This is a genomic window from Peribacillus sp. FSL K6-1552 (assembly GCF_038005205.1).
Taxonomy (GTDB): Bacteria; Bacillota; Bacilli; order Bacillales; family DSM-1321; genus Peribacillus; species Peribacillus butanolivorans.
This window is the reverse complement of the sequence record NZ_JBBOST010000001.1, coordinates 980,414-1,095,756: the sequence shown is the minus strand read 5'-3', so window position 1 is coordinate 1,095,756 and position 115,343 is coordinate 980,414. Positions and strand designations below refer to the sequence as shown.

General features: G+C 37.0%; 101 protein-coding genes, 1 tRNA gene, 11 pseudogenes and 1 riboswitch (2 of these 114 running past the window's edge). Of the genes and pseudogenes, 46 read left to right on the top strand and 67 right to left on the bottom strand.

Features of this window, described 5'->3' with window-relative positions; translation table 11 throughout:
- Positions 1-1,049, bottom strand: partial view of an arsenic transporter gene (locus tag NST21_RS05270; protein WP_340888118.1) — the 5' portion only. 250 nt of this gene lie to the left of the window's left edge; only the first 1,049 of its 1,299 coding nucleotides appear in the window; it begins with the start codon at positions 1,047-1,049; its stop codon lies off the left edge, out of view.
- A gap of 17 nt (positions 1,050-1,066) precedes the next feature.
- Positions 1,067-1,414 (bottom strand): ArsR/SmtB family transcription factor, encoded by a 348-nt coding sequence (locus tag NST21_RS05265; protein WP_053344750.1) that lies wholly within the window; start codon positions 1,412-1,414, stop codon positions 1,067-1,069.
- A gap of 334 nt (positions 1,415-1,748) precedes the next feature.
- On the opposite strand from NST21_RS05265, the gene NST21_RS05260 reads away from it, so the two are divergent.
- From NST21_RS05260 to NST21_RS05240, 5 genes and pseudogenes are all read left to right on the top strand, one after another.
- On the top strand, positions 1,749-3,023 hold the full coding sequence (locus NST21_RS05260; protein WP_340888116.1) for an IS110 family transposase: 1,275 nt from the start codon (positions 1,749-1,751) through the stop codon (positions 3,021-3,023).
- A 607-nt stretch (positions 3,024-3,630) separates the two neighbouring features.
- The gene (locus tag NST21_RS05255; RefSeq protein ID WP_252431253.1) at positions 3,631-4,029 is read left to right on the top strand and encodes a hypothetical protein; all 399 of its coding nucleotides are present in this window, start codon (positions 3,631-3,633) and stop codon (positions 4,027-4,029) included.
- Positions 4,030-4,041: 12 nt separating this feature from the next.
- On the top strand, positions 4,042-4,245 hold the full coding sequence (locus NST21_RS05250; RefSeq protein WP_034306678.1) for a helix-turn-helix transcriptional regulator: 204 nt from the start codon (positions 4,042-4,044) through the stop codon (positions 4,243-4,245).
- A 48-nt stretch (positions 4,246-4,293) separates the two neighbouring features.
- Entirely contained in the window at positions 4,294-4,500 is a 207-nt protein-coding gene (locus tag NST21_RS05245; protein ID WP_252431255.1) for a hypothetical protein, read from the top strand.
- Positions 4,501-4,839: 339 nt separating this feature from the next.
- Positions 4,840-5,169, top strand: a pseudogene (locus NST21_RS05240) (PhzF family phenazine biosynthesis protein); the annotation flags it as partial.
- 622 nt (positions 5,170-5,791) lie between these two features.
- Here the strand turns inward: NST21_RS05240 and NST21_RS05235 are convergent.
- Complete coding sequence (locus tag NST21_RS05235; protein ID WP_201182286.1) at positions 5,792-5,980, bottom strand: hypothetical protein; 189 nt, start codon at positions 5,978-5,980, stop codon at positions 5,792-5,794.
- A gap of 765 nt (positions 5,981-6,745) precedes the next feature.
- Positions 6,746-7,231, bottom strand: coding sequence for a hypothetical protein (locus tag NST21_RS05230; RefSeq protein WP_340888108.1), 486 nt, complete (start codon positions 7,229-7,231; stop codon positions 6,746-6,748).
- 1,148 nt (positions 7,232-8,379) lie between these two features.
- Between NST21_RS05230 and NST21_RS05225 the strand changes: the two genes are divergently transcribed.
- A complete protein-coding gene (locus NST21_RS05225; RefSeq protein ID WP_340888107.1) occupies positions 8,380-8,706 on the top strand; it encodes an antibiotic biosynthesis monooxygenase family protein in 327 nt (108 codons plus the stop codon).
- A gap of 264 nt (positions 8,707-8,970) precedes the next feature.
- On the opposite strand, the gene NST21_RS05220 is transcribed toward NST21_RS05225, so the two are convergent.
- The 9 genes from NST21_RS05220 to NST21_RS05180 all read right to left on the bottom strand — a co-directional run bounded on the left by NST21_RS05220 (position 8,971) and on the right by NST21_RS05180 (position 18,687).
- Entirely contained in the window at positions 8,971-10,386 is a 1,416-nt protein-coding gene (locus NST21_RS05220) for a SpoVR family protein (RefSeq protein ID WP_053344734.1), read from the bottom strand.
- 212 nt (positions 10,387-10,598) lie between these two features.
- On the bottom strand, positions 10,599-11,678 hold the full coding sequence (locus NST21_RS05215; RefSeq protein WP_340888106.1) for a YkvI family membrane protein: 1,080 nt from the start codon (positions 11,676-11,678) through the stop codon (positions 10,599-10,601).
- Positions 11,679-11,848: 170 nt separating this feature from the next.
- Positions 11,849-12,958, bottom strand: a complete 1,110-nt coding sequence (gene menC / locus NST21_RS05210) for an o-succinylbenzoate synthase (protein ID WP_053344732.1) — start codon at positions 12,956-12,958, stop codon at positions 11,849-11,851.
- Between the two features lie 13 nt (positions 12,959-12,971).
- The gene (locus tag NST21_RS05205) at positions 12,972-13,766 is read right to left on the bottom strand and encodes a GNAT family N-acetyltransferase (RefSeq protein WP_340888104.1); all 795 of its coding nucleotides are present in this window, start codon (positions 13,764-13,766) and stop codon (positions 12,972-12,974) included.
- Positions 13,756-14,913 (bottom strand): M20 peptidase aminoacylase family protein, encoded by a 1,158-nt coding sequence (locus NST21_RS05200; RefSeq protein WP_340888102.1) that lies wholly within the window; start codon positions 14,911-14,913, stop codon positions 13,756-13,758. The genes NST21_RS05205 and NST21_RS05200 overlap by 11 nt, the downstream gene beginning before the upstream one ends.
- A 21-nt stretch (positions 14,914-14,934) precedes the next feature.
- Entirely contained in the window at positions 14,935-15,777 is an 843-nt protein-coding gene (locus NST21_RS05195; RefSeq protein ID WP_340888101.1) for a MurR/RpiR family transcriptional regulator, read from the bottom strand.
- Between the two features lie 205 nt (positions 15,778-15,982).
- On the bottom strand, positions 15,983-16,864 hold the full coding sequence (locus tag NST21_RS05190; RefSeq protein ID WP_053344729.1) for a radical SAM/SPASM domain-containing protein: 882 nt from the start codon (positions 16,862-16,864) through the stop codon (positions 15,983-15,985).
- 485 nt (positions 16,865-17,349) lie between these two features.
- Positions 17,350-17,670: a DUF3889 domain-containing protein gene (locus NST21_RS05185; RefSeq protein WP_340888100.1), complete on the bottom strand. Its 321-nt coding sequence runs from the start codon at positions 17,668-17,670 to the stop codon at positions 17,350-17,352.
- A gap of 48 nt (positions 17,671-17,718) precedes the next feature.
- Complete coding sequence (locus NST21_RS05180) at positions 17,719-18,687, bottom strand: M14 family zinc carboxypeptidase (RefSeq protein WP_340888099.1); 969 nt, start codon at positions 18,685-18,687, stop codon at positions 17,719-17,721.
- A 128-nt stretch (positions 18,688-18,815) separates the two neighbouring features.
- On the opposite strand from NST21_RS05180, the gene NST21_RS05175 reads away from it, so the two are divergent.
- Positions 18,816-19,058 (top strand): YhdB family protein, encoded by a 243-nt coding sequence (locus NST21_RS05175; protein ID WP_053344726.1) that lies wholly within the window; start codon positions 18,816-18,818, stop codon positions 19,056-19,058.
- Between the two features lie 126 nt (positions 19,059-19,184).
- On the opposite strand, the gene NST21_RS05170 is transcribed toward NST21_RS05175, so the two are convergent.
- From NST21_RS05170 to NST21_RS05160, 3 genes are all read right to left on the bottom strand, one after another.
- On the bottom strand, positions 19,185-19,712 hold the full coding sequence (locus tag NST21_RS05170) for an NADPH-dependent FMN reductase (RefSeq protein WP_340888097.1): 528 nt from the start codon (positions 19,710-19,712) through the stop codon (positions 19,185-19,187).
- Positions 19,713-19,913: 201 nt separating this feature from the next.
- A complete protein-coding gene (locus tag NST21_RS05165) occupies positions 19,914-21,644 on the bottom strand; it encodes a phospho-sugar mutase (protein ID WP_340888094.1) in 1,731 nt (576 codons plus the stop codon).
- A 157-nt stretch (positions 21,645-21,801) separates the two neighbouring features.
- Positions 21,802-23,349, bottom strand: coding sequence for a GNAT family N-acetyltransferase (locus NST21_RS05160; protein ID WP_340888092.1), 1,548 nt, complete (start codon positions 23,347-23,349; stop codon positions 21,802-21,804).
- A gap of 391 nt (positions 23,350-23,740) precedes the next feature.
- On the opposite strand from NST21_RS05160, the gene NST21_RS05155 reads away from it, so the two are divergent.
- Positions 23,741-24,178 carry a disulfide oxidoreductase gene (locus NST21_RS05155; protein ID WP_056530998.1) on the top strand — a complete coding sequence of 146 codons (438 nt, stop codon included), beginning with the start codon at positions 23,741-23,743 and terminating at the stop codon, positions 24,176-24,178.
- Entirely contained in the window at positions 24,178-24,648 is a 471-nt protein-coding gene (locus NST21_RS05150) for a thioredoxin family protein (protein ID WP_340888089.1), read from the top strand. Before NST21_RS05155 ends, NST21_RS05150 begins: the two co-directional genes overlap by 1 nt.
- Positions 24,649-24,718: 70 nt before the next feature.
- On the opposite strand, the gene NST21_RS05145 is transcribed toward NST21_RS05150, so the two are convergent.
- Positions 24,719-25,138 carry a DUF5365 family protein gene (locus tag NST21_RS05145; RefSeq protein WP_057219441.1) on the bottom strand — a complete coding sequence of 140 codons (420 nt, stop codon included), beginning with the start codon at positions 25,136-25,138 and terminating at the stop codon, positions 24,719-24,721.
- Positions 25,139-25,369: 231 nt separating this feature from the next.
- Between NST21_RS05145 and NST21_RS05140 the strand changes: the two genes are divergently transcribed.
- Positions 25,370-26,275: an RluA family pseudouridine synthase gene (locus tag NST21_RS05140; RefSeq protein WP_340888087.1), complete on the top strand. Its 906-nt coding sequence runs from the start codon at positions 25,370-25,372 to the stop codon at positions 26,273-26,275.
- A gap of 148 nt (positions 26,276-26,423) precedes the next feature.
- Here the strand turns inward: NST21_RS05140 and NST21_RS05135 are convergent, their stop codons facing one another.
- Together NST21_RS05135 and NST21_RS05130 are read right to left on the bottom strand one after the other, a co-directional pair.
- Positions 26,424-26,678 (bottom strand): GlsB/YeaQ/YmgE family stress response membrane protein, encoded by a 255-nt coding sequence (locus tag NST21_RS05135; RefSeq protein WP_170946860.1) that lies wholly within the window; start codon positions 26,676-26,678, stop codon positions 26,424-26,426.
- Between the two features lie 518 nt (positions 26,679-27,196).
- Positions 27,197-28,027 (bottom strand): aldo/keto reductase, encoded by an 831-nt coding sequence (locus NST21_RS05130; RefSeq protein ID WP_340888085.1) that lies wholly within the window; start codon positions 28,025-28,027, stop codon positions 27,197-27,199.
- Positions 28,028-28,427: 400 nt separating this feature from the next.
- Here NST21_RS05130 and NST21_RS05125 point away from each other — a divergent pair, with 400 nt between their 5' ends.
- The 6 genes from NST21_RS05125 (at position 28,428) to ald (ending at position 34,896) form a co-directional block, all read left to right on the top strand.
- Complete coding sequence (locus NST21_RS05125; RefSeq protein WP_340888083.1) at positions 28,428-29,426, top strand: inorganic phosphate transporter; 999 nt, start codon at positions 28,428-28,430, stop codon at positions 29,424-29,426.
- Between the two features lie 235 nt (positions 29,427-29,661).
- Positions 29,662-30,282, top strand: a complete 621-nt coding sequence (locus NST21_RS05120) for a DUF47 domain-containing protein (RefSeq protein WP_053344716.1) — start codon at positions 29,662-29,664, stop codon at positions 30,280-30,282.
- 15 nt (positions 30,283-30,297) lie between these two features.
- Complete coding sequence (locus NST21_RS05115; protein WP_340888081.1) at positions 30,298-31,296, top strand: inorganic phosphate transporter; 999 nt, start codon at positions 30,298-30,300, stop codon at positions 31,294-31,296.
- A gap of 142 nt (positions 31,297-31,438) precedes the next feature.
- Positions 31,439-32,692 (top strand): PucR family transcriptional regulator, encoded by a 1,254-nt coding sequence (locus NST21_RS05110; protein ID WP_340888079.1) that lies wholly within the window; start codon positions 31,439-31,441, stop codon positions 32,690-32,692.
- Between the two features lie 50 nt (positions 32,693-32,742).
- Positions 32,743-33,564 (top strand): EcsC family protein, encoded by an 822-nt coding sequence (locus NST21_RS05105; protein ID WP_056530982.1) that lies wholly within the window; start codon positions 32,743-32,745, stop codon positions 33,562-33,564.
- A gap of 198 nt (positions 33,565-33,762) precedes the next feature.
- Positions 33,763-34,896 (top strand): alanine dehydrogenase, encoded by a 1,134-nt coding sequence (ald, locus tag NST21_RS05100; RefSeq protein ID WP_056530979.1) that lies wholly within the window; start codon positions 33,763-33,765, stop codon positions 34,894-34,896.
- Positions 34,897-34,978: 82 nt separating this feature from the next.
- Here the strand turns inward: ald and NST21_RS05095 are convergent, their stop codons facing one another.
- The 3 genes from NST21_RS05095 to proC form a co-directional block, all read right to left on the bottom strand.
- The gene (locus NST21_RS05095; RefSeq protein ID WP_340888076.1) at positions 34,979-35,575 is read right to left on the bottom strand and encodes a dienelactone hydrolase family protein; all 597 of its coding nucleotides are present in this window, start codon (positions 35,573-35,575) and stop codon (positions 34,979-34,981) included.
- Positions 35,576-35,679: 104 nt separating this feature from the next.
- Complete coding sequence (locus NST21_RS05090) at positions 35,680-37,047, bottom strand: FAD-binding oxidoreductase (RefSeq protein WP_340888075.1); 1,368 nt, start codon at positions 37,045-37,047, stop codon at positions 35,680-35,682.
- Between the two features lie 85 nt (positions 37,048-37,132).
- Positions 37,133-37,939, bottom strand: coding sequence for a pyrroline-5-carboxylate reductase (gene proC, locus NST21_RS05085; protein ID WP_340888073.1), 807 nt, complete (start codon positions 37,937-37,939; stop codon positions 37,133-37,135).
- A 270-nt stretch (positions 37,940-38,209) separates the two neighbouring features.
- Here proC and NST21_RS05080 point away from each other — a divergent pair, with 270 nt between their 5' ends.
- Both NST21_RS05080 and NST21_RS05075 read left to right on the top strand, forming a co-directional pair.
- Entirely contained in the window at positions 38,210-39,775 is a 1,566-nt protein-coding gene (locus NST21_RS05080) for an MDR family MFS transporter (RefSeq protein ID WP_053344708.1), read from the top strand.
- Between the two features lie 119 nt (positions 39,776-39,894).
- Positions 39,895-40,494 (top strand): DNA-3-methyladenine glycosylase, encoded by a 600-nt coding sequence (locus tag NST21_RS05075; protein ID WP_340888071.1) that lies wholly within the window; start codon positions 39,895-39,897, stop codon positions 40,492-40,494.
- 174 nt (positions 40,495-40,668) lie between these two features.
- On the opposite strand, the gene NST21_RS05070 is transcribed toward NST21_RS05075, so the two are convergent.
- From NST21_RS05070 to NST21_RS05060, 3 genes are all read right to left on the bottom strand, one after another.
- Entirely contained in the window at positions 40,669-41,289 is a 621-nt protein-coding gene (locus tag NST21_RS05070; protein ID WP_340888068.1) for a nucleotidyltransferase family protein, read from the bottom strand.
- The gene (locus NST21_RS05065) at positions 41,282-42,331 is read right to left on the bottom strand and encodes an XdhC family protein (protein ID WP_340888066.1); all 1,050 of its coding nucleotides are present in this window, start codon (positions 42,329-42,331) and stop codon (positions 41,282-41,284) included. Before NST21_RS05065 ends, NST21_RS05070 begins: the two co-directional genes overlap by 8 nt.
- A 328-nt stretch (positions 42,332-42,659) precedes the next feature.
- On the bottom strand, positions 42,660-42,785 hold the full coding sequence (locus NST21_RS05060) for a hypothetical protein (RefSeq protein WP_340888064.1): 126 nt from the start codon (positions 42,783-42,785) through the stop codon (positions 42,660-42,662).
- Between the two features lie 100 nt (positions 42,786-42,885).
- Between NST21_RS05060 and NST21_RS05055 the strand changes: the two genes are divergently transcribed.
- The 3 genes and pseudogenes from NST21_RS05055 to NST21_RS05045 form a co-directional block, all read left to right on the top strand.
- On the top strand, positions 42,886-44,286 hold the full coding sequence (locus NST21_RS05055) for a sigma-54 interaction domain-containing protein (RefSeq protein WP_340888062.1): 1,401 nt from the start codon (positions 42,886-42,888) through the stop codon (positions 44,284-44,286).
- A gap of 364 nt (positions 44,287-44,650) precedes the next feature.
- Positions 44,651-44,782, top strand: coding sequence for a hypothetical protein (locus NST21_RS05050; RefSeq protein WP_321175451.1), 132 nt, complete (start codon positions 44,651-44,653; stop codon positions 44,780-44,782).
- A gap of 245 nt (positions 44,783-45,027) precedes the next feature.
- Positions 45,028-45,264, top strand: a pseudogene (locus NST21_RS05045) (zinc-binding dehydrogenase); the annotation flags it as partial.
- A gap of 132 nt (positions 45,265-45,396) precedes the next feature.
- Here NST21_RS05045 and cobT read toward each other — a convergent pair.
- Positions 45,397-46,443 (bottom strand): nicotinate-nucleotide--dimethylbenzimidazole phosphoribosyltransferase, encoded by a 1,047-nt coding sequence (cobT, locus tag NST21_RS05040; RefSeq protein WP_340888058.1) that lies wholly within the window; start codon positions 46,441-46,443, stop codon positions 45,397-45,399.
- A 164-nt stretch (positions 46,444-46,607) separates the two neighbouring features.
- The gene (gene lepB, locus NST21_RS05035) at positions 46,608-47,156 is read right to left on the bottom strand and encodes a signal peptidase I (protein ID WP_340888057.1); all 549 of its coding nucleotides are present in this window, start codon (positions 47,154-47,156) and stop codon (positions 46,608-46,610) included.
- Positions 47,157-47,353: 197 nt separating this feature from the next.
- Here lepB and NST21_RS05030 point away from each other — a divergent pair, with 197 nt between their 5' ends.
- Positions 47,354-48,334: a bile acid:sodium symporter family protein gene (locus NST21_RS05030; RefSeq protein WP_340888055.1), complete on the top strand. Its 981-nt coding sequence runs from the start codon at positions 47,354-47,356 to the stop codon at positions 48,332-48,334.
- A 20-nt stretch (positions 48,335-48,354) separates the two neighbouring features.
- On the opposite strand, the gene NST21_RS05025 is transcribed toward NST21_RS05030, so the two are convergent.
- Positions 48,355-49,539 carry an acyl-CoA dehydrogenase family protein gene (locus tag NST21_RS05025; protein ID WP_340888054.1) on the bottom strand — a complete coding sequence of 395 codons (1,185 nt, stop codon included), beginning with the start codon at positions 49,537-49,539 and terminating at the stop codon, positions 48,355-48,357.
- 409 nt (positions 49,540-49,948) lie between these two features.
- On the opposite strand from NST21_RS05025, the gene sfnG reads away from it, so the two are divergent.
- A complete protein-coding gene (gene sfnG / locus NST21_RS05020; RefSeq protein ID WP_340888052.1) occupies positions 49,949-51,028 on the top strand; it encodes a dimethylsulfone monooxygenase SfnG in 1,080 nt (359 codons plus the stop codon).
- A gap of 176 nt (positions 51,029-51,204) precedes the next feature.
- Positions 51,205-51,750 (top strand): NADPH-dependent FMN reductase, encoded by a 546-nt coding sequence (locus NST21_RS05015; protein WP_053344697.1) that lies wholly within the window; start codon positions 51,205-51,207, stop codon positions 51,748-51,750.
- Between the two features lie 232 nt (positions 51,751-51,982).
- On the opposite strand, the gene NST21_RS05010 is transcribed toward NST21_RS05015, so the two are convergent.
- The 3 genes from NST21_RS05010 to NST21_RS05000 form a co-directional block, all read right to left on the bottom strand.
- Positions 51,983-52,768, bottom strand: a complete 786-nt coding sequence (locus NST21_RS05010) for an SDR family oxidoreductase (protein WP_053344696.1) — start codon at positions 52,766-52,768, stop codon at positions 51,983-51,985.
- Between the two features lie 15 nt (positions 52,769-52,783).
- On the bottom strand, positions 52,784-53,638 hold the full coding sequence (locus NST21_RS05005) for a RhaT/GlcU family sugar-proton symporter (protein ID WP_340888050.1): 855 nt from the start codon (positions 53,636-53,638) through the stop codon (positions 52,784-52,786).
- 368 nt (positions 53,639-54,006) lie between these two features.
- Positions 54,007-55,833, bottom strand: a complete 1,827-nt coding sequence (locus NST21_RS05000) for an APC family permease (protein WP_340888049.1) — start codon at positions 55,831-55,833, stop codon at positions 54,007-54,009.
- A gap of 151 nt (positions 55,834-55,984) precedes the next feature.
- A riboswitch (cyclic di-AMP (ydaO/yuaA leader) is annotated at positions 55,985-56,127 on the bottom strand.
- Between the two features lie 157 nt (positions 56,128-56,284).
- Between NST21_RS05000 and NST21_RS04995 the strand changes: the two genes are divergently transcribed.
- The 3 genes from NST21_RS04995 (at position 56,285) to NST21_RS04985 (ending at position 58,544) form a co-directional block, all read left to right on the top strand.
- Positions 56,285-56,425: a bacitracin ABC transporter ATP-binding protein gene (locus NST21_RS04995; RefSeq protein ID WP_340888047.1), complete on the top strand. Its 141-nt coding sequence runs from the start codon at positions 56,285-56,287 to the stop codon at positions 56,423-56,425.
- Positions 56,426-56,853: 428 nt separating this feature from the next.
- Positions 56,854-58,251 carry a cytochrome P450 gene (locus NST21_RS04990; RefSeq protein WP_340888046.1) on the top strand — a complete coding sequence of 466 codons (1,398 nt, stop codon included), beginning with the start codon at positions 56,854-56,856 and terminating at the stop codon, positions 58,249-58,251.
- Positions 58,252-58,370: 119 nt separating this feature from the next.
- On the top strand, positions 58,371-58,544 hold the full coding sequence (locus NST21_RS04985) for a hypothetical protein (RefSeq protein ID WP_157444081.1): 174 nt from the start codon (positions 58,371-58,373) through the stop codon (positions 58,542-58,544).
- A gap of 134 nt (positions 58,545-58,678) precedes the next feature.
- Here the strand turns inward: NST21_RS04985 and NST21_RS28700 are convergent.
- The 4 genes and pseudogenes from NST21_RS28700 to NST21_RS04965 form a co-directional block, all read right to left on the bottom strand.
- Positions 58,679-58,792 (bottom strand): annotated as a pseudogene (locus tag NST21_RS28700) (YjcZ family sporulation protein); the annotation flags it as partial.
- A gap of 477 nt (positions 58,793-59,269) precedes the next feature.
- Complete coding sequence (locus NST21_RS04975; RefSeq protein WP_340888043.1) at positions 59,270-60,373, bottom strand: GerAB/ArcD/ProY family transporter; 1,104 nt, start codon at positions 60,371-60,373, stop codon at positions 59,270-59,272.
- 24 nt (positions 60,374-60,397) lie between these two features.
- Positions 60,398-61,591 (bottom strand): Ger(x)C family spore germination protein, encoded by a 1,194-nt coding sequence (locus tag NST21_RS04970; protein WP_340888042.1) that lies wholly within the window; start codon positions 61,589-61,591, stop codon positions 60,398-60,400.
- A 31-nt stretch (positions 61,592-61,622) separates the two neighbouring features.
- Complete coding sequence (locus NST21_RS04965) at positions 61,623-63,122, bottom strand: spore germination protein (RefSeq protein ID WP_340888041.1); 1,500 nt, start codon at positions 63,120-63,122, stop codon at positions 61,623-61,625.
- A 665-nt stretch (positions 63,123-63,787) separates the two neighbouring features.
- Here NST21_RS04965 and NST21_RS04960 point away from each other — a divergent pair.
- From NST21_RS04960 to NST21_RS04945, 4 genes and pseudogenes are all read left to right on the top strand, one after another.
- A complete protein-coding gene (locus NST21_RS04960; protein ID WP_340892458.1) occupies positions 63,788-65,131 on the top strand; it encodes an amino acid permease in 1,344 nt (447 codons plus the stop codon).
- A gap of 449 nt (positions 65,132-65,580) precedes the next feature.
- A complete protein-coding gene (locus NST21_RS04955; protein WP_340888040.1) occupies positions 65,581-66,258 on the top strand; it encodes a FadR/GntR family transcriptional regulator in 678 nt (225 codons plus the stop codon).
- A 16-nt stretch (positions 66,259-66,274) separates the two neighbouring features.
- On the top strand, positions 66,275-67,501 hold the full coding sequence (locus NST21_RS04950; protein WP_340888039.1) for a CynX/NimT family MFS transporter: 1,227 nt from the start codon (positions 66,275-66,277) through the stop codon (positions 67,499-67,501).
- Positions 67,502-67,550: 49 nt separating this feature from the next.
- Positions 67,551-67,772, top strand: a pseudogene (locus NST21_RS04945) (NAD(P)H-dependent oxidoreductase); the annotation flags it as partial.
- Between the two features lie 408 nt (positions 67,773-68,180).
- Here the strand turns inward: NST21_RS04945 and yhbH are convergent.
- Together yhbH and NST21_RS04935 are read right to left on the bottom strand one after the other, a co-directional pair.
- A complete protein-coding gene (gene yhbH / locus NST21_RS04940) occupies positions 68,181-69,350 on the bottom strand; it encodes a sporulation protein YhbH (protein WP_056530921.1) in 1,170 nt (389 codons plus the stop codon).
- A 363-nt stretch (positions 69,351-69,713) separates the two neighbouring features.
- Complete coding sequence (locus NST21_RS04935) at positions 69,714-69,893, bottom strand: hypothetical protein (protein WP_056530917.1); 180 nt, start codon at positions 69,891-69,893, stop codon at positions 69,714-69,716.
- A gap of 118 nt (positions 69,894-70,011) precedes the next feature.
- Between NST21_RS04935 and NST21_RS04930 the strand changes: the two genes are divergently transcribed.
- A complete protein-coding gene (locus NST21_RS04930) occupies positions 70,012-70,221 on the top strand; it encodes a heavy-metal-associated domain-containing protein (protein WP_053344681.1) in 210 nt (69 codons plus the stop codon).
- A 172-nt stretch (positions 70,222-70,393) separates the two neighbouring features.
- On the opposite strand, the gene NST21_RS04925 is transcribed toward NST21_RS04930, so the two are convergent.
- The 6 genes and pseudogenes from NST21_RS04925 to NST21_RS04900 all read right to left on the bottom strand — a co-directional run bounded on the left by NST21_RS04925 (position 70,394) and on the right by NST21_RS04900 (position 76,662).
- Positions 70,394-70,624, bottom strand: a complete 231-nt coding sequence (locus NST21_RS04925) for an SCP2 sterol-binding domain-containing protein (RefSeq protein WP_340888037.1) — start codon at positions 70,622-70,624, stop codon at positions 70,394-70,396.
- A 225-nt stretch (positions 70,625-70,849) separates the two neighbouring features.
- The gene (locus NST21_RS04920) at positions 70,850-72,745 is read right to left on the bottom strand and encodes a PrkA family serine protein kinase (protein WP_328115086.1); all 1,896 of its coding nucleotides are present in this window, start codon (positions 72,743-72,745) and stop codon (positions 70,850-70,852) included.
- 601 nt (positions 72,746-73,346) lie between these two features.
- A pseudogene (locus tag NST21_RS04915) lies at positions 73,347-73,489 on the bottom strand (alanine:cation symporter family protein); the annotation flags it as partial.
- A gap of 77 nt (positions 73,490-73,566) precedes the next feature.
- Positions 73,567-75,204: an APC family permease gene (locus NST21_RS04910; protein WP_340888033.1), complete on the bottom strand. Its 1,638-nt coding sequence runs from the start codon at positions 75,202-75,204 to the stop codon at positions 73,567-73,569.
- A 94-nt stretch (positions 75,205-75,298) separates the two neighbouring features.
- Positions 75,299-75,523, bottom strand: a pseudogene (locus NST21_RS04905) (alanine:cation symporter family protein); the annotation flags it as partial.
- Between the two features lie 146 nt (positions 75,524-75,669).
- Positions 75,670-76,662 carry a glutaminase gene (locus tag NST21_RS04900; RefSeq protein WP_340888032.1) on the bottom strand — a complete coding sequence of 331 codons (993 nt, stop codon included), beginning with the start codon at positions 76,660-76,662 and terminating at the stop codon, positions 75,670-75,672.
- Between the two features lie 389 nt (positions 76,663-77,051).
- On the opposite strand from NST21_RS04900, the gene NST21_RS04895 reads away from it, so the two are divergent.
- Both NST21_RS04895 and NST21_RS04890 read left to right on the top strand, forming a co-directional pair.
- Complete coding sequence (locus tag NST21_RS04895) at positions 77,052-78,371, top strand: ATP-binding protein (protein ID WP_340892457.1); 1,320 nt, start codon at positions 77,052-77,054, stop codon at positions 78,369-78,371.
- Between the two features lie 4 nt (positions 78,372-78,375).
- A complete protein-coding gene (locus tag NST21_RS04890) occupies positions 78,376-79,323 on the top strand; it encodes a response regulator (protein WP_340888031.1) in 948 nt (315 codons plus the stop codon).
- A 117-nt stretch (positions 79,324-79,440) separates the two neighbouring features.
- On the opposite strand, the gene NST21_RS04885 is transcribed toward NST21_RS04890, so the two are convergent.
- From NST21_RS04885 to queG, 8 genes are all read right to left on the bottom strand, one after another.
- Entirely contained in the window at positions 79,441-80,448 is a 1,008-nt protein-coding gene (locus NST21_RS04885; RefSeq protein WP_340888030.1) for a FecCD family ABC transporter permease, read from the bottom strand.
- Entirely contained in the window at positions 80,445-81,455 is a 1,011-nt protein-coding gene (locus NST21_RS04880) for a FecCD family ABC transporter permease (RefSeq protein ID WP_340888029.1), read from the bottom strand. The genes NST21_RS04885 and NST21_RS04880 overlap by 4 nt, the downstream gene beginning before the upstream one ends.
- A gap of 66 nt (positions 81,456-81,521) precedes the next feature.
- Complete coding sequence (locus tag NST21_RS04875) at positions 81,522-82,442, bottom strand: iron-hydroxamate ABC transporter substrate-binding protein (RefSeq protein ID WP_340888028.1); 921 nt, start codon at positions 82,440-82,442, stop codon at positions 81,522-81,524.
- Positions 82,393-83,241 (bottom strand): ABC transporter ATP-binding protein, encoded by an 849-nt coding sequence (locus NST21_RS04870; RefSeq protein WP_340888027.1) that lies wholly within the window; start codon positions 83,239-83,241, stop codon positions 82,393-82,395. Before NST21_RS04870 ends, NST21_RS04875 begins: the two co-directional genes overlap by 50 nt.
- 338 nt (positions 83,242-83,579) lie before the next feature.
- A complete protein-coding gene (gene nfsA, locus NST21_RS04865) occupies positions 83,580-84,329 on the bottom strand; it encodes an oxygen-insensitive NADPH nitroreductase (protein ID WP_340888026.1) in 750 nt (249 codons plus the stop codon).
- A gap of 91 nt (positions 84,330-84,420) precedes the next feature.
- Complete coding sequence (gene trmL, locus NST21_RS04860) at positions 84,421-84,909, bottom strand: tRNA (uridine(34)/cytosine(34)/5-carboxymethylaminomethyluridine(34)-2'-O)-methyltransferase TrmL (protein WP_053344672.1); 489 nt, start codon at positions 84,907-84,909, stop codon at positions 84,421-84,423.
- Between the two features lie 65 nt (positions 84,910-84,974).
- Positions 84,975-85,832: an amidase domain-containing protein gene (locus NST21_RS04855; protein ID WP_340888025.1), complete on the bottom strand. Its 858-nt coding sequence runs from the start codon at positions 85,830-85,832 to the stop codon at positions 84,975-84,977.
- A 454-nt stretch (positions 85,833-86,286) separates the two neighbouring features.
- Positions 86,287-87,426 carry a tRNA epoxyqueuosine(34) reductase QueG gene (queG, locus tag NST21_RS04850; protein WP_340888024.1) on the bottom strand — a complete coding sequence of 380 codons (1,140 nt, stop codon included), beginning with the start codon at positions 87,424-87,426 and terminating at the stop codon, positions 86,287-86,289.
- Positions 87,427-87,531: 105 nt separating this feature from the next.
- On the opposite strand from queG, the gene NST21_RS04845 reads away from it, so the two are divergent.
- The gene (locus NST21_RS04845) at positions 87,532-88,200 is read left to right on the top strand and encodes a B3/B4 domain-containing protein (protein ID WP_053344669.1); all 669 of its coding nucleotides are present in this window, start codon (positions 87,532-87,534) and stop codon (positions 88,198-88,200) included.
- 323 nt (positions 88,201-88,523) lie between these two features.
- On the opposite strand, the gene NST21_RS04840 is transcribed toward NST21_RS04845, so the two are convergent.
- The 4 genes from NST21_RS04840 to NST21_RS04825 all read right to left on the bottom strand — a co-directional run bounded on the left by NST21_RS04840 (position 88,524) and on the right by NST21_RS04825 (position 92,634).
- Positions 88,524-88,597: transfer RNA gene (locus NST21_RS04840), tRNA-Gly, on the bottom strand.
- Positions 88,598-88,786: 189 nt separating this feature from the next.
- Positions 88,787-89,200, bottom strand: coding sequence for a YbjN domain-containing protein (locus NST21_RS04835; RefSeq protein ID WP_098176604.1), 414 nt, complete (start codon positions 89,198-89,200; stop codon positions 88,787-88,789).
- A 153-nt stretch (positions 89,201-89,353) separates the two neighbouring features.
- Positions 89,354-91,306 (bottom strand): FUSC family protein, encoded by a 1,953-nt coding sequence (locus NST21_RS04830; protein ID WP_340888021.1) that lies wholly within the window; start codon positions 91,304-91,306, stop codon positions 89,354-89,356.
- Positions 91,307-91,605: 299 nt separating this feature from the next.
- Positions 91,606-92,634: an NADP-dependent oxidoreductase gene (locus NST21_RS04825; protein ID WP_340888019.1), complete on the bottom strand. Its 1,029-nt coding sequence runs from the start codon at positions 92,632-92,634 to the stop codon at positions 91,606-91,608.
- A gap of 493 nt (positions 92,635-93,127) precedes the next feature.
- On the opposite strand from NST21_RS04825, the pseudogene NST21_RS04820 reads away from it, so the two are divergent.
- The 3 genes and pseudogenes from NST21_RS04820 (at position 93,128) to NST21_RS04810 (ending at position 96,611) form a co-directional block, all read left to right on the top strand.
- Positions 93,128-94,879: pseudogene (locus tag NST21_RS04820) on the top strand (ABC transporter ATP-binding protein).
- A 23-nt stretch (positions 94,880-94,902) separates the two neighbouring features.
- Positions 94,903-95,577, top strand: a pseudogene (locus NST21_RS04815) (response regulator).
- The gene (locus tag NST21_RS04810) at positions 95,574-96,611 is read left to right on the top strand and encodes a HAMP domain-containing sensor histidine kinase (RefSeq protein ID WP_340888018.1); all 1,038 of its coding nucleotides are present in this window, start codon (positions 95,574-95,576) and stop codon (positions 96,609-96,611) included. The pseudogene NST21_RS04815 and the gene NST21_RS04810 overlap by 4 nt, the downstream one beginning before the upstream one ends.
- A 270-nt stretch (positions 96,612-96,881) precedes the next feature.
- Here the strand turns inward: NST21_RS04810 and NST21_RS04805 are convergent, their stop codons facing one another.
- On the bottom strand, positions 96,882-97,238 hold the full coding sequence (locus NST21_RS04805; RefSeq protein ID WP_340888016.1) for a DUF4181 domain-containing protein: 357 nt from the start codon (positions 97,236-97,238) through the stop codon (positions 96,882-96,884).
- 182 nt (positions 97,239-97,420) lie between these two features.
- Here NST21_RS04805 and NST21_RS04800 point away from each other — a divergent pair.
- The 4 genes and pseudogenes from NST21_RS04800 to NST21_RS04785 all read left to right on the top strand — a co-directional run.
- A pseudogene (locus NST21_RS04800) lies at positions 97,421-97,724 on the top strand (IS110 family transposase); the annotation flags it as partial.
- Positions 97,725-97,955: 231 nt separating this feature from the next.
- Entirely contained in the window at positions 97,956-98,495 is a 540-nt protein-coding gene (locus NST21_RS04795) for a TetR/AcrR family transcriptional regulator (protein ID WP_340888015.1), read from the top strand.
- 69 nt (positions 98,496-98,564) lie between these two features.
- Positions 98,565-98,837, top strand: a complete 273-nt coding sequence (locus tag NST21_RS04790; RefSeq protein ID WP_235569608.1) for a DMT family transporter — start codon at positions 98,565-98,567, stop codon at positions 98,835-98,837.
- A gap of 25 nt (positions 98,838-98,862) precedes the next feature.
- On the top strand, positions 98,863-99,210 hold the full coding sequence (locus NST21_RS04785; RefSeq protein WP_057217908.1) for a DMT family transporter: 348 nt from the start codon (positions 98,863-98,865) through the stop codon (positions 99,208-99,210).
- A gap of 78 nt (positions 99,211-99,288) precedes the next feature.
- Here the strand turns inward: NST21_RS04785 and NST21_RS04780 are convergent, their stop codons facing one another.
- On the bottom strand, positions 99,289-99,756 hold the full coding sequence (locus NST21_RS04780; protein ID WP_340888012.1) for a UPF0158 family protein: 468 nt from the start codon (positions 99,754-99,756) through the stop codon (positions 99,289-99,291).
- Positions 99,757-99,820: 64 nt separating this feature from the next.
- The gene (locus tag NST21_RS04775; RefSeq protein WP_340888011.1) at positions 99,821-100,261 is read right to left on the bottom strand and encodes an SRPBCC family protein; all 441 of its coding nucleotides are present in this window, start codon (positions 100,259-100,261) and stop codon (positions 99,821-99,823) included.
- A 456-nt stretch (positions 100,262-100,717) separates the two neighbouring features.
- Here NST21_RS04775 and NST21_RS04770 point away from each other — a divergent pair, with 456 nt between their 5' ends.
- Positions 100,718-102,040: an alpha/beta hydrolase family protein gene (locus NST21_RS04770; RefSeq protein WP_340888009.1), complete on the top strand. Its 1,323-nt coding sequence runs from the start codon at positions 100,718-100,720 to the stop codon at positions 102,038-102,040.
- Between the two features lie 105 nt (positions 102,041-102,145).
- Here NST21_RS04770 and NST21_RS04765 read toward each other — a convergent pair.
- From NST21_RS04765 to NST21_RS04745, 5 genes and pseudogenes are all read right to left on the bottom strand, one after another.
- Positions 102,146-102,261, bottom strand: a pseudogene (locus NST21_RS04765) (HXXEE domain-containing protein); the annotation flags it as partial.
- A 292-nt stretch (positions 102,262-102,553) separates the two neighbouring features.
- On the bottom strand, positions 102,554-103,846 hold the full coding sequence (locus NST21_RS04760; protein ID WP_340888008.1) for an MFS transporter: 1,293 nt from the start codon (positions 103,844-103,846) through the stop codon (positions 102,554-102,556).
- 568 nt (positions 103,847-104,414) lie between these two features.
- Positions 104,415-105,565 (bottom strand): IS3 family transposase gene (locus NST21_RS04755; RefSeq protein ID WP_445670477.1). Its coding sequence is split into 2 segments (ribosomal slippage): positions 104,415-105,316 and positions 105,316-105,565, totalling 1,152 coding nucleotides; the frame shifts between segments, so codons are not numbered across the junction.
- A gap of 245 nt (positions 105,566-105,810) precedes the next feature.
- Positions 105,811-106,518, bottom strand: a complete 708-nt coding sequence (locus NST21_RS04750) for a GntR family transcriptional regulator (protein WP_340888006.1) — start codon at positions 106,516-106,518, stop codon at positions 105,811-105,813.
- A gap of 88 nt (positions 106,519-106,606) precedes the next feature.
- Entirely contained in the window at positions 106,607-108,016 is a 1,410-nt protein-coding gene (locus NST21_RS04745) for a GH1 family beta-glucosidase (protein WP_340888003.1), read from the bottom strand.
- A gap of 533 nt (positions 108,017-108,549) precedes the next feature.
- Here NST21_RS04745 and NST21_RS04740 point away from each other — a divergent pair.
- The gene (locus NST21_RS04740; protein ID WP_340888002.1) at positions 108,550-109,818 is read left to right on the top strand and encodes an ATP-binding protein; all 1,269 of its coding nucleotides are present in this window, start codon (positions 108,550-108,552) and stop codon (positions 109,816-109,818) included.
- Positions 109,819-110,505: 687 nt separating this feature from the next.
- Positions 110,506-110,583, top strand: a pseudogene (locus NST21_RS28695) (YjcZ family sporulation protein); the annotation flags it as partial.
- Between the two features lie 376 nt (positions 110,584-110,959).
- Here the strand turns inward: NST21_RS28695 and tatC are convergent.
- From tatC to NST21_RS04720, 3 genes are all read right to left on the bottom strand, one after another.
- Complete coding sequence (gene tatC, locus NST21_RS04730) at positions 110,960-111,706, bottom strand: twin-arginine translocase subunit TatC (RefSeq protein ID WP_340888000.1); 747 nt, start codon at positions 111,704-111,706, stop codon at positions 110,960-110,962.
- A gap of 64 nt (positions 111,707-111,770) precedes the next feature.
- Complete coding sequence (locus NST21_RS04725; RefSeq protein WP_056525811.1) at positions 111,771-111,953, bottom strand: twin-arginine translocase TatA/TatE family subunit; 183 nt, start codon at positions 111,951-111,953, stop codon at positions 111,771-111,773.
- A gap of 12 nt (positions 111,954-111,965) precedes the next feature.
- The gene (locus NST21_RS04720) at positions 111,966-113,603 is read right to left on the bottom strand and encodes a PhoX family protein (protein ID WP_340887999.1); all 1,638 of its coding nucleotides are present in this window, start codon (positions 113,601-113,603) and stop codon (positions 111,966-111,968) included.
- Between the two features lie 352 nt (positions 113,604-113,955).
- On the opposite strand from NST21_RS04720, the gene NST21_RS04715 reads away from it, so the two are divergent.
- Positions 113,956-114,084 (top strand): hypothetical protein, encoded by a 129-nt coding sequence (locus NST21_RS04715; protein WP_340887998.1) that lies wholly within the window; start codon positions 113,956-113,958, stop codon positions 114,082-114,084.
- 331 nt (positions 114,085-114,415) lie between these two features.
- Here NST21_RS04715 and NST21_RS04710 read toward each other — a convergent pair whose 3' ends face one another.
- Positions 114,416-115,343 carry the 3' portion of a sodium:solute symporter family protein gene (locus NST21_RS04710; protein WP_053344652.1) on the bottom strand. The gene runs 596 nt beyond the window's last position, so 928 of the gene's 1,524 nt are visible here — the last part of the coding sequence; its start codon lies beyond the right edge, outside the window — the gene reads right to left on this strand; it ends in the stop codon at positions 114,416-114,418.

Here is a 115,343-nt window from a genome sequence, read left to right as displayed (position 1 = left end):
GCAAGGGCATCAATCATCACAGTTGGCATGTTATTCATAAGCGATGAGAGAATGGCGGCAATGAAGCCCATCCCAATCGTTGCTGCAAATAACCCTTGATCGGCGGTAACTTGGATTAAATCCGTTAATACATTTGTTAATCCAACATTTCGTAGGCTGTAAACCACTACATACATGCCAATTGAGAAAAACACGATTGCCCATGGTGCGCCTTTTACAACGGTCTTGGTATTAACAGCTGGACTTCGTCTTGCCATAAACAAGAAGAAAATGGCGATAACACCTGCAATGATGGATACAGGAATGTTGAAAAATTCACTGATAAAATAGCCTACCAACAGGACACCTAAAACAATCCCAGACAGGCGAAACATTTTTACATCCCGAATGGCATCGACTGGCATCTTTAATTGAGCTATATCATAATTCTTCGGAATGCTCTTTCTGAAATACAAATATAATACCAGAATGCTTGCTGCTAATGAAAACAGGTTGGGAACGATCATTCTAGAGGCGAACTCAATAAACCCGATATCAAAAAAGTCCGCAGAAACAATGTTGACCAAATTACTTACCACAAGCGGTAAGGATGTAGTGTCCGCAATAAACCCACTCGCGATGATAAATGGGAAGATCATTTTCTCTTCCAACTTCAAGTTTCGAACCATTGCCAAAACAATCGGAGTTAAGATGAGAGCGGCTCCATCATTTGCGAAGAACGCAGCGACTAGGGCTCCCAGAATGCTCACATACACAAACATCCTTACTCCATTTCCCTTAGCCGCTCTAGCCATATGTAGAGCTGCCCATTCAAAGAAACCAATTTCATCTAAAATCAAAGAAATAATAATAATAGCAATGAATGCCAACGTCGCGTTCCATACAATACCCGTAACGGCAATTACATCATTGAAGTCAACAACCCCAACTAGTAAGGCAAGTACCGCCCCCCCGCATGCTGACCATCCGATTGACAATCCTTTGGGTTGCCAGATGACGAGTGTCAACGTCAGCAAAAAGATGATACTAGCTAATAAAACAGAACCCACTGATGTTCTCCTCCTCGTTAGTCACAACAAATTCGTTTTCCTTGTGCTGTTAATTCTTCTACTTTAAATGCTTGACTTGGCAAATCCTTGATAACTGTTTGAATAAATGAGTAATAAGCGGATGTTTGATTTAACGAGTAAAATATCCATTGTCCCCTTCTCGCTTCATTCACAATTCCGCTATCTTTCAACTTTCGTAAATGTTGGCTAATAGCAGGTTGGCTCATATCAAACAGGTCTACAAATTCACAGACACAACATTCATGTTCAGACATAATTTTCACCATGGTCAAACGTGTTTTATCACCTAAAAGTTTAAGAACGTTTGCCGTAGCTTCTATATCCAACGCTTCATTCGTTTGCATTTTATCCCTCCTAGCCTAATCGAATAAATAACCATATGCTTATATAGTTATTTAATATCATTGTATAAGTATATTCTTATTTAATCAAGGCTTAAGTATTCAACAAAATAATTTTTAATTATTGTCTGCTTAAAAGATGGTTCCAAAAAAACTCCGCGCCTATAAGCCCCCTTCAAAGACTTGTTTAAGGGGGTTGTGGATTTTCTTGATGAACTAACGGGGCAGGTTAGCATTCCTGTAGAGCGTTAATTATTAACTTTGAAAAAAATAGGGCTCCTCAGTAAGATATGAGTAAGACATCACTCTAACTCAAAACCTTAGGAGGAACCCTAATATGAATTTTAAAATGCAGGACAAACAAAATCAACTCATTGAACGAATTTCTGATCGACATCTCGTTGTTGGCGTGGATATCGCCCAACAATTTCACGTTGCTCGAGCTGTAAATTATCGAGGAATCGTGGTAGGTGATCCTCTTACTTTTGAAAATAACGAAGAAGGCTTTAACAGATTTCTAGAATGGATTAATAAACTAAAAGGTAAAAACAGATTAGACACAACTATTGTCGGTATGGAACCTACAGGTCATTACTGGATTAATCTATCGAAATGGTTATCTAACGAAAAGGTTGATGTCGTAACAGTCAATCCTCACCTTGTAAAAAGAAATAAAGAAAATCGAGATAACACTCAGTCCAAAAGTGATAAAAAAGACGCTCTCGTGATTGCGGATATGGTCAAGAATGGATACTATTCTTTTGTTCATGTGGCTTCAGAGTCTTTCGAAAAACTTCGAGTTCTTATGTCCAACCGTGACGTAATCGTAAAACGTCTCGTTAGTTCTATTAATCAATTAAATCGATGGGTAGATGTTGTCTTTCCTGAGCTACGACAAGTGTTTAAAGATGTGAAAGGAAAAGGGGCAATCGCAACTCTACGTTTGTTTCCGACACCAATCGAGTTACGATCGATGCAACCTCAAGATATTGTAGCCAAATGGAAATCGGTAATGAAGCGTCAGCCTGGGTTGAAAAAAGCTTATCAACTTATAGATTTAGCTAAACGCTCTATCGGATCCCACCAAGCACATGATGCTTACAAGCTACATTTAGAACAACTACTGGAAGAGTATGATCTAGCTACAACGCAACTCGAAAGAGTGGAACAAGAAGTCACTAACGTGCTTCAACAAATTCCTTTCGCAAAGAAACTGTTGGCTATTAAAGGGATCAGTGAAATCTCTTTAGCTGGAATTTTAGGGGAAGCTGGAGATTTAAGTGGATTCGCCCATGGTAATTCTCTCCTTCGTCATGCAGGGTTACATCTTTCCGAGGCGAGCTCTGGTAAATGGAAAGGTCAGATTGTCATTTCTAAACGTGGGAGATCCAGACTGCGGCGTTTCTTATACCTAGCGACGATGTGCCTTGTCATGAATAACCCTGAGTTTAAAGTGTTGCACGCTAATAATGTTAAGGTGAAAAAAATAAAGAAAATGAAATCAATTATGAAATTGGTTGGTAAACTGGCTCGAGTATTTGTAGGCATAGCCAAACGAAATGAATCTTATTCCCCAGAAAAATTACAACCTTTTTCAGCTCTAACAGCCTAGTTTTTATTGAATAAATCATGCTTTACAGGTTCTCGAAGGGAACCTCACTTGAAAATAATTAATACTTTATTTTCAGCTTATCTTTTGTCGAATGTTTTCTTATTCGTAGGATCTCAAAGATGCACGGAGTACCAGATTTCTTGAACAAAAGGGCACCGACCCATTAGGTTAGCATAACTGGCCTCCACCCCTTGGATAGGCATGACGAAGGAATGAGAGGGCATATTTTTCGATGACCCGTTGAGACATGGGAGGGAAAGCCTCCAGGGGCGGCGTGGAGATTATGTGCATTATATGGTAGAATATGGAGTTTCCTATTACTCCTTTATTTAACTATGCCTCCATGAAACCAAAATGATCTGAGCTCATTGCTTTTAACCGTTATCAAGGGTTATGAAATCCTGCGAATAAGTGAGCATTCGAGAGATATAGCTATCATACTGAGGGAGTTCATCACAATGAAAACTAAAATGATTTTAATAATCAACATTTACTTATTGACTTTTGCTTTGAGAATGATTAACATGAAGTTAACTTCATGTGAAGAAAACTTCATGTGAAACAAACTTCACTTCAGGAGAATTTAAATTGGTTAGGAGAGGTATGTTTGAAAAATCTATTCATACAGCGCTTTTTTGTATCAATCTTGATAATTGTATTGGGAATCATTCAAATTACTCTCGATAAATCAGTAGGATTTAATTTTGGGTATTTCATATTATTCTTAGGGGGAATAATCTTGGTTTCCTCAACAATTTCTTATATTAAATCCCGAAAGAATAAATCTCTAGAAAAGGAATTAGCAAAGGAATATGATGAAAGAGACGCTTTAATTGATGGAAAAGTTGCTCGCTTTTCTTTGCAAATTCTGATATACGAAATCTTTATTCTTATGTTTTTAACTAATTTTGTGGTAATCGCAACAAATACTGTATTGTTTGTTGTCTTAGTATCATTAATAATTAGTGAATTTTGGGCTAGAAAATATTATAATCATGTCCTTTAATTAGGGGGATTTATGAAAAATAGAGTAAAAGAATTACGAATAGAACATGAAATAACACAACAAGAATTAGCTGATAAAGTAAGTGTATCTTCTAGAACAATCATCTCATTAGAAAAACAACAGTATAATCCATCTGTGCTACTTGCGTATAAAATAGCTTCAGTTTTTAATTTATCAATTGAAGAAACTTTTATTTTTGATGAGGATGACAAATAATCCATTTTAAAAAGATGCACATATTAAACAAACAACGGAGGATTTTAAATGCAGATTATATTATTTATTTTTGGGGCAGTTTTAATAGTTTGGGGTATTTATCGTATGAAAACTGACGATGGTTTATTCGGAAAAAATCAAAAAAGTAAGAATATATTTAATTTATTACTAATGGGAGAAGCATCAGGATTAGGACAATTTTTGGGTGGGATTTTGTGCATAATCATAGGGATTATTGCATTTTTTGTAAAGTAGTAATAAATAAGAATTTCATTTTTACACTGAAATATTGTGAATAAAATCACTTAAACAAACGGGTGTTAGTTCCATAGGGCAAAAGAAGACACAATAAATGGTCCGACTATCCAAAAACAATTTAATTTTGCATCTCGAAATAAAAAAAGTATCAATATAAAAAGACCAGTCTGGAATCACCAGTCTGGTCTTCTGTTTTATTCGCAACAAGAATTCTTTTAATTTCCAATCTCGCTAAAACGGGACTGCCACAGCATGAACTGCCTTTGTTTCAGTTGCTGGAGTATCAGAGTCGTAGCAACTAGAAGCTAGATTCGTACTGCAAACTCCAGTTTCAGGGAGTTCCAAGTTCAAAATGCATCCCCCGACTTTTCTATGCTAGAAAAATTGCCGGATGGTTTGGGCGTTTCAATCACGGCGAAAAGTAATAAATACGATTTTGTTTCTAGATCCTTTTTCCCGAAGCTCAAGGTGAATGAAGACCCTGTTTGTGGTTCTGCACATTGTAATTTTATTCCTTACTGGGCAAAACGCCTTGGTAAGAATGAAATGGTAGCAAGACAGCTTTCCAAACGCGGAGGAACATTATACTGCAAATCTTCTGGAGATAGAGTGAAAATCAGTGGGTCTGCAGTTTTATACGCTATTGCTGATCTACAGATACGTTGAGAAATGAGGTTAACTTCTTAATAGAAATGGAACGAAAAATCGAAGAATCCGATAGCTGGGCTATTTTAACCGTTTTACTTTGGGGGTTACTCGTTCTTGACCAGTTATTTAGTTTGCTAGGTTTCATAATGTCAATTTCTATATTTCACCTCTAACACTAAGCCGACCACTATAACAAATATTGTGGTTGGTAATCCTCTTAGTAGATTTCATTAGTTCAGTTATTCCTTTACATAGAATGGTTAGTTGATTATTATATTTTAAAGTAGTGCAAGCTGGAACGATCATTTTTCTCAAATAGCTACTGTAAAAAGCCTATATCCCTTTTATTTTATCTCTTCTGAGTGAATTACCCCTCTTTTTCCCAATGTCTCATTACAGAAGTATTTACTTCAGCAAGCTAATTTTCGCTTTTTTGGTGTAAAAAAACAGTAAATAAAATCTAAGGTTTGCGCATTGGACATTGTTGTCCAGCAACCATTTCCCACAGCTCGATCGTGCCATAAAAAACGCAGTTTCCCCCCCATCGACTTCCTGTGTCCGTAGAACTCATCATATATTCTAGTGAGGGTTCGACTAATAAGCGAACGAGGAGTGTTTTTATCGGACTAAAACCCCATAACTAGTTTCTCTTAACCAATTTCTCTATTAACCGACCAACAGGTATTGAAAAGAAGTCCAATGCTCTGTAAAAAAGACCACGAACGCATATGATTACGAAACCGATTAGCCCTGCTATCAGAGTAACGGTTATTAATTCGATTAAGTTGCCCGATGATTCTTGAAACATTTTCAACATCCATTCTTTCATCCCAAAGTCCCCCTATTTTACTTTCGATTCACAGCGAACTGTACGGAAGCATTAACAGATTGCTTTTAACAGCCTGCAAACACCGGTCACAATAATAGTCAACGTTAGTTTTATTCTTATCGAATATCGGAGTTAAACGGGTAATATCATCCCACTTGGCACGTACATATACATCTTTTGTTATCCATAAGCGTATGTATCTCCTCTAGCTTTCCATCCAGTAGTAATGAATATCGGGCGGGCTACTCTCGACATAGCATTGCGCCAAGATCCGTACATATAGCAAGGAAGCCCCCGCACTTGCATTTGCTGTTGTATAGCGATTCTCTAAACGGTTTTAATCAATCATTCATATGATTTTTGAAAACGTCTGGGAACTACTTTTACGAGCTGCTAACGTTAATCAGCCCCATAGTTTATATATTTCGTTGCTGTATTGTATAGTATGTTCTGATTATTCTTTAGATTAAAATCTTTACATCAGTGTTTCAAAATCAGGCTTACATTGTTGATGATTTCACCGTCCAGTATTGTTCCAAATGGAATATTTACATGGATTAATATGAAATTTAGTTGTGACCTCGAGCTCACTTATGAAATCATCGTCCTCGAAGGATATACTCTGTTTTGTTGCAATTAACATTGGAGAAATAAACAAAGTTACCACGCTAGTCCATCTTATCACTTCAAGCTCATTGATTTTATGGTAAATGTTGTTAATTTTCCTGAAACACTATTTTATATAAAAAGAAAAACACGGAAGATTTATTCGCCCGTGAATTCCGTAACCCCCCATGTTTGGTTGTATGAATAGCCGTTGAAGTAAATATCCAAATCGTGAAACATTCGGTGAAGTTGAATATATGCGTGTTGGTCGTCTTCTTTCATAGCAATCGTGGTGTACTTTTTGATTTCTTTGAAGTCGTCCGCAAGGTCTTGGTTTTTAGTAGAAACACCGTCAATTGTGTCCACTATCTCTTTTGCCATTTCTGCTTGTTCCGAATGCGTCGTCGTTTCTATATTGCCGTATCCGAGCGTATTGTTATAGAATGCGTGTTTCGAGCCAATGAACGTGTGTGCGTCCGTGCCGTCCGCCAATTTGACGATATCTTTTTCGACAGGTTCATTAACAACTTTCTTGGAATAATCTTCGCCGTCACTACCAATCGACGGTGACCCCGTATTACCTAGAGAATTTCTATCAAAGTTTTTAACGTTGATCATTATTGATATGAATGCGATTCCAATCATCAAGAAACAACCAACGATTCCCAATGTCATATATATTGTTTTCTTTCTACTCAATATAAGTACAACTCCATTCGTAATGTTGTTTAAGGTCCTCTGTGAAACGCCTTCTTTGTTACGATTTATTCAACAATAAAGAAGATCTGCCACCATCTTTTCGTGAGATGGGCTTCTACTCTTCTATTAAATTCTATAATTTCTGTATTATACTGCTTTACTTGTTTTAATTCAGTTTCCAGGCTTTCAGTAGTCTTTTCTAATATGTCTTGATTCAAACTGCAAACTGTTACTCCTGCTCTTTCCTTTGGGCTTCCATATCAGCCATAGCTGTAACTATAGTTGTACATCAACCATGTTGTTCAAAAATAACACTCTACTTCTGAATGGTTGAAGTTGCAACACCAACCGATGTAACAACATCTTCGACTTTTAATAAAATATTTGACTTAACCGATATACCTCCTGCGTTTAACTGATATGGCAAGTATAGCCTATTTTTCCTATCAGTTGTATGGGTTTTTTACATAAAAGGAAAAATAGAAAAAGTTTCTTGTTGAACTCCTTCAGTTTATTAAGTATTTCTTACGAATCCTTACTTATTCGCAGGATTTCACCCCACTGGGTAGAGAAAGAATGAGTGAATAAAAGGGGATTTGACCGTTTGGGCAATATGGAGGCAGATGAAAACAGAGGATTTCAACCTAAACCCCTTTATATTCCATATTCTACATAATTTCTCCACGACCTCTGAGGCTTTCCCTCTCATGACTCAACGGGTCAAATTTATATGCCCTTTCATTCCTTCGTCGTGCCTATCCAAGGGGTGGAGGGTGGTTTTGCTAACGGAACGGAGCGTTGCCCTTTTGTTAAACATGTCACTTATCATAATTTTCTAGTGGATGTAAGCTAATATTCGTAGACCTTGGGAGCCTCTACAGGCATGACTTTGGAGTTAGTATAAGTAAAACTAAAGACAAAACTAATTTATCCTTCAGGCACATTAGATCGTCTGGGGGGATAGTACATTCATTTGCTGTGGCAGCCTTTCTTATTCAAAACGGGGCAGGTTAGTTGAACAAAAACACCAGAAATTATGTTAAAATTCAGAAGATATAAATGTCTCAATATTCGATTTATTAGGAGGGCAAAAAATGAGTGGGATTGCAAAAACTCTTCAACCACCGTATTATGCAGTGATATTTTCTTCACAGCGAACGGAAGGTGACAATGGTTATGGGAAAATGTCAGACAAAATGGAAGAGTTAGCTTCTCAACAGCAGGGTTTCTTAGGCGTGGAAAGTGCTCGTGATGAGGGACTAGGAATCACTGTGTCATACTGGGAATCTCTAGATGCAATAAAGAATTGGAAGGAACATTCAGCACATAAAGTTGCACAAGACAGAGGGAAAACAGAATGGTATAAAAATTTCGCTGTTAGAGTTTGTAAAGTAGAGAGAGACAACCTTTTCGAAATGTAATGATAAATAAATATTGCACATCTTCAGTTAACGGGGACTTACCTCAATTAAGGAGGTTGCTGCGGCAACCTTTTTCTTCAACAAAAAAGGGAGAATCTCCTTACAAATAACGTCTTTTTTTGCTTTGAATCATTAAGAAAAAAATCAGCAGGATAATTAAGTAACTTGGACACAGAGAAATCAAGTCACTTCATCAGTGTGGAAAGTATTGAATTTTGAAACTAAACCAAAAAAACTGCCGATTACTCAGCAGTTTATTCTTCCTTATAAATACTTCCGATGAATACTTTTTCCATCATAGGAAAACAGGACTTCTTTTCCTTCCATGACCGATTCCATATGCACGGAACGTCCCCAGAGCTGATGGATATACGGCATGACTTTTTCAAGATATTTCAGGTCCAATTCAATACCCTCGTACCAATGTTTTAAGTAAAGTTCACCATTCCGCATGTAGTCTCCGTCATTTACTGTGATATATGGGAATCCTCCGTTCACTCTCATACTGACGAGCTGATCGCGAACTTGCTCCCACGCTTTGTCGACAATTTTATAATCCTTGCCCTGCTTCTGGAATAAATACATATCCTCCCGCATAACCAGGTCTTTCGTCAAATAATTGCGCAGAAAGGAAATATCCGATTCAATTTCCCTGACTTCGAACATCTTTTCCCTACCGGATCCAGGCTTAACGCCAAGTCTTATCATTTCTTCGGTTGGATTATCATAGCGTTCTTCAATATCTTCAAGCACCTTCAACCCAAGGTAATAAGGGTTAATGCTGGTTCGTGATGGTTGAACAACACCTGCATTCAATTTGGCAAATTCAATTGCTTCACCTGAAGATAAATCCAATTCACGGATAATACGCTGATGCCAGTAGGATGCCCAGCCTTCGTTCATGATTTTCGTTTCGAGCTGTGGCCAGAAATACAGCATCTCTTCCCTGATCATTGTCATGATATCCCGCTGCCAATCTGCTAAATCCCTACTGTACTGCTCAATGAAAAGCATAATATCTTTCTCAGGCCTCGGAGGAAATTTTTTCCGACCTTTCACGTTAGATTTCTTTGGCTTATCCTTACTATCAAGGTTCCATAAATCATCGTATTGAGTCGCTGCAGGCTTTATTTCCTCTTCTTCTTCCTCATCCTCCATCGTCCAGGCAAGCTTTGGTCTCATAAGTGACGGATCGATATGTTCTTCGATAGCCAAAAGGGCATCGAGGAATGTTTCTACTTCCTTTTTGCCATGCAGAATTTCATATTCTCGAATTCTTTCTGCCGTGGCCGACATACTTTCTACCATATCTCTCTTTGTGTTATTGAAACGAACATTATTTTTAAAGAAATCACAATGCGCCAAAACGTGGGCAACAATCAATTTATTTTGCACAAGTGAATTGGAGTCAAGAAGAAAAGCATAACAAGGATTAGAGTTAATAACCAGTTCATAAATCTTACTTAATCCAAAATCATACTGTAGCTTCATTTTATGAAACTGCTTTCCAAAACTCCAATGAGAAAAACGAGTTGGCATCCCATATGCACCAAATGTATAAATAATTTCTGAAGGACAAATTTCATAACGCATCGGGTAAAAATCCAACCCGAACCCAGTTGCTATTTCTGTAATCTCACTAATGGCATATTCCAGAGCCTTTTGCTCCGCTCCATTCATCCGATATCCCCCTTGTCTTCCGCCTTTATTCTAATGTATGAAAAAAAGGCGGAAAAATGCCGTAATCACGTTTAAAGGTTCATCGTTAATAGAAAAAAACATCTCCATAAAGCGAAGATGTTAGGAATATATTTAGAAATAAACTCTTTTTTCATTATCAATGTTATTTAATTCAGGGAACGATATTGTAATCAGTTAAATCCCCTTCACTTTTAATACTTCACGAAGTCTGCATTTACTGCTCTTTTTTTCGATTTTGAGCGAACCCAAGAAATAATAAGCGCTGCTATAATTACAAAACCTAAATATCCTGTAACTGGGTATACGGTTCCAACCAATTTAATGAATCCGACGAAACTAGCAAGGAAAGCCAGAATCCCTACAACAATTACTGAAATTTTGAAGATTTTTGTTTCGGATGGAACAAATCTAGCAGTAAAAGCATAAAGCATTCCAACTGAAGTATTATAAATCATTCCTAAAAGGATGACTGATAGAATATAACCCAACCATGGAGAAATTTGATTGGCTAATAAAAGAGTGGGCATTCCTGCACCTTCAATGCCTTTTAAATCAGACAGCATTCCCATATTGATCAAGAATAATAAGATTCCTAAACCGATTCCACCTAAAATACCGCCCATACCTGCCTCTTTCTTATTCTTAAACGTACCACCCATTACTGCTAACATAGCAATTCCAGCAGCCATATTATAGGAAACATACAGTAATGAACCCAAAATCCAATTTCCAGTTGCTGCTGTTTCTTTACTAGAGGAAGAAATGATCTCATTAAAACTAAGATCAGATGTAAAGAATGAGTAACCCGAAATAATAATCATGATGACAAATAAAAATGGTGTGACTGCACTAATGATAGACATTATTTTATTAACATTAAGTAAGAGAGTTCCAATGGTAAGTACTGTCATCACTACAGCTCCTACTACACTTGGAATGCCAAATTGTTCTTCAAAAATAGTACCAGAACCTGCAATCATAATGACAGTTACACCAAATAAGAAAAACGTGATCATAACATCAACCACTCTACCTAAATAACGACCACAAATATGATCGATTATACTTTTATGAGAGCGTGTTTGAAGGGCACAGCCCAACTGTGTAACCTGCATACCTAGAAAAGCAAATAATACAGTTGCTACTGCAATTCCTAATACACTGTAGATTCCAAAACTCGTAAAGAATTGCAATACTTCTTGTCCTGAAGCAAATCCTGCTCCGATGATAATTCCTATATATGCACCTGCAAGATTTACACTGTTTTTCATATGAATCCCCCCTTTAATTAAATGATTATTCTGACAATTCCGTGTACACGAAACATTTCTCCATTCAATTCTACCCATTTTTTTCATTAATAACTTTCCAGCTTCAGCGTTTTTACGATAAGGTTATTCACATCGCTCGCGAAGCTGGAATACTAAAACTGCTTAATTACTCATTTGGTATATCTTTTACTATAAGAAGTAAATTCATCGACAGTTGCGTAATCGACTTTAAAGCCAATACCAGCCGTCTTTGGAACAATAATGACTCCATCTTCCACTGTAACCTCGGGTTGAATGATGTCTTTATGCCAATAATTTGCCGATGCTGCCGTATCACCAGGCATTGTGAAATTATCAAGTGTTGTTAATGCGATATTATGGGCACGTCCGATACCTGATTCCAACATGCCTCCACACCAAACCGGTACATTTCGTTCTTTACATAAATCATGAATTTTCTTTGCTTCCGTTAAGCCGCCTACTCTTCCGATTTTAATATTGATGATTTTGCAACTTCCCAACTCAAGAGCTTTTCGTGCATCTTCTACGGAGTGTATGCTTTCATCCAAGCAAATCGGTGTTTTGATTTGCGCTTGTAATGTCGCATGATCCACAATATCATCAGATGACAAAGGCTGCTCGATCATCATTAAATCAAATTGATCGAGTTGTTTCAGTAACTCGATATCTTTCAAACGATAGGCTGAGTTTGCATCTGCCATAATCGGTACATCAGGATATTGCTTGCGTACTTCCCTGATTACATCTACATCCCAACCTGGTTGAATTTTGATTTTGATTCTTTTATAACCATCTTTCAAGCCGTTTTCAATTTTCTTAAGTAAATCAGCTACTGTTTCTTGTATTCCAATACTTATGCCTACATCAATTTTATCCAGTTCTCCGCCTAAAGCTGTACTTAATGGGATATTCTTTTCTTTTGCGTATAAATCCCAGATAGCTCCCTCGATTGCCGATTTTGCCATATTATTTTTACGAATATGTGAGAACATTTCCGATACCTCACTCGGATGTTCTAATTCTTTATCCAACACAAGCGGGATCAGGAAATCTTCCAGCATAGTCCAATTGGTTTTAATTGTTTCTTCGTTATACCAAGGAGCTCCAAACGCGACTGATTCTCCCCAACCTGAAAGTCCCTCTTCATTTTTCACTTCCACTAGGATAAACTCTTTATCTACAAATGTTCCAAAACTAGTTGTAAATGGAGCAGTCAAATCCATATTCAAATGACGTAAACGCACTTCTTTTATTTTCATCTCTATTCTCCTCTTATTCTGTTTTTTTTAATAAGTATTTTTGGATGTTTTCACCTTGTTTTCGTTCAATTCCTACTACAACATACCCTTTGGAAAAAAGCGTTTGGAATAGTTCACTTGTTTTTACACGCCAATCAATTGCAAGAGAAAGATTTTCTTTTTTTATTTTTTGAATTTCCGTTGGAATGGGTATAGCCACCACTTCCGCAGTTGTTTCCAAACTATAATCTTCGATGAACGGAAAGCCTTGCTTATTCATTTCCGTCGTTACGATATGCGTCGCTTTATCAGTAAGTTGCTCATCGCTCTCAGTTTCTTGCTCTAAATTCCATTCCACCATGAAACGATCAGTGGACAGTCCTTCATTAAGTGCGCCTTTAAGCTCCCCATAACAATCTTCCATATATGTACGGCAAACCGCTTTTAGTTTACCGATATTCAAGTTAGCATTCACACTCTCCAATGGATCATATGTCCAGGTAATTAAATGATAGCCTTTTTTGAGTGCTTCTTCTTTTTGGGCCAATTTAAGTAATCTACCGTATCCCTTCTTTTGATGGTCCGGATGGATAGCTAGCAAATGTGAGCAAAGAAAAACCTTTCCATCCTTAAATCCCGGGAAACTGTATTGAAAACCTACTAATTGATTATCGATGTAACCACCTAAAACAATGCCACCGTTTTTGACTGCTGTAAGCGTTTGATGGGTAGGGACACAATCCATGCCCCATACGAGAATTTCAAGTTGCTGCACTTCTTGTAAATCTTCTAGAGTAGATAAAGATTTAATGATTAATTCATTTGTCATATCGTCGTTCCCCCTCACCATATTTTTCAAAAGTAAGAATGATCGCTTTCGTTAGAATTTCAATTCCGGATAGCAAAGCTTCTTTATTGAATGTCATATTCGGATGATGTAGACCTGGTGTCAAATCACAGCCTAACCCAAGCATCGTCGCTTTGATTTCTGGTTTTTTTAATGTATAAAAATGAAAATCTTCTCCTCCAGTTGTAATAACTGGAGCTACTAAATTTTCTTTCCCTAGAGTATCTGCAATAGCTTCAGCCATTATTTCTTGGGCTTGGTTGTTCACAATTGCAGCAGCTACATTAGCTCCCGACTCCAGATTAATTTCAACTCCATTTGCGACGGCCAAAGCTTCTGCAACTTTTTCCACTCTTTTGGTAAGGTCTTTCATTACTTCATTATCCTGAGCTCTTAAATCCAATGAAAATGTAGCTTTCCCTGGAATGATATTGGAACTTTCGCCACCTGCAAAAAACTGTGTCATCTTTGCTGAAAAAGGTATGGAAGGATTGAGATGGATATTGTTTAACAATGTAACGAATGATGCTCCTATTTCAATAGCATTTTGCCCTTGGTGCGGTCTAGCTCCATGTGCATCTGTCCCTACTATTTCTCCTTTAATAAACTGTGCAGCTCCATGAACAATTGCTGGTGCCGCCTGTCCATCTTTCACTTCCTCCGCTGGTCTTAAGTGCACACCATAAAGAAAATCAACATCATCCACTACTTTTTCGTCAATCATCTTTAATGCACCCGTACCTTTTTCTTCAGCAGGTTGAAAAATGAATTTCAGTTTTCCTTTGGGTTGAAAGTTCATTTCCTTCAATAACAGGAAAACTCCAAGAGCCAAAGTCATATGCCCATCGTGTCCACAGGAATGATTGGCCTGAAACGACCCATGCACTTCTTGCCAAAGTGCATCAATATCTGATCGTAATCCGACAGTGAAACTTCCATTCCCGATTTCTCCAATTACGCCCGTACAATCTTTAAATTTTTTCACAGAGCACTGATTTTCTTTTAAAACATTCGAAATGAATGCTGTAGTATTCACTTCATTCCAACTTGTTTCAGGATGAGAGTGTAAATGGTCAAATATTTCGATAATACGAGGTCTTAATTTTTCAATTGATTGTGTTATATCCATTTCTTTCTCCCCTTTTTTCTGTTAAAAGAAAAAATCATCATCTTGATTGAACGCATCATACATAGCCTTTCTTTCTTTAAATCCCTGCGCGTCTTTAATCGATACACCTGCTACTAAACTATTTAATAATGAGAATAGAACAGGTGCAGTATCGATAGTGGAAGTTCTAGGTGCTGAAATGGGCAATAAAACGTCCGTAAACTCCGCAATTGGAGCCAATTCAGAATCGGTAACTCCGATTACAAATGCACCCGCTTGTTTTGCCATTTCCGTAATTTTCACAGTTTCTTTCACATAACGATGAAATGAGATTGCCACAAAAACAGAATTTTCAGTTATTTTGTTTAGTTGTAAAAAAATATCATCTGTATCCGGTCTATATAAATGGACTTCTTCCCTTACAAGTCTAAGCGTAAAAGTTAACCAATGCGCCGCTGAAAATGATAAACGATGTCCGGAAATTAATACTTGGTCGGCTGCCGCCAATTTATCGACTGATTTTGTAAAATCATCATTAGATAGATTTTTTATTGTTTTTTCGATACTGACGATATCTTTCTGCATTACTTGTGCCATGAAGTTTGGCTGATTCGCAACTTCTAGTTTAGAAGAATGATATTCATTCAGGCTACTCTCGAATATTAATTGATTACGAATAAGTTTTTGAAGTTCCGCAAATCCACTTAACCCTAACGAATAACAAAAGCGAATGATAGTTGTTTCACTCACCCCTATATCCTTCCCTAACTTTTGAGCTGAGCTGACTGCAAATGTATGTGCATGAACTAACAAGTAATTTGCTACCTTTTTTTGGCCAGTAGATAATCCAGGGAATACCTCTTTAACTTTTTGCTGCAAATCCATAAAACCGTCCCCTTACAGACAAAATATGAATCCAAAACTTTTTTTATTACTATATGAAGTTTTCACTTCATTTATAATAGAGAATATTTTATCATGGGCATTTTAATAAAACAACAATATTCAGAATTTTTAATAAAAAATCTGAATAAATATTAAACATTAGTCAAAAAAAACCACGAAGATTCTCCGTGGTTTTCATTACCTCTTATTTTTTATGACGCTTTGCATAGCCACATCTTTTACATAGTTCTTCTACTGCACATCTTCTCGAAAAACCATCAAACATATTTTTAGCCCGTTCACCATTTATAATTTCTTCAAGAGATGATTCAAATATATTCCCCAGTGGAATTTTCCCTTCACTATCCAAACAGCAAGGAACAACTGTACCGTCCACTAAGATACCTAACTGGTCTCTTAGAGCATAACAGAAAATATTCTCATCGATAATGTCGCGGTCCAATTCTGGCCATTCAAATTTTTCAGCCATATTTATATAAACACGGTCCTTCAGTTTAATATTATTCTTATCCTGAAGAGCTTCACTTAATCGAATATCCAACGAAAGCTTCTCCTCCAACATACTGAGAATATCATCGTTTAGACCATTACTCGCCTTAAGCTCATCCGTATCCATATTCCATAATCGAATTGCGCAGATCATTTCACTTGTTTCGTTTGCCTCATTAATAAAGTCGGCAATATTACTCACATATGAGTCTAGACTATTACTCGTATCATTCGCTTCAAAGCTATGAAGTGAAATATTCACCTGACGAAGTGCTTTTTTGGAAAGCAGCTTTTCTTTAACCTTTTGAATCAAAGTACCATTCGTTGTTATATTCACTTTCAGGTCATGTTCGGCACTAATATCCAAGAAAGTTCCTAAATCTTTATTTAAAAATGGTTCACCCATCAGGTGAAAATAAATATGATCGGTGTGTGGTTTGATTTTCTCAATAACATGAGTAAAACCATCCGGATCCATAAACTTCAATGTCCTCTGCAAGCTAGAACTAGGACAAAAATTACATTTCAAGTTACATATATTCGTAATTTCTACATAAACTTTCTTAAACTTTCTCATTATAAAATACCCCTAAAGTCATGCTATATTGTCAATCTGATTCTAACTATACGTGTTAGCGGCTCATAAATGCAATGAAAAGTTAATTGTAGCGGTACAAAGGGTGAAATTAAAATCACAATTATGTAAACTTATTATATATTTGATTTCATTTACCAATTACCCTTTCACTCAAGGTTCCAAAAATCCCCTGATTGAGTCAATCAGGGCTTAATTTCCTCATTTCACTTCCTCATCACCTATAGATCTTTTGTATTTTTTATAAATCAACGGATAGATCTGATTTCAGTTTCAGGCCATGATTCCCCTAAGGTCATATTCCAAAGTCTTATGCTCTGCACTTTTATCCGATATTCCCTAGTCTTCTATCTTTTTCCTAATGTGGGATGGCGGAAAAGTTCCGTGATTAATTGTTCATCGTTAATAGAAAAAACATCCTCAAAAACCGAAGATGTTAGGTAATACTAAAATATATTGGAGTAAATTTAATTTTCCTTCTGTTCTGTGACCTTTAAACTAAGTAATTTTTCATTGGTAAGATCGTGTTGGACTGCCACAGTGACTTTGAATTTATTGCCTTTCTCCACGACTAAGAAACTAAAATCGTCTTCCACCTGATTTTTCCCTATTGTTTTTCTTCCCTTATATTCATAATCAGTAATCTCAACTTCAGGGTAATCGGCCTGTACGACGGCGATTGCAATCTTTCCGTATTTTTCGTAATCTGGTTTTTGGGCATGTGTTGATATGGAACCAAATTGTAAAATTACAAGAAGTCCTAAAATCATCATGATGACTTTTTTCAAAACCATTTCCTCCTCATACATCCTGTTAGTTTTATTATGTTAAATTGTTCATTTGTTATGCAGCTTGTTCGCTTCTTTTACAAGCATAATCCCAACTAACCGGTTCCGTTTCCATTCCTCAGGAAATACAGAAAATGGGGGATTGGTTTCATCCACCAAATAACTAAGTTCAATTGTCATTCCCGGGCGCTTGAACTCGGTTATGAACCAATCCGTAAATCCGCTGCCTACCGCCTCCTTTTCCGGAAAGGTCAGTTCATAACCTGTTAATTCTGCTGTTTTTTTCGCAATGCCATAATCCCTCGCCATATTCTCTCTCTTATTTTGATAATGCCAGAAAATTTCCCGGCCGGATGTATGATAGGACACCGCAATTGTGGGATCAACTTTCTTCGTAAAATCGGCAAGCGCTTTTACCTCTGTAGCTTCTAGCGGTTGTTCCCCTTTATAAAATTGATAAGTAGGTTTTTTTGCATCACTCATTACTTCTTCCCACCCAATCGGATATTGCCTGTTTAAATCAATCCCTTTTGCGTTGGCCTTCCACCGCGACCAATTCGTACTATATCGATTCATTCTCCAGACCCCTGCTTTTTCAAGGAAATTCAAATTTGATAAATCTCCTTGTTGAATGCTGACTCCATCAGGATTCAGCATCGGGATAAACCAGATGCTCACTTCATCCAATAAACCTGAAGGAAACCCGCCTATTGGTTTGCCCGCTTGATAGGCTGCTGCATAGTCTTTTAGCATAGTCATCAACAGGATAGAGCTTAGCCATTCTCGCCCATGATGTGAGCCTACTAGTAAGATGGATTTTTTCCCTTTCCCTAACTTGACTGCTTTTATATATTTTCCTTTTTCCGTTTTTCCAATTTTTCGTACTTCAAATTTATACTGATCCTGAATTTCTTGTAGGTCCTTTTCCATTTGTCCAGGTGAATACACCTGTTCTGCGCGTGGTGCTTCAGGAAAAAAAAGAAGACCAATCAATACTATTAAGATTATCTTTCTCATGTTCTCACCTTTTATTTTTATTCAGGTAAAAAGCAACAACCGCGGCCCGTATACATCGCCACTTATTGTAAGTAAAAGTTCTACCCAATCTGAACAAAATACAAATAGCTCCTAAGGAGGAGAACTACATGAAAATTGCGGATTATGATCAGGCTTTGTTTCACACACACCGCTCTGATTGGGACAGCCTGTTAGTATTAATGGTTCGTACGAAAGATCACTTTCTTTCGAAAAAAATAGAACATTTTTTACACGCCTATCGGTTTGAGCATGATTATCAAATTATTCAATCTCAACTGTATGCACTGCTTCGTTATTTGGATCATGCGGCAGAAAAGACAAGTGATTATTTAAGTGAACTCCCAAGCTAAAATCAACAATAGTTTTTGCAAAATGGGAAAATATATACAAGAAGATTAATTTCATGGGGATTTAACTGTGGCGGGTGAAAACCTAAAAAACAAGGGTCAGGTATTATTATACCTGACCCTCATCCATTATTTTTTCATTGTTGCATAAGCAGTTGCATACATTTTAAGTTCTTCAATTAAGGCCTCGACAAGTAACGCAGGCTCTTCAGTTAAAGCGTCATTCTCATAATCGAAGCAATGCGGATCAAGCACTAATTGTTTTGAAATCACATTTGCATATAGGCTGCGGCCCACTGTTCTCATAGAATTTAACGCATTAATCCCACCTTTACCACCGCCTGATACAGCTAGTAAAGCAACTGGTTTGTGTGTAAATTGATCACTGCTTAGAAAATCCAATGCATTTTTCAAAGCACCACTCATCGAACCATGATATTCCGGAGATGTCAAAATCACTCCATCCGCTTCTTCAATACTTTTACGAAAATCTTGAATTACATTCAATTGATATTGCTCGCCTTCACCTGAATATAAAGGAATCTCACTGTTACTTAAATCGATTAGTTCTGCTCCATATTGCTTGGAAATGAAGCGAGAGGCAATCCCTGTACGCCCTTGTTTACGTGGTGATCCATTAATGATGACTAATTTCATGTATAATACTCCTCCATTGTTTCTATTTGAATATTTCAACCATGTTACTCTCTTTTTCAGTATATCAAAACCAGCTAAAAATTTCCTTGAATTAGAGACATTTATTCCACTAAACGTATTCCAACTTCATCTAAAAAACAACTTTTACGCAAAAAAACGAAGGACCTGAAGCCCTTCGTTTACATTTATCTGTTTATCACTTTAGACTAATGCTTCAATTTTCCCCATAAAGTCTGCTATAACAGCTGATAATTTAGCCTCTGATTCCGCCATCGTCTTGCCTTGGACACCGAAATAAAATTTAATTTTCGGTTCTGTACCTGAAGGACGAAGGCATACCCATGTCCCATCTTTAAGGAAGTATTTCAATACGTTTGATTTCGGAAGCTCAATTAGCTCTTCACTATTTGAAGTTAGTGAATGCTTTTTGCTGCTCTGATAGTCTTCCTCGACGACTACTTGGATGCCTGCGATTTGCGTTGGCGGGTTCTGACGGAATTGATCCAATATTCCTTGAATCTGTTTCGCTCCCTCAATTCCTTTTAACGTTAATGAACGCAACCCTTCCAGATAGAAGCCATATTTTTCAAAGACGTTCAATAAACCTTCATAAAGAGTCAATCCCTGCTTTTTGTAATAAGCACAGACTTCGACAGCAAGCACTGCTGCTTGAATAGCATCTTTATCACGAGCAAAATCCTTAATTAAATATCCGTAGCTTTCTTCATACCCAAACAAAAAGCTGTGTTCGCCACTTTTATTATATTGATTTATTTTCTCAGCAATGAATTTAAATCCGGTAAGTACATCCATCGTCTTTAAGCCATAGGACTCTGCAATTGTCCGCCCGATTTCTGAAGTCACAATGGTTTTTAAGACAATTCCATTTTCAGGTATATTACCTTTTTCTTTTTTCTGAGCTAGTAAATAATCTAGAAAAAGCGCACCTGTTTGATTTCCAGTCAGAACGACATATTTGCCCGATTTGTTCTTCACGGCAATACCAAGTCGGTCGGCATCTGGGTCTGTCGCAATTAATAAGTCCGCTTCGACTTTATTTCCAAGCTCGATGGCCAATTCAAATGCTGCAGGTTCCTCCGGATTTGGAGATTTGACCGTTGAAAAGTCTGGATCCGGTAATTCCTGTTCCTTAACGATATGGACGTTTTGATAACCTAAGCTCTGCAGGGCACGTCGGACTGATTTATTTGCCGTTCCATGAAGTGGGGTAAAGACTAGTGATACATCTATTTCCTCAGCAAGCTGTGGATTTTCAGGAACTGTGAGCAACTCTTTATTATAAGCTGCATCCAGTTCTTCCCCGATTATTTCAATAAGCCCTTGCTCTTTAAGATCTTTAGCTTCTTTAATTTGTATATCAAGTTCACTTTCAATGGCATTCACGTAGCTAATCACTTGGTCAGCAGCTTCCGGCGGTAACTGTGCTCCATCTGATCCATAAACCTTGTAACCATTATATTCAGGTGGATTATGACTCGCTGTGATGACAATCCCAGCAAATGCATTTAGCTTGCGAACAGCAAATGACAATTCTGGAGTTGGGCGTAATTCATCGAATAGATAAGCCTTTACGCCAAATGTAGCCAAGGTTTTAGCTGCTTCGAGTGCAAATTCCGGAGACTTATGTCTTGAATCATAAGCAATGACAGCACCTCTCCCTTTTGCCTCTTCCCCGAACGTTGAAATATATTGAGCCAATCCAGCCGTAGCCTTTCTTACAGTGTAAATATTCATTCGGTTGGTTCCTGCTCCAATTTCTCCACGCATACCGCCTGTTCCAAATTCTAAATTCTTATAAAAGGCATCTTCGAGTTTAGCTTCATCCTGTTGCATTTCCTCAAGCAGGACACGTAATTCCCCATTTAAATTCTGATACCCTGCCCAAGTGGTGTATACTGATTTCCAGTCCATCTCTGACATCCCCTCTCAACGACCTTTTTTTTAAAAACTTTTATGTATCTGTTTCTATAACAAAATTATCACATTTTTCCCAATAAATGAAGTAAAGGCTCGTAATAAAAAAAGCCACATCGAGCGTGGCTTTTTCATCACGAGCTACTTTAAATCTTTATTTTTCACCTTTTTGATAATGTAGTTTGTAAATATCATGGCGTCTATCTTTTAATTGTCTTACGGTACCCGATTGTCGCTCACGTCTTAATATCTCTAAATCAACATCGCCAATCAGAACCATCTCAAGATTCGGGCTCGTTTCCCCAACAATCCCGTCACGTGCAAATTCAAAATCCGACGGGGCGAAAATCCCTGATTGTGCATATTGGATATCCATATTTTCCGTTTGCGGCAGATTCCCGACAGTCCCAGAAATAACCGTATAAATTTGGTTTTCCACTGCACGGGCCTGAGCACAATAGCGAACACGCAGATAACCTTGTCGGTCTTCCGTACAAAATGGCGTAAAAATAATCTTAGCTCCCATATCAGTCGCAATCCGAGCAAGTTCCGGGAACTCAATATCATAACAAATTTGAATGGCGATCTTTCCACAGTCTGTATCAAAGACGCGTACACGGTCACCAGCATTGATGCCCCACCATTTTCTTTCATTCGGTGTAATATGAATTTTATATTGCTTTTCAATCGTCCCATCACGGCGGAATAAATAGGCTATATTATAGATATTATCATCGTCTTCTTTAACGAAATGAGAACCGCCAATTATATTGACGTTATACCTTACAGCTAAAGTGGTAAACAATTCAATATACTGTTCCGTGAAATCCGACAGTTTCCGTACTGCCAAGCTTGGTGATCTTTCATTTAAGAAAGACATCAGCTGGGTCGTGAACAATTCCGGGAATACGGCGAAATCCGCATTAGCATCCGAAGCAACGTCGGTGAAATACTCGACTTGGTTAGCGAAGTCTTCGAATGAATCGATTTTACGTAGCATGTATTGCACGACGCAGATACGTACCGGTTCAGATGTTTTATAATAACGTTTTGTTTTCGGCTGATAATCAACGTTATTCCACTCCATGAGTGTAGCATATTTATTGGATTGCAAATCATCAGGCAAATAATTAGGATTTATCCTCATGAGCGTGAAGCCATTTAAAAGCTGGAACGATAGAACCGGATCATATATTTTATGTAATTGCACTTCTTTCACATATTCTCTTGGTAGCAATTCCTCTGCATGTTTATGGTAATTAGGAATCCTGCCGCCAATAATGATGCTTTTTAAGTTCAAATGGGCAACAAGGTCTTTTCTTGAATCATATAGTCTTTGACCAATTTTCATCCTGCGGAATTTAGGATGGACCATGACCTCGATTCCATATAAATTATAACCGTCCGGATTATGATTCGTGATGTATCCATTATCGGTTACATCATCCCATGTGTGGCGATCATCATATTCGTCAAAATTAATAATGAGGCTAGAACATGATCCAATCACTTTTCCATCATATTCAGCTACAAATTGTCCTTCTGGAAAAATTTCCAGATGACTTTCAAGCTGATCGCGCTTCCATGGATCCATTCCAGGAAAGCAACTAGATTGTAAAGCAATTATTTCATCAATGTCCCCTAGCCTCATGTTACGTATTTCCATTATTTTTTCATATTTATGCAGGTCCAAATTAGGCATTTTCCTCAAACTCCTTTAATCTCTTCCATAAGAATTATACCCCTTATTCAAAAATTAAAACAACTGAACCTTCTCCGACCTATTCAATACTTCCTAGATAATACATGACTTTTCTTCCTTTCGGAAGCATATAGATAACATCTTTATTTTTTATTACCTTTCTTACTGCCAATTCGCCTACTGGGTAGCCTTATCGTACCATCATTACTCCTGTTAAATCAGGTTTAATTACCTATTATCTGTTAAGCTAACAGCCACTCTTTTAAAGTTTTCATTTCTTCCCGCGACCAAATCTATTCTGTACCCCCTTAAAAAGAATATATATTTTACAGACCGCATCCATACATACTATACTTTTCATAAGAGAAAAAAGAGATGGGGAAGAGGATCGATGAACAATACAAAACGCAGCGGGGAGAATATATTATTTGTAGCCTGGGCTGCTTCCATCATTGCTATGCTTGGAAGTTTATATTTTTCTGAGATTAAGCAATATGAACCATGTATGCTTTGTTGGTATCAGCGGATTATCATGTATCCTTTTACAATCATTTTAGGAATTGCAATCATTCGAAAAGATTATTGGATCAGCTTCTATACCATGATATTATCTGCAATTGGTGCATTTATTTCAACTTATCATTATTTAATACAAAAGGTTTCATTTTTTTCCGAACATACCCTAGCATGCGGAAGGGTTCCCTGTACAGGACAATATATTAACGTTTTTGGTTTTATTACCATCCCGTTCCTAGCTTTAACTGCATTTGTCATTATTTTCATATGCAGTTACATCGTATGGACAAGATCCAAGGAGGTTGCAGCTTAATGAAGAAAATGGTTATATTTTTAGTGATAATCGTCGCGCTTTTTGTCATACTAGGCGTTTTGACAAACTTAAAAAAAGAAGAAAAATCAAAAGGAAATCCGTATGGCAAAGAGCATCTTAAATCCGCCACCGTCGATCAATTGGATGACCCAAATTATCAAAATCTGATTCTTCCCGAAGAATTAGAGAATGACCTTCAAGATAAAGAAGAAATGACTGTTTATTTTTATAGCCCTACGTGCCCTCACTGTCAAAAAACTACACCTATCGTAGCTCCGTTGGCTGAAGAAATGGGTATCGATCTCGTTCAATACAATTTATTGGAGTTTGAACAAGGCTGGAGCGATTATGGCATCAAAAGCACGCCGACAATTGTTTACTTTAAAAACGGAAAAGAACAAGAACGTATAGTTGGCTATAACGAAGAACAAACCTTCAAAAAATGGTTTGAGGACCATGATATTAATTAAGGTTAGAAAAAAAATGAGCCGGCTATAACGGGAAAAGTATTTCCGTTATAGCCGGCTCATTTTTAATGTTTTATACTAAATATTGATTCGCCACCTGAATATCCATCATTTGCATATCTTTACTTGCTTCATGGTTTATACGTGTAAAATGGTCATAATAAAAAGGGAAAAATATTCCGCATTCATTCAATAGAGTAATGTTATGTTGAAACAATTCTTCAAATTTAGATTCAATTATAAAAGAATCCTCTATCTTCTTTTTGTCTAGAATGGACAAGAGGACTTGAAGGCATGCCATTACTTGAAATGCGTCTCTTAGTGTTGCAAAGTAGGTAAATGTACTTTTATTCGGCTGCAAAACGCCTATCTCCCGAAAATGAATAATTTCATTTTCTGTGAAGTATTTAGGAAATACAGATTTGTAGAAACGTGCAACGAGACTCGCAATTTCTTGCTCTTGTTCTTCGGTTGAAGAAAAGACCGTCTTCACTAAAAAAACCACCTTTTTTAGATCCATTAGACCTATCTAATAGTATGTATATTCTAGGACAAGCGATTTCTTTCCCTCTAGAATAACATAAATATTGTAAAAAAAACGTGGTAATTTTCGCCACTGAATTCTAAACAATAGGTCTAATGTTACTAATTTTACTTTTATTCGTAATCATTATATATTTTTTTCAATTAATTACAATCATATAAGTCGAAAGTAGGAATTATATTGGGGCATTTTAATATAACAAACCAAATATTATCAATTGAAGTTCTTCAAAGTTGGAATGGATTAACATTAGATAAGCTTTTTAAGGACCACTGGAAGGCGCCAAAGAAATTGGTGCATGAGTGGAGAATGAGTAAAGAAGTAAAATTGAACGGAAATACTGTTTCATGGACAACTACTCTTTCCGAAGGCGATACAATTAGCATTCCTTTAATGAATGCTGAAAATGAAAACGTTAAAGCTGTAGATTTAGGGATTTCTATCTTATATGAAGATGACCTATTATTGATTGCCAATAAACCGGCAGGAATGGATACCCACCCTTCTCAACCCGGCGATACACATACGCTCATCAATGGTGTAGCGTACCACCTTCAGAACACCGGCCAAACCTGTATGATTAAGCATATTCATAGGCTTGATAAAGATACCACTGGAGCCGTTCTTTTTGCCAAAGATCGCCTCACTGGGTCTATGTTGGATAGAATGCTGGAAGAAAGAAAAATCAAACGAACATATGTCGCTTTAGTTGAAGGAATCATCCAAAAGAATGAAGGTAAAATCAACGAAAAAATTGGTAGAGACCGCCATCATGCTACTAGACGAAGGGTTTCACCTACTGGCCAGGTGGCTATTACCCATTTCCAAGTGCTTAAGCGGGATTCGAAGAAAAACTTAACGCTTGTCAGTTGCACTTTGGAAAGCGGCCGCACCCACCAAATCAGGGTGCACTTTAGCCACTTAAATCACCCCTTGGCTGGTGATACCTTGTACGGCGGAAAAAATACTTTTCCACGGCAAGCCCTTCATGCTCGAAAAATTGAATTTATCCATCCAATTTCCGAAGAAAAAATGATAATAGAAGCACCTTTCTTAGATAAGTCCGGGATATTTGAGACTCTCTAATATACAAAAAAAGCTGACTCCAAATAAGTAGGAGTCAGTTTTTTTAAATTCTATCATTATAAAAAAGCAGCCGTTTTTAAAGCTGCATAGTAAGGATTATGAATCAAAAAAATAAGCTGGCCTCTTGGGCCAGCTTTTATTGTGATATTTAAGAAGCTTTTCTCATGCCTTTTAAGATCAAGCTTAATATGAAGACAAATACGATTGCTCCAATTAATGCAGGAATAATAGCGAAATCTGCTACTGAAGGTCCCCAGTTCCCAAGAATTAATGAACCTAACCATGCACCAACAAAACCAGCGATGATGTTACCAATGATACCAAATGGTACGTCACGTCCTACTATCATACCTGCTAACCAACCGATAATACCTCCAATAATTAATGACCATAAAAATCCCATAATATATTTCCTCCTTAAGTAGTTGTATTTTTATACCAGACAGTATATTTCCCTGTTCTACAGCAGACTCCAAGAAATCTCATCACTTCCAAATATTCATGTCCTGTTCAATTCATTAACCTTTACACTCAAATGGTATGATGCCGATTATGCACAATATCTAATGAATGTGAATGCTTTAGTTAGTGGGAAAAGTTAGCTAGCTATTGACCCTGAGGAACTGATTGGACACTCCTCAATGTTAGTGTGTTTTTCTTTTTGTTTGCCGCTGTACTCATTATTTTCCCCGTTAAAATAATCTAAAACCTCATTTTTTTAAAAAATATTTGGCAAAGAAAAAAGGATTATTAGACTTATGAAAAGGGTATGCACTATGCTGCACTTTTGTCACATTCATAGTATAGGCAGTATCTAGCTCAAATATGTTTATAAAGATATAACGAAAAAAGGATGCCCCGAAATTACTGGGACACCCTCATATCATTTTCAGTTCTCTTTAAAGTCTATATCATCAATCATTAAAACAAAAGTTCATCCGGATTGCTTCCAAATCGTTCATTTTTGTTTAAGGCATCAATTTGATTCATTTCGTTAAGACTCAATGAAAAGTCAAACACTTGTGCATTTTCCTCGATACGGGACGGCGTAATCGATTTAGGGATAACGACAATTTCATGTTGGAGATGCCATCTAATTAATACTTGAGCAGAGCTTTTTCCATGCTTTTTTGCAATATGATTGATAGTCGGTTCTTCTATTAAGCTCCCCCTACCTAGCGGGCTCCATGCTTCTACCTTGATATCATGCTTTTCGCAGTAATCACGAATTTCAACTTGAGTCAAAAGTGGATGCAATTCTATTTGGTTTACGACAGGTTTTATTTCACTGTTCGCTAATAATTTTTCTAAATGGTGGACATGGAAATTACTTACACCGATTGATTTCACTTTTCCTTCATTGTAAAGCTTCTCTAACGCCTTCCACGTTTCCAGGTATTTGTCTTTTCCTGGCCAGTGAATTAAGTATAAATCTAAATATTCCAAACCAAGGCGTTTCAAACTATCATCAAATGCCTGAAGGGTCGTTTCATAACCTTGATCAGTATTCCACACTTTAGATGTGATGAACAATTCTTCACGCGATATTCCGCTTTCTCTAATAGCCTGTCCTACACCTTCTTCATTTTCATAAACGGCAGCCGTATCAATTGAACGGTATCCTACTTCGATTGCTTTCTTGACGGACTCAACCGTTTCACTGCCATTTTTCACTTTAAATACACCGAAACCTAACTGCGGCATTTTTACTCCATTATGTAAAGTAATCGTTTCCTCTATACTTGATATCATTTGCCAATCCCCCTTACCTTTTATTTACCAATTATATCATCGTCCTACCTTTTATTTCTAACCATAAGCCTCGGAATTTAAAGGTTTATTAAATGACTCCACAAACATTTTATCCAAAATTTTCAATTTAAAGTGAAAATTTATCATTTAATCCTTCATTAAGTTAAATATTTTGTAAAAAAATGACGAAATATCTATGCTTATAGATAAGAAATTAGTTACAATTGAATAGTCCGTCCGTAAACCAAGTAAAAAGAAGAAGGTGCCATCTTTAAAGAATAATCAAACGAAAAACTTCCATTCTAATAATGTGGAGTTGCAAAGCTGTCCAACGCCCATTCATTGGTCACTATCTAAATTTTCTCATTACATACTTGAATATTAAGGGAGTCTTCCATGTATGAATACCTTATTCATCTTAACCGCGCTAATTATTATCTTTGCTTTAATCTTTGACTTTATCAATGGATTTCATGATACAGCTAATGCTATTGCAACAGCCGTATCAACTAAGGCGCTTAAACCACGTCATGCGATCATTTTGGCTGCGGTCATGAATTTATTAGGAGCGCTGACGTTCACTGGTGTAGCACATACCATTACGAAGGATATTGTTGATCCTTTCACATTAAACAATGGCTCATATGTAATCCTCGCTGCTCTACTTTCCGCAATAACATGGAATTTAATCACTTGGTACTTTGGTATTCCAAGCAGTTCTTCCCATGCTATTATTGGTTCTATAGCGGGAGCCGCCATTGTGGCTGGAGGTTTCGATACGATTAAATGGAGTGGATTCACCAAAATCGTCCAAGCATTAATTTTATCTCCGATTCTTGCCTTTACACTTGGATTTATTGTGTACAACATCTTTAAGGTAATTTTTAAAAATAATAATTTAGGAAAGACTAACAAGCGATTTAGGAGAATACAAATTCTTACAGCGGCAATTCAGTCTTATACACACGGAACAAATGATGCTCAAAAATCCATGGGTATCATCACTATGGCTTTAATGGCTAACGGATATGCCTCTAGCTCTGATGTCCCCTTTTGGGTGCAATTATCGTGCGCAATCGCAATGGCGCTTGGTACCTCAATCGGTGGTTGGAAGATCATTAAAACGGTGGGCGGTAAGATCATGAAAATACGTCCAGTAAATGGGGTCGCTGCCGATATGACCGGTGCAGCGATAATTTTCGGTGCTACATTCCTGCATATGCCGGTCAGTACGACACATGTCATCTCTTCATCCATACTTGGGGTAGGTTCTGCACACCGTATCAAAGGTGTAAAATGGGGAACAGCTAAAAGTATGTTAATCACTTGGTTCATAACCTTGCCGATTTCAGCTTCTTTAGCCGGATTGATTTATTATCTAATTGCTTTATTTTTATAAAACCTTAAGCCTTTCCATATCGGGAAGGTTTTTTTTATGATTTCGCCCTTTTAAGTGTAACTGATTCCCATTTTTTACTTATCCTTGTTTTTGATTGTAAAGTTTTATTAAGATTTTGTAAATTTTCGTCGAAAAACCTTTCCTCATACTACATGAATTCGTTACAATCAACTTGTTAATACTAAGCGTATAATAATTTTACGTAAAAATTGCATGACTAATCGGGAGGCTTAACATGGCTTTTAAATCTAAAAAAGACAAATTCGCAGTAATGCTTTTTAACATCGCTCAAAACCTTAAAGAAGGTGCTGACTATTTCGCGGATTATAAACTGAAGAATATCTCCGATCTAAAAGTATTTTCAGATACTATGAAAGACTATGAGCATAAAGGCGATTCAATGGTTCATAACGTAATTAAAGAACTTAACAATGCCTTCATCACTCCTATCGAACGTGAGGATATCCTAGAATTAACCATGAGAATGGATGATGTCATAGACGGTTTGGAACACTGCGCCGCATTATTCGAAATGTACTCCATCGTCAATGCTGATGAGTATATGCTTAAATTTGTGGATGCAATTAAAGAGTGTACGTATGAGATTGAAATAGCTGTCGATACACTTTCCACTAAAAAATTACCAATGATTCGTGAAAATGCAATTAAAATTAAAGACCTTGAATCTGTTTGTGACGGAATCCAACGTCAATCGATCAAAAACTTGTTTACGGTTGAAAAGGATCCAATCAGAATCATTCAATATAAAGAAATATACGAAAGCCTTGAAGAGATCGCTGATCACTGTCAAGCTGTGGCCAATACACTTGAAACAATCATAATGAAAAACGCCTAAGGAGTACCCCCATAAATGGATACTTTATTAATTTTAACTATATTAATCGTTTTCTTTGCTTTAGCATTTGACTTCATCAATGGTTTCCATGATACAGCAAATGCAATTGCTACAGCTGTTTCAACAAAGGCCATGAAACCTCGGCATGCCATTGTCATGGCAGCCATCATGAACTTCGTCGGAGCTATGACGTTTACAGGCGTAGCGAAGACCATAACTAAGGATATTGTGGATCCGTTCACGCTTCCAAATGGTTCATATGTAATCTTGGCAGCTTTGCTTGCCGCTATTATATGGAACCTCCTTACATGGTATTACGGGATACCAAGCAGTTCCTCCCACGCATTGATCGGTTCAATTGCAGGTGCCGCGATTGCAGCAGCCGGAATTACTGGAATTAAATGGGAAGGGTTTTTGAAAATTCTTCAAGCATTGATTTTCTCCCCTATAATTGCTTTTGTAATTGGATTTATCGTATACAGCATCTTTAAAGTTATATTTAAAAATAATAACCTGACAAAAACAAACCAGAGATTCCGTACTATACAGATTGCAACTGCAGCACTACAATCGTATACCCACGGAACAAATGACGCCCAAAAAGCCATGGGGATCATTACAATGGCCCTTATTGCAAACGGGTATGCAACAAGTACTGACATCCCCTTCTGGGTTCAATTTTCATGTGCGTTAGCAATGGGACTTGGAACTTCTGTTGGTGGATGGAAAATCATTAAAACAGTTGGCGGCAAGATTATGAAAATCCGCCCTGTCAATGGTGTTGCAGCGGATTTAACCGGAGCCTTCATCATTTTTGGCGCGACCGTGATACACATGCCAGTTAGTACAACACATGTTATTTCTTCTTCGATTCTTGGAGTTGGTTCAGCCCACCGTGTTAAGGGCGTAAAATGGGGAACGGCAAGAAGAATGATTGTTACCTGGTTCATTACCATTCCTATCTCAGCAACATTAGCAGGTTTGCTTTACCTATTGATTAATTTCCTTTTCTAAAATAAAAATCCCTTCCGGTTTCCATCGGTAGGGATTTTCTGTTTCTCCCGTAAAAAACATGGATATAATTCTATGCTAAATCATGAATAATCGTTTAAAATTTAAAGAAGAAGGAATCTTTTAAGCGAGGGGCAAAATAATAATGAAGGAATTCACAAATAGAGATATTTTTAAAGACCTTTATGGAGATATGATGGAGTTTGCGGATAGAATCAGTTCCGTCTTAGGCTGTCCCATTACAATTGAGGATGGTAACCATCGCCTGCTTGCTTATAGTACGCATGATGATACAACCGACCAAGCCCGCATCATGACCATTATCGGAAGGCGCGTTCCTGAAAAAGTCATCAACAGTTTATGGAAAGATGGGTTTATCCCGGCTTTATTGAAAGAAGACGTTCCTATTAAAATTGGGGCTATAAATGATGTCGGTCTCGGTAATCGAGCGGCAGTCTCTATTAGGAAAAATAATGAAGTCCTTGGCTTCATTTGGGCCTTGGAAGTGAATCAACCTTTCTCCGAAGAAGATATGGACTTTCTTCAATTTGCTGCAAAAGAAGCGAAAAACCAGTTGCAGCAATTACAATTAAAAAAGAAAAGGAAAGAAGCAGGTCATCAGGAGTTTCTTTGGCGTATGTTCACTGGACATTATCAAGAAGAATCAGAAATAATAGAAAATTTCACGAAGTTTTCTATCCAAGTTCCTGTTGTTTTTTCCATATTAGTATTCGAATTCCCTAAAGAGATCAATCGCGAAGTAGAACGCTACATTTCCTATATGTTAACGACTACTCAAAAGATAAACAGGTTCTTATTTGCCATTGACCATAACAAGCTCATTCTTTTTGCGGGATCGGACCAAGAAAATAGCCCTTCTTTTACCACATCCATTTATGATTTCATTCCTTTCTTCATATTAGAAATGAAACGGCGTTTTGGTGTTGAACATATCCATGGTACTTCAGGTAATATGTATAAAAACTTAATGGATGTAAAATCAAGCTATGAAGAAGCTCAATATACCTTAAAAATGAAAAATATTTTTCCTCATGATATGAAGCTTATTTTACATTATGAAGAGCTGGGCATGTTTCAAATGATTGAAACTCTTGCAAACAACAAACAACGTCACGCTCATCCTTCTATTTTGAAGCTAAGAGCTTATGACTTGAAAAACCAGACAGAATTACTGCAAACACTTACTGTCTATTTAGAGAAAGACTGCAATCCAAATGAAGCTTCAAGAAATCTTCATATCCATGTGAATACCTTAAATTACCGTTTAAAACGGATTACAGAAGTAGGAAATATTCGTTTAAAAGATCCGATTCAAAAAATGTCTCTATTTCTAGATATAAAGCTTTATGAATTTGACAAATTTCACAATAAAAATTGAAATATTCCATCAACATATGGAAAAAATAAATAAATGGAAAGGTTGGTTAAATGAATCTAGAATCGAATGAAGAACTTGAGAAAGAATTAAAAATCATTGAAAAATGGGAAAAAGACCAGAATGGGTTATGGTTTTGGGAACGAATTGGACGTCTCCCCTTCAAACTTTTAGACAAGCTAACACCGGACTTCATACAGAAAAAGCTTGGTGTCATGCTCGATGAAATCGGTAGCTATATTCAAACCGGAGGACAATATTTAACAAAGGAATCCAATATTCTAAATCAGCTGCAGGCCAAGAATCCTGAACTGAATGTTTCCTCCATAGAAGATGTTTCAAAACTTCCCCTTCATATTATGGACAGTGTTAGTCAAGAGATTAAAAATTCCGGAAGTAAATTGGCCACAGTTCAGGGTGCTACTACCGGCATAGGTGGAATCTTCACCTTAGCTATTGACATCCCCTTGCTTCTTGGTATGTCAATCAAGACACTTCAGGAAATTGCTCTCTCTTACGGCTACAATCCACGAGACCGTCAGGAGCGTATTTTCATCGTCAAATGCCTACAATTTACTACATCAGATGTTGTCGGAAAAAAGGCACTGTTAAAGGAATTGTCGAATATGCACCTTCCCGAATCTGAATCCAAAAGAGAACTTGCTTCTGAATTGCAAGGATGGCGGGAAGTTGTTTATACATATCGTGATCAGTTTGGTTGGAAAAAGCTTCTGCAAATGGTACCTGTTGCTGGAATAATCTTTGGTGCCTTTACCAATCGCTCTATGATCGCTGATATGGCCGATACGGGAATAATGCTATATAAGAAAAGAAGGATTTTGGAGCGAATGCACGAACCGGTTGCAAAAAATTAAGATTTCAGCGTAATGTTTTCTCACGTTAACTATCTAAACTAAGCTCTTAACCCTGGCAAGTCCATGATTATTGATACTGCGTTTGTGGAATTACACAAATACACCTTTTTCCTTTTTCTGATTTCCACATACTAACTGTTTCTTTTTCCCATTATACTTGTGATACAAATAGTAAAACAAATTATTGGAGGGATTAAGATGAGAATAGGAATTCCGAAAGAGATTAAAAACAACGAAAACCGTGTAGCTATCACTCCAGCTGGGGTTGTAGCATTAGTCAATGCGGGACATGAAGTATTAATCGAAATGAACGCAGGATTAGGAAGCAGTTTTACAAATGAATCATATCAAGAAGCTGGAGCTGTTATAGTCGAGGACGCTGCTAGCGTTTGGTCAAGCACAGAAATGATCATGAAAGTAAAAGAACCTATCTCATCTGAATATAAATATTTCCGTAAAGATTTAATTCTTTTCACGTATCTGCATCTTGCAGCTGAACCAGCTCTTGCACAGGCTCTAAAAGAAAGCGGTGTCTTGGCCATTGCTTATGAAACGGTTGCAGTAAACCGTACACTTCCTTTATTGACACCAATGAGTGAAGTGGCTGGACGTATGGCAGCGCAAATCGGTGCTCAGTTCCTTGAAAAAAATAACGGTGGTAAAGGAATTCTATTAAGCGGAGTTCCTGGAGTTAAACGTGGTAAAGTCGCTGTCGTCGGCGGCGGTATGGTTGGAACAAATGCAGCTAAAATCGCCATTGGATTAGGCGCAGATGTTACCATTCTTGACTTAAGTCCTGATCGCCTTCGCCAATTGGATGATATTTTCGGAAATGAACTAACTACACTCATTTCAAATCCTTATAATATAGCTGAAGCAGTCAAAGAAGCTGATTTAGTGATCGGTGCAGTTCTGATTCCAGGTGCAAAAGCTCCTAAGCTCGTTACTGAAGAAATGGTTAAATCAATGTCTCCAGGTTCAGTCATTGTCGATGTTGCTATCGACCAAGGCGGTATCTTTGAAACGGTTGACCACATAACAACACATGATAACCCTACTTATGTTAAACATGGAGTAGTTCATTACGCGGTGGCAAATATGCCAGGAGCAGTGCCTCAAACATCTACAGTTGCCTTAACGAACGTAACTGTACCTTTCGCACTGCAAATTGCCAACAAAGGCGCCATCAAAGCAATCCTTGAAAACGATGCCCTTGCAAAAGGCGTCAATGTAGCCAATGGAGAAATCACGTTCGAAGCAGTTGCATCAGACCTAGGCTACAACTATGTTAGTGTTGAAAATGCTTTAAACCCAAATAATATTAACGCATAATAATAAGGAGACTCCAAAGACGTTCATCGCGTCTGGAGTCTTTTTTATTGCACTTAATCGGGATTCTTCCCGCTACAGTTACTTATGACTTTAGTAAAAACTTAATAACTCGGCTACTGGCTTTTTCTGCTGATTCTATATTATATTTAGGAGAAAACGGGTCACTAAAACCGTGAAAACCATTAAATGTATGTATCTCGATATTCTCTTTATCTAGATGTAAAACTAACTCGTCTACATCAACCGATCGTTCTTCTTGAGGAAAGATCAGCAATGTAGGGCATTTTGGTACTTTTTCTAAATAATCCCTTATGCGAGAGCCATAATATCCTACTATTCCATCAACAAATATCTCCTCACTACATAACCAAGCAATTGTCGCCCCTATACTAAATCCAATGATGAATATTTTTGAGTATTCCTCATTAGCTTTCAATATTATCTTTTTTATTTTGTTCGATGCCTTAGTAAAACCTACATTATCCATAAAATTAAGATATGCTTCTTTTTCTTGCACATAAGCAAATGGTTCTTCCCGTTGCAAAAAGTTTGGACAAATGACATCAAAGTTCTGTTCTGATAATAACTCACAAAAATCCTTCATATGTTGATTAACCCCGTAAATTTCATGCAGTACAATGATTACTTTATTAGTATTTTTTGTTTGTATCTTGAACATCTTGTACCCCTGTTAAGATTTTTCTCTTCATCATACAGTTCCCCTGTCCCTTTTGTCGTTTCAGAAAGAGGGTGCCTAAAGCACCCTCTTTCATGTTTCATCTATCAATCTACAAAAATCTTCCCTGGATTCATTATTCCATTCGGGTCCAAGGCCTGCTTGATCGTTTTCATCACCTCATATGCCGCTCCATGCTCTCTCCGCTGATATTTGGATTTTCCAAGCCCAACCCCATGTTCACCCGTACATGTACCGCCTTTCGCTAAGGCATATTCGACTATTTCTTCATTTAACCGCTTCGCTTCTTTCACTTCCTCTGGATTACTTAGATCAATCATGAATAACACATGATAATTTCCATCACCCACATGGCCCACAATCGCTCCTTCTACTTTGGATTGTTCGACTTTTTTCCTAGTTTCTAATATGGCATTCGACAATTCATGGAGGGGCACACTTACGTCCGTGACCATCAGCTTCTTACCCGGAGCACTGTGAATAAAAGCATATGCAAGATTATGGCGAGCTTCCCATAATGCATTTCGCGCTTTTGAATCCGTTTCAAACTGGATATCCTCACAGCCAAAATCATTTACGATTTCCTTAGCAAAATTGACATCCTGTTCTAGTCCGGCAAAATTCCCGTGAAACTCCAAGAATAATGTTGGTTTAACTTCATAAAATTTGTCCATAAATTGATTTACTTTTTTAATAGACTCGGCATCGACCAATTCAATACGCGCAATTGGAATCCCAGCAAGCATGATTCCATTGACGGCAGATACTGCCTGTTCAACGGTTGGAAATGAAGCTCTCCCTGCCATTGTTACTTCAGGAATACCGTACACCTTTAGGGTCAGTTCAGTAAATACACCTAGCGTGCCTTCCGAACCGACAAATAAGCCATTTAAATGTATCCCAGATGATGATTTTGTAGCTAAGCTTCCGGTATGGATAATTTCACCGTTTGCTAGAACCACTTCCAAATCCCGAACCTGATCGCGCATTATTCCATATTTGACCGAAGTTGTGCCACTTGCATTCGTAGCTGCCATCCCTCCCAATGTCGCATCGGCTCCGGGGTCAACAGAAAAGAACAATCCGTATTTTTTCAATTCTTTATTCAACTGCGTCCGTGTCACACCTGGTTGGACCTTCACCAAAAAATCACTTTCCCTGATTTCCAACACCTGATTCATCAAGGATAAATCGAGCGAAATTCCCCCTTTAATTGGAACCACATGTCCTTCTAAACTCGAACCTAGACCAAAAGGAATGACTGGTATTTCATGTTCATTCGCATAACGCATGACTGCGCTCACTTCTACAGCACTTCTTGGATAAACGACCATATCCGGTAAGTGCGGAGTATGATACGATTCATCATGACTGTGCTGCTCTAATATAGTTTCATTCACCGTGACTTGTTCTTCCGTTAGTATCTTTCTTAAATCCTCTATATATATATTCATTCTGCTTCCCCCTCTTTTTTAACTAAACATTCTGATAATATTATGTAAAAAAGTAGATTGCCTGAGAATAGGCAATCTATAATTCTTACTGTCCGAGCCCCTTCGTTCTATCTGTGCAGGCTTTCATCGCTTGTAAAATACTAGCTCTGAACTGATTCTCCTCTAAAGAAGCAACCGCAGATATTGTTGCCCCCCCCGGAGTGCATACATCGTCCTTTAAAGCGCCAGGATGCTTTTCTGTTTCAAGCACCATTTTAGCAGCACCCATTACAGATTGTGCGGCCATTCGATATGCTTGTTTTCGTGGAATACCGTCACGAACCGCTCCATCCGCAAGCGCCTCGATAAACATGTATACATAAGCCGGTGAGGATCCACTGATTGCTGGCACTGCGTCCATCAAATCTTCATGTATAAGCTCTGTTTTTCCAAAAGAATTCAACAGTGTAGTAACATTAGTAATATCAGCTGCTGTGATTTCATGATTAATGCTGATTGCCGTCATGCCTTCACCGACAAGGGAAGGAGTGTTTGGCATCGTTCGGACAACCTTCACTGGTTTTCCCAAACCTTCCTCAATTTGTGATGTAGTTATTCCAGCTGCCATTGTAATGATCACAGCTCCTTCTTTCACATGAATCTTAACTTCGTCGAGCACTTGCTTATGCATGGCGGGCTGAATCCCTAAAAAGAGCAAATCGGCAAAACCAGCTACCTCTTTATTATCTAAACAGCCTTCAATCTTATATTTCGAGGTGATCTTCGTCAAAGTCTCAACACTTGCTGTGCTGACCATTATATTTTCAGGTGAGATGACTTCCGAGCGCAACATGCCTTCAAGCATTGCCGCTCCCATTTTACCGCATCCAATAAACCCGATTTTTTTATTCATATCTTACACTTCCAATCATAAGTTCATCTATACTCTTTCTTATTATATCGGATATGGCAAATGGAAACACGTCGCAGATATTTAGATTAGGAAGGAATTGCATATTTCAAGTCGAATTACTAAGATGAAATAGACGAATAAACGACTTATGCAACTGATTTTTTTAGCGAAAAAAAAGGATTGACTTATAAGTCATTTTCACTATATAATTTTGACCTATTAGTCATTAGTTGAAAAAAGGAATACAGTTTAAGGAAATGGAGAAATGAAATGCAAATCGAGAAAAGAGCAGTCAATACCAAGCTTGTCTTAACAGGATTGATCATTGGAATGTTTTTCAGTTCATTGGAACAGACAATCGTCGGGACAGCAATGCCAACGATTATTGGGGAATTGAATGGTTTCACTATCTTTGCATGGGTGACGACTGCCTATTTAATTGCCTCTACGACCGTTGTACCGATTGTTGGGAAGCTTTCAGATTTATATGGCAGACGTTCCCTTTATTTGATTGGTACAGTTATTTTTACGATTGGCTCTTTTTTATGCGCCACTGCCACTTCGATGGAGCAGCTGATTATCTATCGGGGGCTGCAAGGAATCGGGGGCGGGATGATCATGCCCTTATCCCAAACGATTATCGGCGATATTTTCACCGCTGAACAAAGAGCCAAATGGCAGGGTGTATTCGGAGCCCTTTTTGGCTTAAGTTCTGTAATTGGTCCTTTTCTGGGTGGACTGATTGTCGACCATATCAGCTGGCATTGGATATTCCTCATTAATGTACCGACGGGATTATTATCAGCGATTTTGATTTATGTCGGGTTGAAGAACGAAGCGATTCAAAAAACAGAGAAAGTGAATATCGATTTCCTTGGTATTTTCACCTTAATTCCAGGTATTGTCCTGCTTTTATTGGGCTTAACATTCGGGGGTGATAAATTCGAATGGATATCACTTGAATCTCTCTTGATTTTCGGCAGCACCCTTGTCTTTATTGTCCTATTTATCATTTTTGAAAGAAAAGCAGTTGAACCAATTCTTGATTTATCTCTCTTTAAAAATAGAGTTTTTGCCACCACGAATATCTTAGGATTTTTGCTAGGTCTGGGTATGTTCGGGGCTATCATGTTTGTCCCACTGTTCATGCAAGGAGTTTTAGGAGTGTCACCAACAAAAGCCGGATCGACCATGACTCCGATGATGATCGGGTTGATTCTTTCTAGTGTCGTTGGCGGGCGGCTGTTGTTAAAATTTCGTTTTCGTACCGTGCTTACCTTTGGAATGGCCATTGCGACTCTCGGCTTTTTCCTAATGAGTACGATGGATGGTGAAACTACAATACTAACCGCTTATTCCTTCATGGCTGTCTTAGGTGTGGGAATGGGTCTTGTTATGCCGACCCTGATGATTGCCGTTCAAAATGAATTTCCAAAATCACAGTTAGGATCGGTCACTGCAGCCTCGACCTTCTTTCGATCAATAGGCGGAACGATGGGTATTACAATTTTGAATGCAGTCATGAATCACAATCTACAGCAAAATATGGATGACGCGGTTGTTAGTGAAAAAAATACCCTAATACAAGAAGCATTGAAGGCACTTGCCGATAAAACAGATAATTTGTTCAATATCATGCTCTATCCTGAGAATCTGAAGATGCCGGCTGAAGTCAGCAATATCATTATAAAAACCATTGAAAATGCCTGGATTGATGCATTTTCAAGTGTATTTGTCACTGGTATCTTTTTTGTCTCTGTAGGAATATTAGTTGCTCTTTCAGTTGGTTCTGGAAAAATCAAAAGAGATCAAGAAACGGAAAAAGATTTAGGTTAATAATGATTAACATGGAGACCGGCGCCTTTCCAGCCGGTCTTTTTACTTTCCTTCATCCCTAGGTTTCTTTTTCTGCAATAAGGGAATTTTATCTATAAGAGACTATATGGAGTGATACTATGCTAAAGGATACAAATTTCCATTCAATTTTACCACCGGAGTTTTATCAGCAGCCAACGCTCGTGCTGGCAAAATCCCTTCTCGGCTGCCTTCTAGTAAAAGAAACATCAGAAGGAATCGCTTCTGGATTTATTGTTGAAACCGAAGCCTATATGGGACCGGAAGATAGGGCTGCACATAGTTTTGGAAATAGAAGGACGAAGCGGACTGAAGTGATGTTCGGAAAGTCCGGAATGATCTATACATACGTCATGCACACCCATACGCTTGTCAATGTCGTGAGCGGTGATCTAGATAAACCGGAAGCCATCTTAATCCGGGCTGTGGAACCCTATTCAGGGCTTGAGTTAATGCATGAAAGACGTGGACTTGCTGATTTTCGAAAGTTGACGAACGGACCTGGAAAGTTATCCAAAGCACTAGGCATTACTATGGCCGATTATGGTCAACCTTTCACAAAACCGCCGCTTTATCTTGCTTCTGGAAAAAAGCCTGAGCACATATCCAGCGGACCCCGCATCGGCATTGGCAACTCCGGAGAAGCGAAGGACTATCCATGGCGTTTTTGGGTAACTGACAATCCTTTTATATCTCGCTAATAATTTATTATTTTCCTATGCTTAAAAGGAGTGACCGCAAAACACGGTCACTCTTTTCTTTTGGGTTTCAGAACAAAAGTTAGAATGGGCAACCGAAAAATTACAAAAAGCACTGCTCAACCACGATTATATAGCAGCGACTCGTGCAGTAGTCCCTTTCTAGCCAAGGCTTTTCTAAGTGTAGAGTTCTAAATCAAAATATTTTTTCATTTTTAAGTAATCTTCAGGTGTATCAACATCCATTCCCCACATCTGGTTATCAAAGGAAATGATCTTTGTTAATTGTGTATATTTTTTTATAATTTCTTTGCCTCCTTGATCTCCATCTATTGAATCGAATTCATTAAATAATTCAGCATCAAACAGAATTGGATGACCTAAATCTTCTTTATATTTTGACCGGACAATACGAATCCCTTCATGCTTATGAGCTTTATAGTGGTCAATTAGTAATTGTACAATTGATTTGGAAACTAAGGGCTGATCCGCTAAGAAAACCATGACAGCATCCACATCTTTTTTTACCGCCTGAATACCGAGTTTCAGAGAAGAAGCCATACCATTTGCATAATTTTGATTATAAATAATTTCTATATCTTCTAAATCATGAGTATAATGTCGAATTTCTTCTATATAATGACCTGCGATTAAAACGATTGGCTGTAATGAAACATCAACCGTTGCTTTAAGAGCATATTTAAAAAGAGGTTGACCATTTAAAGGTAATAATAGTTTAGGTTTTCCCATACGTGTTGACATTCCAGCTGCAAGAATTACAGCTCCTACTTTAAGCATGGATTTTCGTCTTTCCATGGAGTGGAACCGGAGTTCTACCATTTTTGACTGTCATTAGTTCAGCAACAATACTTATGGCTACTTCCTCCATCGTTTCAGCTCCTAGATCCAAACCAATTGGTGAATGTATCGGCCCATCGGAAAAAGTTTGTCCAATATTTATAAGCATTTCTTTTGTTCTAGCCATAGGACCAAGAACACCGATGTACCGTGGATTACTTTTCAAAGCAAGTTGTAATGCCTTTTCATCAATCTCTTGGTAATGATTCATGATGATCCACCATGAATCCGTGACATTATTTGAATTAATCTCTTCAGGATTTTCGATTAAATGTATAACAGAGGGGAAAAGTCGAGGGTTGTTAAATTCCACACGTGAATCTAATACAGTAACTGAAAAACCAGCTTTAGCAGCCAAATCAGCCACAGGTACTGCATCCCTTCCGGCTCCCGCAACAATTAATTTTTCCCCAGGTTTAACTGCATCAATTAGAAATCTGCTTCCCTCACAGCTCATTATTTCTGCACGAGTTTGCGTGTCCATACTATTTCTTGCTTTTTCAACAACTTCGCAGGGGAGATTATCCAAATCCCCAATCATATTACCTTCTTTTTCAATCAATAACCTCCTCCCAGTAGGTATTTCCAGTACACAAGAGAAAGCTTGACCCTTCTGGATAATTTCTTCTGTTTTTTTCCAAAATACATCATTTTGATCTATAGGTAGAATGAGCATTTCAAGAATCCCTTTGCATCCTATTCCTAAACCCCAAACTTCATTTTCACTTAAATCGTATTTATGTGTTAAAGGCGTTTTCATTTCCATTGCCTTTTCTGCCCACTCAAAAAGATCGCTTTCCAAACATCCTCCGCTTATCGTACCGAACATTTGCCCATCAGCAGCCATCATCATTTTGGTACCTGGCAGTCTGTAGGCAGAACCTTTCACACTAATTTGCATGGCAATCGCCGCTTGTTCGTTACGTTCCCATGCTAATTTAATATTTTTAAATACATCTTTAAACTCTTGTAACCGTGACATATCCGTTTCTCCTCCTGCCTGCTAAGAGTTAATTATTGACCTTTATGAAGAAAGTGAAAGATAAAAAGGGAAAATCCCTTTTCTTATCCATTTTTTCACAAAAAAATTTCACTCTATACTATCTATTTAGTATTCTTTCTTACTAAAACTATGCTAAGAAACAGTGAAAGAGCAACAAAACATAAAATAGCGATAAACCGCCTTTATATGAACCGCTCACCTAGATTAAAATGCCAAAAGAATCAGTCCTAATGCTGTGATTAGATACGAAACACAGCCTAATATTCCTTACTGTACAACTCGTTGTGAAAAGAGTTAAAAGCATAAATTAAATTATCGTCGCACCAGCTCCACCAACAAAAACTGCACGCTTTATAAATTTATTAGAATAAAAGCCCACCACCATTTGAACAAAGGCTGCTAAAGCAAAGCTGACCAAAAAGATCCTGGTCACAAATGATTCACTTTCAAATCAAAATATCTGAAAATTCTTGATTTTACCCTTGTTTTTGATTTATATTTGAATCACTAGAACAATAGATAAGGAGAAAATAATGAGTGATAACAATGTGAAAAGAGTATTGGACACCATCATCAGCACATCCAATAACAATATTACCGTGACCGATGAAAAGGGTTTTATTTTATTTACGAATCCTAACCACTGGTGGATTTATGGAATTGAGCCCGACCATTATCTTGGAAAATCGGTTTACCAGCTGGAAACTGAAGGAATACTTTCTCCATCGATCACCGCTATGGTTTTGAAAGAACGAACACCTATTCAAATCATGCAACATACGAAGACGGGAAAAATCGTCATGTCGACTGCATATCCCATCTTTAATGATGATGGTGAATTGGTTCGCGTCGTTAGTTATGCTCAGGACCAAACAGAAATCAGAAACCTACAGGATCAATACGGACAATTGAAGAAAAAGGTTCAAGACTACCAAACAGAGGTCGAGGAACTTCGGGAACAGGAAGAACTTATCTATCGAAGCAAGGAAATGCGGCAAATCGCCAAAACGATACTCCGTGTTTCAAAAACGGATGCTACTGTCATGCTTCTCGGGGAATCCGGGGTTGGAAAGAGCGTCTTTGCCCGAAGGCTCCATAATCAGAGCTATCGCAGTAAAGAACCATTCATCGAAGTCAACTGCAGTACCATTCCAGAAAGTCTTTTTGAATCCGAAATGTTTGGATACGAAGCAGGATCCTTCACAGGGGCGCAAAAGCATGGGAAACAAGGATTGATTGAACTGGCACATAACGGAACCTTATTTCTAGATGAAATCGGAGAACTTCCTCTGGATATGCAGGTGAAATTATTAAATGTTCTGCAGGAGAAAAACTTTAAAAGAGTAGGTGGAAAAAAAGAGCATAAGATAGACTTTCGGCTCGTAACAGCAACAAATCAAAACCTCGAAGAAATGGTAGAAAAAGGCTCATTTAGGCTCGATTTGTATTACCGCTTAAACGTGATTCCTGTCCATATCCCACCTTTACGAGAAAGAAAAGAGGATATTGCCATCTTAATCAATCATAATCTCGAGATCATTAACAAGAAATACAAGACCGACAAAAAATTGCACCCCTCCACATACGAAATCCTCATCCAGCATAAATGGTCCGGGAACGTACGTGAATTAGAAAACTTAATTGAACGGCTCATTTTGACTTCCGAAGACTCCATTATTTACCCAGGCTTCCTCCCCTCCTATTTTCATAGTCAAGAATCTTTGGAGAAAAAGGATGATACCCTAATGATCGATCAAATGATGGTTGAGGACAGCGATCTCAAGACAGCTCTTGAACAAGTGGAAAAATGGATGATGATGAAAGCACATAAACAATGTAAATCCACATATGAAATGGCTAAATTTTTAGGCATTAGCCAGCCTTCTGTCGTTCGAAAAATGAAGAAATATCAAAGTCAACTCTCTCCTGAGTAATGTAGCTTTAAATAAAATTTAATCAAATTAATGCTATTGAGATTTGTGCATTTTAAATCTAATTATGAAATCTTCTTACAACAGCAAGCAGACGCTTAAGCAACCAATGATATCATTGCCGGTAAGGAAGAATTAACTTAATTAGCTAACTTCAAATTACAAATGCACAAGCAGCCTTTGATGTGTAATATCGGGAAGTGTTACCAACTTAAACAACTCCATAATACCTTTACAACCTCTCCTATTTGGAGGGGTTTTATTATGAAATCAACTTGTACACTTTTCCTAATCCCTTTTTTTCTTTTTATGTTTTATCTTTTAGTTTTTGGAGACCTTAAAAATAACCACAATTAGGAGGGGTAAAGTGAAAACAGAAGATGAAAAAACCTCAGATGGCTTAAATGAGATCTTTGAAATTATTAATGCTAAAGGTGACATAGAAGAATTAAAAGAAATCGTCCAAAAATCTGATGAACAATTAGATAAAGACAAATAAACTGAGAGGATTTATTATCCTCTTTTTTAACTGTTTTACATTCTTCTTAATGAATAGTTTGAGTCAATTACGACACCAAAGATCAACTATCCTGCCCCTTTATCTGCATAAGGAAAGGCGATCCTTCTTAATGAAGAATCGCACCTATTAGTGGAGCAAGGATAGTAAACTTTTGTCTATCAAAAAACTCTCTTTTCTAAACTTTAAATACTGAATATCGGTATCCATATTCTTGAAAATTCTAACAGAGATATTACGTTTCAGTAAATAACTCTCCTTTGTTCTCGTTATTCTATCTTGCAGCTGTCGCTGGGCTGCCACAGTTTGTTCAAATGCTTTGGATTATTGAGGCGGGAAAGATAAAATCTGTCATAGATAGGCACTATCCGTTGGAACAAATTGCCGAGGCCCATACCTATGTAGAAAAAGGACACAAAAAGGGTAATGTAGTAATAACTTTGGAACATAATAACAAAACCTAATAAAACGGATGCACCGGACCGCTCATGGTAAAAAAACAAGAAATCACGGTAGATGCATGATGGTTTTTTCTTAGCAGTTCTACATAAAAATAAGAGGCCTTCATATAGAAAGCCCCCTTCTTATTATAATTATTATTTGTTTGACACACCTGCCGACTCAAATGTTGCCATTTCCTTTATGACCAATGTCGCCGACTTAAGAATAGGAAAAGCAACTGCGGCTCCTGTTCCTTCTCCTATTCTCATTCCCAGTTGAAGAATTGGCTCTTTACCAAGCAATTCAATGGCCGTTCTATGTCCCGGCTCTGCGGATTGATGTCCGACAAACATATAATCAGATGCACGACCCGAAATCAGGTTTGCAATTACAGCAGCCGTCGTTGTAATAAAACCATCAACAAGAATGGGAATTCGGTTATTGGCTGCTGCAAGCATGGCTCCTGCCATCCCGGCAATTTCGAATCCGCCAATTTTCATCAGAATATCGATTGGATCATCAGGAATAGGTTTTCTTAATAAGATTGCTTCTTCAATAATTCTTTGTTTATGTAAAATACCTTCACTTTTTAGTCCTGTTCCCTGGCCTACAAGCGATTCTACGCTCTTCCCGCTAATAACGGAGATGATTGCAGAACTAGCTGTCGTATTTCCGATTCCCATTTCACCGAGGATTAGACATTTCGCTCCCTGTTCAATCATTTTCTGCGCGCGCTCATACCCGATTTCAAGCGCTTGGTTTACTTCTTCCCGTGTCATCGCATCTTCTTTATAGAAGTTTCTTGTTCCACGGCGGACTTTCCTTGAAGTTAATTCCGGTGCTTCAAAATCAGCGTCAATCCCGATATCAACTATGTCAAAAAAAGCATGAATCGCACGGCTGAATACATTGATGGCGGCTCCGTTATTCAGGAAATTGAGAGCCATTTGTTCTGTCACTTCTTTTGGATAAGCGGAAACCCCCTCATCCGTAATCCCATGATCGGCTGCAAACACAATCACGCCCGGTCTCGATACTTCAGGAAAGGCTTCACCTGTCATCTTTGCTAATTCAATTATCAATTCTTCCAGCCGTCCCAAACTTCCCTGCGGAACTGTCAGAGAATCCACATACCTTTTTACCTGCTGTCCCATTTCTTCATCCAGCATTGGGATGGAGAGAGTGGCTAATCCATTCTTCATTATGAAAAAACCTCCAAAAATCAAAATAAAAAACCTTAACCATTGGAAAAGGTTCTTAATCTATCATCTGCTATAAATACAACTTAGTCCATATTATTACGCTATAAAATTTCTCTTCAAGTAATATGGATAATTAACAAACGCGTATTCCAAGTTTATAATTTTTACTGTGGCATCCCTAGTTCATTTAATGGATAGATACGAAATTCCACTTTACCCACAAGTGATTCCTCGGATATAAAACCAAATCTTCTGCCATCCCAGCTATCCCTACGATTATCTCCCATGACAAATAAATAATCATTGGGTACTTTGGATTTCCCTAATAGATTTTGCAGGGTAAAATTCTCCGTCAGATTTTCTTCAGGTGGAATTTTCTCTTTTTTTGTTTTCAAATATGGTTCTGTATACTTTTTCCCATTGATATATAGTACGTCTTTTTTCATTTCCACACTGTCACCTGGAAGGCCGATCACCCTTTTGATATACTTCTTATCTGCATCAGGAGCATGAAATACGACCATATCGAAATGTTCGATCTTACCGATTTTTGTAACTACAATCCTGTCATTGTTTTCATAAGTTGGCTCCATTGATTTACCTTTAACAATCACTGGGGTGAATAAAAACTGGTTGCAAATAAACACGATTATTAAAGCAAATAGGATAGATTTCACCCATGAAAATACTTCACTTTTTATATCTTTCTGCATAGATACTCCCCTCTCCTCTATTTTGAACGGCTAACATTTTTAAAATAAAAATCTCTTTATATTAATATTTTACTTAAATGGATTTATTATGTATATAGTAGAAGTCGTTAAGTCAAAAGTTCATTCTTTTAAAATACGTATTTTTGAATATGATAAACTTACTTATGAAGAATTTCACGTAGGAAATGGATGGATGAATGATGCTGAAGACAATTAATAAACAAATGGATAAAGCTATGCCGCTTATTACACCAATAAGCGTTGTTATTGGCGTCTTATTAGCCGAACATTTAACTGACTACACATTTCTAGTTCCATGGATATTTGCTTTCATCACATTTGCAGGAAGTTTAGGCTCAAACTTTAAATCACTGCAACGGGTAGTCACACACCCTTTACCTGTTTTCATCGTTTTGATCATCCTGCACGTACTTATGCCAATATGGGCCTGGGCCCTTGGCCATTTAGTTTTTCGTGGGGATGCCTTCACGATTACGGGTTTAGTCTTATCAGTTATCATTCCAACAGGTATCACCAGTATGATTTGGGTATCCATTTATAAAGGAAATGCCGTACTTGCTCTAACCATTATCCTAATCGACACCCTGCTCTCTCCTTTCATCGTTCCTTATAGTGTTACCCTTTTCGGAGGCGGCTCAATCGAAATGGATATGTGGTCAATGGTGAAAGGGTTAATCGGAATGGTCGTTCTTCCGTCCATGCTGGCAATGTTCTTGAATCAGACTACGAAAGGCAAGGTAAAAACAAGTCTATCCCCCCGCTTAGCTCCTTTTTCCAAACTAAGCGTAGGAATTGTCGTAATATTGAACAGTTCAAAAATTGCACCCTATTTAACTCATTTCGACAAAAAATTAATAATCATGACCTTCTTGGTATTGTTTATAGCCGCTTCAGGCTATGCTCTTTCTTGGATAATTGGTAAATTATTAAAATGGGAAAAGGAAGACGTCATTACCTTAACTTTTACCGGCGGGATGCGGAACATCAGTGCTGGAGCTGTTCTTGCGACCACCTATTTCCCGGCTGCCGTTGCGGTTCCTGTAGTACTTGGAATGCTGTTTCAACAGATGCTCGCTTCCTTTTTCGGATATTCATTAGATAAGTATTACCATCGACGTTTTTCAAAGATTAAATCGGATGGTTTTTTTAAAACTTGAGATAATTCATGCTTACTTCGTTAGGAATAAGGTGTGATTTCAGGCACCTTAGAATTGAGGGCCCAATTGCCGATATCCCGAATTTTATATTCAATCGGATCATGCAATGTATGGGTTCTTATATTCCTCCAAAATCGATCATACTGATACCTAGCCGAGGTAGCTCTTGCACCCATTACATCAAACATACGATTCGTTACCTCTAATGCCGTTTTCGCTACGGAAACCTTCGCTGTTGCAATCGTGATTCCGCACTCTCCCCGTTCCTGCTCAGTTAGTGTCCACTCTTTTCCCCATACATACTGCAGGCCATCTGCAGCATTTTGAGCCAGTGCAGCTGAAGCTTTTAATTGAACGAATAATTCTCCATAATGGCGAATGGTATAGGGATCGCTGGTTGCATCTTCTACATTAGACGTCAACCAAGGACGGGTCACATTTTTTGTATAGTTCTTTGCTTCCTCAAAGGCTCCTTCCGCAACTCCTAGCATCACATGAACCAAAATTGTTTGGGCAATATGTGTCCTTAGTGTAGGAAACAAACCTTGGAGGTCTTGTTCATAATGATCAAGCACCTCTTCATTTTTCAGTAACACTTCATTAAAAATAACAGTCCCGCTGTCTGTTTGGCGCTGTCCAAAACTATCCCAATCATCCTGTATAATAATTCCTTTTCGATTAGTTGGAATAACAGCAATAACAGGGCGATCAAAACCTGTGCTCTTAGCAGAAATCAATAAGCGGGCAGAATCCATGGCCCCTGAACAAAAGCTTTTTTTCCCACTCAATATCCATTGTGAGTTTTCTTTCTTCAATAGCAAATTTTCATCCCTCGGATTAAAGGCATTTCCCCAGAACAAATTTTTTTCGGCCGTTTCCTTATATAACTTCTCTTTCTGAAATGGAGATCCGAATAAGTGGACAGATGTCAAACATAAGAAATGATATCCGAATAAATGTGCGATCGATCCATCCACTTTTGCCAGTTCACGTGTTAATTGTAAAACTGTTTTCCAATCTTCCCCTTTCCCTCCTAGGGATTTTGGAATCATAAGCGAAAGCAAACCACTTTCACGAAGTAAGTCACGCTCAAATTTTGCCGTTCCTCCTCGTTTATCTCGCTCAATTGCTGTTTTAGCAAATTCCTTCGCTAATGAGGAAGCTATCTCAAGATAATCAGCCTTATTTTCTTTCGCTATTTTCATTAATTGAGTCCTCCTTAATTCGTCTTTATTTCTCAAAAATAATAAAGAGACTCCCCTCTCAAGATATATTCCACCTTGAATTGGGAGCCTCTAGTGACCTAGTCGGCTATTAAATTATCAGAATCTTCGTTTTAATATTAAATCTTATTAAACACATTAGTCAAGTAATGGTTAAGAATGGTTTTTTATAAAGGGTACAAATCCGCCTCTCAATGCTCACTTGACAGGTAGGCTTAATGTATATTAAACTTTCTCACAAAGGTGTACGTACTTAAAAAAACAAAAAATGCTGACTGGTTTACCAGAGGCTCTTGTCGAATTCTTCTTTTTTGAAGGCTGACAAGAGCCTTTCTTTATGAAAAATTGCTTTTTAGATAAGGGTATTCCCGAAAAACAGGAGGTAATATTAATGAGTTTACAATTTGCATATTGGGCACCAAATGTAAGTGGAGGTCTGGTTATTTCGGATATTCCCCAAAGAACAGGTTGGACGTATGACGCGAATAAACGATATGCACAAATGGCCGAAAATCTTGGATTTGATTATGTTTTACTACAAACTAGATTCTTTGCAAGCTATGGGGCTGAGAATCAATTAGAAGCTGCTACGCTTGCTTCTGCATTGGCAAGTGTGACAAATAAAATTAATATCATTACCGCCGTTCTTCCTGGACTGTGGCACCCAGGTGTCGTAGCCAAAATTATCTCAACAATCGATCATATCAGCAATGGACGTGCTTCCATAAATATCGTTAGTGGATGGTTTAAAGGCGAGTTTACTGGTTATGGAGAACCATGGTTAGATCATGATGAACGTTATCGGCGTTCTGAAGAGTTTATACAAGTACTACGGAATTTATGGACAAAGGAAGCGACTACTTTTAAGGGTGATTTTTACCGAACAAATGAAGCACCCCTAAAACCCAAACCGATTAACCCTCCCAAAATATTTCAAGGTGGCAACTCTATTGCCGCAAGAGAAATGGCAGGACGAGTGTCTGATGTTTATTTTATAAATGGAAACACACTAGAGAAATTAAAAGAACAAATAAACCATGTACGATCACTGGCTCGCTCGAATGGAAGAGAGATTCAGATTGGTGTTAATGGTTTTGTGATTGTCCGTGATACAGAAGAAAAAGCAAAACAAGTTTTAACAGATATTGTTTTACATGCAGATCAAAAGGCTGTCGAAGGATTTAAAAGCCAAGTGAAATTTGCAGGTCAAGCTTCTTCACAAGGTGAAGGAATGTGGCAAAACTCAACATTCGAGGATCTCATTCAATACAACGACGGATTTAAAACCGGGTTAATTGGGACTGCCGAGCAAGTTGCGGACCGCATCATTGAATTAAAAAAAATCGGAGTGGATATCATCTTAACAGGATTCCTGCACTACGAAGAAGATTTACAAGTCTTCGGGGAGAAGATAATTCCTCTCGTAAGGCAAAAGGAAGCAAAGGTAAAAGAAGAAATTGCTACTATATAGCTAATAGCAAAGAATGCAACACTGATTTAAAGTGGTCACAATACTCCGAAGTAGTACAAGTATTTGAGTTTTCATAAGCATCCTTTTTCCCTTTCAATAAAATAACAATTATAATATCAAAGTGGAACAAATTAACACGAATGGAAAATACAAATAAATACTCGGAGGTAATGAAGATGAAAGTTGTTGCAATTGTAGGGAGTATTCGTAAAGAATCTTATAACCTAAAGCTTGCTAAATTTATTCAAACTCGATATCAAGAACGGTTTGAACTTGAAATCTTAAACGTTCGGGATTTGCCTTTTTATGACCAAGATATCGAAAACGACCCTCCTGTAGTGGTAAAAGAATTTAAAAGCAAAGTGGCCAATGCAGATGCAGTCTTGTGGGTAACTCCTGAATACAATGGAACGATTCCAGGCGTATTAGGCAATGTTATCGATTGGTTATCACGTGTAGATAAAGTCATGATTGGTAAACCATCATGGATCATGGGTGCGTCCATGGGACATTTAGGAACGGTTAAAGCCCAATTACATTTGCGTGAAATTCTATTTGCTCTAGGGATCTCCTCTCCTCTGCTTCCTGGAAATGAAGTGTATGTTGGAGCAGTTCATGAAAAAATCGATAAAGAAGGTACTCTTACTCATGAACCGACTGTTCAGTTTTTAGATACGGTCGTTGATAACTTCATTACCTGGTTTAATCATCATAATCGTTAATTTAGTAAAAACCCCAGTAGGAATGATCCTACTGGGATTTTTTATGCGTCAAACCTATTCATTAAACTACCTACGCCTAGTATAAGTTGTGAGACAGATTCACTCTTTTAGCTGAACTAATTGCCTACTAAATCCTCTACCCTATTAAAGAAGAGCAGACTAACGAGGAAGTAAGTCCATGATAAAACCTATTAAAACCATTATTAAGAAGTGTATGATTCAAGAGATGCCTTCATCCTCTTCCCGCTTGAAATGAAGGGTATTTCGTCATGCCCCCATCAGCAAATAGGGTGATGCCCGTAACATAACTAGACTCCGAAGATGCCAGCCATACGGCAACCGCAGCGATTTCTTCGGGCTTTCCAATGTACCCCATCGGAATCATACTTTCAAGATCCTTTTTCTTTTCAGGATCTTCAAGCTTGTCGGCATTTATTGGTGTGGCTATTGCACCAGGACCAATGCTATTTACACGAATCCCTTTTGGCGCATATTCTAACGCCAAAGTTTCCGTAAGCAACTTCACACCACCCTTGCTTGCCGCGTAGTGAACAAATAAAGGCCAAGGAATTTTCTCATGTACACTGGACATGTTTATCACATTTCCTTTAATGTTGTTTTCTACAAAATACTTGATGGCTTCACGGCAACCTAAAAAATTACCAGTTAAATTGGTATCAATCACCCGGTTCCAGTCGCTTAAGGGCATCTCATGAGAAGGAACTGGATTTTCTATTCCTGCATTATTAATGAAAATGTCTAGTTTTCCAAATTCCTTTATGGCTGATTGCACAAGATTAATGACATCTTCTTCAACGGTGACATCACCTTTTACTGCAATAGCCTCCCCATCAGTTTTTTTGATTTCTTCTAACACACTATCTGCTTCCTCTAATTTAGTACGGTAATTAACCACGACCTTTGCCTTTTCCTGAGCAAAGCGAATTGCCATTGCTTTTCCTAAACCAGTAGATGAACCAGTTATCACAACGACCTTGCCTTCTAAATCTGTATACATTCTATCATCCTCCAATTAGCTTTTTGCGAGGCCGAGCATAACCCCAGCTATAATAATCAAGATAATTCCAATAACGATTCCAATTAATTGGCGCTTTGTTTTCTTCTCACGTAAAATGATGATCCCGCCGAGAGTTGAGATGACTATGCCCATTTGAGATAGGGAAAAACTCGTAGCGACTCCCACACGAGGCTGTGATATAAATAAAAACATGTTTCCTGCTGCCCATATTAATCCAGGAATGATATTGCGAATTGCATACTTATTAAACGGCTTATGTTTAAACGTTAATAATAAGCCACCTACCACCATCCCGATTGCTTGAGGAAACAATGCTGACCAGCCATTAACATCAAAAAGACGTGCAACAACCACATAAACTAAATAACCAAATGTTGAGATGAGTAGAATAACGATTCCCTTTTTCAAGTTTCCCGATTTACTCTCTTTTGATTCTTTATCTTCCAGTGAGGTCAACACGATTCCAATGATAATAAATACTAAAGCCAGTACGCCTAAAATAACCGCTTTCCGTGTAGACCATTCGTGAAAAACAATGACTCCAAATAAAGTAGTAGAAATTAGCTGTAATCCCGTTGAAATCGGCATTGTTTTAGAAACACCCATTAAATCAATGCTTTTGAGCTGATTAGCTTGTCCAACAGCCCAAAAAAGTCCTGAAACAAACCCCACACCAAAAACTAGAGGTGACAACTTGATATCCGCGAAAAAATAAACCCCAATAGAAAAAATCAAAGCCCCAATCGTTGTACCGAGCGTTTGACTATAGGGACCACCACCAAGTTTCACATTAAATAAAACGATACTTCCCCAGAATAGTGCCGGTAAGAGAGCTAATAATATATCCATCTTCAACCCCCACATATGTATATTCGAAACATAAAATCAGGAAATTAATTTTATTTTGTCTTTTTTTAATATGTTCTCATTAAGGAAATTGAGCCATGGTAATTTTATCAATGAAAACTTCTTAGAGGGTTACTGGATTTTGATCATCTAATAACCATTTAATCTAATGAATGATAATGATGAACTCAAAAGGATAGACAAATTCAGCTTCAGAAAAATTGTCCAACATAAAAAGGATTGCCAGCGGCAACCCTTTTTTCTCAATATAGAGCGTAAATTGAAGAAAGAGCAAACCCAGTTAAGGTTTGCTCTTTCGGTAGAGAATACAGCAAAGTAAGACTGTCTATGAAATCACTTTTTATATATTTTTATTTCTTCAAATGATAAGGTACAGTCGTAACAACTACATTCCTTCTATAAAGCAAGTAGGCCTTAATCAGTAAACTTGATTGGTTATGAAGAATATTGTGCCAGCCTTTCTTCGGAATAAATTGAGGGATTATTACCGTAACTTTATAGTTGGATTCCCTCGCTTTATGTTCAACCGTATCTACAAATTTAGTTAATGGCTGTATGATACTCCTGTAATAAGAGTTTAGTGTCACAAGTCTAACATCTGGTTGCCACTTCTTCCATTTTTCTTCGAATTTTTTTTCATCTTCTCTTTCAAAAGAAACATAAACGGCAATAACCTGATGTGCTGAAAGAGATTTAGCATAATTTAAGGAGTTCTCAACCACATGAGTTATACCAGCCACAGGTACAATAATGATATTCCCTTCTATTGGTAAGATAGGCTCACAAGTTGTAATCCTAAGTTGGTCACCAACTGCTTCATAATGCTTTCTAATTCGATGAAAAATAACAATGATGATAGGTAAAAAAATCAAAACAGGCCAAACCTGAGTAAATTTTGTTAAAAAGAATATCATCGTGACGATAAAGCTAATAAGGGCACCAATTGAATTAATGGTTAACTTCATCATCCATCCTTTTGGCTTTTCGCGAATCCATTTAACAATCATCCCGGTCTGGGACAACGTAAATGGAATAAATACCCCTACCGCATAAAGGGGAATAAGATTTTCTGTATGTCCTCCAAATGCAATTATTAAGATGATTGATGCAAGTCCTAGTATGATAATTCCATTGGAATATCCTAATCGGTCTCCTCTAATTGTAAACGCCCTAGGTATGAATTTATCCTTTGCAAGATTTACCGCAAGCAAAGGGAAAGCAGAATAGCCAGTGTTGGCAGCAAGTATTAATATTAATGCTGTCGTACCTTGGATAAAGTAATACATAAAATTGCGTCCAAATATCTCTTCAGCAATTTGTGAAACAACAGTTACCTCTGCGCTAGGAACAATGCTTAAATAATAGGCTAAGAATACAATACCCGTAAATAACACAGCAAGTAAAGAACCCATAGCTATTAATGTTTTTGCAGCATTATTAGGCGCTGGATTTTTAAAGTTTGGAATCGCATTGGAAATCGCTTCAACTCCTGTTAATGCAGAGCTACCTGATGCAAAAGCTCTTAGAAGTATAAATAAACTGATCCCTGCTACTGGTGTTCCGATTGATGCATGTAAGTCAGGGGAAACTTCACCAGTCAAAATTTTGTATACACCTACACCAATCAGAATGAATAACGCTAAAACGAATAGATACACTGGATAGGCTAATACGGAAGCCGACTCTGTTACCCCTCTTAGGTTAAGGATGGTAAGAAGAATTACAAAAATTATAGCAATAATCACATTATATGAATGTAGGCTGGGAAAAGCAGATGTGATGGCATCTGTACCCGCAGAAACACTTACAGCCACAGTTAGGATATAGTCGACTAACAAAGATCCTCCAGCTATCAACCCAGGATTCACACCCAAATTGTTTTTTGAAACCACGTATGCTCCCCCGCCATGAGGATAAGCAAAGATAATTTGTCTATAGGACAAAATTAAAGCCATTAACAGAATCAATACACCAATGGCGATAGGAATGGAATACCAAAATGCTGCGGCACCCACTGTAATTAAAACAATTAAAATTTGTTCCGGGCCATATGCAACGGAAGACAAAGCATCAGAAGATAATATGGCCAAAGCTTTTGTTTTGTTAAGCTTTTGGTCACCTAATGCAGTAGATTTTAGAGGCCGACCTATTAAGAACCTCTTTATAGAAGATAACACTAAGAATCACCGCCATTTTTCAAATTAAGTTTATTTTGCCCAGTTATATGAAAAAAACTTCACGAAAAAAACAAGAATAAAATAGAAAAATGCCCACAAGTCATAGTTAAATAGACCTGCAGACATCATTTTTTTGTCTCACAAGCTCCACCTTCCTTCTCATATAACGCTTACGAGGTTAGCTGTCGGATTCGGACCTTTGAGTAGCCCTACCTAGAAAGGATTCACCCCTTGGATTGAAAACAATCCTAATAACGGTTCCCCCGTACCATAAGGTTTCAGCGATTTAGAAATATGAAACTGTTGATTATCATACTCCCGTGATTCGGAAAAGTAAATGAAAATTTTGCAAACAATAAGAATAATTTTTTCTTAGAGAGGTTATGTTGTTAACAAATACTTCATTAGTGATTAAGACACATTAGTACCAAGAAAGGAGAGAACAGAATACATGCCCCAAAAAACTGATAACCCAATCATATCTGATGAGTTTTTAGATCAAGTGGCTAAAGAAATTAACGAACAATATGGTGGTCCTGCAAAGGAAAAAAATGATCAGCACCATAATAGAAATAGGGAAGAAAGAAGCTGAATACTTCTCTCATTTATTAACAAAAGGAAATTCCTTTCTGAATATCTCCCCAAGAAAACTCTGGATTTCTCCCACCCAGAGTTTTTTACACTAGACACCTTTAATTCCTCACCTGTTTATAACCAGTAAATTAGGAACTACCATTAGTACTTCTCTCCTCTTTGTGGTTTCTTATCAGCTCAAAATACCTCTCACGATTTGTTATTTTCTATACTCAACTTATAAAGAAAACTTTATTTTTAGTTGAGTAAGAATGGAAATCTAGTAATCTCCCCTCACCCTTTAGGACTCATATATTCATTCATTCATTATGATTAACTAATTAAAAATTATGTGCTCTTTCTTTTAACAACTTGTCCAAACCAATATAGCTTATTCTCATAGAATGATTACAAGAAATTATTATTACCGAAAGGAGAAAAACAACATTGAGTGATACTGATGAAGTTTTATATGATTCTCCAATGGTCCCAAATGGAAAACTAATTTCTGGCCATACAAAGGAGTTTCAAAAAGATGTACTTGGCTTTCTTACCCGTTTATCAAAAGAATATGGAGACGTTGCAAAATTCCGTTTTGGACCTTTCCAAAATGTTTACCTCATTTCAAATCCGGATCTAATAAAGCAGATACTTGTAACGAAACAAAAATCCTTCGTCAAATCTAAGGACAGCAATGCTATAAAACCACTCGTTGGTGATGAAGGACTTCTTACAAGCGAAAAAGACGTTCACAGGCGCCAGAGAAGGCTTATTCAACCCTCCTTCAAAAGGTCCCATATTAGCAATTATGCCCAGGATATGATTGATATAACAATGGACTATATTTCAACTTGGGAAAATGAGAAAGAACGGATTATTACGAAAGATATGATGAATATCGCCCTGGGGATAATAAGCAAGACCATGTTCAGCATGGATTTCAAAGATGGGTATGATGTGGTCGGAGAACCGATGGAAGCAGCCTTGAGAATTTCCGTCAAAAGGATGAGAACACTTCTTCAATTACCCTTATGGGTTCCAACTAAAAGCAACCGTGAATATAAAAAAGCGATACAAAGACTTGATAAAGTGATTTATAGCATTATCGAAAAACGTAGGGAAGATGCAGAAAGACATGAAGATATGCTTGGAATTTTAATGGAGGCTCGAGATGATGAGGACGGCTTAGGTATGTCAAACCAGCAGGTACGCGATGAACTAATGACCATCTTCATTGCCGGTCACGAAACGACGGCAAATGCGCTTTCCTGGGCCATATACTTTCTTTCACAGAATCCAGAAGTGGAAACTAAACTTTTCAATGAAATAGATAGAGTAATAGGCAACCGTACTCCTACGCCTGACGATTTCATGAAATTAACATACACACAAAATATTATCAGGGAATCACTTCGCATATACCCGCCAGTCTATATCATTTCACGGGAAGCGGAGGAGGATGTGGAAATAGGTGGGCATCATTTTAAAAAAGGCGATATGTTTTTGCTAAGTCCATATGTGATGCAGCACAAGCCGGAGTATTTTGATAATCCAGATTCTTTTATTCCTGAGAGATTTGAAAACAACTATTTGAAAACTTTACCTACGTACGCTTACTTTCCGTTTAGCGGGGGACCAAGAGTTTGTATTGGTAATCATTTTGCATTGATGGAAGCTGTGCTTGTCCTAGCGTGTATTGCTCAACGATATAGAATTAGGCTAGCACCGGACCATCATGAAGTAAAACCAATTACAACCCTTACACTCAGACCAAAGCGTGGATTGCGCATGATAGTAGAAGAAAGAAATGAAGAAGGGTTCCAACCTGGAGCTTCTGACATTTAAATGAATATAAAATGTATTACATGAACAAAACTTTCCTCCTGCTGATAAGGCCTGTTATTAACTTTTTAAGAGCCGGACCTATTTTGGTGGACATCTGAATTACAAAAGGAGGGATGAAAATGTATATGCTTCATTCACACAAGATGGGTACCATCCACACTGAAATGCACTATCTAGGGATGGCTTCACAGGTATTTGCCGGTTATTTAGAATTTCTACAGGATAGTGAACAGGTGCAGGACACCGATTACCTACATCCACTTTCTTTCTCCACGTTATGTGAGAGTGAATAGAATAGCCTCACAGTTCTTTTTAATAATTATAGAAGAAACCGACCCTATTAAGGTCGGCTTTTTTTATTTTCTTAGCAGTAGCCGCCATATCCTTGAACCGGGGCATATCCACCGTCGTATCCACCACCGTATCCACCACCACAAAAGCTAGCTCCAACAATTATTAACAATATAAACAAAACAACTATAAAGGCGAAACCTCCACCAAATCCAAATCCGCCGTCACAACTTGACTCACAACCTGACATATAGAAACATCTCCTTATTTGTTTTTATAGAAGAACTTAAATGGGTTAGTTCATCTTATGCACTAGTCAGGAAAATGACAGCAATAATACAATTTAACTTTTTTTGGTCTTATAATTAGTTATTTCATGATCTTCACTGAATATTGAATAGGATGAAAATTATTTTGTATCAGCTTTATTTTTTATAGTCTCACTTATATATTGTATATTTTCAGATGATTAACCGCACTTTAAGAAAAGATTGAAGGTGATAGGATGGCCAAAATGCTTCCAGTTTTATTAATTCTATTAGGTACGTATTTACTTATTATGTTCATTGACAACTTACAGGGTTTGAATATGTTCCAATCTCTCTATAACATTAAACAATATTTTACAGTCGCTCGTGGAGAAGATTACTTTCTCCTCTTTTCATTCATTTTTTTCTTTCTATTTTTGAGTATCTTCACAGCCATAAAAAACCAACAGCCTCCCTCTTCATGAAACTGTTGGTTTTATTTTTTGCTTTATATATGCTGTAATCAATAATAGAATGGGGACTCCTATAAACAAAGGTAGATGCAGCAAGTAAGGAACAATTTTGAGTCCTTCATCTATATGAGCCTGATAGCTAGGGGCAATCATAAGCGAAGAGAAGAAAATAACACCGCCAATCACATAAATGGATATAGAAGAAGGTTTCATTTGAAATAAATCGGTTGCCCCAATCACAGCACAAAAGAAAAAGATGGATATTTTAATGAAACCTAAAATGATTAGTAGAATAAGGATGAACGGATCCAATCTTTCAATAAAATCAACGATATTAATATAACTGACTGCTGAAAGAGCAGGAAAAGTAGATCGGAATACGGCATCTGGACCTAGTACGCACAAAAGAATAATCGAATTAATGGTTAAGGAAACTCCACCTATTATAATAGCTGATAGGCCAACTTTTACAGCCTGACTCTTTTTATTCAAATACGGAAGAATCATCGTGAACGTAATCAATTCTCCAAAAGGTACAGTGATACCAGTAGGAAACAACTCTTTCCATACCTTTCTCCATCCGTTGCCTAATACAGGCTGTAGGTTTTCCAACTTTATATATCCGCCTAATACAAACACAACATTCAGAATCAAAAGGGTCAAAATAATAATGCCAAAACATAAGCATGCAACTCGTGCGAAGGCTTCCAGCCCTAGGTGAACTCCATAAATTAAAACAACTGTCATACATATCCCTAACGTTATAATAGATGTACGATTATAAGTGGAGCTAATTAATAATTCTTCAAAATCCCGTAATACTCTTGAAGCAAGATAAACAAAATAGATAATATAGCAAAAACTGATGACACCACCTACATATTTACCCCAGATTTTACGGACATAGCCGGTCATCGGTATGTCAGGATATTTCTTATATAAAGAAATATACACTAAATACAGTACACATCCGATAAGGGTTGATAAAAGATTCACAATCCAGACATCTTGCTTGGCACCCTTTCCTATATCTAGCAGTATATTACTTCCAAACATAAAAATAACCATCATACAAAATAACTGAAATCCATCAATTTTTATTTTGGCCAATGACTGCTCATCTCCTCATTCCATTTATTTCGGCTCATAAGGTTCCATTCGTATTCCGGAATTTATTACATTGACTTTGACCTTCATCGATATCTGCGCATCTGAAAATAGGTTATCCCAATCTTTTTTATGCTGACGCCAATAATCCGGGTTTGTGCGGGACAGGGCATCACCAAAACCGAAAATGTCTGCCTTTTCTTTTTGAGCGATGCTAATGGACTTTTTAATTTGCTTTTTTAGTTTATTTTCCATTTTTTTTTCGAACTCTTTTAACAACTTAGGATTGCTTAAATCCAGTTCACATGATGTATCTACCGTTTCAGCCATCACGTTCAAGCTTGTGTGAATGACAGGTTGTTCATGATGGATTTCTGTTTTTATTTTGCTTTTTACTCCGATAGCGTTGATCGTCACATTCCCCTTATCACCGCAAGGTAACACAACTGGGGTCCTATTTATTTCCGATGTAACGAAATTAGCAGCTCGGGCGGTTTCTCCATCTAACCATCTCACCAATTTTCCTTTTCTAAATATGGCTAATCCTTTTGACTCTAAAATAGCTGGGGTTGTCGTCTCAAAATTGCTTGTTTGCTTCGCCTTCTTTGAATCATTCCTTATACTAATTCCAGGAAGTAATACGTCCTTACCTTCACTCAAAAGCGCTGAAATGGCATCATATACTAACACTTCACTAGATGATCCATACATTTGTTGATTATTTTTAGTTGTGCTTAAGATATTTTTACCCGGAGTAATCTCAAGTGGTTCAATTACACTAAGCACATCCTCAGCAGTCTTCCCGCGCGCAATAAAGATGGGGATACTTGTCCGTGCACCTTTGCCTCTATCAAAAGCATCAAATAATAAATCAATACCATTTCGTGCTAACTCTTCATCTATAGCAATGAGCGAAAGATGTGAAATCATATTTTCTCTCGGAATAACGGCGGATTCCTTTCCAAAAGCCTCCTGCAACGTTCTTGCCGTTATCGTATAGTTGATGATAGCGAGACCCTGCCCTCCTGAAGAACCGGTTTGAGATATCCCGCTCGGATTAATGACTTGATACGTTACTCTGTACGGTTGTTCTGGATCGTCGTTTTGATCAATTCCCATCCCTGTAATGACCCCTAGCTGGTTTAATTCTCGATAATTCGAACATCCTGAAATCAATAAACAAATGGCTGCGATCCATAAAAGTGAACTATTAATTTTCATTTTTTTGTCCTCATTCGTCTTTAGCCGAGTTTTATTTGTTTGACGATTTTTTCAAAAGTGATGGTAAAGGGAAACGAAAAAAACCATCTTTTTGCTCCTTTAAACGAAAAGGAGCAAAAGGAGCAAAATACGGTACACCAAAAGACCTCAGACTGCTCATATGAAGCCAGATACATAAGGTGGTAAGCAAAATTCCATACAAGCCAATAAATGCTGAAATCATAATAAAGATAAAGCGAAATCCGCGAGTCACATTAACAATACTAGTATTGGGCAATGTAAAACTGCTGATAGCGGAAACGGCGACAATGATGACCACTGCTGCTGACACAAATCCCGCTTCAACAGCTGCCTGCCCTAAAATAAGTGCCCCTACAATTGATACAGCTGGTCCGATCGCTCTTGGCATTCGAATTCCTGCCTCACGCAACATCTCAAACGCCAGTTCCATCACTAACATTTCGACAATCGCCGGAAAAGGAACAATTTCTCTTTGTGCCATTAAGCTAACTATTAATGTGGTTGGAATAAGCCCCTGGTGATGGGTAATCAGTGCCAAATACATAGCAGAAGCATATATCGAAAGAATAAAGGCTCCAAATCTTAACAACCTTAAAAAGGAACTAGTATAATGATTTTGATAGTAGTCCTCAGGAGATTGGAAAAATTGCGAAAAAATTACAGGGGCGATTAAAACAAAAGGTGTTCCTTGAATAATGATGGCAATTCGTCCTTCCAATAAATTCCCTACGACGGCATCAGGTCGTTCCGTATTTAAAAGAAGTGGAAAAATAGTCATTCCATCATCTTGAATAAATTCCTCAATGTAATTTGATTCAAGAACGCCATCTATATCAATACCCTTTAATCGTTCTTTAACTTCCTGCAAAATGCTTTCATCTGCAATTCCCCGAATGTACATTATCCCTACATCGGTTTGAGTGACTTTTCCGACTTTCATGCTTTCTAAGCGTACATTAGGATTCTGAATTCTTGCCCGTATTAAAGACGTATTGGTTCTTAAATTCTCCGTAAAACTATCCTTTGGTCCTCTAATGACCGTTTGACTTGACGGTTCTGTTATCGCGCGGGACTGCATTTTTTTCGTACTGGCAATGATTGCTTTGGGACTTCCATTCAGCAGCACTGCCGTATCCCCTGTCAAAACCGCTGACACGAATTCCTGCCAATTTTCTATTACTGTTAATTGAGATACAGTGAAAATGTGGCTTGTTTGTTCTTCTTTGAACGTCAACACTTGATCATTTTCTTTTAACCACTGAATTAACGGGTCCACTATGTTTTCATTTATGATGCTATCATCAGCTAATCCATCAAGATGAATAATAGCTGCTCGTAACGTTTTTTGGTGTGGAGACTCAATCACTCGAACAGTCAAATCTGAACTGTGCCCAAGTTCATTCATTACTCTCTCTACATTTTCATTCACATCGTCGTATAAGGTGTTTACTGTTATACGATTTGTTGAATGTTTTTCTTTAGACTTTATTAGAGAACGCCTGTTTCGCATTTCCCCCCCCCCATTTAGATGAATATGTTTCGTTCAGCAATGATTAATTTTATTGTTTGTATCTACTTTAGAAATATGTATAAAAAGGTTACAGAGAAAAATATTGAAAATTACTCTCGTTATTTTTAGAGCTTAGATCCGATTAAGAAATGTATAGGTGGTAATGGTACAAGTAATTGAAAAATTGTGATTTTTAAAAAAAAGAAAATCAACCAGTTATTAAAATAGGCAGAATTCCTTTATCGAAATTATAAAGAGTAAAGAACCCAAATTCCTCATTTTGAAATTTGAGTTCTTTGTTTACAAAGTGTACTTATATGAACGGGAATCTTGATATAAGTTTTTCAGTAGTTCCTCACAACATTTATTTCCTAAAAAATATGCTCTTTAAAAGTGAGGCTTCTAATACAAAAATAAATTAACTTTATCAAATGACATTTTAAAATAAGAATAAGTATCAAAATATGTTTAAATACTATCCACAATTCATTCTCTGCTGTTAAAGATATAATTTTTCTGATCCCCTACATAAATTGACATTATTCTGAATTATGATATATTAATATAGTTACTTTAGCGCACGAAAGCGTTTAATCACAGAAGAATCCTTTGATTTTTATTAAAATAATATTTTATTAAAATAACGAAAGAAAGGCATGAATAACATGGAAAAGACTCATCATGATTTACAAAGGGGTTTATTGCCAAGACATGTCCAGTTTATTGCATTAGCAGGAATGATAGGAACAGGGATCTTTAAGGGGAGCTCAGATACATTAAATATGGCTGGTCCAAGTGTTGTGATAGCCTATTTAATAGGGGGCCTATTGTTATTTATTGTAATGGCAGCTTTAGGAGAGATGGCAACCGTTTTTCCCAATTTGAACGTACAACATCTAATAAATAAAGCTTTTGGGTTTCAACTATCCTTTATTGTAGGATGGCTCTATTGGTTTAACTGGATTATCGTGATCATTGTAGAAATAGTAGCAGCCGGAAGCTTTTTACAATACTGGTTTCCCTCTGTACCATTATGGCTACTAAGTATACTTTGCGCGTCAGTAGTAATAGGAATAAATTTGTTTCAAGTAAAATACTATGGAGAACTCGAGTTTTGGTTTGCAGGTATTAAAATAATAACTTTAATTGCTTTTATTATTTTAGGAGCCTTGATCCTACTAGGAGTTTTCCCTAGTTCTGCTTCATTTTCTAATTATACGGAACATGGTGGCTTTTTCCCCCAAGGAATTGGAGGCATGTTAAGTGCACTTTTAGTTGTAATGTTTTCATATGGGGGTGCTGAATTAATTGGTGTAGCTGTTACAGAAACAAAAGATAGTCAGCGAGTTATACCAAAAATTATTAAAGGAACAGTATGGCGGGTAATCCTTTTTTACGTCTTGCCAATTCTTATTATTTGCGGAGTAATACCTTGGAACCAAGTAAGTACTGAAGAGAGTCCTTTCGTTCAGGTTTTCAGCTTAACAGGACTTCCAGGAGCTGCTGATATTATGAATTTCGTTCTATTAACAGCTGTCTTATCTGCAGCAAATTCAGGTATATACGCTACATCAAGAACATTGTTTACTCTTTCTCAGAACGGAGAAGCTCCTAAGGTATTTATAAAAACAACCAAAAAGGGTATCCCACTTAATGGAATATTTTTAACTACATTATGTATATTGGTTGGTGTGTTTTTATCCTATTTGACTCCCGATCTGATATTAAGCTATCTTATGGCTATCCCTGGCTTTACCGTTTTATTATTATGGATCAGTATATGTTCTGCGCAATTGAAGCTCCGTAAAGAATACACTGACGAACCAGGTTTCCGAGTAAAATGGTACCCATATACAACTATATTTGCGATCATAGCTTTAAGCTTTATTTTTATTGCTTTTATCTTTAATAAACAAAATATTATTGGTACCACTGTATGTCTTGTAACTGTAGGAATATTTATCCTTCTCTCTTTTGTTATCAAACATAAAAAAGCAGCTAAAAAATAGATATACTTCTTTTGAATTACAATTAAGTCTGGGAATTTAATTCCCAGACTTTTTTAACATAAAGTACCTTATAAGAAATGAAGCCCTGAAATTTTTGATTTCAGGGCTTTTTTCTCCAATATTAAAGGCTTTCTGTACAATTGAGAAAGTTCTTTTGCGATAATCCAGACTGTATTATTCGAGCATTTTCATTTACCGGCATACGAAATTTAGCCCAGTAATGGGGGACAAGAGAAAAAACACCCCATGTATCGTATAAGTTATGAACATTAAATAGGAATTGTTTTTCTTCTAGGAAATTGTGTCCATTATACAGCCAAAGTGGAAAGTTGGATGGGGAAGAAAGTTTTGAATACTCGTACTTTAACATTATTCTTGTTTAAATTTACAACATACATATGTTAAAATAACCAATGAACCAATCATCCTACAAATTTGAGGTGTATATATTGACCATATCTAAAACAAATCGTTTATCACTTGTAGAACAAGTTGTTTCCCAAATTGAATCGTTAATCGAATCTGGCGAATGGAAGATTGGAAATCAGATTCCTCCTGAAATGGATTTGATAAAACAGTTCGATGTGAGTAGAAATACATTAAGAGAAGCTGTACGATCACTTGTTTATGCAGGTCTTTTAGTAACAAAACAAGGAAAGGGAACGTTCGTCAAGTCATCAAGTGCCCTGGGGGTTGCATTTCAAAGAAGGATCCAGCAGTCAGGTATATTAGAGACGTTAGAGGTTCGTCATGCACTTGAAAGAGAAGGAGCACAATTAGCTGCACTAAGACGTGACCAAGAAGATATAGAACAGATGAAAATTCATATTGAAGCATGTCGTAAGGCTGCTGAAGCAAAGGATAGAAAGGCTTACGAAGAAGCTGATATTCAGTTACATAAATCAATTATGGGTTCATCACATAATGATTTATTGATTGATTTGTACGAACATATGGAAGATTCTTTGCATGCTTCCATCCATCAGATAGCTGAGATGAGTTCAGATGCGAACTTTCATTTGAACATTCATTGTAACCTTGTAGATGCCATCATCGAACAAGATGTAAATCGGGCAATTGAAACAGTGAATGAATACATTGCACAATTCAAAAAATCTTTAGTTTAAGTACGGAGGACAAATTATGGGTATTCATCAAGCGGCAAATCAACTAGAACAAACAAAAATAGATCTTAAACCTAGAATTGGACTACTTATTATCGGGATCATTCTGATTGGGGCAAACCTAAGAGCTCCTTTAACATCTGTAGGACCTCTGGTCACTTCGATTCGGGATAATTTGGGAATATCCAATACACTATCAGGTTCATTAACAACATTACCTTTGCTTGCTTTTGCACTCTTATCTCCATTTGCACCTAAGTTAGCTCGACGTTTTGGAATGGAGCTTACCCTATTCATTTCCTTAATCTTATTAACGGTCGGGATTGGGATACGATCTATTGGCGGAGTGACGACATTGTTTTTAGGAACCATTTTAATTGGGTTAGCCATCGCTATTGGCAATGTATTGTTACCCAGTCTTATTAAACATAACTTTGCACGGAATATCGGTTTGATGACAGGGATTTATGCAGTTTCCATGAATTTATGTGGTGCAATAGGGTCCGGTATCAGTATTCCCATTTCCTCTTTATCAGGGTTAGGATGGGCTGGTGCCCTTGGATGTTGGGGAATTTTATCTCTTATTACCGTTTTCTTTTGGATGCCACAATTAAAAAAGCCATTCAAGTCCGATAAGGATGAACAAACGGCTCAAAAGGTAAAAAACATTAACTTATGGCGTTCAGGTCTAGCATGGCAGATCACTTTGTTCATGGGACTGCAATCGTTTATCTTTTATACAGTAATTACCTGGATGCCAGAAATTCTGGAGCAAAAAGGACTAAATGCTGATGAAGCTGGCTGGATGCTATCCATCATGCAACTTGCCGTCATTCCTATAACATTCATTGTGCCAATTTTAGCTGGACGCTTACAAAGTCAGCGTTTGTTAGTAGTCCCACCTGTTATTTTTCTTTTTGTAGGGATATTCGGTATTTTGTACGGAAGCACGCTGCTTATCCCAGTATGCATGATTTTGATTGGGGTTGGAGTCGGAACTATATTTAGTTTATCCATGATGTTCTTTAGTCTTCGTACACAAAGTACCCATGAGGCTACGGAACTATCCGGAATGGCTCAATCATTTGGTTATCTTTTAGCTGCTGTTGGACCAGTATTATTTGGAGGGCTACATGACATTACACACAGTTGGACGATTCCCTTATTAATGTTAATCGTAGTATCAGCTCTTATTTTCATTGTTGGAATGCGTGCAGGAAAAAACGAATATGTAACAACTCATTAATCGCTTTAATAAATGTTTCTGTGCACAAATATCGTGCTTTTTTAAGCGTCTAGAGGCAACCTTATTAAAACTTATCACACCTATGCTTCACCAAGGGATGATTATTGTTGGTTTACCGGGGAATATTCCTGAAAATACGCTTTATGGATCGTATTATGGTGTAGGGATTTCATGTCCAGTTGAAAGTGATGTGCTTATAACTGAACATGATAAAGAACTTGGGAAAGCGTTAGGACAACGTGTCGTTGAAGTAACGAAACGAATGATATAAGTATAGTAGATGTAAAAGTAGCCGTCGCTCCTGTTGAGCAACGGCTACTTTTATATGCAATTCCACTTTATGAATCGTAAATCATATCGCTGTGATGTTGCAATGACCCGCCAAACTTCTTACTTTTTCAAATTAGTAGGTCAGCTCATTTGAATCTGACTTCCATACTATTAAAAACCATACATGAAATCGAGGATATTCTTCCCTATACCTTTCTATTTCCTCTTAGTTCATACAAACTCTCCCTCTTTAGATTAGCTGTATCTTATCTCCCTCACCTGTATAAAAAACAAAAATTTAAAAAAAGACGTACTATGTGAACCGCACGTCTTTTACCTACTATTATATTGATTTAAATATCGCTATATATAATTGAAATAAACTATTTAGATCAACAGATTTCCTTTTTTATGCATACTTCTTACTTTCTTCGTCTTTAAAAAAGCTCTTCATCGCGTGGAAAACGTCAGCTTTTTGCTTAAGAATATAATACCGGAATTTTTCATTGTCGATATTCTTATAAGCTGTCATCAATGTCGAATGGCGATTGTATTGATTGACTTCCCCATAGCCAAACATATTGGAAACCTTCATGAGTTCTTCCACAAGCTTTACGCATCGAACGTTATCAGACGTGAGATTGTCACCATCGGAAAAATGAAATGGATAAATGTTAAACTTCACAGGGTCATATTTATGATCAATAAGTTCTAATGCTTTTCGATATACGGAAGAACAAATTGTACCGCCGCTTTCCCCTTTCGAAAAGAAATCTTCTTCCGGTACCACTTTCGCTTCTGTATGGTGGGCAATAAACTCGATTTCAACTGTTTCATATTTTGTCCGCAAGAATCGGTTCATCCAAAAGAAGAAGCTTCGGGCCATGTACTTTTCCCACAGACCCATACTTCCAGAGGTATCCATCATTGCCAATACGACTGCTTTGGAGTCCGGTTTTTGTATTTCATTCCACGTTTTGAATTTAAAATCTTCCTTATAAATCGGATGAAAACCTGGGTCGCCGCTTAAGGCATTTCGTTTGAAAGCGGATATCATGGTTTTCTTTTTATCAATATTCCCCATTAAGCCTGTCTTGCGAATATCGTTGAATTCAATATGCTCAAGCGTATGCTCCGCTTGTTCTTTTTTCTGAAGATTAGGCAGTTCTAACTGGCTGAACAGTGCTTCTTCTAGTTCCATCATTGACACTTCGGCTTCATAATAATCCTCGCCTGCCTTGTCACCTGCACCCTGCCCTTTGCCTCCTCCGGCATCGGATGGTGAGCCATCTCTTGCGACCACATCCCCTACTTTACTATCGCCATCGCCTTGACCTACATGTTTGTTTTTATCATAGTTATAACGAATTTTGTATTCATCCAAGGAGCGAATAGGGATCTTAATAACATCCCGTCCATTAGACATTACAATGCTTTCTTCTGAAATTAACTCAGGTAAATTATTCTTAATTGCTTCCTGCACCTTTTCCTGATGGCGTTGTTGATCATCATAGCCTTTTCGATGGAGGGACCAATTTTCCTGTGAAATCACATATTGTTGATTATTCTCTTCCGACATTCTCTTCCCCCCTTATAAATGTTTGCACGCTTTTCATCATTCCTTCATATAATAAGTTAGTGTGAGAAAGCCCACATCATTCCGGTTTTTCACATAAATAAAATACAGTCCGGAAACAACGGACTAAAAGAAAAGTATTACTCTATCTTATGCAGCGATAAAGGATAATTTACAAAAAAATTCGATAATGGACGATTGCCTATAATATTAGACAAGCATTGCATAATATATGAGATCTTGTACGATTTTTTCAAGGGTCAAACTTAAAAAATTTCTGTTTTTCACTAAACAACAAAAGGGTGCCCCAGTAACTTTCTGGACACCCTTATTACACAGATATATTTATTCTAGTTGAGGACTTTTTCAATCTTTTTCTTCCTCTATTTCATGTTGGACTGTACCTGGGCGTTTATCCCACTCTTTCAATTCTTCATTCGTCCTTTGATTTTCCATCTGCTTGCCAAGTTCTTTCATCTCCTCATAATCCTTAGCCATAGAGCTATTTTCAGGAACATGATCTCGTTTCAATTCTTCTTTACTCATTTTCCATCACCTCTACTTATTGATACCCAATATTTCCAAATCCAAAACGTTACATATGTATCGGAAAGATAGGGTATAGATAAGACATATGAACAAATCTCTTGGAGGTGAAAGGAGTATGCAAACAACCACACTCTATGTAAAGGAAGCAACGTCTGAAGGACCAATCATAAATCTAGAGTCCATTCTATTGTCTACGGACGGGGTAGAGCGTGCGATCATCGATGTTGATGACGGGGAAATCAAAATTGATTATAGTGAAGACAAACTTTCACCCGGACAACTTGTGACACTTATTGAACAGTATGGGTTGAATGTCACCAAATAAAGGAAACTAATTGATTGGCGATCATGTAAGGGCGATGACTAAGTCGTTGCTACACTTATACAACTTATACTGGCTTCTTACTTTGCGGCCGTTACTTCCTAGCTACCGTAAGAAATAAATTCTGATCATAAAAATAGCGAACTCTTCTACACCTGGAAGAGTTCGCTATTTTTTAATTATAACATTTTACAATTTCCTGCAGTTTCAGAGCAAGGCTGATGTTTCCATTTACCTTTAAGCCACCTGTTAAGAAGGCCATGGCAGTATTTAAATCATCCTTTAATAACTTTGATAAATTTCCCTCTGATAAATTCAATGTCACTTCTGGATCATGTGATGTACCTTTGACCACTTCAACTTGTCCATCTTTGATCAACAGTAGGAATCTTTTGTGTGAACGCAATCTTCTGAATCAGATGGGTGAAGGGTTTTCAAATAGGTGTAATCACTGAGTTGAATGAATTAGCTGGGAAATCAATGATAACCCAGAGCATATTCAAAACGAAAAAAATCGTGTGTATCAATTTAATGTTGAAGAAATTGGTCCCGTTCACTAAATCATGAATGACGATATTTTCATTTTAATTAAAACCCCCACCCTTTTAGAGGCGGGGGCAAAATTTATGATTTACCGATTTAACAAGCTTCCCACATAGCGCAGCAAATCATTGGCAGAAGTGGTATTATAACCATGCTCATCAACAAGTCTTGTGATGACTTCGTTCACTTTCTTCAGCTGTCTTTCGTCTGGTGTCTTCGTTGAAGTAGTGATTTTGACAACATCCTTCAGGTCGGCAAACAGCTTCTTCTGAATAGCTTCACGTAAACGGTCGTGTGAATTGTAATCGAATCGCTTCCCTTTACGTGCATAGGCAGAAATACGGATTAGAATTTCTTCGCGGAATGCTTTCTTTGCATTTTCAGAAATTCCGATTTGCTCTTCAATCGACCGCATCAATTTTTCATCTGGGTTAATTTCTTCCCCAGTCAATGGATCACGCAGCCTTGATTTATTGCAGTATGCTTCGACATTATCCAGGTAATTATCCATAAGTATTTTCGCCGACTCTTCATATGAATACACAAATGCCTTTTGCACTTCGTTTTTGGCAATAGAGTCGTATTCTTTACGTGCGAGTGAAATGAAATTTAAATATCGCTCTCGAAGCTCATTCGTAATCGACGGATGCTGGTCAAGACCAGCTTTTAATGACATCAGTACATCCAATGCGTTAATCGATGGATTTTCCTTTCTAATAATCGTTGAGGAAATTCGGTTAATCACATAACGCGGATCAATTCCACTCATACCTTCATCCTGATATTCTTTTTTCAATTCATTGATGTCTGCAGAATTAAAGCCTTCCACATTTTCTCCATCATACAGTCTCATTTTTTTCACTAAATCGATATCGCCTTTTTTAGGGTCCTTTAGACGTGTCATGATGCTGAAAATTGCCGCAACCCTTAATGTATGCGGTGCAATATGAACATCAGAAACATCACTTTCTTGAATCATTTTTTCATAAATCTTTTCTTCCTCGGTCACCTTCAGATTATATGGAATCGGCATGACGATGATTCTGGAATGCAGTGCTTCATTTTTCTTGTTGGAAATAAAAGCTTTATATTCCGTTTCATTCGTATGTGCCACGATAAGTTCATCGGCACTGATCAATGCAAACCGTCCCGCTTTAAAATTCCCTTCCTGAGTCAATGAAAGCAAATGCCATAAAAACTTTTCATCACATTTCAGCATCTCCTGGAACTCCATCATCCCACGGTTCGCTTTGTTCAGCTCACCATCAAAACGGTAGGCACGCGGATCCGATTCTGATCCATATTCGGCAATCGTCGAAAAATCGATGCTGCCTGTCAAATCAGCAATATCCTGTGACTTAGGATCAGATGGACTGAATGTTCCAATACCAACACGCTTATCCTCTGAAAGGAAAATACGCTCGACCATCACATCTTCAATTCTGCTTCCATACTCCTGTTCTAACCTCATAACATTCAGCGGCGATAGGTTACCTTCAATTCGAATGCCATATTCCTCATAAAAATCTTGCCGTAAGTACTGCGGGATGAGATGCAGTGGATCTTCATGCATCGGGCATCCCTTTATTGCATAAATTGCTCCAGTATCTTTTAACGAATAATTTTCAAGTCCCCGCTTCAGTAAAGAAACAAGCGTAGACTTCCCACCTGAGACTGGACCCATCAAAAGCAAGATCCGTTTACGTACATCCAATCGCTTAGCCGCCGGATGAAAATATTCCTCGATAAGTCTTTCCAGTGAATCCTCTAGACCAAACAACTGGCCGCTGAAAAAATTGTATTTCTTTGATCCATTTACTTCCTCTATCCCCGCATCTCTGATCATGTTGTATACACGTGAATGAGCAGATTGTGCAACCAATGGTGTTTCTTTCAAGATGTCTAAGTACTCTGCGAAGGTGCCTTCCCACTTCAGCTTCTGTTCATCTTCTCTAAATTTTTCGATTTTCTTTAAAATATCCATTTCAGGAACCTCCCCCTGTCACTTTCAGAGAATACTTAAATCTATGCGCCAAGTCTGACAAACATGTCAGACTTTAAAAAGAGGTTGTGCAATTGTCTCGGATACATCTACACTTTCTCTGTTTAAAAAAGGCTTTAATCTTGAACAATTAATAACAAATCACCCGACAAGAAAAATTGCGTGCACTCCTGCTAAAAATTAGGGTATACTAAGCCTATACTTAAGTGGGACAATATGGGTAAAGGGAGGTCACAACATGGGCACAGTTATTATCGTTGCAGTTACTATTGCATTTTTAGCCGCTATCTTCACTGCTGGGTATGACGATAAACCAGGTGTGAAATAAAGGGAATAAAAAATCCTTTCTTATAATTCCCAAAAAAGGGGACAGCAAATTAAATTTGCCGTCCCCTTTTTTGCTCCCCCTCATCAATACAAGCAAATAAAAGCACTTTCGAAATTCTACTATATATAAATGAGAATGGCAGTGACTACACATACTATTTGGCCAAAAAAAACAAAATTGAAAAAGCGATTTAATTTTTTAGCGAGCTTCGTTAATTTCAATTTTCCGTTTTTATACAGTTGGTATCATTAACGTATTGGCTCTGGCAAGAATAATTGTATTTGACTGTACAGGGTTAAACATGAGACCGCAAATAATCCACCCATCCACCGCTTCTTTAAGCCTTTTTCCAAATAATAAGCTGGATCACCTCGCAAGCCGTTTTTATCTTTTTTTTTTTATAAAATATAAAAAAACGCCTCCATTGATTCCTTACATATTGGAGTATGCCAACCAAGGAAGTGTTTTTCATATTTTATACAGCGTTCTTTTTTTTCGATTGAGATGCCATGTTGTTCTCCTCTATTGATCTCAAGTCATCGTTTACTTTCTGTCCTTGTTCCAAATATTCTGTTTGGAATCCACTCTTTATTGCCCAACTATAAAACACAAGAGATAAACATGTAATTAAAACCATATCCCAACCAAATGGAATTACGTTTAGTCCACCAAACTTTTCACTTCCTAAGTATGAAATGGTCATCATACATAGTAAGTAAACAACCATCCACAGCCCTGCTGAAAAGTTTTGACGGAACCCCTTCCATTTTATTTTTGCTTGATAATAGAAATAAACGGGAAGACCCATCATAATGATAAATAATACTTGTCCTGTCAGTGGCCACCTTGCCCAATATAGAACTAAAGAAGCAAAAACAAAGCCAAGTGGTGCAATAATACTTAATCCTTTTAGACGTAATGGTCTGTACAAGTTCTTACCTGTGCGTCTTAATGTCATAACAGTTACTGGACCTGTAATATAAGAGACTAAAGTCGCAACCGAAATAACCTCTGCTAGTACTCCCCAGCCTCTAAACATGAATAAAAATAAGAAAGATACACCTAGATTTAAAAACATAGCTTGACGCGGAATGCCATAGAGAGGATGTAGTTTCCCAAACACGCTTGGTAAATATTTGTTCTTTTCCATTCCATAAAGCATTCGTGACGTTGTCGCCGTATATGTTATACCTGTCCCAGAAGGAGAAATAAAAGCATCGGCGTATAGTAAAATAACTAACCAGTTTAGGCCTAAAACAATTGCTAGGTCAGCAAACGGTGAATTGAAATTTAAATGATGCCATCCGTTCACAATCATAGACGGATCAACGGCTCCAATAAACGCAATCTGTAATAAAACGTAGATAACTGTTGCAATTAAAATTGAACCGATTACTGCAATTGGGATCGAACGTCCAGGATTCTTTGCCTCACCAGCCATATTAATCGGACTTTGAAAACCGTTAAATGCGAAGATAATACCAGAAGTTGCTACAGCAGTAAGTACACTTGCCCAACCATTAGGTGCTATACTGCCTGCAGACGTAAAATTGGATCCATGAAAACCAGCAAATAAAAGTGCTCCAATCGTAAGTCCTGGTATAATAACTTTAAAGACAGTAATAAATGAGTTAGCTTTTGAAAACAAACTAACGGTCCAGTAATTTAATAAAAAGTAGACGATCAGTAATACAGAGGCAATTGCTAAGCCTCCCCCAGTAAGACTTCCATTTACTACTAAACCATGTGTCCACTCCGCCCATTTCCAAGGCCATGAGCTCATATATTGAACAGAAGCAATCGCTTCAACAGGAATTACAGAAACGATTGCAATCCAGTTTGCCCAAGCTGCAAGAAACCCTATAAACGAACCATGAGAGTACTGCGTATATTTTACCATTCCCCCAGCTTCAGGAAACATAGCCCCTAATTCACTGTAAGAAAGTGCGATAAATAAAATAACAACCATCCCGATAATCCAAGAGATAATGGCAGCTGGTCCAGCGATTTGTGCCGCTCTCCATGCTCCGAATAACCAACCTGAGCCAATAATTGACCCGAGTCCTACCATCGTTAACGAAAATGTTCCCATCTTTCTCTGCAAATTATTCATATGTTTATCACCCTGCTTTCCAAAATTCATTCCTTGATATTAACTTTTTAAAGTAACTGGATTAATGATTAGTGCTAGTGTACGTTCAATAAATAATCACAATGGAAATTCCTGTAATGTTACCTGACCCCACACTAGAAGCCATATTAATACAAAACGCTTGAAAACGGTGAAATCTCATTTTTGGAACTAGTTTTATCTTTCTTCAAAACACGAACCATTTCTTTTAACAATCGAAATTGTATAATTTTCGATTTAATATGAAATAAAGACCGAAAGAAACAAGCATAATAATTAATAAGTTTGACAAAAAAAACATTTGATACGTCAATTTACATCTTAAAGTAATTGTTACTTGTACATCACTTCTGGTTAAAGTTTAGTAGATTGATAGGGAGATCTTAAGCATGTCCCCTTTATTACCCTTTTATTATTAGCACCAGAACCCCTTTAACCATTCGCTTTTTAGAAAATACTTAGATCCCATTCTTGTGCCATTTGTTTCAATAACATACCACCTGTTACGCTATTCCCATATTCATCAATAGCTGGTCCATATATACCAATACCACATCCATCTTGAAAAGGCATTTCTCTTCTAGCACTTGGAGGAACAAGTGCCATAATCCCGCCAGATACTCCACTTTTAGCTGGCACCCCAACAAAAGCCGCAAATTTCCCCGAAGCATTGTACATTCCACAAGTTAGCATTAACGCTTTGGCTAGTTTAGCTACTTCTTTAGGAAGGACTTGTTCTTGACGAATAGGATGGTACCCATCTTGTGCGAGAATTAGTCCAATCAGGGCTATGTCTTCTGTTGTTACTACTATGGAACATTGCTTCAGGTAAACCTCTAAAGCTTCCTCTACATCCGATTCTAAATAATTCGTCTCTTTTAAATAGTGAGCTAGAGCTCTATTTCGATGAGAGGTAAGCCACTCAGATTGAAACACTTCCTCATTGATTGTCGGGCGTTTCCCTAACAAACTTTCGATTAATTCATAGAGAAATTCTAATTTTTTTTGTGAAGACTCGCCTGGGAGAAGCGAAGCTATAGTAATTGCTCCAGCATTTATCATAGGATTAAACGGTTTTCCTGGCTTATGCATTTCTAAACGAATGATTGAATTAAAAGCATCCCCAGTTGGTTCCACATCGACCCGATCTAACACATAAGAAATACCACGACCTAAGCATGCGGCTATAAAGCTGAGTACTTTTGATATACTTTGCAACGTGAAAGGGACTTCCCAATCCCCTGACGTTATCATTGTTCCACCTGGCTCTAGTATGCAAATACCTAATTGCGATAAGTGTGTTTTTCTCAATGCAGGTATATAATTGGCGGTTTGTCCTTTAGTAGCATAGGACCTGTAATGTGCTACCCATTCATCTAAGCAGACTTTCTTTTGACTACTAGCGTGAATGTTATACTCTTCCGCTAATTTTTCAACCATATTTCCCCACCTCATTAGTTGTTGTATCATTATATTTTCTATATGAGCGTTTTACCGAATGCCATTAAGCTTACTTGTAATAGATTCGATGAAAACATAATGAATATTCTAAATATTGTTAAGCGCTTTCATAAGTTTTTACCTACCTTTAACTTTAAAGTGGGAACTACATAATCATACGAAAACCTACAAAATCAAAAAAATAAAAATCTTCGAAAAACATAAGCGTGATTGTTTCACATGTTCTGTAACCATTTTTTGTGGATAGAAAAATCAGATTGTTTTTGCCATACTTGGTAAAAAGGCGTTTTAGATCGATTTAAAGAAACAAAATAAGCGTTGTATTGAAGCCGATGAAACTGTATACTGATTTTTTTAACAAATTGGAGGTGATCGACTTGAATCTCAGTACGTTAATGAAAAAAGAGGTCTATATCCTTGTTCTGATGTCGTTAACAGTGCCATTAGCAGGTGAATTGAGTTTTTATCCTTTAAATGAAACGTTTCGAATAAGTTTTGGTCCGCCGGTACTTTTCTTCTTTTTACTATTATTACAGAAAACACCTGCCATTTTATCGGGCATCTTGACAGGAACAATGGTTGTTGTATTTCGTATTCTAATAGACTTTTTCATGCAGGATAATTTTCACTGGACGTCCACTTTTCAAGAACATTATCCTAGTTTTTTCTTTTATTTTACCTATTCCTTTCTTTTTTATTTAGCGAAAATCAACCGCTTTCAAAACCGATCATTGATTATTGGATTTATTGGTCTCATTATCGAAATATTGTCCGACTCTGTAGAATTAATCTTTCAATATTTTGTATTAGAAACAACCATTACGTTAGGTGCATTAAATGAGATGATTATAATCGCATTCGGTCACAGTTTTATCGTTTTAAGCTTTTTTAATATGATGAAACTTTATGAAGCACAATCAAGAGAAAGGCAAATCAGAAAACAAAATGAACACATGCTGATGCTCATTTCCAATTTATATGAGGAAACGATTCATTTAAAAAAAACATTAAAAAATGCAGAGAATATTACAAAGGAATCGTATGATTTGTATCGCGATTTAAATGAACGGGAAAAACGGGAAAAGCAACCTCATGTTCTCACACAGCCCTTTAGTCAAAAAGCATTACGCATCGCGGGTGAAATGCATGAAGTTAAGAAAGATAATCAACGAATTTTTGCTGGTCTCTCTAAATTGATTTCTAATGAGAGTTTTAAAGATTATATGAATGCTGCTGAACTTTTTCAATTAATTATCCGAATTAATGAAAAATATGCCATATCACTAGAAAAAGATATTCAATTTGAATACTCATTAGATGAAAACATCGAGTCAAATTATCATGTATATACCGTATTATCTCTTTTCAATAATTTAGTGACTAATGCAGTGGAAGCAATTAAAGAAAAGGGAATCGTTAGTTTAAGTTTGTATGAACTTTGCGACCATGTAGAATTTAAGGTTGCTGATAATGGTCCTGGGATCCCTCAAAAATATCAAAATGTTATTTTTAAACCTGGTTTCACTTCGAAATATGACCAATTCGGGACACCTTCAACAGGGATTGGACTCTCATATGTTAAAGAAGTAGTGAAAGAACTTGGGGGAGATATTCTATTTGAGAGTAAGCTTAACGGCGTCGTTTTTTCAATAAAGTTACCTATTCATAAGTTGATTCAGAAAGGGTGATTTCATGCGTTTTTTTATAACAGATGATGATTGTGCTATACGTTCAATCTTAAGCCAAATTATAGAGAATGAAGATTTAGGAGAAGTGGTGGAGGAAGCGGAAGATGGCAGTCTATTAGAAGGACATATTTTGAATTTAAAACAAATTGATATACTATTTATTGATTTATTAATGCCTATCCGGGATGGCATTGAGACACTTCGTCATATAAAAGATACATTTCAGGGGAAAATCATAATGATATCGCAAGTCGAATCAAAGGAACTGATTGGTGAGGCATACTCTCTGGGAATCGATTATTATATTACTAAACCAATTAATCGTATTGAAATTTTAACAGTTATTCGAAAAGTAATGGAACGTATTTATTTAGAAAGATCGATCACTAATATCCAAACCTCATTAAATAGTGTATTGCATTTTGAACAGCCAAAAGTTGCTAAATCAAATATTTTTAATGAAAAAAGGATAATAGAGGTGGGCGAATTTCTCTTATCGGAATTAGGGATTGTGGGAGAAAATGGATCTAAAGATTTAATAGAAATACTTCAATATTTATTTATGTATGAACGTACTCATACTTTTGAACAGCAGTTCCCAACTCTTAAAGATATTTTTGTAGAAATTACAAAAAAAAAGCTCGGACCATCAGCTGTACAGGCTGATATTAATCGAGAAATAAAAGCTGTCGAACAGCGAATACGCAGAGCGATTAATCATTCGTTAAATCATTTTTCTTCGCTAGGTTTAACAGATTTTTCAAATCCAAAGTTTGAAAATTATGCTTCTAAATTTTTTGATTTCACAGTCGTTCGCCAAAAGATGAAAGAATTGCAAAATGATTCAACAATAGTTCTTTCTCCTACCCGAGTAAATACAAAAAAGTTTATTCAAGTATTATTTTTCGAAGCGAAGCGCTTGAATCCAGAGGAGATAATTAGATATAAATAATCATAAAATTAAAACAGAAAACTACGGAAATTTGTTGAATTCCACAAAGCAAAAAAACCCCCTGAAATAAATATTTCAAGGGATTCTATCAACAATCATGATCTGTACACATCATATTTATTTTTTCAACAACAAATACATAAAATAAGGTCCACCAATTAAAGCGACCATAATACCCGCTGGAATACCCTCGGGTTCAACTATATTACGACCTATTGTATCTGCCAGCAATAGTAGCCATCCACCAATTAAAATGGCTATTGGAATAAATAATTGATTTCGAGGTCCCACTAATGATTTTGCTATATGTGGGGCCATAAGTCCAATAAATGCAATTCCACCTGTAACTGAAACGGCAGCAGCGGCTAGGGCAACAGCTGTTATAAGTAATACAATCCGTTCCTTTTCAATCGATACACCCACACCGATTGCAACAGGTTCGCTTAGCCCAAGAAGATTCAATCGGTTTGCTTTATATAAAGTAAATGGAATGAGTATAACCAGCCACGGAAGTATTGCCCATATGAAAGGCCAATCCGTACCCCAAATATTCCCCGCTAACCATTTCGAGATAAAATCAACTTTTGATCTTTCGGCTGATGAAATGAGTACAATCATCATACCGGAAAGTGCCATTGAAAACCCCACACCAATTAACACTAACCGTACAGGTTCAAGACCGCCCCTTCTTTTATAAGAGAGTACATATATTAAGCACGCCGTCAGTAACGCGCCGATAAAAGCGACAAGTGGAATCATATAAACAAATGAACCTGTGTCTATTGGGAAAAACAAAAAGAAAACCGCAATCGCAACACCAGCTCCAGAGTTAATACCGATAATCCCTGGATCAGCTAAGTCATTACGTGTTATTCCTTGTAAAATCGCACCAGATAGTGCAAGGGCCATTCCTGCTAAAAGAGTAATGATGATTCGTGGTAATCGGACGGAAAATAAAATGAATTCCTCTTTAAACGTCCCTTGCCCGAAAAGCGTTGGAATCAGTCGGTCATAAGATAAATTAGAGTACCCCGAACAGGTCCCAATAATGACTGTAATGATAATAAGTGCGAATAATGCAACTAGTATCCTTCGCTGTTTTTTGACTAAAGCTGACTGGATCATGAAAATGCTTTACCTCCTTTTCGAACGATTAGGAGGAAGAAAGGTAAACCTATCATCGCAACAACCGCTACCACAGGTGTTTCATATGGAGAATTAATTGTACGGCCAATTGTATCGGCAAGAAGCATGAAAGTGGCTCCTAAAATTGCGGACATAGGTAGGATGAAACGATAATCCGTACCAACAATGGCTCGAACCATATGGGGAACCATTAAACCGATGAACACCATATTCCCTACAAGCGCTACGGAAGCCCCGGCAAGGAGAATGATGACAACGAAGAGAATCGCTTTTATTTGTGTTGTCTTTTGACCTAATCCAACAGCTACTTCTTCGCTTAAGCTAAGTATAGTGAGCTGTCTAGAAAAGATAAAGGAGATCAAGATACCTATTAAAATAAACGGAACGATTACTTGAAGTTGACTCCATGATGTTCCGATATTTCCCCCTGCCGTCCACATCGATACATCTTTTGATACTTTGAAATAAATACCGACCCCTTGTGAAACGGCAAATAGGAATGCAGAAACTGCAGCGCCTGCTAAAACAATCCTTAATGGAGAAAATCCTCCCTTTTTCATTGCACCGATACCGAAGACCATAATTGCCCCGACAGCAGAACCAATAAAACACGCGATCATAATGCCTAAGTTATTAGCCGAAGGAATGAAGGCTAGGGTAATGGCAAGAGCTGCATTGGCACCTGCCGTCAATCCAAGCAACCCAGGATCAGCAAGAGGATTCCTTGTCATTCCCTGCATGATGGCACCAGAAACTGCAAGTGCTGCACCTACAAAGATGGCACCAACTTCACGAGGGAACCGGATTTCCCGAATGATGGAAATCTTATCACCTGTAGCATTGGACGTCAGTGCTTGCCATACATCCTTGACGGTAGCATCGGCTGCACCAAATACCATCGATATGATGAACATGCCGATAAAGGCAACGATCGCTATGATCAGTTTATATATAAATGGGATGAAACGTTGATTTTCATTAGTCATCTGTCTCTCTCATCTCTTTTTTATAGAATAAAAGGAGAGGAATCAGACTCCCTCTCCCTCGCTGTATCATTTTCCAAGAAAACTTTTTGAAAAGAAGTCTAATTGGTAATCTAATGTTATTGGATCATTGAAGTAGAATTTTTTTGCATCAGCTTCAAATAGTTGATTGTTTTTAACAGCAGGTATGTTTTTAAACGTATCTGTTTGTTGGAATGAATTGTCCTGATCTTTGTTATTGCTCAAAATGACATAATCACCGGCATAGTCTTTCAGGACTTCTAATGATAAGGCAAAGTAACCATCTTTCAATGCCACTTCTTTTACCTTTTCAGGCATGCCCAATTTCATTTCTTGATAAAGGATTTCCGTTCCACGGCCCCAATTATCGCCGTATACATAGAACTGTTTGTCAAACTTTTCGAATACGGAAACGGTAGCATCTTCACCAATTTTAGCTTTAATTTCATCACCAGTGGTTTTTGCCCGTTTTTTGAAATCATCAACCCATGCTTGAGCTTCTTTTTCTTTATTCAAAAGTTTACCAATTTCTACATGTTGTGTTAAATAGTCCACTTTTCCGTATGTATATGTTACGGTTGGAGCAATTTCTTTTAATTTATCGACATTTTTAATCGTTGATAAACCAATGATTAAATCCGGATTTAACTCGATGATTTTTTCCAAGTTTTCGTCAGTTACTTCCTCGACATCTTTTAATTTTTTAAAATTCGGGTTCATTTTAGACCAGGAATCAGCTCCTACAAGGTTAACATCCAAAGCCATGACATTACCTGCGAAAGAAGATAGTACTACAACACGCTTAGGATTCGCAGGCACTTCGACAGGCCCATTTTCAGATTGGTACGTGATGGTACCCGATTTTTCCTTTTTCGAATTCGAGCTCTCATCCTTTTCGGTTGACTCGTTACCGCAAGCACTAATAATTAACACTAACAGCAGAATAAATGGAATCATTATCTTTTTCATTTGTTGTCAATTCTCCTTTTAATAAATTGTATGTACTACACATTGGTTTGTTTGTTCGTTGATCTCGTCCGATTACCGCATCAATATGGAATACTTCCTTAAGTACATCATGCGTGATGACTTCTTCACAATCTCCTGCTTTCACTACTTCCCCGTCTTTTAAGGCGATGATATAATCGGCAAAGCGGGCAGCTTGGTTTAAATCATGAAGGACCATGACAATCGTACGTCCCTGTTCTTCATTCAGCTTCTGTAAAAGCTCCAAAACCTCTAGTTGATGTGCCATGTCCAAATAGGTGGTCGGCTCATCAAGGAAGATGATTTCTGTTTCTTGTGCAAGGGCCATTGCAATCCAAACGCGCTGGCGTTGACCTCCTGATAGTGCATCTACAGGCCGGAACTTAAAGTCTTTTGTTCCTGTTACTTCAAGTGCCCAGTCGATCACTTCATAATCTTTTTTGGTCAAGCGTCCGAAGCCTTTTTGATAGGGAAAGCGGCCATATGATACGAGTTCTCCGACTGTTAATCCACTTGCACTTTCTGGTGTCTGTGGAAGAATCGCCATCTTTTTAGCAAGTATCTTTGTGCTTTCTTTTGAGATATTTACTCCATCTAATACGACTGACCCAGAATTATTGGGAATAATGCGAGTGATTGCTTTCAATAGTGTAGATTTCCCACAACCATTGGATCCGATAATTGTTGTAATTTTTTTATCTGGAATTTCCACACTGAGATCTTTTACAATTAAACGTTCACCATAGCCAATATTTAAATTCTCTGTATATAGGCGAACCATTATTTAACCTCCATTTACTGAAAAATAAGTAAGTAAAAACTCAAATGAAAATGATTATCATTATCCATTACTTAATTACTATAATTCTATATAAATATATTGTCAATAGTTATTTATATGGCTATAAAAGGATAATTTCATGTTGGATGTATGGGGAACAATGCTAATACTATTTATCTAGAAAGGGATACCTGATTATTCCAATTAGAAATAAAAACAGAATGACCTCGGGGACAATACCCGAGGTCATCTAATGGTTAATTAATGATAGTAGACTTTTAAGAATAATCCATTTATGGATAAAAATTCAGATATCCCTATAAAGCGTATTTTATCTTTTAATGCTTTTTAAATCCTTGCTTTTCCACATAATCTTTCATATACATCCGGCTTTTCTTTCCGAGCATACCAGCCATTTGCTGTGTCCAGGTATCTTTTCGTTTGCCTTTTGTACGGCTTTCATAATAACTAGAAATCATTTCATTATACTCTTTCAGTTGACCGATAAACTCCTGCTTATCCGCCTGATAGCCATTTTCATGGTATATATTAGATTGTGGCAGACGTGGCTTTTTATCGGAACGATTTTTAGGATAGCCGACTACAAGGGCGAATAATGGAATAACACGATGTGGAATATTCAAAATCTCTGACACTTCCGGAAGATTGTTACGGATTCCACCGATATAGCAAATGCCAAGATCCATTGATTCTGCAGCCAATGCCGCATTTTGAGCTGCAAGAGCTGCGTCTATGCAAGCAACCATGAATTTTTCCGTACTTTCAATCGATTCGGAAAGGTCTGTATCTTCCATCTCAGCTATCCGATCATGTCGATATAAATCAGCACAGAAAACGAATAGGTGCCCATTGTTCTCTACATAAGATTGTGGTCCGGCAAGCTCCGCTAGCTTGGCTTTCTTTTCTGGATCGGTTACCCCAATGATTGAATACGCTTGAATATAACTTGAAGTTGATGCAGCCTGAGCACATTCAACAATCGTTTGAATTTGCTCTTCCGACAATAGCTTGTCCTCGAAAGAACGAATGGAACGGTGATCTAAAATCTTCTCAATAATATTATTCAAAGCTTCCACCCCTAAAAAAGTATGTAGGTAAAACATCTACCAGGGGGGCTATATCCCCCACTGATAGTATGGTAACAAAAGCATTAATCCATCAACCTTTTGTTTTCAAATCCAAATCACGATAATTTTGCTGCCTTAAGGCCTCATAAATTAAGATCGCTGCTGTATTTGACAGGTTTAGAGAACGAACTTTATCCGTCATCGGGATTCGCAGACAACGGTCTAAATTTTCATGAATCAGGTCTTTCGGAAGGCCCGTCGTTTCACGACCGAACATGAAATAAATCTCACTGTCCTGATCACTATAATCGAAGGTTGTATGCGGCTGCTCTCCAAATTTCGTTAAGTAATAAAATTCACCGCCGGCATTCTTCTCATAAAACTCTTCCAATGAATCATAATAATGGATTTTAACATTCTCCCAATAATCGAGACCGGCCCTCTTAAGCTGTTTGTCATCTGTTGAAAAACCGAGCGGACGAATAAGGTGCAGGGACGTGTCTGTTCCTGCACACGTTCTTGCGATATTACCTGTATTTGCTGGAATCTGTGGTTGATATAAAACTACATGTATTGCCACTTCATTTTCACCTCTAGTTTAAACTTCATCTAATTATAGCATTAAACAAACAGACTAAAAACCAATCACACTCCATCCAAAATCGAGAAAAATTTATAAACGATATTCGGTGTATATCTGCTCGAATCCTCGTACGTCCAGTATCGATGGCGACTGTTCATCGTATGGGCATTCACAAGCGGCATTCCGTTCTGATCCTTCGCCGTTACAATCAAGTTATGATCAAAGCGTCCGTTTCCTTCGAAGTCAATACACATGATATCGCCTATATCCATCTCCTCAGCTGCTTCTAAACGTTTTGTCTGGATTCCCTTCCCGCCAGCGAGCAGATTATATAAGGAGTGTGCAGTCGTCCAGGTATAGCTCCAGCTTTTCCCTCTTATCCACCAGCCCTTATTTTTGTTTGGCGCCCCCCACATTGGGATTCCTCCTGCATGCAAACATTGTGAAATGAAATTCGTGCAATCATCAGTGAACTTGTGGTACGCAGGATTAAATTCATTCCACCACCGCTCGGCATACTGAACGGCCTTCATCCTGTCATACTTATAAGAAAGCCGCTCCGAACCTTCTTCCCATTTTGGAGGCACCTCTTCTGGTTCAAAGCTTGGTACAAGGTCACGTTCATCTATTAAATATCCATCTCGAAACCTCGCCTCCCTCTCTTCCATTTCCTCTTCTATATAAAAAGAATCTTCCTGCTTCAATAAATATTGTAGATGTACTTTATAGGTCAATACCGTATCCTTTTCTTCCTTTCTCTTCGAGTGAACCTTTCCTGCAGCATTTACCCGCACAATTTCCGTAGAGCGGTTCCGCATTAACTCCTTTTTCAGATGCAATTTTCTTTCATCGCGTTCTTGAGTATCGGAAGTATAACACTCCACTCTTTCTTGCAAAAGCTGTTTCAATTGTTCCCTCAAAATTATGCCCCCCTTCATACCATCTATGCTAATGTGTATGTATGAGGGCATGGACAAAAACACAACTTCATTAAAGAAGAATATATTAATGGCCTGTTTTTGTTCATTTCCTCGAAATAAACTCTTATTAACAAAAGAAACTAGCAGAAACACTTAGAACATCACGAGCCAAGGTATCCACTTGATTAAATAATATATCTGAAAAATAAAAGGTATTATTAGTCCATCATCACAGCAGAATACAAAATCTACTCCCCCTGTATTCCGGTTGAAGGGTTTTGAGCTTCTCCCGCTCTATATAAAAAATTAGCCGGCAAACAGAAAGTTAGTCCAAGCATATCGAGCACTCTTTTTCACCTACATATTAAACCCTCATCCTCACATTTCTACAAAAAATAAAAAAAGCCGTCCCGTTAAATTTCTTACGAGGCGGCTATATCTGATATATTTAATATTATTGATGCTCCAAGGTAAACTGCAGTCCTTTTTCAATTTCTGCACGAACCTCTTCATCGGTTTCGTTCATTAAAGCTTCCTCTAAAATAGAGACTACTTGTTTCCGTCCAATTTTCCCAATCGCCCAGGCCGCGGTTCCCCGTAATACAGGCCGCGGATCTTCCTTCATGATCTGAATCAATTCGGGTAGTGACGTTTCATCTTTAAAGTGGGCTAATGCTAAAATGGCATTTCGCTGGATTGGCTTTTTGCCTCGCCACGAACCAGATACATAGCCGTATGTTTCTTTGAAATCCCGATTTGAGATCGTAAGCAGAGGCTTCAACAACGGCTTCGCAACCTCAGGGTCAGGCTCCATCTCTTCATGAAAGTGAAAATCCATTCCTTTGTTTTTCGGACAAACTGTCTGGCACGTATCACATCCGTACAAACGATTGCCTATTTTCGTCCTGAATTCATCAGGGAGAAATCCTTTTGTCTGCGTTAAAAACGCAATACAGCGCTTAGAATTTAGCTGGCCACCCTGCACAAGTGCACCTGTTGGACAAACATCCACACATTTATTGCAAGTCCCGCATTGATCTTCCATCGGTTGATCCGGTATAAATGGCAAGTTTGTAATCATGTCACCTAAATATACATAAGACCCAAATTCAGGAGTAATAATCATACTATTTTTAGCACTCCAGCCTATTCCTGCACGCTCAGCAACAGCACGATCCGATAATTCACCAGTATCTACCATAGACTTTGCCATTGCTCCTGGCACTTTATCTTTAATAAACTCCTCAAGTAACTGCAATTTATTACGAAGCACCGTATGATAATCCGTTCCCCAAGAGGCCCGGCAAAAAATCCCACGTCGCTCACTTTTTGTGCTTTGCGGTGCATTCTTCAATTTCGAAGGATAGGCCAGTGCAATCGAAATAATGGATTGCGGTTTATCAAAAATCAATTCAGGCCTGACCCTTTTTTCAATATCCGGTTCTTCAAACCCTGACTGATAATCTAGTTCCTGCTGACGGATCAGCCGACTTTTCAATTCCGTGAAATTAGAGGCTGATGTAAACCCAATTTTATCAATGCCAATCTCTTTACTATATATAATCACTTCTTGCTTAAGTGTATTCATATCCATATTTGTCACCTTCGTTCATTCATTATTCCCATCGAAGCTTGTATTCATTTCAAACCATTGCTATCTATGATAAACTAATTGCAATCATTTTTGGAGGTGTAACGCTTGGAAATTAACATTTCCGCTAATCTTAGCAGTAAAATCCCTGATTTCAAAGTTGGGATCATTACATATGAAAACATCGAAGTTGGCCCCTCCCCGCAAATGGTCAAAGGAAGACTGCAGTTATTTCAAGAAGCTCTTTTCTTCGATCTAGATGAAAAAGAATTAACCGATTTCCCGGGTATCAAAGAGTGGCGAAAGATTTTCAAAACGACCGGAACGAATCCGTCACGCTACCGTCCTTCCGTGGAAGCTCTATACCGTCGTGTTAAAAAACAAAATTACTTAACATCTATTCATTCCGCTATCGACCTGAATAACTTCTTCTCCCTTTTATATGAAGTGCCTATTGGCATATATGATGCGGATAAATTAACAGGAGATATCTCGATTAAAATTGGTGAGAGTACAGACGAGTATAACGGCTTGAATGGCCGCTTGAATTCAATGGAAAACATGATTACTTCTGCCGATCGTGATGGAGCATTTGGAAGCCCCTACGTTGATTCAGAACGAACAAAGGTCACGGAAGAAACGAAAAAGGCAATCCAAATCATCTATTTACAACCAAAGACACCAATCAAAGAAGCCCATCAGCTAACAGAGTCCTTAATGAAAATGTTCCTCGAAATCCACGGTGGAGAAGGAACTTATTCCATTTTAGAAGTATAATAACAATCGAGCAGAACTAAACCCCTTCCAAAATCGGAAGGGGTCTTTTTATAGGATAGGATATCACTGTGAATGTTTTTTCTTCTATTACAAACACATTCCCCAGTTTTGGATTCACTTGATACGCTTCCTGACATCATATCAACTAGTTTCTTAGTCACCCATGATCAGCCTTATCTCATACTACTTCCTTAAATTATAGGTACATACAAATCTAGACAATAAAAAAAACCCTACTGTAAACAGTAGAATTCTCATTATAAAATATTTAAACGCAAAGCTTCGTTCTCCAGGTAACGAAACCCTGCGTTATGAGTATGTATTGGAGCGGGTGAAGGGAATCGAACCCTCATCATCAGCTTGGAAGGCTGAGGTTTTACCACTAAACTACACCCGCATATTCTTGTAGAAATTTGTCGAATCGCTATCAACAAAATTAATTATATAGTTTATATTAAATAAATGCAATAGTTATTTTTAAAAAAATAATAAAAATTTAATGAATGTAACAATAGTATATTCATCACTCTATTAAAGATGTTAAAAAGTTCTCTAATAACAGAGAACTTTCCCTACATCTCCACTGTTAAGACCAGATGACTTCCATTAACGACGGGTATACCTGCTCCGCTGTTTCAAGTAACATGATCAACTTCCTGAAAGCTAGATCTGGTAAAAATTCTCCCTCAAGGGAATAAGAATAACGAATTGAAATAGTCCCTTTTTCTTCATACAACTTTGAATATCTAAAATTAGCATTATATTCATTTAACAGTGTATGTACATCCCGCCTTTTATCAGGATTCTTCAACTCGGCAACATTAAAGCAAAATAAATCCGCCACATTTTCATTTTGGTTGAAAGCAAAAACTAAAAGAACCTTCCAGCCATCCTTTAACTTTTGCTCTGCTCTAAAAAAGGTGGTGTCATCTTCTTTCAACTCATTCATATAGATTTTCTCGCGCGTTAAAAAATCTCGAAATTTAGCAACGTTTGACATGATCCATCACCTTTCTGTATGTATTTACATTTTATACTGAAAATTGGCATTTTTACAGACTTTTTCAATAAACCCTCTATTTTCAGCTAGTGCATTCATTCAGTTGAATTGAGGGAGCCAATAATAAGAACTCCCTTAAACAAAACTATAAGGTTAGCTTGAAACTCCTCCCCTAAACTGAAGAGCTTCTTGGAGGTCCAAAATCTCGTGACGAATTTTTGAAAACCCTTCAATTTCAGGTACGGTTTTATTTGTTGAAGATTGATCTTTATCTGCAGCTATTGCCATGGTTTCAAAAACATAAAGCAATTGAGCGAGATCCTTCTCTGAAAGAACTGGACGTTCAGAGTATTTCAAGCTGGCCTTTAGATAATACCCCAATTGTTCTATTGAGAATATTACGGGCCATAGAGACTCTAATCTGGCCTTGTTTTTGAATATCTCACCTAGAGATGTATTGTATACCGTTAATAGATTGACCATATTGGTTAGCATTTTGCTTCGTTCACTGCTCTCATCAAATGTAAGGGTCCTATTATTTTCAGAGAACGCCATTAATAAAAATTGGCCCTGACTTCGAATCGTTTTCGCGATAAAATGACTCAGAAGACTGGACGCTGATCGACTTCCGACTAACAATGACCCAGCAAGACCTATAATACTCCCTACAACGATATCAGTTATCCTTACTGTTGCAAAGAAACTGAAGTCGTAACTTTGAGTTGAATATTCTGCCATGATTAAAGCTGAAGGTGTAAAGAACATCGCAGCTAACCCATAATTCCGAACGATAAAAAGCTCTGTAATGAAAGTCAAACACAAGATGATTAGCACAATAATAAACTCGTTATGAACAGATGCAAGAATGAAACTTGCTAATAGGAGCCCAATGATTGTCCCGAAAGTCCTTTGAACAGCACGATGAAATGTGGCGATAATGGTAGCACCGGACATTACTGCAGCACAGGATAAGGGCACCCAATACGAACGATTAAAACCGGCTGAATAGGCGATGATAGCGGCGATAGTAAGGATTGTTCCATATCGTACAGAAGTGAGAAAGACTATGGAGTTTTTATCAAATGCCCCCAGAAATATGGTTTTTAGAGAAGGCTTTGAGATTAAGACTTCTTGATGAATTTTTTGAACCGGTTCATTCATGATGGCATCTGCATTATAGATTTTTATGAATAAATCTTCTACTTCTTTATCAACCTGCTCTGGCTGAAGAATCTTTGATTTATTTTTCGTTTTAGATCCAATAGAGTCAGCTAGTGCCTGAACGGATTTCCCTAATTCAGGTGGAAGTACGATCTTATTGTTCAAAGAAATTTCAAGAACTCTCAAGAATATCGTGTTCGCATGTTCATTTAAAAGAAACAACCGCTTAAATATATCTGTACTTCTCTTGGCTGAATACCCGGCTAAAAGCGTATTTTCTGCTTGCTTCATTGCTAGTACCGTTCTGTGTCTTGCTGTATTAAACTTCTCCGTCCCTATTGAATCAAAGAATACCGCCAACTCTCTATACACTTTTTCCACTGCATTAGTTTCAGGTCCATGGGGATTGTAAAACCAGCCTAACATACAGATTATCCAAGATAATGCCCCACCTAATAAAACAAGCCCTCCACGTAACGGCGCAAGTGATTGATCAACAGGCATACCTGTAGCAAGCGCAAAACTCAAAACGAAAAATATTGCCGAAGGACCAGTGATATTTAAAGCACCAAAAATGAAAAACACACATGCCCCAATAATCCCCATCACTATAGCTGTCCCTAGCTGATAAGGAGCCAAAAGGGTTCCTAAGACAACAGATAAAGAAAGGCCCCACATTACAAAGAAAATCTTTTTAGCTCTTTGCTCATACGGTTGGTTAAACACGTATAAATAAGAGAATCCACCAATTCCCGCCAGTAAACCGTACTCAAAATTCCCAAATAATAATCCTATGAATACAGGTAATGCAGCAGCAATTCCTGCACTCAATGCCTTTATCCACGGAAATGGATTCTTTTTTATTTCAAAAGCCTGTTTAAATGTCGTATGTATCGCTTCTAATTTCGGAGACTTTGAAGATACTCTTTGTTTATTTTTGCCCATTTTACTTTTCCTTTCATTAAATAATTCGCTCCCTATCTTCTCTTTTGACGCTATTCAACCGTTATCTTGATGGCTTAATCTAGAGCTTCTTTTAATATCCTTCATTAACAACAAAAGATACCTTAAAGGAAGAGGAATATACGTTAATCTTTCTCGTATCTAGGAAAAGGGAAACGGCCTTCCCCCGATTGAATATCGAAAAAAGGCCGCTTATTATATACCCTTAATATATACTCTTTTTCCAATACTGTTTTAAAGACTATGTCACAGCAATGTTACCCTCTACTAGGTTCCCATGCTTAGAGCGTAGCGTATTTAGGTTCTGCAACTTTTACAAGTTGTTTACCCAGATTCGTTCCTTTAAATAAACCTAGAAATGCATCAGGGGTATTTTCAAACCCTTCAATAATGGTTTCTTCATACTTCAATTTTCCTTGCTGTAGCCATTCCCCTAAATCTGTCGCACCTTCTTGGAATCTTTTGGCATAATTACCAACTGTGAAACCTTTCATAAGTGCACTCGTTTTGATCATCGCCGATTGCAGACGCGGCCCTAAATCTTTTCCTTCTGCATTATAAGAGGAAATCGCTCCGCATAATGGAATACGAGCATTTGTATTTAAAAGTGTGAAAACAGCATCCGTTACCTCACCGCCAACATTATCGAAATAAACATCGACTCCGTTAGGAACAGCGTTTTTTAAATCTGTCGCAAAGCTATCTTTTTTATAATTAACAGCTCCATCGAAGCCAAGCTCTTTTGTTAAATACTCTAGTTTTTCATCTGAGCCAGCAATGCCTACCACCTTAGCACCTTTAATTTTAGCAATTTGTCCAACTACTGAACCAACAGCCCCAGCCGCTCCAGAAACCACGACCGTTTCACCTTCTTGAGGTTTTCCGATATCGAGCAAACCAAAGTAAGCTGTTAAACCAGTCATCCCGAGAATCCCTAAATGAGTTGTGACAGGGGCAACTTTAGGATCAATCACTCGGATTTCTTTTTCATTGACCACCGTATACTCTGCCCAGTCGATATTCCCTACAACAACATCTCCTTGTTTGAAGGAATTCGAATTGGATTCTACCACTTCGGCAACAACGCCTCCAGTGATGACCTTATTCAATTCAAATGGAGCTATATATGATTTAGTATCTTGCATTCTTCCACGCATGTATGGATCGACAGATAAATAAAGCGTCCGTACTAATATTTGATCTTCTTTTGGTGTGGGAACATCACTCTCCACAAAGTTAAAATCTTCTTTCGAAGGCATTCCTTTTGGTCGGTTTGCCAGGGTGATTTTTTGTTGTTTGGATTGTGTCATTTTGCGTTCCTCCTTGATTTTGAATACGTAATATCTAAAAGTAAGCGTATCACTGTTAAAGATCCTTGGTCAAAAATTATGCCCGCTTGATTATTCCATACTATTCTATATGTAACCCTTACTAAAATATCTAAATCCTATGATATCTATTATGTCCTATCTATTTCATTCATATAAAGGTCATCTGGATTAGGGCAAACACCTGTATATTTTATACAAAAGGCTTTGGTAAACATTAAAGTTGATTTATGATTTGTTCAACGGCTTCATCTAATATGAAGTATCACTTATTTAACAAATCATTCATGTACGGATTTTTGTAGCTACGGCATTCCTATGTTTGCTCTTTTGGTAGGTTAACTAGCAAAACAAAGTCATGTTACCAGTTATTTCGAAAAAACCACTAAATAGAATAATTAACTTAGAAGTTCATATTCAATTCATAACTTCTTTGTATACTTCCTCTTGTAAAAAGGATTAAGAAAGGATGTAAATAAATATGTCAGAAGTTAAAAAGCAAAAAGGATGGCGCCAGTTTATTCGATTAGTTCAACAAACGAAGCCTTCTAAACTAATGATAGGGATTGCTTTAGTATTAAGCTTAAGTACAACAGGTGTAGGATTATTAGTCCCGTTATTCACAAAGAATCTTATTAATGATTTTTCAATTAGCTCACTAAGTACTGGACGGATCACACTTCTCGTTCTTGCAATTATTGTTCAAGCATTGGCTAGTGGATTTTCCATCTATTTATTAAATCGGATCGGGCAATCTGTAGTAGCGGGTATTCGAGATCAACTATGGAGAAAATTACTTGTATTACCCGTGAATTATTTTGATGAACATCAATCAGGAGAAACAGTTAGTCGAATGACAAATGATACAACTGTAGTGAAAGGATTAATTTCGGAACACCTATCTAATTTCGTTACAGGAATCATTTCCATTGTAGGCTCCATGATTGTGTTATTTGTACTGGATTGGAAAATGACATTGTTGATGCTCATTGCAATCCCACTCTCTGTTTTAATATTAATGCCGCTTGGCAAAAAAATGCATCAAATATCAAAGGGGATGCAGGATGAGACAGCAAGTTTCACCTCAATTCTCCAACAGGTGCTAACGGAAATCCGTCTAGTTAAAGCATCCAATGCAGAAACATTTGAATATCAAAATGGAAAGAAAGGGATTACCAAATTATTCCAATTCGGATTAAAAGAAGCAAAAATACAAGCTTTGATTGGCCCACTAATGAGTTTTGTCATGATGGCATTACTTGTCCTAATTTTAGGTTATGGGGGAATGCGTGTTTCTTCAGGAGCTCTGACAGCTGGAGCTTTAGTTGCATTCATTATGTACCTTTTCCAAATTATCATGCCAATGGCTCAATTAGCAGGTTTCTTTACACAATTCCAAAAAGCTACGGGTGCAACAGAGCGTATCATTTCCATTTTGGATTCAGAAGAGGAAGAAGACGCGAAGCAGCAAGTTCAAAATATAAGTCAATCAATCACCGTGGATCATCTAAACTATAGTTATAATAATGGAGAACAGGTACTTAAAGATATAAGCTTTACAGTTGAAGCAGGTAAAGTCACTGCAATTGTCGGCCCAAGTGGCAGCGGAAAAACGACTCTTTTCTCATTATTTGAGCGTTTCTATAAACCACAGCAAGGCTCTATTTCCATAGGCGGGAAATCCATAAATGATTTCACACTCCTTTCATGGAGAAGCCAAATTGGTTATGTTTAGCAAGAAAGTCCTATTGTATCAGGTACAATTAGAGATAATATCTGTTATGGAATAGATCGGGATATAACAGATAAGGAATTAAATCAAGTAGCTAAAATGGCGTATGCCGATCAGTTTATTTCTGAGCTTCCAAACGGATATAATACTGAGGTTGGTGAAAGAGGTATGAAATTATCAGGCGGTCAAAGACAAAGAATTGCGATTGCTCGTGCATTTTTAAGAAACCCAAAAATATTAATGCTTGATGAAGCTACCTCAAGCCTAGACAGCAAATCGGAAAATGTTGTTCAACAGGCGTTAAATGATTTAATGAAAGGTAGAACAACAATAGTAATTGCTCACCGCCTATCTACTGTCATTGATTCAGATCAAATCATCTTCCTTGAAAAAGGGAAAATAACAGGCAGCGGAACACATAAAGAACTATATAATACGCACTCATTATATCGCGAATTTGCTGAACAGCAGTTAAACAAACTTGAACTAGCCTAATTCATCGAAAGGAAAGAAGAAGGATGACAAAAATATTAATTGTCGATGATGATGCCCATATTCGCGAACTTATACAACTCTTGTAAAGAAAAGAAGGGTTTGATCTATATGAATCCTCAGATGGACTACAAGCATTGAACTTAATGGAGAAGGTGAAAATCGATTTAGCAGTTATTGATATAATGATGCCTAACATGGATGGATGGCAATTATGCAAAGAGATACGGGAATTTAGTGATATTCCCATTTTAATGCTGACGGCAAAAGGAGAAACAACACAGAAAGTAAAGGGATTTGGTCTTGGGGCAGATGATTATCTTGTAAAACCATTTGAACCAATCGAATTGGTCCTTAGAATAAAAGCATTATTAAAACGGTATAAAATCACTATTTCTCAAACATTAAATATAGGTGAATTAAAGATGAATCGCAACACACATGAAATGTCATTTAAAGACCAGGAATATACGATTCCTTTAAAGGAGTTTGAAGTGTTATTTAAACTTGCAAGTTATCCTGGAAAAACTTTCTCTAGGGAAGAACTTATTGAAGATATTTGGGGCTATGATTATGAAGGTGATGAACGAACTGTCGATGTTCATATTAAAAGAGTGAGAGAACGGTTTCCAGAATTGGAATTCCCATTTCGGATTCGAACGATTTGGGGATTAGGTTACCGTTTGGAGATAACAAGTTGACGGCCAATCGATTTTTCAAACCAATACTTGGCGGACTGTTTTTTCTGGCGTTTATGTCGTTTTGTTTTTCGGCTGGTTACTATATCATTCAGCTATTGCCTTTAAGACTATCCGATTATGTTCAATATCTAGCAACAATCATGACTAGCATCGCCATTATGATATCCATTGGTTATCTTATGCATGCTATAAATCACAATAAACGCGTAAATATTTACCTGGAGATCATTGATGCCTTAAGGAAAATTGCCAATGGCGATTATAATGTCCATTTGGATTTTAAAATGGATAAGAGAAACGGCGAAATAACCGAAATCATTAACCACTTCAATCACATGGCCAAACAATTGAAACAAATGGAAGAAATGCGGCAGGAATTCATCTCTAATGTCTCACATGAAATACAGTCGCCTCTTACTTCCATTGTAGGATTTGCCCAAGCGCTTCAATTTAATAAACTGACAATAGAAGAACGAAATCATTACCTCCATATTATTGAGACAGAGAGCAGGAGATTATCTAAATTAAGTGATAATCTTCTGAAGCTTACATCCCTTGAATCCAAGCATCATCCGTTTGAAAAAAAGAGCTATCGGCTAGATCAACAAATTCGAACAATTATTTTGGCTTGCGAACCGAATTGGATGCAAAAAGAATTAGTAATGGACGTATCATTAGAAAAGATTTCGGTCTTTATAGATGAGGATTTAATGAGCCAAGTATGGACAAATTTAATACACAATAGTATCAAATTCACCCACTATCATGGAACAATTACTATTCGATTACAACAGATTGATGATCAAGCAGTCATAAAGATTTCCGATACTGGAATTGGCATTTCAGAGAAAGACCAGTTTCACATATTCGAACGATTCTATAAAGCAGACCAGGCAAGGGAACGCTCAAAAAGTGGGAGTGGTTTAGGTTTATCGATTGTGAAAAAGATTATTGATATGCATGAAGGGTCTATATCTGTAAAAGGTGAACTCGGAAAGGGAACGACTTTTACAATACGAGTACCAATATCATGAAGAAAGTTTTCATGAGCGATTTTCTTATTTGGGTATAATTCATGCTAGGTCTCCTGGTTTTGATAAAAGTGTCCTGAGGCTGGCCAGCCTCAGGACACTTTTACCATACCAAGGGTCTTTTTACGCTCAAATCTCATTTTTATTCATTGGAGTGCTGCCCCCTTAGCTCCATAAGTAAAAACCTGCCTAAGCATCTCCCTTATTGAAGTAAAGCACCTGTTACTTTAAGTACACTATTTCACAATCTTCTATCTATTAAGCAACCTAACTTCAGCCCAATAATTGAAAAAAATATTCAATATTATACATAATAATTACACCTAATATTAGAAAAATAAGGGTGGTGACATATTGTTTTGAGTTCTTCAGGTACTTCCACTCAAGAATAGACCGAAAGCCTAATAATAGAAATAAATAAAGTATCAAAAGCCAATTCATATCATTTGTATTTACAGACGGAAAAGTGCATAAAAAGATGACTAAGATAACGCCTCTTCCCCATCGGTCAACAATTTTACCAGAAGTTCCCGAAATCTTTTTCTTTTCTACACCAAGTAATTTATTTATTGTTTTTTCTAATAAGATTCCCAAAATTATAAAAACAATAATAAACACCAAAAATCCCACAACAAATCCCCCGTTTATATCTATGTTTTCTTTATTATGTCATAAAATTTTTCAGTTATCTTGTTGAATTATGCTGCCCCGTTGGAAATTCGCGTGATATACCAGATCATCGCATCAATGTTTTTCTTTCAATTTCTCCTTTGGTAATCAAACCTTATTAACTAATCTGCCCAAATAGTTTAATTGATCCAATTGTCTTTGAACCTGATACATTCAAAGTTACTTTATATAGAATTATCAAATGAGGTTCTAGTAGGCTACGACACCCTTGTATATGGATGTTAAATGTACTTATTCGTGATTGTCGCAAGAAGAAAACGACAGATGAAATCATTCCTCGTAACAAGAGATTACGAGAGTTTTATAAATAAGAAACGTGAAGAAGGAAAATCCTTTAAAGTACCCGTGATAGCATGTGCAAATAAACTCTTACATTTGATTTATGCACTATTAAAAAGCAAATTAACTTTCCAATATCTAGACTAGTTTAAAAGAATATAATTAAATAGCCCAAAACTTCACAGAACCTTAGAAAGTTATTTGGTATGCACAAATTAAGCATCGCATGAAATATGTTAAGTGTTTATTGAAAAATGTTAACAAACTATTGGCTGGTATAATTGAATAAGAGTTATTGTATGTACTTGACAAAAAAACCGTTTGGACGATATCATTTAAAAAAACCGTCTGGACGGTTTTAAAAAGGATTGATACTATTTGGAATCGAAAGCTAACATGAAACGTAATCTTATCTTGAAATCTGCAAAAGAATTCATTATTCAAAATGATTTTAATGATTTAACTTTAGATGCTGTGGCAAAACAAGCTGGAATAAGTAAAGGTGGTTTATTATATCACTACCCAAATAAAGAAGCATTATTGGTAGGGTTAACACAATATATTTTTGAAGAATTCACTATGTTATTTGAAGAACATGCTAAGAAAGATCCAATAGAAAAGGGTAAATGGTGTCGTGCTTTAATAGAAACAACAAAAGAAGACTTGGACCACAATGCCGAGTTAAATGTAGGAATAATTGCTGCTTCTATGTTGAATCCTAGTTTATCAGAAAGTATTTCCAAAAGTTATCAGTATATGCAAAACAAAGTGGAACAGGATAATATAAACCCTATAACAGCAACTATTATTCGGTTAGCAATAGATGGTCTTTATTACTCAGAACTGTTTAATATAGCACCGTTAGATGACAAAATGAATAAGGAAGTAATCCAGCAATTAATAAATATGACAAAATAGGAGGAGTTCACCTTGAATCCATATGTAATTTTGGGAATAGCCATCATTAGTGAAGTATTTGGTAGTTCAATGTTAAAAGTATCAAACGGATTTAAAAAGTTGTTCCCTTCCATTGGAGTAATAATTGGAATGGGTATAGCCTTTTATTGCTTGTCTTTATCTCTTAAAACAATTCCACTGGGTACGGCTTATGCTATATGGTCAGGAATAGGCACAGCTTTAACCGCATTAGTGGGTGTTATCGTTTATAAAGAAAGTTTTAATCTGAAAAAATTTCTTGGTTTAGTCCTAATCATTGGTGGAGTTGTTGTTTTGAAACTCTCAAGTGGTGGCGCTCATTAACCTTTAGAGAATCGGAGGTAATAGTTTGAAAGGTTATATCGCTTTAGGAATATCAATTATCAGCGAAATATTCGGCACGACAATGCTTAAATTGTCGGAAGGATTCACAAATTTATTCCCTTCAATTGGAGTTATTCTTGGTTTTGGAATAGCATTTTATTGCTTATCATTATGTCTTAAAACAATTCCGTTAAGTTTAGCTTATGCTATTTGGTCAGGAATAGGAACAGCTATAACAGCGTTAATTGGTGTACTGTTATGGCGAGAACCATTTAGCATCATTACATTAGGTGGCTTAGTATTAATAATTGGAGGGGTAGTTTTATTAAATGCTTCTAATACTTCAGAACAAGTAAAAAAATCATCAAACTAAAGGTTTGATGATTTTTATTCTTAAAATGATTCTTGCTAGTTAGTCTCATTCACGCCTATTGAAAGCACTTTGTCTTATCTATTCAATATAGTTGACGTTATTATCTTGACACCATTTTTTAGCAATTTGTTTAAAGCGCTCGTCACGATATGAATACCATTGATCTTCGATTTCAAAATCTATTATTTTGTCCTTAAATTTTCTAAAGGCACCCTTTCCCTTAATTTCTAATAATAAAGAATTTCGCTTTCGTAGATCACTAACAGTTAGGCAGAAGTCTTCCATCATTTCATATTCATTGACATCATATTTAGTTGGTAACTCTATGTAATTCTCAAAGTTTTCAACAACATCATTAGCAACCCTTAAATTTTCTTGTTGCCAATCAGGTAAATGATTGAATGGTTCATCATCTTCAGCAGCTCTCAAATCATTAGAAGTTACAAAAAAAATTTCACCCGTATTAATATTTAGAAATGATTGAGACTCTTCAAACTGTATTTCCATTTCTTCAATAATATCTTTAAGCTTTACTTGTACAGTCATGATATGGGATCACCTTCTATATTTTTTTACAATCGCACCTGTTAGTTCTACAAGAATTATTTAACTAATGGATTAATGATGCTCTCAAATTATTAATGCCATTTTCCAAATAACCCTTTAAACAAGTTAACATATATACCCAACCCTCTTTTTGTCCTATCATTTTGTTTATTATCTCGGGGTCATCTTCTTTAAAGCCTAATTCGTTTACTTCAATAATTGTACTCGTATTATCCAACTCTTTTAGTGTAATTGTAACAACCGTTTCTTGACCATATTCTCCCCACGAGAAAACAATTTTTTTATCTTCCTCGACTTCCAATACATTGATAACCCCTTCAGCATTGTATTCATCATATCTCCAAGTAATCGTCTTTCCTCGTTCCACTCTTCCAGTTCCCGATGAAAACCAATAATTAGACATTTTTTCAGGGTCTACTATGGCTTCAAATACCTCATTAACTGGTTTGAGTATTTTAAATTTCGTAGTTACTTGAGTATCCATACAAAATCAACTCACTTTCGGAATATTTGATAATTCTTCCATTATATCTATATCATCATTAAATAAACAAATTATATACTTTCTTAACTTCTAAAAAAGTCCTTTTATTTATTTAGTTCTTCTTCAAATAATCTGCCCCGTTACCAAACCAACTCCCTTATTGAAGTAAAGCACCAGTTAGTTTATTATTTGCTACCACAACTAAAAAGTTACAGTTTAGCGGAAGAATAATTTTTATAATAAGGAAAATTATTGAAATTAAATGTTAAAATGTAGTTGTATTAGCAACGGGAAGAAGACTAATCCGACTTGTTAAGGAATGCATGAGTGACTGAATCAAACAAAAAATTTGATCGCACTGTATTAGGCTTTATTCGAGTTATAAAGTACTGGAACACTAACTTTCTAAAAAAATATCTTCTGTGACTATTATCTATAGGCTGGAAAGGGGCTCTTATGAAAAGACTGTTTTCGATTATGTGTATCATCGTAAGTGCTTTAGTATTATTGCTAGGGTGCAGTACTAAGGAGGAAGAAAAGGTGGAAAAGAATTCGAAGGAGGTTGGCTCGTTGAACGCTATTGAAGGTACGTGGGAAGGAGAAATAATGATTCCAAATCAGCCGCTCCCGATTATTGTTCATTTCACGAAGAAAGATGGAACGATAAGTATTCCTGTACAAGGATTGAACAAATTCCCCTTAACAAGTGTAAAGTTAAATAAATCAGACTTGTTTTTTGATATGAAAATTCAAAATCAGCAAATAACGTTTGATGGGAAAGTAGATCAGGAGAAGATTTCAGGAACATTTGTTCAGCAAGGACAAGAGTTTCCTTTTGAATTGCTCAAGAAATCTGATGAAAAAGATGAGGAAAAAAGATCAGGTGAAGTTGTGAAGGCCGACTTGGAGAAAGGAACCATGTATGGACTTTTAGAAACACCAAAAGATGAAGGTCCTTTTCCTGTGATGATTATAATTGCGGGTTCGGGTCCAACTGATAAAGATGGGAACTCCATTGCACTTCCTGGGAAAAATAATAGTTTGAAAATGTTAGCAGAAAGTCTTGCAGAAAAAGGTATCGCAAGTATTAGGTATGATAAGCGCGGAGTCGGGGTAAATATGAATTTGGCAGGAAAAGAAGAGGAACTGAGATTCGAACAATATATTGAAGATGCAGCTGCATGGGTTCAATTTGCTAAAAAGGATAGCCGTTTTTCTAAAGTTGGCATCATCGGTCATAGTGAGGGTTCATTAATTGGAATGGCAGCTGCAAAGAAAACAGAGACAGACACATTCATTTCATTAGCTGGAGCAGGCGAACCTATTGACCAAGTACTTCTTAAACAACTTGAAGAGCAGCTGACACCGAAGTTATTAACAGAGTCTAAAGATATATTAACAAAACTAAAACAAGGTAAACAAGTTGAGACTGTAAGTGCAGACTTGCAAAGTGTATTCCGTCCTTCTGTTCAACCTTACATGATTTCTTGGATTCAATATAATCCGATAGAATTAGTAAAAGAGCTAACTATCCCTGTTCTAATTGTAAACGGTAATAGAGATATTCAAGTGGCGTCCACTAATGCAGAAGCGCTACACAAGGCAAAAGGAGATTCTGAATTACTTATACTCGAGAAGATGAATCATGTATTGAAAGAAGCACCTGTAGATCGAGAGAGAAATCTAGCAACCTATACAAATCCTGAACTACCATTATCATCTGGATTGGTAGATGGAATTATTGAATTTTTAAACGAATATGACATATCCAGTAATTAAAATCAAAAAAAAATAATTAATAACTGGGGGTTCCTCGGGATGTGTAGCTTTGAAATAAAGATTGATCCAAAGTTCCTCGTGCCCCCTAAGCTTCAATTATTTTTTAGTTATGATAATCACAGCAAAATGAAATTCACCTGCTGTGACCATTTAAGCAGCCAAAGAGCCTCTTCTATATTATGCAATGTAATAGCAAAGCAAAATAATAAAATGAAAGAAATCCATACGCTACCTGCTTTCCTAAATGAGTTTCTACGGCCCTTTAGGTAAATAAAAATATTCTTTCGCATTTCATTCTACATTTATATATTCCAAATAAAAACAGCTAGCTAGATTTTCAAAATCTAACAAGCTGTTTTTATCAAACTTCAATATAAATTATCAATCTTTTTTTCCGCCTTGATAAATATACAAATAGAAAGAGCACGTTTTGAAAAAAGATTGGTCAAATCACATATTCAATTGAATGAATAATTTTGTGCATTTTCCATACTTCTTAACTTTAAAAGTCCATCATTCTTTACCTCTAAGGGACCAAATGACAACTGGAATAAGCAGTAGTGAAAGGATAGCTCCGGCAAATGAGAGTGTTGCATAGCTGTAATGAGCTACAACCATGCCAGATAGTGCACCGCCCGCTGCTCCTGACAAAGCGATCAAAACATCGACAGATCCTTGCGTCTTTGCGCGAGTGGAAGGGTGAGTTGAATCAACTATCAGCGCTGTACCACTAATCAAACCGAAGTTCCAGCCAAGCCCAAGTAAAACAAGTGAGGTGTTGAGCACCAGCATGGAATCAGCTGGTCCACTGGAAGCAAGTATACAAGCAGCAAGCAGAGTGGCACCAGAAGCGATAACCACTGCAGTTCGTCCAATTTTATCTACTAAGAATCCAGTTACTAAAGAAGGCAGAAACATCGCTGCTATGTGAAAACCAATTACTACCCCTACCTCTTTCAAATCATGTCCATGATGTCCCATATGTATAGGTGTCATTGTCATAATTGCAATCATTAAAAAATTAGTTAAGGTCATTACTGTAGCTCCGGCAACAATTCCTCGCTTGTTTATCGTCGGTGCACTTGAATCCTTGTTTGAAAGTACGGCTTTGTGTGTTTTCTGAACATCTGCCATTGCTTTTGCAACAATGAAAGGGTCTGGACGAAGTAAAGCTAATAACACCAAACCAGCAAGGATGTAAGCTACAGCCGCAAGAATAAATGGACCAGCCAAAGAAGGAACACCGATTGACCAAGCCAATTCGCCCATTATATTTACCAAATTGGGGCCTGCAACAGCACCTAATGTGGTTGAAACCATAGCAATACTGATAGCTGTTGCCCGCTGTTTAGAATTTGCCAAATCTGTACCGGCATAGCGTGCTTGTAAGTTTGTAGCCGATCCAGCACCATAGATTAGCAGTGAAACAAATAAAAGTGGAATGCTGTTAATTAATGCTGAAATTACTACCCCGACCGCGCCAATACCACCAGCCAAGAAACCGGTCGCGAGTCCAGAACGGCGTCCAAAACGTTGGGAGAGTTGCCCTACAATCAGCGCTGCTCCTGCAGAACCTAATGTGAACAATGCAGTCGGAACCCCTACCATACTCTCTGTACCCAGCATGTCTTGTGCAAGAAGTGCTCCGACGGTTACACCAGCTGCAAGACCTGCCCCCCCGAATATTTGTGATATGACAACAATCAGCAACGTACGTCGATATAACTGTTGTTGTTTTTCTGGAGAATCAATATATACTTGTATCCATTCTGGTTGATTTTCTATACCTTTTAATGCTTCAGACATTATTCTGTCTTCCTTTCCGAAGAACTTTTTTTCTTCCTAATTAAATTGTTATTTCAATTTTTTTTCAAAAGGTAAAAAAAAGATAATTTACGGAATGCTATTACTTCTATCGCAGCGATTTACCTTACATTACTGACGGACCTTATTTTATGTAATACCATGCGAAATCTACAGGAGCTCTTTTCTCCAATTGTTTTGCCTTGATAATTTTGCCCATTTCCGTTTAGAGATTAGTAATTAGTATAATACCTACTAATATGATATAACCATTAATATTTTTCGAAAAATTCTAATACCTTTCCTTTTGATTTACTAACCTCCCTCAATAGTTGAATAAATAAAGCTGCCTTAAAGACAGCTCCGATTTTCAGCTAAGACACCTGTTAAATTTATTCATTGTTCAAAATGGACGAACTTCCTCTTTGTAGGGAAGTCTGTCCAGAAATCATTATTACGTAATTGGGGCCGGGTTAAATAAGGCCAAATCATTTTGCAATCGTATATAAAGGAGACGATACTTTGTCAAAGTGGATTTGAGTCAATATTTTGGACACTAAAAAGTTAAATCTTAAGCTGTATTCCTAATTCGATCTTCAATGGCTTGTGGGGTTTGATAGCCTAGGCTGCTGTGAATTCTTTTTCGGTTATACCAACCTTCAATAAATTGGAACATCGCTAATTTAGCTGTTTGATAGTCTAGATATTGTACGTGGTTGACTTCTTCCTTTTTTAATAGGGCATGAAAGGATTCAATACAGGCATTATCGTACGGGCAACCTTTCTGACTAAAGGATTGCTTAATATGATGGTTTTGGATATGTTGAGTAAACTCACTGCTTGTATATTGTGAGCCAAGATCTGTATGAAGAACTAAGCCCTCCGAGGGCTTTTGTGAAATGTGTGCGTTATTGAAAGCTTTTATGACCAGTTCTGTCGTCATTGAACGAGAAAATGAATACCCTACTATTTTCTTAGAATGAAGGTCCAATACCGAAGCTAAATAACACCATCCGTCTTTTAACGTGTGGATATACGTAATATCTGCTACCCATTTCTCATTAATGGTCTGAGTAGTGAAGTCTCGTTTTAGCAAATTATCCAATTGAATAACCTTTTCTTTAGATGGATAGGGACGGTATTTTTTCTTAGTAATAGAACGAATTCTTGCCTTGCTCATTAAACGTTGAACACGCTTTAGACTTAGGGAAAACCCTTTGGTTAATAAGCTTTCATGAATCTTTGGAGCCCCATATCGTCCCTTGCTTTCCAGGTAAATCAGATGAATTTCCTTCGTGAGTTCTTGGTTTTCCTGTTCGCGATTTGATACGACTATTTGAAGGGACTGATAATGGCTGCTTCTTGGGATTTCTAGTATTTCACACATCTTCTGTACGGGATATTGTTTCTTGTGTTCCTCAATAAATTCGGTAAGATCTGTCTCGGTTACTTTTTCGCGAATATGGCCATAGCCTTTTTTAAGATTTCAACTTCTTGCTTTAACCGAAGGTTTTCCTTCTGTATGGCGGCTAATTCCTTTGGAGTCATGGACTCTTCCTCTAAACCGATAGGAGTAAATTCTTTAACCCATTTATAAATGGTAACTTCTGATACGCCATATTCGCCGCTTAATTCTTTGACCGAATTACCCGAGTGATAAAGATCTACAATAGTCTTCTTGAATTCATTATTATATTTTTTACCTGTATTTTTACGTTCCAAGACGGACACATCCTCTCAAAAATCATTGTAAGGACTTAACTAAAATGTGTCCATGAAACTATACTAACTCCAAAGTATCGTCTCTTAGATTAATAATATTTTTTAATTAGATATATTATCAGCAACATCAATAACAAAAAATCACTTGGATTATTTACATAAGTCACTAACACATTTAGGAAGGGTAAAAGCTACACTGTTCAATTCCAATTAAGAACAGAAGTCTTTACCGGTTCAATCTTATTTTATTTAAAATTGATTCGATTTAAGATTTTTGCTTTTTGATAATGGAATACTGATTTAGATAATTCAAAGATGGTTCCGTTAGATAAGCATACTGTATTTTCAATAATCAATGCTGGATCTAGCGGATTAACCTGCAACACTATCGCACTTGCTTCATCGATTTTTTCGCAGTTAATTACTTTGTCAGCAAAACCAATATTTAATTTTAAGTCCTCTATAAGGTAACTGTAAATAGAACTCGCTGCAATATCTTCATTTAAATATGGCACAATATCTTTTTTAAAGTAACTTATTTCAATTGAAAAAGGTTCTTTATCTACAATTCGTAGCCGCTTAATATAATAAAGTTTTGTTCCCACTTCACATCGCATTTGTGTTGCGTTTACTTCATCAGCTTCTAGCACATGTAAAGCCAGAATTTTCGTCTCAATTGTTTTTGAAGTCAAATCTTTTGTTAATCCTCTGAGACTGCCTAAATTAATATAATCTGTTACAGATTCTTCCCGTAAAAACATGCCGCTGCCTTGCACCTGATAGATATAGCCACGATTGACCAGCTGATTAATTGCTTTTCGAATCGTATTTCGGCTCACTTCAAATTTTTTTATCAGTTCTTCTTCTGTCGGCAACTTTTTTGTTTTATCAAACTTACCTTCCTGTATTTCACATTCTAATCGATCAGCAATTTCTTTATATTTTACAGCCATATTATCTCCCTATTAATCGTCCTCAATCATTTACTGCTTCTATTATACACAAAACCTCTTGATTAAAATCAAGAGGTTTTCTTTTTACTTACAGCTCTTCTCCTCTCGTCTCAATAATATGCTTATACCAATGAAACGACAGCTTTTTCTTTCGGTTTAAATGATCATGATGATCCACGTAAATAAATCCGTATTGCTTTTTATACCCATTTAACCAGCTTAATAGATCAATGACAGACCATGCGTAATACCCTTTTAAATGAATGCCTTCTTTGATTGCACGCTTTATCACTTTTAAATGTTCCTCAATATATTTAATACGAGGAACATCTACTATTTCGCCTTCAATAATCGGATCCTCATCACCAAGTCCGTTTTCTGTTACATACATTTTAATATCACCATAACGCTCTTTTAACATATGCAGCCCGTCTAAAAACCCTTGAGGTGAGATTTCCCACCCCCATTTTGTATATGTTTTATCTTCCATTTTTACGGTCCGATAAAAGCAATCGAAAGACGGGTTGCCTGGAGCTAGAGTAGATGTTTCTCTTGAATGTTCTCTGGATGAGTCAGCCTCGTGATTTCTTTCTACTCGAATGGGCTGATAATAATTAAGTCCAATAAAATCATTTTTTCCAGCATTTCTTTTTAACGTATCTAATTCTTCTTCTGTCCAACTTGGCGTCCAGCCTTTCTCCTTTAATTGCTCAATCACATAAGACGGATATTCACCTTTTAAAATTGGGTCATAATACCAAAAAGTTTCATATTCATTAGCATGTCTAGCAGCTAATACATTCTCATGTTTATCATCTACGCTGTAAGCTGGTAAGAAAACATGGGTAATACCAACCTCGCCGTAAGATTTTAGTTCTTTATAAACTTCTACAGCTTTTGCATGTGCATAAAACACGTAATGTGTCGCTTGAAAGTATTTATACTCATCGTTTTGGATACCAGGCGGGTGAGCTCCTTTTAAATAGCCTAATCCGCAGAACATAACCGTTTCATTAAACGTAATCCAATGTTTGACGCGGTCTCCGAATGCCCGAAAACAAATTCCTGCATACTTGACGAAGGCCTCAGCTGTTCTCTTATTCGTCCATCCTCCATCTTCTTCAAGCGTCAGAGGCAAATCCCAATGATACAGCGTAACAAATGGAACAATACCATATTTTAAACATTCATTAATAACATTATTATAAAATTCCAAGCCTTTTTCATTGACTTCTCCGTCTCCTGTTGGCAAAATACGTGCCCATGAAATGGAAAAACGGTACGATTCAAGTCCCATCTCTGCCATTAATTTTATATCTTCTTTGTATCGATGATAATGGTCTATGGCTACATCACCGTTAGTACCCCCATACGTTTTCCCTGGAATCTTTGAAAAGACATCCCAATTCGTTATACCTTTACCATCTTCATTCCATGCTCCTTCTATTTGATAAGAAGCAGAAGCTGCTCCAAATAAAAAATCATGTGGAAACTTCATTATAAACCCTCCGTTTTTATACCAACCTATTAAATTTATTATTATATATAATATTTATAGGTACAAATATTAATGTGATTATATACTTTTTATCATTATTTGACTACATAAAATTCGTAAAACATTAAAACATAAGTATAAAAGATAGTATCTACTGTAATGGAATAATTAAATCCAAGTGCCATTAATAAAACAAAAATAAAAGACGTTAATTCTACCGAATCAACGCCCTGCTTTTAGTTGAAGATGAAAATAAACTTACTTACCTTTTCGAATTTAAATTAATAGTAATAATAATGCCATTAACCCTAGTAGTACAATCAGCTTAAATCATTCTTTATAGTTTGATCATTTCTGTTTTCCTTATTCCATTAAAGCGCCCTTTAATGGAGTAACTGGATGGCGTTTCTAAACAAGTCTTTATTTATATTTAAACGTCGTTCTTGTCAATTAACAATTACCATATTAAAATCCTCCTTTTTAATGTTATTCCTGTATAATAGACCTAATTGTTAATTTTTCAGGAGAATCCAATGAATTTTATTTATATTAATCAAAACATATTAGATAATCTCTTTTACATCTTAGTAAGTATTTTGATTTATTCCATTTTATTAGATCATGGCAAAAGGTTAAGTCAGTATAGCAAGACCCTTATCACTGCATGCATGAGCATTCCTATTATATTATGTATGAAGTTTCCTATTTATATAGATGAATATTGTGTCCATGATCTCAGGCAAATCCCTTTTATTATAGGGACACTTTATGGTGGTTGGCCTGTAGGAGCTGCTCTGTTAGTCATAATATTAACTTTTAGATTTGCTTTTTATGGTTTCAATTTACTTACGTTAATTGTATATATCGTTATATTTATTATAACGGCTCTATTTTCTTCCAAATTCAAAAATTTTAATAGAAAAAATAAGCTAAATAGCTCCATACTATTAATTTTGTTTCTAGGAATACTAACCAGCTTTATTTCACTCGTTATGTCTGATTATTTTCGAATAACGGAGGCGTATGTATTTTACTTTATCATCCTCCCTCCTTTTATTATCGTTTTGGCTGTATATATCATGGAAATTTTAAAAGATGCAATTTTAATCCGAACACAAATGGTGAGACTTGAAAAGATGGAGATAGTTAGTCAACTTGCAGCTAGTATTTCACATGAAATTAGAAATCCTTTAACAGTTGTGAAAGGGTTTGTTCAACTGCTAGAGGCTTCTGATCTCTCTCAAGAAGTAAAAGAACAATATATAGAACATGTTGTCAGAGAACTTAATAGTGCAGAATCAATTATTAGTGAATACTTAGCATTTGCAAAACCTGCAATCGAAAAAGTGGATAATATTTTAATAAGCCGTGAAATAGGATATGTAATTGAAATGATAAAACCATTAGCTAACATGAATTTAGTTAATATATCAGAACAGTTAACTCCAGGCATTACGCGTGGGAATATTCAACATTTCAAGCAATGCTTCATAAACCTGATTAAAAATGGTATAGAGGCTATGCCAAACGGCGGGGAACTTAGTATTGTTTCCTATGAAAATAATTTCGACATAATTATCGAAATAAGTGACAATGGAATAGGAATGAACAAAGAACAAATAAACCGTTTTGGTGAACCTTATTACAGTTGCAAAGAAAAAGGTACAGGGTTAGGATCAATGTTAGCTGTTAAGACAATCCAAACGATGAATGGTACACTTAATATAAATAGTGTTTCGAATAAGGGAACAACTATTACAGTAACACTTCCCGCTTATCATGAAGATTATTCTAAAAAATAAGTAATGAATCTATTTTTTAAGTAATATCGATTTTTATTATTTCATTTACTGTAGTGTTTTCTAGCATAGTATAAAAGGAATTATTATTACGATAAAAGAACCCACCACGCCTCTTAACTAATGCGGACCAAGGTGGGTCATTTTTTATTCAAGTAGAAATGCTAAAGTGGATCCTGAAAAAAACGAAGTTGCATTATCAAAATAGAATTTTTTATCAAACTTTTTTACAAATTATCAATCTTTATTAAAAATTATCGAACTTTATTTAGTACCTATAATTTTGGTAAAACTGATAAAGGAAGTTCTATGGTTAAGGATTTTTGGAACGCTTTGTGTAGCTTTGAAATAGAGTTTTGTCAGAAATATCGTGCGTGCCTTCATTTTACGTTCAATAAAAAGAAACCATTTTGAAAAAAGACTTCTCAGAATGGTTTCTTTACTTATTAATTCGTATAGAAATTTCATTAAAAAGTTTGATTATATTCATAGGTGTTATTGAACTAACGAACCTATAATCCCAATAAGAGGTACCTCCAACATTTTATCCAATGAACTTGTGTCATTTTCCTGATTAGAGCATAAGGTGATATTACCCATTTAATTAATTTCCTCCTTAAAAACAAATAAGGAGATGTCTATATGTCAGGTTGTGAATCAAGGTGTGAATCAAGGTGTGACGACGGTTTTGGATTTGGTGGAGGTTTCGCCTTTATAGTCGTTTTGTTTATACTCTTAATCATTGTTGGAGCTAGCTTTGTTGGTGGCGGCGGCTACGGCGGCGGTTACGGCGGCGGTGGCTATGGTTACGGGGGCGGTTACGGAGGTTGCTGCTAAAATAGTATGAAAAAAGCCGACCTTTAATGGTCGGCTTCTTCATCTAATCTGCCCTAGTTGAAGAAGAAAAATCACATGCATTGTTTAACACAGCCTATTTTAAAGAAGTAACAATCAAAAAAATTTCGTAAAAGTATACTTTTATGAACAGGTGAATGAATATCCAGAAAAATTTTATTGATATATAATCACTCAACGGATAACATGTCCTATATTTCTCTCCTCACTTAGCTTGGTGAGCATAGGATGGTTACCCCAGTTTACATAATAAAAAACGAACTCCTTATAAACAGAAGTTCGTTTTTATTTAAGACGTTTTCCTCATTTCAATGACGTTATCCGATTGCTGTTTGAGTTTTTTCCGGTAGACGATTTTTGACAATGTCACACTAAACTCGTATAAAACTAAAAGAGGCACGGTAACTAATATATCTGACATGAAATCTGGTGGTGTAATTAAAATGGCTACAACGACAAGCAAAAAGTAAGATATCTTTCGCGCTTTTGAAAGAATCATGGGATTAACGACACCAAGTGAGGTGAGGAACATGACAACCAGCGGAATTTCGAATAAAAATCCAAACGGCAGTGTCAAGTTAATCATAAATTTAAAATATTTTTCAGACGTAAACATCGTTTCAAATTGACCTTCAGACAAAGATAGTAAAAAACCCAGAACGGTTGGATACACGACAAAATATCCGAATGATAAACCGGCAATAAAAAGGATAAACAGTCCAGGAATGTACGTTAGTGTCGTTTTTCGTTCATTTTCAGAAAGTGCCGGTTTTACAAATAGCCATGTTTGATAGGCGGCAATTGGAATCGTAAGAGCAATCGCAATCACGCCAGAAATCATAAAATATACCCAGAGGATTTCACTTGGCCCCAATACAGCTAACTGATGGCCGAGATCACGAATAAGCCATGTGTAAATGTCGTTCACAAAAATGAATGATCCAATTAAAAAAATCAGAAAAGCAATCAAAGTATAGATGATCCGTTTCCTGAGTTCCTCAAGGTGCTCAACCATAAGCATTTCTTGATTAGTCATACAGCCCCTCCTTTCTTAAATGCAAGAGGAAGATGTAAGCTTATTGCTTACATCTTCTTAAAAATTACTTAGATTGCGTCTTTTCTTCTTTCTCGTCTGATGAAATTAAATCCTTAGTAGAGTTTTTAAATTCTCTTAATGTGCTACCGAAAGCACGTCCAATTTCGGGCAACTTAGATGGACCAAATATGATGAGAGCAATGACCAAAACCAAAACCAATCCAGGTATTCCAATATTTTGAAACATCGTGTTTCCTCCTTAAAATTTAAATCCTGTAATAGCCACGACTGCCGGACGAGGCATCTTTTCACCTTTACGATGCGGCCATGTACTTGTAGGATTGTTGATATCTTCCGTTTCTTCACCAGGGTGCTGAACAGACAAGAATAGTGTCTTTTCATTCGGAGTGAAACATGGTCCGGTTAATTCAGCATCCATTGGAGCGGCTGCAAACTGCCAGGCAATCCCTTTATCTCGACCAACGGTAGGAATGACAAACATTCCGTTATTGCCAAAGCTTGTCCATGCACCTTGATTTAAGCTACTCGATGAAATATCCGTTACGGTCCATAAATTCGCGTTGCTGTCAAAAGTTAAGTTGTCTGGTGCGCTGAATCCGCTTTGACGTCCGCCAGCTGCAAAAATTTCATATTCAAACTCAGTTGCTCCATGGTCACCTTTTTTTTCGATAAAACGTGTAATGTGTCCATGTAAGTTTCCGTGCTTATCATTATTCGTATGTGCAATAAAGATCGAGCTATCAAATGGTGAAATTTCCACATCCTCCGGTCGGTCAGTCGGTGTTCCGCCAAGAAGGAGGGCTGCTTCTTGACAGTTAGTAACAACATCACCTTGCGTTTGGAACTTTTCCAATAGTTCCGGTTTGCCAGCCGCCGCTTTTTGTACGGCCTCAATTGTCAGAGCTATCCATCTTCCTTTTTTAAAGTCCGCTACATATAAATTCCCTTCCTCAAGAAGACGGGAATTTGCTTTTCCTAATGCAGGTACATATTTATCCTTACTTACAAATTTATAGACACAAGCATCTTTTTTATCGTCTCCCATATAAACGACGACACGTTGGTCTTTGGCAAGTCCCATTGAAGCATTTTCATGGTTAAAACGTCCAAGAGCGGTATGTTTGCGAACCGCAAAATTTGGATCGAACGGGTCAACTTCGATTACCCAGCCGTAATGTGTTTGGTTTAATCCGGCATTATTAGCGGTTTCTTCGAAGTTCTCTTCACAGGATAAAACCGTATTCCATAATGTTTTTCCACCAGAACAGTTAGCGAATGTTCCCTGAACACTTGTTGCGCCGTTTACCACTTTTGTTCCTTTGGCCGGCCCGGTAAGTGCAAAAGATGTTAATCCTGTTACTCGTCGGGCATAAGTGGAAGCAGCATCCATTTTCCATTTATTCACTTTCTTGTCATAGTACACTTCAATAATGGAACCGCCCTGGTTATAAAGAAGCTTTTCAATTTGTGTAGGAGCATACTTGCCATTTACTTTTTCTCCTTCCACGTAAAGAGGGTTTGTATATTCGTGGTTTACCCATAATAATCCTCTTTCATTGGAATTTTGAATAGGAAAGTAAAGGGTGAAATCATTATTAAAACCAAATGTGTCACCCTTACCATTGATTACATCGCCATAAGCGGCTACAACGTCATATTTAAATCCTTTTGGAAGAACGAGTTCGTCCTTATTTGTAGTTTCAATCGGAGTAAACTTAAAGCCCTTTTTCTTCGGTTTTACATGTAAAAGGCTGTCGGTTTCCGCATTAACTGTCTCGCTTAAAATACCTAAACCAGAACTGGCCACTGCAAGGGCAGTAGCCCCTGTTCCAATACGTGTTAAAAAGGTACGTCTATTTAACGGTATGTTTTCCATAATGTCCTCCTTTATTTTCCTTGAAGACTTAGTCCTCTATTTTTTAAGAATTTCTCACTCATCATCAGCTTCATTCTGAACTAAGTTCCATCACTTATTTTGAAGCCAAACTCACCTTCTCTGCAAAATCGAAATAGACTATGTATGTACTTCTCGATTAACTTGTTAAATAGTGCCCATCCAAGCCACAAATCAAATTTAGCAAATTAAAGTAAAGATGGTATTAATTTTTTAAAAATAATTTATTAATAATTGTAAAAGATTAGATTCTATGGATGTTCTTTTCATGAGAAAACATAAGTTCACCAAAAACGGACAAACTGTATTTGAAATAAGAAAGGAGATGTGAGATATGACAAAAAAATTTAATAAAGGCAGCCGTAATCAAAATTCACCGCAATTACACGGACAAGTTCCTGTTAGTGGGGACAACAGTAAAGGAAATAAAAGAAATAAAGATCAGAGCTCTAAAACAGAGTAATTTAAATGAAACAAACCGGTCATATTCAGACCGGTTTATTTCCTTGTTAGATAATCTTCTTACTTATTTCAGCAGTAAGCGATCTAAAAGAACTGAAATTACCGTCTCTCATTGATGATCAATTTCTCAATGTGCCCCTTTATCTTAATCAAAAATGGAGCTTCGTTGAATAACCAAGCACTGGACCAACTTTGAATTTTTGACAAAAAAAAGTACATTTCTTTGTCGGTCTAAAAAAATGCCCTCCAGATCGTTTAACTGGAGGGCATTCGTATTTACATAATCTTTTCAGAAGTGAATTACTCTTGGATTAGTTACTATACATGTTGTGTTATCTGTTAGATTCTTTTTGTATTAGAACCTTGTGCTCTACTGTTGTTGTCTCTAAAACATCATTATCCTTATGAGTATTAGTAATGTTTTTTGTCATCACACTGACAACCACTAAAACTACGATATTAACAAATAGGGCGATAATTCCTACATTCAAGTCTTTAATTGCTTGAGGAAGATAAGGAAACAGTTGACCAATTTTTATGTTCCCTAGTTCCATAATAGAAACTAGCACGCCTCCTGTTATAATCCCGGCGAATGCTCCATGTTTGGTTACAAAATTCTTTCTCATCAAACTTGCGAAAAAGGCAGGAGCAAGTTGTGTGATAAAATTATAGGCGATTAAAGCTAGACTAAAGAGGGAATTTCCACCTTTAAAGGTCAAGTAAATCCCTACGAGAGAAATAAGGGGAACCAAGAATTTTACCAGTTTTGCAATCTGATTTTCCGTTGCTGATGGAGTGAATACGCTATATATATTTTTTGCCAGAGATGTTGATATTGACATCAACAGCATCGAGCTTGGTACTAAAGCGGCTAACACGCCCGTGCCACCAATTAAGCCCACAAACCATGGATCAAAATCCTGTTTAGAAAGCTGCAGCAAGATAAGATCGGCTTCCGCGCCTTTTAATCCAGGCGTCTGTAAGATAGCTGCAAATCCGACAAAAAAGGCAAACAACAAAATCAATTGGTACATTGGCATTAGGATTGCATTTTTTCGTAAAGCTTTTTCGCTAGAGGCAGCATAAATAGGAGAAAACCCGTGCGGCCACATATAAAATCCAATAGAGCTTAATATAACGGTCGATATATACCACGAAACGCTCATTCCTTGATCCGGAAGTATGGTATAGTTCGGCTTTGCATTTTCAATGGCCTCATACATAGGTTGAAGACCGCCATAATAATGAAGAGGGAAATAA

What these genes read in the sequence shown, in the direction of transcription:
- NST21_RS05105 (WP_056530982.1), top strand. Translation starts at nt 32,743, where the DNA reads ATGAATCTAGAATCGAATGAAGAACTTGAGAAAGAATTAAAAATCATT.
- yhbH (WP_056530921.1), bottom strand. Translation starts at nt 69,350, where the DNA reads ATGTCGGAAGAGAATAATCAACAATATGTGATTTCACAGGAAAATTGG.
- NST21_RS04775 (WP_340888011.1), bottom strand. Translation starts at nt 100,261, where the DNA reads ATGGATACTCAAGTAACTACGAAATTTAAAATACTCAAACCAGTTAAT.
- NST21_RS05110 (WP_340888079.1), top strand. Translation starts at nt 31,439, where the DNA reads ATGAAGGAATTCACAAATAGAGATATTTTTAAAGACCTTTATGGAGAT.
- NST21_RS04745 (WP_340888003.1), bottom strand. Translation starts at nt 108,016, where the DNA reads ATGAAGTTTCCACATGATTTTTTATTTGGAGCAGCTTCTGCTTCTTAT.
- cobT (WP_340888058.1), bottom strand. Translation starts at nt 46,443, where the DNA reads ATGAAGAATGGATTAGCCACTCTCTCCATCCCAATGCTGGATGAAGAA.
- NST21_RS05125 (WP_340888083.1), top strand. Translation starts at nt 28,428, where the DNA reads ATGAATACCTTATTCATCTTAACCGCGCTAATTATTATCTTTGCTTTA.
- NST21_RS04825 (WP_340888019.1), bottom strand. Translation starts at nt 92,634, where the DNA reads ATGACACAATCCAAACAACAAAAAATCACCCTGGCAAACCGACCAAAA.
- NST21_RS04920 (WP_328115086.1), bottom strand. Translation starts at nt 72,745, where the DNA reads ATGGATATTTTAAAGAAAATCGAAAAATTTAGAGAAGATGAACAGAAG.
- NST21_RS05265 (WP_053344750.1), bottom strand. Translation starts at nt 1,414, where the DNA reads ATGCAAACGAATGAAGCGTTGGATATAGAAGCTACGGCAAACGTTCTT.
- NST21_RS05095 (WP_340888076.1), bottom strand. Translation starts at nt 35,575, where the DNA reads ATGTTCAAGATACAAACAAAAAATACTAATAAAGTAATCATTGTACTG.
- NST21_RS05260 (WP_340888116.1), top strand. Translation starts at nt 1,749, where the DNA reads ATGAATTTTAAAATGCAGGACAAACAAAATCAACTCATTGAACGAATT.
- NST21_RS05080 (WP_053344708.1), top strand. Translation starts at nt 38,210, where the DNA reads ATGCAAATCGAGAAAAGAGCAGTCAATACCAAGCTTGTCTTAACAGGA.
- NST21_RS04965 (WP_340888041.1), bottom strand. Translation starts at nt 63,122, where the DNA reads ATGCGAAACAGGCGTTCTCTAATAAAGTCTAAAGAAAAACATTCAACA.
- NST21_RS04870 (WP_340888027.1), bottom strand. Translation starts at nt 83,241, where the DNA reads ATGGTTCGCCTATATACAGAGAATTTAAATATTGGCTATGGTGAACGT.
- lepB (WP_340888057.1), bottom strand. Translation starts at nt 47,156, where the DNA reads ATGCAGAAAGATATAAAAAGTGAAGTATTTTCATGGGTGAAATCTATC.
- NST21_RS05075 (WP_340888071.1), top strand. Translation starts at nt 39,895, where the DNA reads ATGCTAAAGGATACAAATTTCCATTCAATTTTACCACCGGAGTTTTAT.
- tatC (WP_340888000.1), bottom strand. Translation starts at nt 111,706, where the DNA reads ATGACTAATCAAGAAATGCTTATGGTTGAGCACCTTGAGGAACTCAGG.
- NST21_RS04910 (WP_340888033.1), bottom strand. Translation starts at nt 75,204, where the DNA reads ATGAATAATTTGCAGAGAAAGATGGGAACATTTTCGTTAACGATGGTA.
- NST21_RS05070 (WP_340888068.1), bottom strand. Translation starts at nt 41,289, where the DNA reads ATGCTTAAAGTAGGAGCTGTAATTCTTGCAGCTGGAATGTCAACACGT.
- NST21_RS04885 (WP_340888030.1), bottom strand. Translation starts at nt 80,448, where the DNA reads ATGATCCAGTCAGCTTTAGTCAAAAAACAGCGAAGGATACTAGTTGCA.
- NST21_RS05135 (WP_170946860.1), bottom strand. Translation starts at nt 26,678, where the DNA reads ATGGGATTTTTATGGTCATTAATTATTGGAGGTATTATCGGTTGGTTA.
- menC (WP_053344732.1), bottom strand. Translation starts at nt 12,958, where the DNA reads ATGAAAATAAAAGAAGTGCGTTTACGTCATTTGAATATGGATTTGACT.
- NST21_RS05150 (WP_340888089.1), top strand. Translation starts at nt 24,178, where the DNA reads ATGAAGAAAATGGTTATATTTTTAGTGATAATCGTCGCGCTTTTTGTC.
- NST21_RS05190 (WP_053344729.1), bottom strand. Translation starts at nt 16,864, where the DNA reads ATGAGAAAGTTTAAGAAAGTTTATGTAGAAATTACGAATATATGTAAC.
- NST21_RS04960 (WP_340892458.1), top strand. Translation starts at nt 63,788, where the DNA reads ATGGAAAAGACTCATCATGATTTACAAAGGGGTTTATTGCCAAGACAT.
- NST21_RS04875 (WP_340888028.1), bottom strand. Translation starts at nt 82,442, where the DNA reads ATGAAAAAGATAATGATTCCATTTATTCTGCTGTTAGTGTTAATTATT.
- NST21_RS05220 (WP_053344734.1), bottom strand. Translation starts at nt 10,386, where the DNA reads ATGAATGGAGCGGAGCAAAAGGCTCTGGAATATGCCATTAGTGAGATT.
- NST21_RS05175 (WP_053344726.1), top strand. Translation starts at nt 18,816, where the DNA reads ATGAAAATTGCGGATTATGATCAGGCTTTGTTTCACACACACCGCTCT.
- NST21_RS05120 (WP_053344716.1), top strand. Translation starts at nt 29,662, where the DNA reads ATGGCTTTTAAATCTAAAAAAGACAAATTCGCAGTAATGCTTTTTAAC.
- NST21_RS05130 (WP_340888085.1), bottom strand. Translation starts at nt 28,027, where the DNA reads ATGATATCAAGTATAGAGGAAACGATTACTTTACATAATGGAGTAAAA.
- NST21_RS04970 (WP_340888042.1), bottom strand. Translation starts at nt 61,591, where the DNA reads ATGAAAATTAATAGTTCACTTTTATGGATCGCAGCCATTTGTTTATTG.
- NST21_RS04725 (WP_056525811.1), bottom strand. Translation starts at nt 111,953, where the DNA reads ATGTTTCAAAATATTGGAATACCTGGATTGGTTTTGGTTTTGGTCATT.
- NST21_RS05225 (WP_340888107.1), top strand. Translation starts at nt 8,380, where the DNA reads ATGAGTGGGATTGCAAAAACTCTTCAACCACCGTATTATGCAGTGATA.
- NST21_RS05030 (WP_340888055.1), top strand. Translation starts at nt 47,354, where the DNA reads ATGATGCTGAAGACAATTAATAAACAAATGGATAAAGCTATGCCGCTT.
- NST21_RS04830 (WP_340888021.1), bottom strand. Translation starts at nt 91,306, where the DNA reads ATGGGCAAAAATAAACAAAGAGTATCTTCAAAGTCTCCGAAATTAGAA.
- sfnG (WP_340888052.1), top strand. Translation starts at nt 49,949, where the DNA reads ATGAGTTTACAATTTGCATATTGGGCACCAAATGTAAGTGGAGGTCTG.
- NST21_RS05195 (WP_340888101.1), bottom strand. Translation starts at nt 15,777, where the DNA reads ATGGATTTGCAGCAAAAAGTTAAAGAGGTATTCCCTGGATTATCTACT.
- NST21_RS04985 (WP_157444081.1), top strand. Translation starts at nt 58,371, where the DNA reads ATGTATATGCTTCATTCACACAAGATGGGTACCATCCACACTGAAATG.
- NST21_RS05245 (WP_252431255.1), top strand. Translation starts at nt 4,294, where the DNA reads ATGCAGATTATATTATTTATTTTTGGGGCAGTTTTAATAGTTTGGGGT.
- NST21_RS05180 (WP_340888099.1), bottom strand. Translation starts at nt 18,687, where the DNA reads ATGAGAAAGATAATCTTAATAGTATTGATTGGTCTTCTTTTTTTTCCT.
- NST21_RS05005 (WP_340888050.1), bottom strand. Translation starts at nt 53,638, where the DNA reads ATGGATATATTATTAGCTCTCTTACCGGCACTATTCTGGGGAAGTATC.
- NST21_RS04720 (WP_340887999.1), bottom strand. Translation starts at nt 113,603, where the DNA reads ATGGAAAACATACCGTTAAATAGACGTACCTTTTTAACACGTATTGGA.
- NST21_RS04760 (WP_340888008.1), bottom strand. Translation starts at nt 103,846, where the DNA reads ATGTCTGAAGCATTAAAAGGTATAGAAAATCAACCAGAATGGATACAA.
- NST21_RS05230 (WP_340888108.1), bottom strand. Translation starts at nt 7,231, where the DNA reads ATGATTGGAATCGCATTCATATCAATAATGATCAACGTTAAAAACTTT.
- NST21_RS04770 (WP_340888009.1), top strand. Translation starts at nt 100,718, where the DNA reads ATGAAAAGACTGTTTTCGATTATGTGTATCATCGTAAGTGCTTTAGTA.
- NST21_RS05235 (WP_201182286.1), bottom strand. Translation starts at nt 5,980, where the DNA reads ATGAAAGAATGGATGTTGAAAATGTTTCAAGAATCATCGGGCAACTTA.
- NST21_RS05115 (WP_340888081.1), top strand. Translation starts at nt 30,298, where the DNA reads ATGGATACTTTATTAATTTTAACTATATTAATCGTTTTCTTTGCTTTA.
- NST21_RS04780 (WP_340888012.1), bottom strand. Translation starts at nt 99,756, where the DNA reads ATGACTGTACAAGTAAAGCTTAAAGATATTATTGAAGAAATGGAAATA.
- NST21_RS05215 (WP_340888106.1), bottom strand. Translation starts at nt 11,678, where the DNA reads ATGAAAAACAGTGTAAATCTTGCAGGTGCATATATAGGAATTATCATC.
- NST21_RS05250 (WP_034306678.1), top strand. Translation starts at nt 4,042, where the DNA reads ATGAAAAATAGAGTAAAAGAATTACGAATAGAACATGAAATAACACAA.
- NST21_RS05160 (WP_340888092.1), bottom strand. Translation starts at nt 23,349, where the DNA reads ATGCCTAATTTGGACCTGCATAAATATGAAAAAATAATGGAAATACGT.
- NST21_RS04900 (WP_340888032.1), bottom strand. Translation starts at nt 76,662, where the DNA reads ATGGTTGAAAAATTAGCGGAAGAGTATAACATTCACGCTAGTAGTCAA.
- NST21_RS05015 (WP_053344697.1), top strand. Translation starts at nt 51,205, where the DNA reads ATGAAAGTTGTTGCAATTGTAGGGAGTATTCGTAAAGAATCTTATAAC.
- NST21_RS05055 (WP_340888062.1), top strand. Translation starts at nt 42,886, where the DNA reads ATGAGTGATAACAATGTGAAAAGAGTATTGGACACCATCATCAGCACA.
- NST21_RS04740 (WP_340888002.1), top strand. Translation starts at nt 108,550, where the DNA reads ATGAATTTTATTTATATTAATCAAAACATATTAGATAATCTCTTTTAC.
- NST21_RS04715 (WP_340887998.1), top strand. Translation starts at nt 113,956, where the DNA reads ATGACAAAAAAATTTAATAAAGGCAGCCGTAATCAAAATTCACCGCAA.
- NST21_RS05025 (WP_340888054.1), bottom strand. Translation starts at nt 49,539, where the DNA reads ATGAAAATAGCGAAAGAAAATAAGGCTGATTATCTTGAGATAGCTTCC.
- NST21_RS05010 (WP_053344696.1), bottom strand. Translation starts at nt 52,768, where the DNA reads ATGTATACAGATTTAGAAGGCAAGGTCGTTGTGATAACTGGTTCATCT.
- NST21_RS05065 (WP_340888066.1), bottom strand. Translation starts at nt 42,331, where the DNA reads ATGTCACGGTTACAAGAGTTTAAAGATGTATTTAAAAATATTAAATTA.
- NST21_RS04930 (WP_053344681.1), top strand. Translation starts at nt 70,012, where the DNA reads ATGCAAACAACCACACTCTATGTAAAGGAAGCAACGTCTGAAGGACCA.
- NST21_RS04995 (WP_340888047.1), top strand. Translation starts at nt 56,285, where the DNA reads ATGCCCCAAAAAACTGATAACCCAATCATATCTGATGAGTTTTTAGAT.
- queG (WP_340888024.1), bottom strand. Translation starts at nt 87,426, where the DNA reads ATGGATATGAATACACTTAAGCAAGAAGTGATTATATATAGTAAAGAG.
- NST21_RS04890 (WP_340888031.1), top strand. Translation starts at nt 78,376, where the DNA reads ATGCGTTTTTTTATAACAGATGATGATTGTGCTATACGTTCAATCTTA.
- NST21_RS04835 (WP_098176604.1), bottom strand. Translation starts at nt 89,200, where the DNA reads ATGTCAAACGTTGCTAAATTTCGAGATTTTTTAACGCGCGAGAAAATC.
- NST21_RS04880 (WP_340888029.1), bottom strand. Translation starts at nt 81,455, where the DNA reads ATGACTAATGAAAATCAACGTTTCATCCCATTTATATATAAACTGATC.
- proC (WP_340888073.1), bottom strand. Translation starts at nt 37,939, where the DNA reads ATGAATAAAAAAATCGGGTTTATTGGATGCGGTAAAATGGGAGCGGCA.
- NST21_RS05155 (WP_056530998.1), top strand. Translation starts at nt 23,741, where the DNA reads ATGAACAATACAAAACGCAGCGGGGAGAATATATTATTTGTAGCCTGG.
- NST21_RS05090 (WP_340888075.1), bottom strand. Translation starts at nt 37,047, where the DNA reads ATGAATATATATATAGAGGATTTAAGAAAGATACTAACGGAAGAACAA.
- NST21_RS04950 (WP_340888039.1), top strand. Translation starts at nt 66,275, where the DNA reads ATGGGTATTCATCAAGCGGCAAATCAACTAGAACAAACAAAAATAGAT.
- NST21_RS04750 (WP_340888006.1), bottom strand. Translation starts at nt 106,518, where the DNA reads ATGGCTGTAAAATATAAAGAAATTGCTGATCGATTAGAATGTGAAATA.
- NST21_RS05205 (WP_340888104.1), bottom strand. Translation starts at nt 13,766, where the DNA reads ATGACAAATGAATTAATCATTAAATCTTTATCTACTCTAGAAGATTTA.
- NST21_RS05170 (WP_340888097.1), bottom strand. Translation starts at nt 19,712, where the DNA reads ATGAAATTAGTCATCATTAATGGATCACCACGTAAACAAGGGCGTACA.
- NST21_RS05165 (WP_340888094.1), bottom strand. Translation starts at nt 21,644, where the DNA reads ATGGACTGGAAATCAGTATACACCACTTGGGCAGGGTATCAGAATTTA.
- NST21_RS05200 (WP_340888102.1), bottom strand. Translation starts at nt 14,913, where the DNA reads ATGGATATAACACAATCAATTGAAAAATTAAGACCTCGTATTATCGAA.
- NST21_RS04935 (WP_056530917.1), bottom strand. Translation starts at nt 69,893, where the DNA reads ATGAGTAAAGAAGAATTGAAACGAGATCATGTTCCTGAAAATAGCTCT.
- ald (WP_056530979.1), top strand. Translation starts at nt 33,763, where the DNA reads ATGAGAATAGGAATTCCGAAAGAGATTAAAAACAACGAAAACCGTGTA.
- NST21_RS04790 (WP_235569608.1), top strand. Translation starts at nt 98,565, where the DNA reads ATGTTAAAAGTATCAAACGGATTTAAAAAGTTGTTCCCTTCCATTGGA.